Here is a 109,230-nt window from a genome sequence, read left to right as displayed (position 1 = left end):
CCAGTACTCGATGCGGAACTTCTCCGACTCGTCGATGGGTGCGTAGGTCGACAGGCCCTCCGCACCGCGCATCACGTTGATCGCGTTGACGTAGAACTCGCCGGCGACGCGGGCGGTCTGCTTGTCCTTGCCGAAGCTGAACATGCCGACACCCGGGACCAGGACGATCAACGGATCGGCGCCGCGGATCGCGGGACTGTTCTCGTCGGCGTTGCGGTCGTAGTAGCCCTGGTAGTCCTCGCGGTACGCACCGTGCAGCTCGCGCAGCCGGCTGATCGAGTCCTCGACCGAGGCGTCGGACGGCAGGTCGAGCACGAGGGGCTTGACCTTGGTGCGCAGGAAGTGGTCGGGACAGCTCGTGCCGAGGGCGGCGAGACGCGGGTGCTCGGCCGATGCCAGGAAGTCGAGGACCTCGTCGCTGTCGGTGAAGTGACCCACCATCGGCTTGTCGGCCGAGGCGATCGAACGGATCGTCGGGATCAGCGCAGCAGCCTTGGCCCGGCGCTCGTCGGCCGACAGCGCGCCGTACCCGGCCAGGGCCGGACCGAACGGCTCGGCCTTGGAGTTGGCCTCGATGTACGCCGCGGCGGTCTCGATGATCCACAGCGAGTTCTGCTCGGCCTCGTCGGACGTGTCACCCCACGCGGTGATGCCGTGACCGCCGAGGATGCAGCCGATCGCGTCGGGGTTCTTGGCCTTGATCTCGGCGATGTCGAGTCCCAGCTGGAAGCCCGGACGACGCCACGGCACCCACACGACCTTTCCGCCGAAGACCGTCTCAGTGAGCTTCTCGCCGTCAGCCGACGTCGCGATCGCGATACCGGAGTCGGGGTGCAGGTGGTCGACGTGCGCAGCATCGACGAGACCGTGCATCGCGGTGTCGATCGACGGCGCGGCACCGCCCTTGCCGTGCAGGCAGTAGTCGAATGCGGCGACCATCTCGTCCTCGCGGTCGAGGCCCGGGTAGACATCGACCAGGGCACGCATGCGGTCGAGCCGCAGGACCGCCAAGCCGCTCTCGGTCAGGGTGCCGAGGTCTCCTCCGGAGCCCTTGACCCAGAGCAGCTCGACGTCCTCACCGGTGACGGGGTCTGTCTCGGTGCCCTTCGCGGAGGTGTTGCCTCCGGCGTAGTTGGTGTTCTTGGGATCGCTGCCGAGTCGGTTGGACCGGGCGATCAGCTCTGCTGCGGTGTTCTGTGTCATGTCTTCTGTCCTCGTTCGAATTCTCAGGTCCAGCTGGACTGGGTGCCGCCGACGCGGTCGGCCTCGATCTGCTCCTGGTAGCCGCTGGCGAGGTAGGCCTGCATGGGGTTGCCGGCCAGTCCCGCTCCTCGCGCCACGCGGCGAGGTCGGCGCGCACGTCGGTGTAGAACGCGTCCATGAAGATCTCGTTGGCGCCGAGCACGTCGCCGTCTTCCTGTGCCTTCGTCAGCGCGTCGGTGTCGAGCATCAGGGCCCGCGCCGTCATCTCCTGCACGTTGAGCACCGACCGGATCTGGCCGGGGATCTTCTTCTCGATGTTGTGGCACTGGTCGAGCATGAAGGCGACATCGCTGTCGGGTCCGTAGCCTCCGCCGCGCACGACCTCGACCATGATGCGGAACAGCTGGAACGGATCGGCGGATCCCACGATCAGGTCGTCGTCGGCGTAGAAGCGGCTGTTGAAGTCGAACGAGCCGAGGCGCCCGAGGCGCAGCAGCTGCGCGACGATGAACTCGATGTTGGTGCCGGGCGCATGGTGGCCGGTGTCGAGGCAGACCATCGCCTTCTCGCCGAGGGCCTGGACCTGCACGTACGACGTGCCCCAGTCCGGGACGTCGGTGTGGTAGAACGCCGGCTCGAAGAACTTGTACTCGAGCACGAGGCGCTGGTCGTCACCGAGCCGGTCGTAGATCGTCGACAGCGACTCAGCCAGACGGTCCTGACGGCCGCGCATGTCGCCCTGGCCGGGGTAGTTGGTGCCTTCGGCGAGCCAGATCTTCAGATCCCGCGAGCCGGTCTGGTCCATGACGTCGATGCAGGCCAGGTGGTGGTCGACGGCCTTGGTGCGGATGCGCTTGTCGGTGTGCGTCAGGGCGCCGAGCTTGTAGTCGTCGTCCTGGAACGTGTTGGAGTTGATCGTGCCGAGGCCGATGCCGAGGTCTTCGGCGTAGCGGCGCAGCGCGGCGTAGTCGTCGACGAGGTCCCACGGGATGTGCAGCGAGACCAGCGGGGCGAGCCCGGTGAACCGGTTCACGGTGGCTGCGTCGGCGATCTTCTCCTCGACCGTGCGGGGGGTGCCGGCTGAGCCGAACACCTTGAAGCGCGTGCCGGAGTTGCCGTACGCCCAGGACGGGACCTCGATGGCCTGTCCCTCGAGCTGGGCCGCGATGTCGCGGAATGTCGTCATCTTCTGCTTCTCTCGTCCGGCGTCGTCACTCTGGGTGGCCAACGCTATTAAATCGATTCAATCACAAGTCAGGGGGTGCCCGCCAGTAGGCGTGATGCCTTTTTGGTCGGAGGGTCTCAGCGAGCGAGCTGGTCTTCGAGATGGAAGACCTCTTCGAGCTCGACGAAACCGGTGTCAGGCGCTGCGTCGCCGAGATCGACGAAGAACTCGGCCATCTCGGCCTGCCAGCGTGCATTGACCTCGGTTCGGGCCATGCCAGCCTGCGCCTCGGCGAGGGACGGGGTCTCGAAGTACCCGATCAACAGTCCGTCAGGACGCAGGAAGAGGGAGTAGTTGTGCCAGCCGGTGTCGGCCAGCGCGCGGAGCATGTCGGGCCAGACCGCAGCATGTCGCTGTGTGTACTCCGCGATCCGCTCGGGCTTGACCTGGAGCTGGAAGCAGACGCGACGCATCGATCAGACCCTTTCCGGGGGCTCTACGCAAGGAAGATGTGTGAGGTGATGGCGCCTGGCCGGGGGAAGCGACCCCCGGCCAGGCGGTCATCGGGCCGACTCAGAAGTCGAAGTCGGCGATGTTGTCCTTGTTGAACTCGTACGGGTCACCCAGCAGCACCGTGTTGTCGGCACCGACGGTGTAGTCACCGAGCTTGCCGGCGGTGAACTTGTTCACCCTCCTTGCCCGTGATGTCACCATCGACCAGGGCCTTGGCGGCGAACGCAGCCAGGTAGCCGAGGTCTTCGGGGTTCCACAGAGCGAAGGCGTCGACAGTTCCGTCTTCGACGTAGGCGCGCATCTGGTTGGGGGTACCGAGACCGGTGACCTTGACCTTGCCCTTGAAATCGGAGTCAGAGACGTAACGAGCCGCAGCCGCGATACCGACCGTGGTCGGCGAGACGATGCCCTTGAGGTTCGGGGTACTTCTGCAGCAGCGCCGACGTCTTGTCGAACGACGTCTGGTCGTCGTCGTCACCGTAGACGGTGTCGACGAGCTTGATCTTCGGGTGGTTGGCCGCCAGATCCTTCTTCATCAGGTCGATCCAGGCGTTCTGGTTCGTCGCGTTGGCAGCCGCCGACAGGATGGCGATCTCGCCCTCGTCGCCGATCTGCTTGGCGATCAGGTCGACCTGGACCTTGGCGATGCCCTCAGAGCTGGCCTGGTTCACGAACAGGTCGCGGTACTCCGGGTCGGTGTCCGAGTCGAACGTGACGACCTTGGTGCCGGCGTCACGAGCTTCGTTGAGCGCGTCACCGATCGCCTTGGGGTCGTTGGCCGAGACGACCAGCGCCTTCACACCCTGCTGAGCAGCGGTGTTGATGAACGCGACCTGTCCGTCAGGAGTTGCTTCCTGGGGGCCGACCTCGGAGAACTTGCCACCGAACTCCTCGACGGCAGCCTTGCCGCCCTTGGAGCTGGTGTCGAAGTACGGGTTGCCGAGGTTCTTGGGCAGGAACGTGACGGTGGTCGCGTCTCCGCTGTCGCCCGATCCTCCGGCCTTGTCGCCGTCGCTGTCGGAGCCGCCGCCGCAGGCCGACAGGACAAGCGCAGCGCTGACGGCGATAGCCGCGAGTGCGGTCGCCTTCTTGGTGCTGAACTTCATGAGTTGTTCCCTTCGTGTTGTGCTGACGCCTGCTGGCGTTCAGGAAGGCCTCTACTGGCCTTTCTCCTCATCCCGGCCGTCGTCCGAGTTACGAAGGACAGGAAGCTTGTGGACATCACCGAGAGCACCAGGAGGAGCCCGATGATGATGTTGATGACGTTCGCCGAGACCTCGTCGAGGCGCAGCGCGCTCGACAGGACACCGATCAGCAGAACGCCGGCGATGACGCCGTGCAGTGCGCCGCGGCCACCGAAGATCGAGACACCGCCCAGCAGCACAGCTGCGATGACCTGCAGCTCCATGCCGTTGGCGTTGTCTCCGCGGGCACTGCCGTAGCGAAGCGTGAAGTAGATTCCGGCGAAGGCCGACACTGCTCCTGCCATGACGAACAGCAGGAACTTGGTCCGTGCGACGTTGACGCCGGAGAAGTGGGCTGCCTCGTCGTTCAAGCCGACGTCGAACACGCCGCGGCCGAACGAGGTGAAGTGCAGGAGCAGCACGAACGCGATGATCAAGATGACGATCGGGATCATGATGACCGGGTAGCTGGTGTCACCGATCTTGTTCTTGGCCAGGTCGGTCCACTTCTCGGGGAAGTCGGTGACCGCGGTGGTGCCGAGCAGGCCGACCGCCAGACCGCGGTACAGCGCCAAGGTGCCGATCGTGACGGCCAGCGACGGCAGTCCGACGTACGCGATGAGGAAGCCGTTGAACGCTCCGCACAAGATGCCGACCAGGATCGCGACGAGTGCCGCCATCGGGATCGACATGCCGCCTTGGTGCAGGTCGCCGACCAGCACGCTGCTCAGTCCACGATGCTCGCGACCGACAGATCGATCTCGCCGGTGATGATGATCATCGTCATCGGCAGGGCGATCAGCAGGATCGGTGCCACGTCGAGCAGCAGGTAGTAGACCGTCAACGGGCCGTCGAAGTTGGGGGATCTCGGCGCGCGAGTAGAAGAACACGACGAGCAGCAGAGCGATGACTGCGAACTCGCGAGTCAGGATGACGCGCTGCCACAGCGGCTTGGCGTACGAGGCGTAGGTCCGCGTCACGTCGGTGCGCGGGGTCTCGGTGGTGGTCATGATTCGTCCCTCGCCTCGATCAGCTTGCGTGATCGTCGGACCGACAACAGCCGGTCGAGGACGATCGCGCCGATGATGAGCGTGCCGACGACGGCCTTCTGCCAGAAGTCCTGGACGCCGAGGATCGGCAGCGCGCGGTTGATCGTGATGAGCAGCCAGGCGCCGATAGCCGCGCCCCAGACCGTGCCGCTGCCGCCGAAGATCGCGACGCCACCGATGACGGCTGCGCCGACGGCCTGCAGCTCGATGCCGGTGCCGGCACTGGAGCTGATCGTGCCGTAGCGGGCTGCGAAGACGACTCCGGCCAGGCCGGCCAGTGCGCCGCACAGGACGAAGGCGCCGATGACGCGCTTGCGCACCTTCAAGCCGTACAGGTGGGCCGCGTCGGGGTCCGAGCCGATCGCGTACAGCCGCCGGCCGCCGCGTGCAGTGCGCAGGTAGTAGCCGACGGCCACGAGCACGACCACGGCGATGATCGTGAGGACCGGGATCGTCAGGATCGTCTTAGTACCGAGCGACAGGAAGTCGCTGGGCATGTCGGAGGCGTTGATGCGGTTGCTGCCAGCCCACTCCAGGACGACACCTCGGTAGATGTACATCGTGCCGAGCGTGATGACCAGCGCCGGGACGCGGCCGAAGGCGACCAGGAGTCCGTTGATCAGGCCGAGGCCAGCGCCTGTGGCGATGCCGATCAGGAAGACCACGACGATCGGGATGCCGGGATTGTCGACGAACAGCCGACCGGTCAGGTACGCGGTGAGCGCGAGCGTCGAGCCGACCGACAGGTCGACGTTCCGCGTGATGATGACGACGGCCTGACCGACTGCCAGCAGCAGCAGGATCGAGGGCGCCAGCAGCAGGTCACGCCAGCTGTCGCTGCTGAACAAGAAGCTGTGTCGTTGCGAGGTCGCGGCCAGGATGACCAGCACGAGGACCAGCGCGATGGCTGACTCCCGCGAGGTCACGATGGTGCTGACCGCGCGTTGCAGGGCCGACTTGCGGCTCGGCTCTACGAGGGTTTCGGTCGTCGTCATGCGGATGCTCCGATGGTGTTCGTGGCGGCAGTCATGACGCTTTCGGGCGTCGCGTCTGCGCGGTCGATATCGGCGGTGATGCGTCCCTCGTGAACCACGAGCACGCGGTCGGCCATGCCGAGCACCTCCGGCCGCTCTGAGGAGATCATCAGGATCGCCATGCCCTGCCCGGCGGGCTCAGAGATCAGCCGGTGCACTTCGGACTTGGTGCCGACGTCGATTCCGCGCGTCGGCTCGTCGATGATGAGCAGCGAGGGGTTCGTCGCGAGCCACTTGGCGATGACGACCTTCTGCTGGTTGCCGCCACTCATCGTGGTGGCGTGCATCGACAGCGCGTTGGTCTTGACCTCGAGGCGACCCGCCCACGGACCGGCGGCACGGTTCTCAGCGCCTGCCGTGATGAGGCCAAACCGGGCGAGCTGTTGCGGATGACGGCGGCGACGTTGTGGGCCACCGAGGCCTCGGTGACGAGTCCCTGCTGGCGGCGGTCCTCGGGGACGAAGGCCATGCCGGCCTGGATCGCAGCCCGCGGCTCTTGGCCGCGACTCGCTTGCCGTTCAACGTGACCGTGCCCGAGCTGTAGCCGTCGACGCCGAAGATGGCCCGGGCGATCTCGCTGCGACCAGCACCGACCAGGCCGGCGAGGGCGACGATCTCGCCCGCGCGGACGTCGAAGCTGACGTTGCGGAAGATGCCCGGCGAGTCGAGGTTGCTGACCTGGAGCACCGGGGCGCCGATCTCGGCGGGCGTCTTCGGGAACAGGTCGCCGACCTCGCGGCCGACCATCTTGGCGACGATCTGGGCCGTCGTGGTGTCGGCGATCGCGTCGGTCGAGATGTACTCGCCGTCGCGCATGACCGTGACGGTGTCGCACAGGTCGAAGACTTCGTCGAAGCGGTGCGAGATGAAGACCAGCGCACGGCCTTCGTCGCGCAGGCTGCGGGCGACGGCGAAGAGCCGGTCGACCTCGACGCCGCTCAGCGCTGCCGTCGGCTCGTCCATGATCATGACGCTGGCGTCCAGCGAGATGGCCTTGGCGATCTCGATGATCTGCTGGTCGGCGATCGACAGTCCCTCGGCAAGACGACGGGGGTCGAGGTTGACGCCGAGGCGCTTGAACAGCGCGAGGGCCTCGGTGTGCATGGCCTTGCGGTCGATCCGACGTCCTGCGCCGACCGGCTGGCGGCCCATGAAGATGTTCTCGGTGACCGACAGGTCAGGGAACAGCGTCGGCTCCTGGTAGATCACGGCGATGCCGGCGTCCTTGGACGCGGCCGTCGAGCCGAAGTCGACGCTCTCGCCGTGCAGCAGGAAGTCTCCGCCATCGCGCTGGTACAGGCCGGCGACGATCTTGACGAGCGTCGACTTTCCGGCGCCGTTCTCGCCCACGAGGGCGTGAATCGAGCCCGAATGGACCGTCAGGCTGCCGGAGCGCAGGGCCGCGACGGGGCCGAACGACTTGCGTACCTGCACGAGCTGCAGGGCGACTGGGCCGCTCGCGTTCATAGTGCCTCCGTGTTCCGCTTCATTTTGAATCGTTTTAATGCAACCCCAGAACTGTATGACGGCTATCACAAATTCGTCAACCCGAAAGTTTGAATCGTGTTAACCTCGTGCACATGGCCGTGGCTCAGGTGCGCGATGTTGCCGCGCTCGCAGGGGTCTCCCCTGCAACCGTCTCAAATGCTCTCAACCACCCCGCGAAGGTCTCGCCGACCACGTTGGCCCGCATCCAGGCGGCGATCGACGGCTCCGGGTACATCCGCAACGACGCTGCCCGTCAGCTGCGCGCCGGGACGAATCGCGCGATCGGCATGATCGTGCTCGACATCGCCAACCCGTTCTTCACCGACGTGGCCCGCGGAGTCGACGACGTCCTCATCGCCGAGCACCGTCCGCTGATCCTCGGCAACAGCTCGCAAGAACCGATGCGCGAGACCAACTACCTCGACCTGTTCGAGCAGCAGCGTATGGACGGCGTCCTGATCACACCCGTCGGTGACGTGCTCGACCGGCTCCGTCGGCTGCGCGACCGCGGCACCAGCGTCGTCGTGGTCGACCGGATGACCCGCACCAAGGAGTTCTCGTCGGTCGCGATCGACGACAAGATGGGCGGGCGCATCGCCACGGAGCACCTGCTCGAGTCGGGCCGGCGCAACATCGCGTTCATCGGCGGTCCGGCCAACCTCGCCCAGATCAAGAACCGTCTCAGCGCCGCTCGGGCAGCCGTCGAGGCTCACGGCGACGCCCAGCTCAGGTTCGTCGAGACCGACGCGATGAACGCAGAAGCCGGCCGCACCGGTGTCGAGCAGCTGCTGTCCCTGCCGAAGGACCAGCATCCCGACGCCGTCTTCGCGGCCAACGACCTCGTCGCGCTCGGCGTGCTGCAGGCCCTGATCCTGCGCGGCGTCAGGGTGCCCGACGACATCGCGATCGTCGGCTATGACGACATCGACTTCGCCGCCTCGTCGGCGATCCCGTTTACCTCGGTGCGCCAGCCCGCACACGAGATGGGCTCGACCGCGTCGGTCCTGCTGCTCGGCGTCATCGCCGACCCCGAAGGCTCCAAGGTCCAGCACGTCACGCTCAAGCCCGAGCTCGTCATCCGCCGTTCCACCACCGGCGCCTGACCCGCTCCTCCCCCACCGGGGACCGAAGAATAGGTCGCCCCGGAGTTCTCCACAGCCGATTTGTTGTCCACAGGCATCCCATTACCGGTCGAATCTGAGGTGCTAGGCGCGGCACTGTCGCACGATGAGCGCGATCGCGGAGCAGCCCCGCCCGGACATCCTGACCTCCAGGCCGGGGTGCTGACCCGGAAACAGGCGCTGCAGCTGATGAGTCGACATCGGCTACGCGCTGGTCCGCTTCAAACGGTGGGCCAACCCCGCCGTCGGCGTGTTCGTGAACCACACCGGGCCAGTCACCAGCGAGCAGCGCGACTGGGTGGCGCTGCTTGCAGCCCCGCCGGGCTCCGTCCTGGGCGGCTTGTCGGCCCTGCGGCACGACGGCTTCACCGTCTTCGCACCGGAGGCCCCGATCGTGATCGCGAAGATGGGGGCTTCCGCGATCGGCTACAAGGACGTGACCCTGCACTGGTCGAAGTTCCTCGACGAACGCGACGTCCATCCGCTGCGGCGACCAGCACGGACCCGCCCGGCCCGCAGCGTCGTCGACGCCGCCTCGTGGGAACCGCAGGCGAAGCGGGCGCGCCCTCTGACGCGGTGGGGACAAAAGAATCTGGTTCTGTCCGCAATATCGCGGACAGAACCAGATTCTTTCGTCAGACCTGGGCTACTTCACCCGGATCTTCTTGCTGGCAGTCGAACCGGCCACGGTCTTCGTGCCGCTGTAGACGACCTTGACCGTCCGCAGCCCCTTCTTCTTCAGCTTCAGCGAGTACGAAGCCTTGCCCGACTTCGAGAAGCTTCAGCGTCTTGACGCGCTTGCCGTTCTCGTAGATCCGAACAGTGCCGGTCGACGACGCCTTGATCGAGAAGCTTGACCTTCTGGCCCAGCTTGGCCTTCGACTTCGAGGACGACACCGAGACCTTCGACGTGGCCTTGGCGATCTTCGCCGTGGTGGCCGAGGTCGACGACACAGCCGCAAGGCCCGTCTTCGACGCCGTCACCTTGACCGAGATCCGGCGACCCACGTCAGTGGCCGACAGCTCAGCGAAGCACCGGTCGCACCGGAGATCGCCTTGCCATCACGCAGCCACTGGTAGCGGTACGTCAGGCCCTTGGTGTTCCAGGTGCCCGTCGTGGCCTTCAGCGTTCCACCGAAGACTGCCGCACCGACGACCTGCGGGGCGACGATCGCCGCGATCCCGTCGACGTCCGCGAGGTCGACGATCATCGACCGCACCGGCTCGGGGTTGCCGGCCACGTCAGTGGAGAAGAACTCCACGACGTGCTCGCCGAACCCTTCGACAACTGGCTTGTCGTCGGCGCCGACCTGCTGCCATGCCCCGCCGTCGATCCGGTAGGCCGTGGCCGCGACACCTGACAGCGCATCGTTGGCCGTGAGCTTCAACGTCGCCTTGTCGGCGTTGTCGACGCCCGAGCCGCGGGTCACCGACAGCTGCGTGCCCGGTGCGGTGCCATCGATCAGCACCTCGACCGTGCGCTCCCCCGTCGAGTGACCCAGGACGTCCTTGGCCCGGTACGACAGCTCGTGCTTGCCGTCACCGCTGATCGCGACAGGCGCGACGTACGGCTGCCAACCGGCTGCCTCGCCCGTCTCGACCGTCACCGCACCCGCACGGTTGTCGACTGCACTGATCGCGACAGCGGCATCGCCACGGAACCAGCCGTTGTCGCCCGGCAGCGCGTTGCTGGTGACCGTCGCCGAGGCGAGCGGTGCCAGCGTGTCGGCCGGTGCCGGCAGGATCCAGCTGTCCGCGATCGACGGATCGTAGAAGCCGCCAGCGTTGAGCGGGAACTCGTACTTGATCCGCACGGTGCCGTCGTTGGCGAGCACTGCGGGATCGTCCACGAGAACCTGGTACGCCTTGGTGCTCTGTCCGCCCGCCGTCTGCTTGAGCTGGAGCTCGTTGACCAAGACGTCGTCCACGTAGATGTTGTACTTCTTGGACTTCGCACCGTCGAACGTCTCGAGGTTCCTGATCAGGAACGGCTCGCCCGGAGTGACCTGGTACTCGGCAGAGAACCACGAACCGGGGGTGTTGGTGTGCGAGTAGCGCCGATCCAGGCCCGCTTCGACGTTCGTGCCGCTGCTGGGCGAGGCCTGCAACGCATGAGCCGTCTCCGAGGCGTTCTTGCCGAAGTCGACGTGATCGAGCTGACCTGGCAGATCGGTGTTGCCCGGGGCCTGCAGGTTGACCGTGATGACGGACTCCTTGCTGGCCTGCACGACACCGTTGTCGACGAACGCGACCTCGACCGGCGAGGCGCCGCCCGCAGTCTCGACACCGACGAACACCGGGACCGTGACGTCCTTGCTCTCACCGGCTGCGATCGTGACCCGCTGCGACGGAACCGCAGTCGTCCAACCCTCCGGCAGCGTGACCGCGACCTGGCCGGAGGTGGCCGCATCGCTGTCGTTCTTGACCGAGACGACCAGGTTGGCCCGCTCGTCCGAACCATCAGCGGGACTGACGGTCGTGACGGCCGAGATGTCGACACCGGTCGACACGGCGATCCACGGGTTCGAGTCCTTGACCGTGAACGTTCCGTACGAGCTCGTGAACGTCGCCGCAACTGCTGCGTCGTACGTGCCCGGCTTCTGGTGCTTGGGCACGGTCACCGTGAACGGCAGCTGCACCGTGTCGCCGGCACCGACCAGATCGGTCCTGACGGTGATCGGGTCGACCTTCCAGCCGTCGATCGCGATCTCGGCGCGGACCGCCGTCAGATCACCTGAGCCGTTGTTGGTCAGGTCGATGGTCCCGGCGATGACCCCACCAGGACGGGCGCTCTCGGCGACCGGCGGGATGACCACCGAGACGCCCAGGTTGTTCGCGACGCCCTTGCCGAACAGCGACTCGAGCTTTTCGATCCGACTCGTCAGGTCGCCCTTGACCGGTCCGTCGATCGACGAGCTTGCAACCCATGCCTTCAGGGTGCGCACCGCGGCGAGACCGTCGCTGAGGTGCTGCGAGACCTGCGCGGCCTCACCGTCCAGGATCGCCGCCAGGGCGTCCTCGACGGATGTCTTGACGTCGCCCAGTCCGTCGCCGATCTGGGTACGGTCACCGGCTGCGAGGTCACCGGCGGTCTGCAGTGCAGCAGCCCGGTCGTCGACCTTCTCGACCTCGGTCAGCAGGTCACCCAGCAGCGCCATCTGCGCATCCGAGCGGAACGAGTAGCTGCCCGAGCCGATCGTGAACGTCGCGACTCCGTCGGCGAGCTCGACGTCGCTGACCCCGTCGACCTCGGCGAGCGGCTTGCCACCTTCGGTCACGGCGGTCAGGTTGGCCGCCGGGATGACGACCTTCGAGGTCGTGTTGACGGGGATCGTGACGTCGAGGTCGAGGTTCTTGCCCTCGGCCTTCCACTCCGACGAGATCGTTCCGTAGACCGACTCGTAGGTTCCGTGACCGCTCGTCAGGCCGCCACCTACTTCAGGGGCGATCCGGGACTGCTTGTAGCCAGCCTTGAGCGCCGAGATGCCACCGATGTTCTGGTACATCCAGTCACCGACTGCGCCATAGGCGTAGTGGTTGAACGAGTTCATGCCCTCGTCGCCGAAGCTGCCATCGGGACCGATCGAGTTCCAGCGCTCCCACATCGTGGTGGAGCCCATCTCGATCTCGTAGCCCCACGACGGGTAGTCCTTCTTGAGGATCATCGTGTACGCAAGGTCGTCGCGGTCGATGCTCGACAGTGCCGGCAGCAGCCACGGAGTGCCGAGGAAGCCGGTCGTCAGGTGGTAGTCGCTGGTCTTCAGCTTGGCGACGAACTTCTCGCCGACCTTGACCCGCAGCTCCCGGATCGGTCACCAGGTTCATGCCCAGCGCCATGGCGTACGCCGTCTGGCTGTTGCCGTCGACCGTCCCGTTCGCCGAGATCAGCTTGTCCGTGAACGCCTCACGCACCTGCTGCGACAGGGCGGCGTACTCGGCGGCGTCCTCGTCCTCACCGATGGCCGTGGCCATCTCCGACATCATCCGGGCGTTCTCGGCGTAGTACGCGGTGCCGAGGACGTCGGTGCCGGTGTTGTCGTCGAGGTTGAGCCAGTCGTTCCAGTTGCCGCGGGCCGAGTCGATCAGATCGGCGCCGGCACCTGTCTTGACCAGGTTGAAGAACTTCTGCATCATCTGCCAGTTCTGCTCGATGATGGCGGTGTCGCCCTGCGCGTACCAGGATGCGTACGGCACGGTGATTCCCGCATCGGACCAGCCGAGGCCAGCGCCCAGGTCGATCGTCGGCACCGACGGTGCGATGCCGGGCAGGTTGCCGTTGGCGTACGCCGAGTCACGCAGGTCTGTCGTCCACTTCTGCAGGAACGAACGCGTGTCGCGCAGGTAGCTGGCCGTCGGGGCGAACACGTTGATGTCACCGGTCCAGCCGAGCCGCTCGTCGCGGGCCGGGGTGTCGGTCGGGATCGACAGGAAGTTGCCGCGCTGTCCCCACGAGATGTTGCTGACCAGCTGGTTCAGCATCGAGTCGGACGTCTTCAGGTCACCGGTCGCCTTGAGGTCGGAGCCCCAGACGACACCCGTCACGTCCGTGAGCTCGGAGCTGTGTCGACGCCCGAGATCTCGATGTAGCGGAATCCGTGCTGGGTGAACTTGGGCGTGTAGACGACAGTTCCGGTCGTCTTGAACGTGTAGTAGTCGGTGACCTTGGCTGCGCGCAGGTTGCCCACGTAGAAGCGGCCGTCCTTGTACAGCTCTTCGGCATAGCGGAACTTGATGGTCTGTCCGGCCTTGCCCGAGATGCGCATGCGGGCGACGCCGACCATGTTCTGGCCGAGGTCGTAGATGAATCCCTTGGCCACGCCCGGCGACTCGGTGCGCTTGAGAGCGGGCAGCTCCTGCGTCACGCGAACCGGCTCGTCGGTCTGGGGCTCCAGCTTGGCCGTGTCGGTCGACGGGGCGACGGTGACGGCGTTCCAGTCGGAGTCGTCGTAGTTGGGTCGGTCCCAGCCCGGCTGCTCGGCGTTGGCGTCGTACGTCTCGCCGTCGATGTTGTCAGCGGCCTTGTACGGACCGAAGTGGCTCGTCCAGCTGTCGTCGGTCTTGACGACCTGGTGGGTGCCGTCGGTGTAGTCGATGCGCAACTGGGCGATCAGGCCGAGCGTGCTGCTGTACATGCCCGGGCCCCACATGCCGACCTTGCCGGCCCACCAGCCGTCGCCGACCTCGGCGCCGAAGGCGTTGGCGCCGTTGTTGACCTGGCTGGTCACGTCGTACGTCTGGGCCTGGATGCGCTTCTTGTAGTCGGTCCATCCGGGTGCGAGGTGCTGGTCGCCGACGGTCTCGCCGTTGAGCTGCAGCTCGTACACGCCGTGCGCCGATGCGTAGGCGCGAGCCGACCTGATGGTCTTGCCCGGGGTCGTCGTGAACTCCGTGCGCAGCAGCGGCTTGTTGGAGTCGTTGGTCTGCAGCAGGACGTCCTTGCGGTTGCCGACGTGCAGTCCGGCCGGGGTCACGGTTCCGCCGTTGAAGGGGTTGCCGTTGGTGAAGTCGGTGTCGAGGAGGACGTCGCCGCCCTTCGAGGTGACCTTGACCTTCTTGATGTCGGCGCTCTCGTCGACGTTGCCGGCGAAGTCTTCGCGGAAGCCGATGAAGCCCTTGCTGAACGAGCTGTCGGTGCGCTGGTCGATCTGGTTGCCGTCGAGCTTGGTCGTGATGGTGCTGCCGTCGACCGTCACCGACAGCTTGTGGGTGCCGTCGAGCAGCTGGGCCGAGGTGATGCCGCTGATCGGGATGTCGCCACCCATGACCGAGTAGCCGTTGTTGACGCGCTTGTGCGGACGGAACTTGGGGATGCCGGTGCCGTCTGCCGTCGTGATCTGCCACATGTAGGCGTTGGCGGTGTCCTTGGCGCGGATGAAGACGCCGATGGCCAGCTTGTCGATGTCGAAGTCGAAGTCGGCGGTGTAGTTGTTCCACTTGTCGATCTCGCCGCCGGCGGACTTGCCGATCCAGTCGGCCTCCCACTCGGCGTTGTCGAGGATGCCGGTCTCGAACCAGGTCTCCTCGCTCCAGTCGCTGGCGTTGTCGTCACCGTCCCAGACCTTGACCTGCCAGCTGTAGCGGGTCTGCGACTCGAGCGCGGGTCCGGCGTACTTGACGTTGCAGCTGGTCGGCCGAGGCGACCTTGCCCGACGACCAGACCTCGCCGTCGCCGTCGGAGACCTTGACCTCGTAGGCGCTCTGCACGACGCCGCGGGCAGCCGAGGACGACTTCCAGCTGAGCGTCGGAGCGCTGCCCGGGATGCCGAGCGGCTTGGTGCGGGCATTGGTCTGCAGGTCGCCGACCGCGATGGCGGTCTCGGCGGCTGTCGCGCTGGATGCCCCAGCGATCATGCCGGAGACGATGAGCGCCGTGGAGGCAACTCCCGCGAGCATGCGTTGGCGCCGACGAGGCGGCGGATTGGTGGTGGTCAAGGTCATGAAATACACCCGTTCGAATTAAAACGATTCAACTGATCGTGACGGGGATCACGCTACCTACGGGCATCTCGGGCCAGCAAGGGTCAGACCCGCCGGTCGACCGCGAACTCCGCAGCGCGATCACCAGAATTCGCTGAGATAGCAGGGTGTATCCCGAAGGCAGGTTGACCGGTCCCGGCCACCTGTTGTACTCGTTGTAACGATTCAGTAACGTGTCGGCCATCCACAGACTGCCGACAATTCAGTCAGAAGATCGATCGCGCGGGGGCTCGCATGGGACGCGTCAGCAACCTCTCGGACGACGATCTCGCCATCCTTCGGCCGCTCAGCCAGGGCCTGACGACCGACGTCATCGCCCGCGAGCTCAACATCTCCGAACGCACCTTGCGACGTCGCGTCCGCACGATCTGCAACCAGATCGGCGTCGACACCCCGATCGAGGCCGTCGTCTGGGCGGTGCGGACTCGTCGGATCTGACGCGCACTTGCTTTTGGTTGAATCGATTTAGTACGGTACCCCTCACGCTGTGATCCGGCTCACTGGAGCCGGCCGCCACCCACCGACGGGATCCCGCACGATGACACCTTCACGCGCCCTGAGACTTGCCCTCACGGTCGTCCTCAGCCTTGCTCTCGGCGTTGCCAGCCTTAGCGGCACCGCCCAGGCCGCCGACCCGGACGGCAGCCAGCCGACCGGCTTGACGGTCAACGGCCTCGCGACTCCCACCGACCTCGAGGGAGCGCCTCGGTTCGGCTGGCAGCTGTCGCTCGGCATGCAGAGCGCCTACCAGGTGCGCGTCGGCACCAGCCCCGAAGGCGACGACGTCTGGGACTCCGGCAAGGTCGATTCCGACGAGCAGAGCAACGCCCCCTATGACGGTCCCGCCCTCGACAAGTCCGAGCGGTACCACTGGCAGGTGCGCACCTGGGACGCCGAGGGCAAGGCTTCGGCATGGTCTGACAACACCTGGTTCGGCACCGGCGCAGGATCCACCTGGGGAGATGCGAAGTCGATCTGGGCACCGACCAGCAAGTTCAGCAACTGGACCGACTACACGCTCGAGTCGAAGTTCACGATCGTGCAGAACTCGGCCTCCGTCACATTCCGCAGCAGCTCCAGCAGCGCGTTCTACCTGTGGCAGATCCGCGCCGACACCAACAGCCTCAAGAAGCACGTCGGCACGACCCTGCTGGAGGACAAGAGCCTCGCGGGCACCGGCATCACCCTGACCACCGGAACGCAGTACGCACTCAAGATCGTCCTCGACGGCAGCACGGCCAAGACGTACATCAACGACACGCTGGTCGACACCACGACGGGTCTGACGGCGCACGCCAGCGGCGGATTCGGCTTCCGCAACGGCAGCTCCGAGCAGGCTCGATACGACGACATCACGGTCACCGACCCCAGCGGCGCGACGCTCTACGCCAACGACTTCAGCCGCACCTCGCCCGACCCCGACTTCCCGAACCTGTCGGTCTCGGCCGGCCAGCTGGTCGTCGGAACCGGCAAGAACGAGTTCTTCGCTGGCTCCTGGGCCAACTACACCCTGAGCACCAAGGTCACGATCGACGAGGTCGCCACGGGCATCTCGTTCCGCGCCAGCGACAGCAGCAACTCGTACATGTGGCAGCTGCGTGGCGCTGACAACCAGCTCAAGACCCACACCCAGGTCAACGGCACCTACACCGCGCTCAAGACCGTCAACCTGCCTGCCGGCACCCTCGCGACCGGCTCGACGGTCACCGTCAAGATCCAGGCGATCCACAACACGATCAAGACCTGGATCAACGACGTCCTCGTCGACACCACGACCGACTCGACGTTCCGCCGCGGTGTGGTCGGCTTCCGCAACGGCTCCAGCGAGGTCGGCCGGTTCAGCGACCTGAGCGTGACCAACGAGGCCGCGAACGGCGGGACGCTGCTCGCCACGACCTTCCAGGCCAATGACAAGACCTTCGCGTGCGGCAGCGCAGCTGACGGAGTGCTGACGATCGGCAAGGGACAGGTGTGCCTGCCGAACGGGCTGACGGCCAACTGGTCGCTGATGCGCAAGGACGTCACGCTCGAGGACAAGGACGTCGCCTGGGCGACCCTGTTCGCCACCGGCAACAGCACCAACCCGGCCAAGCAGTACGTCTACAAGGCGTACCTCAACGGCACGTTCGTGGGCCTCGGCCCCACCCGCTCGATCGGTTCGGAGGCTCGCTACGACGGCTTCGACGTCACCGACCAGGTGCGATCGGGCCAGGCCAACACGATCGGCGCGCTGGCGTACACGACCAGCGGCCAGCAGTTCATGGCCCGGCTCGTCGTCGAGTACACCGACGGCAGCCGTCAGATCGTCGACACCGACGGCACCTGGAAGGCCAAGACCGGAGACTCGGCCTTCCCGAGCAGCGGCAGCATCGGCACGGGCTTCTACTCCGCGCCGAAGGAGAACCTCAACGCCGGCGAGTTCCCGTACGGCTTCGACTCCCCCGGCTTCGACGACTCCGAGTGGGCGGCGCCGACCGTCAAGGCTGCGCTGGCCGACCTGACCGCGACGCCGACCCAGAAGGTCGCCGAAGAAGCGCAAGGCGCCGGTCAAGATCGTCGACAAGGGCAATGGCAACTACTTCGTCGACTTCGGTCGCACCTGGGTCGGCGGCGTCCACTACACGATCGCCGATGCCGCTGCCGGCTCGAAGGTCGACCTGCGGTTCGGCGAGGTGACCTCGGCGGAGAACACCGTCAAGTACGCCCTCAACACCGGCAACAACTACCAGGACATCGTCACGCTCAAGGGCGGTGCGCAGACGATCGACACGTGGGGCATGCGGGTCTTCCGGTACCTCGAGATCGTCGGTGCCCCCGAGCCCGTCACGGCCGACAACTTGCAGGCACTGGCACTCGTGTACCCGTTCGACGTGGACGCCGCGAAGTTCACCTCGTCCGATGCCAACCTCGAGAAGGTCTGGCAGCTGTCGAAGAACACGATCGAGTCGCTCAACGTCAACTTCTACACCGACTCGTGGACGCGTGAGCGCATCAACTACGAGGCCGACGGCTATCTGCAGCTGATGTCGACGCTCAACCTCGACAACGACCTGTCGCTGGGTCGCTACTCGATGAACTACTTCAAGAACAACCGCACCTGGCCGACGGAGTGGCCGATCTACGTGATCCTCGCGGTTCATGACGCGTGGCGCCAGACCGGCGACACCGAGCAGGTGGCGAGCTACTACGCCAACCTGCAGACCAAGCTGCCCACCAAGTGGCTGGAGTCGTCGACAGGCCTGATCCGCAAGACGTCGGGTTCGAATGGCGGCAACAGCAGCGGCGACGACGACATCGTCGACTGGCCGGCGTCCGAGCGCGACGGCTACTCGTTCCAGCAGTACAACACCGTGATCAACTCGATCTCCTACCGTGCCTACCGCGACATGGCTGCGATGGCCACCTCGCTGGGCAAGGACGCCGACGCAGCGAGCTACACCGCGATCGCTGATCGTTTGCGCGATGCGATCAACGACAAGTTCTACAACGCCGAGGCCGGCAAGTACGACGACGGCATGAACGCCGCTGGCACCGTGACCGGGCACTACTCGCTGCACGCGAGCGCCTTCGCGCTGGCCTTCGGCGTGCCCGAGACCAACCAGTCGAGCAAGGTCGCCGAGTACGTCGGCTCGCGCGGCATGGCATGCAGCGTCTACTGCGCAGGCTTCCTGATCAAGGGCCTGTACGCCGGCGGGAACGGCCAGGCGGCCCTTGACCTGATGACCGCGACCGGCACCAAGAGCTGGATGAACATGATCAACCTCGGCGCTGGCGCGACGATGGAGGCCTGGGATCCGTCCTTGAAGCCCAACCTGACGTACTCGCACCCGTGGGCCGCTTCGCCCGCGTTCACCGTGCCGACAGGCCTGTTCGGCGTGCAGTCGCTCGAGCCGGGATACAGCTCGTTCGAGGTCAAGCCGCAGCCGGGCACCCTGAAATATGGAACTATCACGGTTCCGACCGTCCGCGGCCAGATCGGTGTCGCCTTCGACCACGGTGACGACGACGAGGTGCGGATGTCGGCGAACGTTCCGGGCAACACGACCGCGACGTTGAGCGTGCCGACCACGGCGACCGAGGCGACGACGCTGTACGTCGACCGGGTGCCGCGCACCGTGACGCCGAAGGACGGCTACCTGACGGTCGACGACGTCGCCCCCGGTTGCCACGTCCTGACCACCGAGGCCGGTGGAGCGGCAGCGAGCGATGAGCGACTCACCAGCGTCTGCACGACGGCTCCGGCAGCGGGACCGCAGGTCGACGTCGAGATCTCGCACCCGGGACAGGACGGCTGGTTCGGTATCGGCGCCGCCGCGACCCTGACCAGCACCGACTCCTCGGCGACGGTCGAGTACCGGTTGGGCGACGGAGCGTGGACGACGTACTCCGCACCTGTCACGCTGCCGGCTGGCGAGGTCACTGTGAGCTTACCCGGGCCACCGGCACCGACTGGGCGCAGGGCGACTCCGGGACAGTGACGGCCAAGGTCGATCTCGCTGTGCCGACCGTCGACGCGAGCCGCACCGACCGCACCGTGACCCTGAGCGCCATGGATCCCGGAGCCAGCGACACCGCCTCCGGTGTCAGCGCGATCGCCTACCGTCTCGACGACGGCGACTGGATCACGTACACCGATCCTGTGGTCGTCGACGCAGAGGCGCACGTCCTCACCTACCGCGCGGCCGACGTCGCCGGCAACGTGAGCGCTGACAAGACGATCGAGGTCGAGAAGGCTCCGACCGGTCCGGCTCCGGCGCCCGTGGCGACCAAGGCCCCGAAGGTCTCCGGCACCGCACAGGTCGGCAAGACCCTGACCGCTGCGCCGGGCACGTGGACGGTTCCGGGCGTCGCGTTCACCTACCAGTGGGTGCGGGACGGCGCACCGATCGCGCGGGCGACGGCGAGGACGTACCGCGCCACCGTGGCGGATGCCGGGCACCGCCTGGCGGTCAAGGTCACCGCGACCAAGACTGGTCACACGTCTGGTGTCGCTCAGTCGGCTCGGACGGCGAAGGTCGTGCGGGCGGCGTCCAAGACCCGTCTGTCGGTCAGCAAGCGGACGCTGCACAGCGGGCAGAAGCTGCGGGTGACGGTCAAGGTGTCGTCGTCGGCCGGCGTGCCGACCGGCAAGGTGCGGTTCACCTACCGGGGCAAGGTCGTCCGGACCCTGACGCTGAAGTCGGGCGCCGTCACGACGACGTTCCGACCGACACGCACCGGCAAGCACACCCTGAAGGTCAGCTACCTGACCTCGTCGGGCTACCGCTCCAGCAGCGACAGCACGAAGCTCCCGGTGCGCTGACCGACGGGAGAATCTGGTTCTGTCCGCGATTCAGCGGCCAAAACCAGATTCTCCCGTCCCCCGGGCGGGCGCTAGCGCCTGGAACGCGAGCGATACTATGACGTCCTACTAATACTTTGGGAGCTGTCATGAGTGGGATCGAGAAGGTTGGTGTCATCGGCGGAGGGCTGATGGGCTCCGGCATCACAGAAGTCGCCGCACGCGCCGGCGCGAACGTCATCGTCATCGAGATCAACGACGAAGCCGCCAAGGCCGCCGCCGCTCGCGTCGAAGGCTCCCTGCGACGTGCCGAGTCCCGCGGCAAGATCGAGGCCGCCGAGGTCGCGGCGATCCTCGACCGCATCGCCTTCGAGACCAGCCTCGAGACCCTTGCCGACCGCGATCTCGTCATCGAGGCCGCCAGCGAGCACGAAGAGACCGAGCCCAACCTGTTCCGCACGCTCGGCCAGATCCTCACCAAGGACGATGCGATCCTCGCCTCCAACACGTCCTCGATCCCGATCGTCAAGCGCGCGCCGTCTCCGGTCGCGCCCACCACGTCATGGGCGTCCATTTCTTCAACCCGGCCCCCGTCATGCAAGCTCGTCGAGCTCATCCCCCTCGCTGACGACCTCGACCGAGACCCTCGACCGCATGCGCGGCTGGGTCACCGAGGCCCTCGGCAAGAAGCCGATCGACGCGACAGACCGCGCCGGCTTCGTCGTCAACAGCCTGCTGGTCCCCTACCTGCTCTCGGCCATCCGCATGTACGAGGCTGGCTACGCCTCCGCCGAGGACATCGACCGCGGCATGGTGCTCGGCTGCGGACACCCGATGGGCCCGCTGGCCCTCTCCGACCTCATCGGTCTCGACACGATCCGCGCGATCGGCGTCTCGATGTACGACGAGTTCAAGGAGCCCCTGTACTCCCCGCCGCCGCTGCTCGACCGCATGGTCGACGCAGGGCTCCTCGGCAAGAAGTCCGGACAGGGCTTCTACGGATATGAAGGACTGGCCTCATGAGCACCCATGCAGGAACTGATCTGTTCGTTCTCTCCGAAGAGCACCAAGCGATCCGCGAGGCCGTCCGCGCCGTCGCCGACGCCAAGATCGCGCCGTTCGCGGCCGATGTCGATGCCAACGCGCGCTTCCCCCGAAGAAGCTGCCGACGCGCTGCTCGCGTCGGACTTCCACGCGCCGCACGTCCCCGAGGAGTACGGCGGAGCCGGCGCCGACGCGCTCGCCACCGTGCTGGTCATCGAAGAGGTCGCCCGCGCCTGCGTCTCGTCCTCGCTGATCCCCGCCGTCAACAAGCTCGGCTCGCTGCCCGTCCAGATCGGCGGCGGCGAAGAGATCAAGAAGAAGTACCTGACCAAGCTCGCGGCCGGTGAGGGCGGATTCTCCTACTGCCTGTCCGAGCCCGACGCCGGATCAGATGCCGCCAACCAGAAGACCAAGGCCGTCCGCGATGGCGACGACTGGGTGCTCAGCGGCGTCAAGCGCTGGATCACCAACGCCGGCTGGTCGGAGTACTACACGGTGCTCGCGCAGACCGATCCGGAGAAGCGCTCGAAGGGCATCACGGCGTTCGTCGTCGAGAAGTCCGACGAAGGTGTCTCGTTCGGCGCCCCCGAGAAGAAGCTCGGCATCAAGGGATCGCCGACGCGCGAGGTCTACCTCGACAACGTCCGCATCCCCGGCGACCGGATCATCGGCCAGGTCGGAGAAGGCTTCTCGATCGCGATGAAGACCCTCGACCACACGCGCGTCACGATCGCCGCGCAGGCCGTCGGCGTCGCCCAGGGCGCCCTCGACTATGCGCTCGGCTACGTCAAGGAGCGCAAGCAGTTCGGCAAGTCGATCTCGGAGTTCCAGGGCATCGAGTTCATGCTCGCCGACATGGGCATGAAGATCGAGGCCGCCCGCCAGCTCACCTACGCAGCTGCCGGCCGGTCCGAGCGTGGCGACAAGGACCTGACGTTCTTCGGCGCCGCGGCCAAGGCCTTCGCCTCCGACACCGCGATGCAGGTCACGACCGACGCAGTCCAGCTGCTCGGCGGCTACGGCTTCACCAGCGACTACCCCGTCGAGCGCATGATGCGCGATGCCAAGATCACCCAGATCTACGAAGGCACCAACCAGGTGCAGCGCATCGTCATGGGACGCCAGCTGCTGGCTGGGGTTCAGTCGAACCTGTAGATGCTGGGATTGCGGTGATTCCTCTGTGATTCAACACGGTGGTTGGGCTGGGCCTGCCTTGCCAGCTAGTTGAGCGAACTCCGCACTGAGCGGCACACGAAAGCCCTCATCAGCACAAACTGTGTGACAGCGGTGTGACACCTTTTGTCACACCGCTGTTGCTTGTTGGTGCTCTAGAACCGCCCTTCGACCAGGCCTGGCTGCAGCGTTGTTGAGCGCCATGACAGCGAGCCTGGACTTCATGCGTGAATCGATGGAGTAGCCCACGACCCGGCTGGAGTGGACGTTCTTGAATGCGCAGAGGTAGAGCTTGCCTTAGCCGGTCCAGAGCGCGGTGATGTCACCGCTCCAGAGCTGACTGGGTGCGTCAGCTCTGAACAGTCTCTCGACGGACCAGCACGCGACGTCGCACGATCTCATGCCGTAGCGACCTCCTGCAACAGCCCGACCCGCAGGAATGCCCACGGCCGCAATGGTTCGGCAAAGTCTCAACCCGAGGTGTGACCGGTCCCTCGATCTCTCAAGGAAACCTGGCAGTCGATCCGAATCAAGGCTGGAGAAGGGGCCGACCGCCTCGAAGCTACAGGCCGGCGTCAGCAGATAGTCATCAAACTCAGCTCGGCGTGTTCACGAACCATGTCAGCACGATGTTCAGCATGGACCGGAGTCGAAGGAGATGACTCGACCGGTCCCTGATCGCCAGTACTTGTCAGCAGCGCATAGGCCCCGAGTGAGACAAACAACAGGGAAACTCCGGCAAGCGCGGATTTCGCCGCCTGCTTCATTTGCACTCCCCTCCTCGGCGCAGCGAACCTTCACGTGAATGTTAGTCACATTCGACAGAGAGAAATCACACCTCTTCATCAGATTTCTCAAAACTGAGGCTTGCGTCCGTCGATTGCATCCCCCACGGGGGGAGTCCAGCACCGCCTGGACGCACTAGCGCCAGGTTTCCGTTCCCGTACGCCGCACATTGCGCAGACGGGCTGCCGTCACACTTCGAGCCCTGGAATCACTGATGCAGGCGAAGTAGATCATTGCCAGTGACGCCGTAGTCAGCGCGTCGACGAGTGAGTATGAACTTCTCAAGACTCGTCACTCGATCCGTGATTGCTTCCATCATTGGTGCCGCCTCCGTTGCTCAGACCAACGCTTCTCACGGGCTCGTCGTTACGCCCACTGCCCTGTCCGAATGCGCATCCGGCTACCTCTGCGTTTGGTCGGGAGCCAACTACAGCGGCTCGATTCAACGAATCTCGACAACGAACTCGTACCGACCAATTTCTCTCACGGCGACCAAGTCCTACTACAACAACAGAGCGAAGAGGACTTGGCTGCACGAGAAGCAGGACGGCAGCGGCTCAACTGTCTGTATCAAACCGGGAGCCAAGAAAGCCACCACAACCGGTTGGCAAACGACCTCTAAAGCCGTGTACTTGGCAACGATCACCGACTGCTAGTAGTGACAATGGTCATAGCCCCAACGGGTCGATCGCCTTAGATATAAAGTGACGTCGTGACCGAAGAGGATTTTGGGGACCTCTACCGCTCACTTAGAGATCCAGTGTTTCTCTTCGCGATCCGACGAGTGGGTTCCGAAGCCGCCGCCGATGTCGTGTCTGAGACCTTCGAGATCGCCTGGCGCAAGCGCGCCGACTTCCCCAAGGACCCCAAGATGTGGGCAGCGTGGGTCGTCGGAATTGCCAAGAACAAAGTGTTGCAAGAAATCCAACGCCGCTCACGCAAACATCACGACAACCGTTTCGTCGAAGACTGGCCCGGGGCACATCGCCAACCATCACCTGAAGACGTGGCCCGGGCAGTCATCGACAGCGACAATGCGCGACGGATCTACAGCCGACTCACCCCGGCGGAGCAGCTACTTTTTGATGTTGCTTTCCTCCGTGAGCTCAGCGCGGACGATTGCGCACACGCCCTTGGTATCTCAACATCCGCGTTCACCAGCCGGGTCAGCCGGCTACGTCAGCGCCTGCGATACCTGGAGGGCGAAGAAGTGCACGAACCTGACCCGGCAATCAGCTCAGGAGGCGCCTCCGAATGAATCCCCTTGGGAACAGGAAGGCCGCCGAGAACGAACTCGAACGCTTCCGAAAAGAAGCTCGAGATCTAGGCTTCGGCAGCGACCGATCAAGCGATGAGACTCCCCACCTCGAATCGGCTGACGACTTCATCGCACGGATGAAGCACGCGGACAACGAAAAGCTTTTGGCAGACGAGCCGCATTCCCCCAGCAACATACGTACGCCTAGGCGACGACGTTGGGTTGCTGTCGCAGTTGGCGTGGCTGCCTCTACGGCCGTAGTCTTCGCAATTGGTCGGCCCGGCGGATCGCCAGCGAAGCAGCCGCACCAGCGGTACTGGATTTCGAGTTCGCCTCAGCAGTTCGCATTGCCTACGCGCCTGGCGAAGAAGCTTCTCCCACGCTCCGGCTGCTCTCAGAAGCGGCCGCAATGTCCCGACCGTTGCCTGGCAACGGACAGATCCAGTACACGAAGTCGGACAACTGGTTCGCCGACCTCGACGACAACGGCTCATCCAAGATCGTGCCCCGCGTCAGCGAAACCTGGCTCCGTCCAAACGGTGCACTGACGACCCACGAAGCTGTGGGACAGCCACTTGACTCCAATGGCCGCAGCTCTTCGACAAGCCCCGGCGAACAGCTGGTCGACGAGACCCTCGACGCCGGAACCGTAGACGCCGGGTTCGCCAGTTCCCTCCCGACCAGACCTTCGAAGCTCGCTGACGCGTTGCTCGACCACAGCGAATGCCAATCTCGCACAGTCGGCTACGCGCGCTCAATGTGTCTATACCGAGAAATCGTCGGACTTACCCAAACGTATGTCTTGCCCAACGAACTAACCGCGGCGATCTGGAAGATGCTTGAGACAGAGACTGGATTTCACAGCCTCGGATCCGTCAAGGACCGAATCAAGCGAGACGCCGCTGCGATCTCCATCATCGACTCCGCTGAGCCACACGTTCGGCATGTACTTTTCGGCAATCCTGACAGCGGGCAGATCGTTGGCTACGAAGAGATCCTGATCAAGAAGCACCCAGGTCTCGACACCAAGCCGCCCTCGGTCCTGTCCTTTTCGACGGTAGTTGACTCCTATCTCACGTCGGCCGCGCCACGATAGCTTTCCGATCAGCAACGCTCAAGGCGACAGGGTGTCCTGTCATCTTGACTCTTGGACCCAACTTGCGGCACAAGCATCCACGTCGCACCGGGCACCGGAACCCGGTCGTCTCCGGTGCCCGCACTTCTAGTGGTTTCCGCTCTCATCACACTCAGCCGTCTGGTGCACCCGAACAGAGTCCGAGACCTATTTATCCGGCAGGATTTCAACGAATTTGAATGTATTCGCAATTCCGGTGTCTGGCTGAAGGCGGAGTTGCTGTATTCGCTTGCTCCCATGCGCAATGGTGTTGACGTTCGCGTCAGTGAGCTTCACAAGGCTGCCGTCACTCACATCAAATGTGTAGCGCTGCGCGTCGCCCTCTTCCTTATTGCCAGCATCAAATCCGACAAGATCACCTGTGATGTCGATAGTTGACGTGGAGATGTCATTCTTTCCGACGTCAATCCTCGCGAGAAGCCGGCTGTTTGAGTCGAAGATCATCAGAGCTCGAGTCCACGCCCGGTTTGCACAGGCGACGAACAGACCATTCGCATAACCGCCTCCACACCATGACCTGATTTGGTCCATTGCTCTTACCGGTTCTGCCTTGGAGCCCTCCCGTGTGGAGCGGCGCATGACCTCGTCGCGACCTCGAGCGAAGTAGACCCACTTGTCGTCGGCGAACACTCCATCAACGCCGCGTTCGAAGAGAGCAAGGGGGCTGCTCCCATCGATCGGAACTTTGTAGATCGAAGTCTCGACCTTCTTGTCGGAGACCTTGGACACTGCGTTGAAGTACACATCGGTGCCCGAGATCTGAGGAACGGTAGAACCGGACGCCATAGGAATCGGGTCGCTCTCAACCTTTGGGGCTCGTGCCAGCTCGATGGTCTTACCCTTACCTCGGCCATCGCTGCCCTCCACCTGGTAGGCATACATGACCCAGTTACTTGCCGACAGGTTGTCCGAGTCTGTCTCAACCCAGACTAGACGCCCATCGGAGTAGTCCATGCCAGTGAACTGCGTCGGCGAAGGACGACTCCCCCCGTCCGAGACCCTGACCATCTCCTGTGTCTTGAGGTCAGTGATGAATCCGTCGCGGGGTTGTAGACCGGAAGTCCCATCAGGACGACTGATACTTCCGTAGGCAATGCCAGCCTCAGCGTTCACGCCGTAGTAGATGGCCTGGTCCGCTCCGATCTTCTGCTTCAGCGTCGCAACTGTGCGGTAATCGATACCCTCGCGCGCCAATGGAGCGTCATCCAAGACCAACTCCAAGAAGGTGGGGTCGGCCGATGTCACCGCACTCTTGGACGGTTCGGGGCTGACAGCGGGTTCTGGGGAACCTCCTGGTGGGGACGAAGACTCGCTGGTGCATCCCCCGAGGATCAAAGCCGACACGAGCAGAGCCTTCGCCCCCCACCCGCCTCACGAGGCGATTCCGTATTCAGGAACCGATTCACTCCACGAGGCATATCTCTCAGGACATCCCACCGACATCGGAGTCATCACAATCCGGACACGGCTCATGGCGGGAGATCGCCACATAAGACCAATCCGCCAGCGAGAACCACTATTCGCCATGTTTCGAATCGTGTTTGCCCTCAACACACCTATTTGCTTTCCGGAAGAATCTTGATCGCATCATTCTGCGAGATCTGCGCGTACGGGAGCGGTGGCGGATGCTCGCTCTTTGCGGTGGTGAAGGGTAGAACCATCAAGGTTGACCCGGCAACTACTGCGTAAGAGGCGTCGTCCTGGATCGCAAACCGGCCTGACTCCAGATCCAGGAAGAGGATTCCGCCGGACGATATCGACGCAGTGACGAGGCGAGGAGTGATCGAAAAGGGTGGGCTGAATCCGTTATCGGTGAACGCCTTGACTTCGACCGGCTTCGCATCCATGGAGGGCAACACCATCAGCGACACCCCGACGTCGTCGGTCCTTACCCATGCTGCCGCTTTGCCATTGGTCACGAGGAATCCGGCTCCGCGAAGTCCCTTCAAACCTTGGGGCAGCTCGACCGGTTCACGAGTGCCAATGTCGATCGCGTGTAGCCGTGTCGGCGCCCCACGCGCATGCGACTCCGTCCATATCAACGTGGAATCGAAGGCGCTCAGCCGGCCTGGGTGAGCAACCCCAGGTATTACATGCCGCTTGCCGGTCGCCAGGTCTACGACAACCAGATCGCCGCCACCTTCACCGTCAGTGCCCTCGACCCACGCGGCCCGACCATCAGCGAGGACCGGAGTCTGCCAGGTGGACGGGTAGGTGACGCCGCCCGCGGCCTGACGACTTTCACCGATCTGGCTGACTTTGTGCCGCCTTCGATCCCATGCCTTCACGACATAATCGTCGAGACTGTTAGGCGTTCGATATTCCTTCCAGACAGCGAAATCCTCATTGGCTTGGCCACCAGCTTGAAAGGCCTCACCGCTGGCGGAGGCATCGACTTGCTCGACTACCTCACCGGTTCGTGCGTTGACCAGAGCGACGCCGTTGAAGCCCTCGCTTTTGACGGCCGCTACGAGTTTGGTCGAGCTTGGATTCACCTCGAACGGCTGTACGTGGTTGACCCAATCGGCTTTCCATCCCTTGCGCAACTGAGTGACGGTCGGTGCCGCCAAAGCGCCTTGCCGAATTTTCCATTGCTCGTTGACACTGGGGGCAGGAGAAGGCGAGGACTCGAGTGGGCGCCGTTCCTTCTCCGGTGAACACCCCGAGGCAAGGACAAGTATCGCTGCCAGAGAAGCTAGGAACGCATCCTTACCAGACATAGCCCCGGCCACCGAGAATAGTCGTCATTGTGTTCGACGAGAGGGTCGAGAACTTCGGAACAGATCCGGCCCACGACGTGGTCGATCCCGCAGCAGGATCGCCGTATCGGGTCGTTGATCCAGAGCCCGAGTAGCCGGTCATTGTGACATAGTGCCAGATAGTTCCGCCCGCAGGATGACCGTTAAGCCGCGGTCCGCCGGGAACTTCATACGCGCCGCCGACTAGCCCGTGGTCGAGCGTAATTCCGGCCACTATCCGATTCTTGTAGTTCGTCTTCTCAGTTGCAGTCGGGCTATAGGACAGGTCAACCGCCACATAGTAGGGAGCCTGCCAGTCCGGTTGTTCAAGACGTCCTTGACCGGCCTTCCAGTGCTCGGAGACGTACTCACGTTCACGCCAGACCAAGCAGTCCCGGCCGTCGTCGTCTTGAGTTGACCCGCGAGCACGGTCTGAGTTGGCGAGGTGACGCCGATGGTTCGCAGTGCCATCGCTACCGCAGACGGCCCACACCAATAGGTGCGGGACTGAGACGAATGCGTGACAGAAATGGTTTTTGATGGCGACACAGCTGCGGCAGCTGAAGCTCTTGATGTCTTCGAGACGAAGGAGGCGTACTTCTCACGATCGAGGGCGGCTTCCTGCGCGATGGCCAAAGAGTCCCGGGGCCCTACCAGGCCAGGGCCCAGTCCAGCCGCATCCTGCGCCGCCTTGTAGTCCCCGACCTCCTCTGCACTCAACTGCAACGGTTCAGCCGGATTTGACTCAGCGGCAACCGCCACACTCGACGATGCAATAGCGAGGCCAACGCAGCTAGCAGCGCAGCCGACGCGTAAACCATCTTATTTTTTCGCAAAGCGACCTCCAGTGTCGATTCAGATTTCGAAATTGACTTGACCAGTTCCGACGGAGCGCGGTCCGCGCGCATCACGCGCCCACCCAAGACGTGCGACCGATTTCGGCTGAGCTTCCTCACTATCCATCACATTCGATCTCCAAAGATCACGGAGACGGGTCAACTATTTTCCGGAGGTTTAGAAGCTGCCGAGAGCTTAGTTAAGAGGCACCAAATGTCCTCAGAGCGAAAGCGCTGTGCGAAGCCGTATCGCGCCGAGTGTCATGGGCCTCGACCAGGGCCGAGAAGCCGGCAGCAGGGTACTCAGGATTCATACGGTCGCGGACGCTGCCACGGGCAGTGGCTCGCGCAACATCACCGCGACGAACTGCGGCAGACAGAACCCGAAGATTGCCACCGCATGACCGACTTCCCAGCACACACGGTCAGAACCAACGGGTCGGGCCCATGTGTATGGCGATCCCTGGATCACCCACCTTTTGCGAAAGAGGTACGAAATACCCCTCGCGCTGCTTAGACTCGCATCCATTCTGTAAATACGAGTTATCGAGTCGCTTTGACGTTTCGACCAATCGGGGTTCTTGTTGCGGTGGTGTTCGCGACGGCGGTGGCCGCGCCGCCGGCTATTGCAGGAAGCTATCCATCAAGCTTCGTGAGGGTGTCAGGCGGTTCCGCGTCCTGCACGATGGTGGCCGCATCGATTAACGATTCGACCAACATGGCAGGCGGCCGTACGTCTAACTTCGCAGGCTGTGACGACAGCAACCCTCCCGTCAACATGGCCGCTGGTCGACTAGGGGTCGCACCGTGGGGCGTGCAGGACGCAGGCAGCGTCGCATTGACCTGTACAGACGTCCCCGGCAGGATCGTAAATACCGCGAGTGCAAGCACGATTGCCAAAGGACTAGCCATCGACTTCGGCGCATGCCCACGAAGCAGGGGGAAGTACTTTGGTCGCGCAATTGGGGCCCGCAAGATCGAGAACGGCACTTGGAAGAGTTCAAACGTCGTGGAGTCACCTCGCAGAGCACTTTGATCGGGACTAGGAGCAATATGAAGCAATCAGTACGTAGATCTGTCGTTGCCCTAACGTGCGCTGCAGGCCTCGGTCTCAGCATCGGCGGAGGAATGGTCGCGTTCGCGAATGACCCAGACTCAGGGACAGCGTCAAACAGCCACCCGTTGGCCGATATTCGAATGCCGGACGGTTCGCCAGGCGACGCAGTGACAAAATCGTGGCCAAAGAACGAATTCGGCCTGACCTACGGGTACGCGACGCCAGCCGATGTTGAGGAGGGGGAACGTTCCCGACCTACGGCCGTTCCAGCCCACCCCTGACGGCCCGGGAGGTTTCCTGCGAAACGATGAAACGTACCTGCCCGAGGCGAAAACCACTGAAGAAGAAATCGCTCGCACCAAAGATATCTACAACGAAAAGGGCGAAGAAGTTCGCAATCTCTACGGCCCCGATGGCAAGACCGTGTTGGACACCTTCGTATACAGCACCATGAGCATGACCAACGAAGACGGTCAAGCCCTCGACCCGAAGACCGGCGAAGTCCTCGAATCTGAGTCACTCGGACACCAGTTCGCGATGACCTCCTGCCTGCCTCGGAGGTCATCGCGGCTGAAAGCAACTAACCGTGATGCATGTACTGAGCTGTATTCGGCGAGGCAGCCAAACGGTGTCTACCGGCACCGGCCAGCACCGGCCGTGTGACACTGGTGTGACGGCACAGGCGCATAACTTGTCACACCGCTGTTGCTATCCGGCGGCCTCGGGATCAGCGGACAAAGCTCCCTTCCTCCCAGAAGAGTCTTCCCATCCGGTCCGTAGACGTTGAGATGCTCTGGCAAGGTCTCAACATTGCCCGCACCTGTGTAGGTGTAGGCATCCTCGGATCGCCAGAACCCATAATCTCCGTTCTCAGTGATGACCGGGATCAGATCGGGCAGGTTGTGGGCGAGAACGTCTGCTCGGGTGGGTTCGCCGAACGTGAGACCAAAATCGTTCTTGGGCCACGGCGTTGTGGTGATTGCGTTCTCACCTCGGCCGGCCGCAGGCTTGCCATCCATGCCCGCTGGGCCTTGCACGTTTGAGTAGTTCCCCGAATCGGTTGGGGCGAACGGCCCCACATTGGCCACCGCAGCACCGCCGCCAGCAACGGCCAAGGCGGCTACTCCTGCCGCGACAGCTCTGCTGCGGTTTCGTCGCTGACAACCCTGATGCGGCCTGGCCAGCGTCACGCGATTGATCTTTTGATGCGCGCCCGAAATCATCTGATCGAACTCAGCATCGCTCGGCAGCTCCCGCGGTTTGAGAGTTGTCATTCCTGCACTTCCCTTCGGAGGATCTTTCTCGATCTACTCAGACGCTTCCCCACCGACGCCTCACTGATGCGGAGCCGTCCAGCTGCCTCGCGGTCGCTGAACCCCTGCAACAGCACTGGCTCGCAGACCACACGATCTGTATCGGGAAGGTTGGTGATGGAGCTCAGCGCCCACTGCAGCTGAACTGCTGCGGCGGTGTCTGCCGCATCTGCTGTCAGTGATTCCTCCAGCTGGATCATCTCGTTCCAGCGTTGGTCACGACGAGCGCGGTTTCTGGCGTGATTGCGACACGTCACAAGAAGCCACGGCAGAGCCGAGTCGTTGATGACCCTCACAGCCCCCGGCCTACTCCACGCCGTCAGGAACGTGTCCTGAAGCAATTCCTCCACGGCCTCGCGGGAGGCGGACAACGACCACGCGAACCTCGCAACGGCAGGCGCTGTCCGTGCGTAGAAGAGGTCGAACATCCGCCGGTCCCCGTCAGTCACAGCGTCCAGGGCTGTTGGTCGTTCATGTCAGCCGCAGCGGATGCTCGCACCTCAACATCATCCATACCTTGAAGTGTCCAACTAGGCAGGATCCTTACCCTCAGCCACAGAGTTTCTTCAGCAGGCCGTAGGGAGTCGGGGCTGTCGAGGTTGGTCAACACAAGTTCCAAGGACTTTGATCGCCCGAAGTGGTGGCAACCAGATCACGTTCGTCTTGATCGTGCCACCCCCCACCGGGGAAACACGTGAACACATCGAAGAGGTCGTCTCAGACGTGGTCTGATCATTTGAGGACTACCTCACCTACATCAGGACTGATCGCACGATCAGCATGAACGTGGTGTTGGTACGGCCCGAGGAGGATAGATGTCACGACCAAGACTGGTATGCGCGGCAGTCGTCCCGCGTTCGCGGGCGGCTCTTTCGGCGGCGGCGCTTACTGCGGCCTGCTTGGTATCGGCATGCGGCCAGACAAGCCAAGACGATTCGACGACGGGCCGCGTGCAGGAGCCTGACATCGTGCCGTCGTCAAAGATGTACCGCAGTGAAAACGCGGCATGCGAGGCGTTGATGGAGGATCCGCCCACTGGGTCAGTACTGAGCGCATCGATTGATGCATCCGATCTAGCACAAATCCAAAGCCTCATGGCAGGAACAAATGGCATGCGCATGGTCGGTGAAGGCCGGTGCGGCGATGTAGCGGTGGTGACTGTTGGAGTCGCCTCCTCACGCGTACAGGTACCGGCCATCGGGGCCAACGGCACGCCCATCATCGCGGTGTACCAGCCACCCATCAACGCACTGTAAGCCGCGTCCCCACCCACAGGCCGTGTGACACTGGTGTGACGGCGCAGGGGCATAAGCGCAGCCACGTGCGGGGGCGCTCGAAGATCCGCGACATCACGATGACGCTGCGGGTCCGGTCGACGTTCTCGAACTCCCGCATCCGTTCGACGGTCCGTTCGATCTCAGCCATGCTCGAGGCCATGACGTGGACGAGCGCATCGGCATCGCCCGTGATGGTCCACACCCCCACGACCTCCGGGATCGCCTCCAGATCACGTTTGAGCCGCTCGGTCGAGACATTGCCCTGGTAGGAAAGCTCGACGTACGCCTCGGTGTCCCAGCCGAGCGAGGCCGGGTCGATGAGCGCGGTGAACCCGGCGATCTCCTTGCGCACGAGCATCTGGTCGACGCGGCGCTTGACGGCAGGGGCAGACAGGCCGACCTTGGCGCCGATCTGCTGATACGTGGCGCGGCCGTCGGTCAGCAGGTGTCCGATGATCTCGCGATTGACCCGATCCACGGCGCTCTCCTTGGGCTAGGTGATGTCTACGATCTGCAACAAACAGCCAAGTTCCGGGCAAGAGATCGCGATTGCTTGCAAGCATATTGTTCCAGGCTTTGAGATCGAAACAACGAACGTCTTTTGAGCAGAGTGATTCCGACGCGAAGATCACCCATCTCATCGGCACCGTTGGCCTCACACAGATAGATCCCTCAACTACGCCGCTTGTTACAGGCTCCTGCGAAGTTCTTCCTCACACGTCCTCGACGCGTTGTCGTGCCACCACCTGATCGCGCGCGCGTCCCCTTCGCAGCACGATTCTTACACGAACGAGACGTTGGTAATCCGGTGATGGCGACCGGGATTGGGTGTCATGAAGACACCCAAAACTCTTACGTCCATCTCCCTCCTGGCCCTGACGATTGGCATCAGCCTCTTCTCCGCCGGCCCGGCAGAAGCCCTTGCGAGCGACTGCCCCAGCGGCTACATGTGCTGGTGGAGCGGAACGAACTACAGCGGCACGATGAAGAAGACCGCTGCGACCGGGGCATACCACCCCACCGGCATGTCCACGATCGAGTCGTACTACAACCGTCGGACCAAGCGAACCTGGCTGCACCAGACGGCGGACGGCTCCGGCTCCTACGTATGCCTCGAACCTGGTGCTCGTTCCGGCAACCTCTCCGGCTGGCAGGACAACGCCAAAGCCGTGTACCTGGCAACGATCGCCAACTGCTGATCGTCCGGGAGGGGCATCCGCGTAGACAGGCCAGAACCTCGACGTCTTCACACCTGGACCACAGGTAGAGTGCTGAGGTGGGCGAAGACGATTTCACTGCCCTGTACCGGGAACTCAGTGGCAGGCTGTTCTCGTTCGCCGCGCGTCGACTTCCTCCGCAGGCTGCCGACGACGCGGTGAGCCAGACCTTTGAGACGGTCTGGCACAAGCGCGACGAATGCCCCGATGATCCGACTGCGCGAATCGGCTGGGTCTTCACGATCGGTCGCTATAAGGTGCTCCAGGAGACGGAACGCGTTCGTCGCAAGCATCACGACAACCGGTTTGTCGAGGACTACCCCTCCCGGCCCCCAGTGGTTCCCGACGTGTCGGAGTCAGTTGTCGAGACGGCTGAGGGCCGTTGGATCTACCAGCAGCTCAGCGCCTTGGAGCAGGAGCTTTTCGACGTGGCCTTCATGAAAGACGTCACTCGTGAAGAGGCCTCGGCGATGCTGGCGGTCTCGACCGGAACGTTCACGACCCGGGTGTCCCGGCTGAGAAGCAGGATCAAAGCACTGCACCGTGATGCAGGCGCACCCGAACCGAGCACGAGAGGAGGGATCTGATGCCAGAGAACGAAACCCATGCCGATGACGACGACCGCGAGCTCGCGCTCTTGCGCCTAGAGGCCAGCGAGCGTGGCATGCCCGGCATGATCACCCCTGAGTCGGTCGGCGTGACCCTAGAGTCACCTGAATCTATCCTCGCCCGACTGAAGTCGTCCGGTTCCGACCTCGACGGCACCCCAGCACCCTCACCGCTCCGTCAGAAGTCTCGTCACCTCCCGCTGCTCGCCGCGGTGGCCGCTGCGGCTGCCGTAGCCGTTGCAGTCGTCGTGGTGGCACCATCGCAGCAGCAATCAGCCGTAGCACTCACCCCTCCCGTGCTGGACTACGAATTCGCTGCCGCCCAGAACATCGCCTACGCCCCAGGCGAGGATGCCCAGGGCACACTCCGGGACCTCGCCCAGGCCGCAAAGCGTCAGGAAGCCTTGCCGCGCTCTGGCAGCACTCAGTACGTGCTGACCGACAACTGGTTCGCCACCCTCGACGCCACCGAAGCCGCCCAGCTCATCCCTAAGCGCCGCGAGACGTGGTTCCGCTCTGATGGGACGACATGGGTCCGCGAGACGGCCGGGCATCCCCTCTCTCCTGACGGGCGCGGCTTGTCACGAGACGATCATGCGGACTCTCCCGTCGGGCCGATCGACGAGACCTACCCAGCTGAGGACGGGCTGGACCCCACCTTCGTCAGCAAGCTCCACGGCGACTTCCGCTCGGTCCGCAAGGCGCTGCTGGAGGCTGGCCAGTGTGAGGCCAAGGCAGCGAGCCCCGAGCGCGCGCAGTGCATCTATCAGGAGATCGCAACTCTCTACAGCCAGTACGTGATCCCCCCGAGCTCGCCGCCGCCTTCTGGCGGATGTTGAGCGAAGAGCCATCTCTGCGCTCCCTGGGAAGCGTCAACGATCGAGCAGGACGCTCAGGCATCGGGATCTCGCTCATCCCCGCGGACTCACCGCAGTTCCGCAAGATTCTCATCATCAGCCCGGACACCGGCGGCCTCCTGGGAACCGAAGAGATACTCATCAAGAACGATTCCGATGTCGGGATCAAGGCCCCGGCCATCTACGCATTCACGGCCATCCTGGACGCCAGATATGTCAGTGACAAAGGGCCGGCAACGAAGCAGTAGCCCGGCTCCGCAGGCGGAATGATGAGGTCCGCAGAAGTCCCGAAAAAATCTTCGAGCCGTCGTAATAATCGCCCCCTGAGTGTGATCAATAGGTAGGGAGCCGAGTTTTCGGCGCCCTGACCGTTGTCCGCGATCTGTCAGAGGGGTCAGATTCATGAGGTCAGCCGTACCCGGCCACGAACCAGATCCGACCGTCGTCCAGTGCGCCGGTGCCGATGCTCGGGGGCACCGGCGCCTGCTGACGATCTCGACCTGCCGACGCAGGTCGAGCTTCTGCGGGCCGCGATCCGGCGTTTCGGCATCGAGGATGCAGTCGCTCAGATCGTCGCGCTCGAAGACCTCCGCGCCGAGATCGCGATCCAGCAGCGCAAGCTCGACGATCTGATCGCCCAGGTGCGCGACGTCAGAACGCCAGCTCGCCAGATGAAGGCTGCCGAGGCTGGAGCATGCGATCCGCCACCGACTCCTGGTCGAGTTCAGATATGACCGCCAGCCTCGCGTCGTCCAGCCGGCGACGTTGGGTCTCCACCGCATGACGGGCCGGTTGTCGCTGCGCGGGTACCAGATCGGCGGACGAAGCAACTCGATCATGCCGCCGTTCTGGACGATGTTCCAGGTCGACCGGATCGCCGAACTAGTCATCACGACGGCGGTGTTCCCGGCGGATCCTCCCGGCTACCCCAGCGGTGACCAGCACATCCATCCGGTCATCGCCGGGCTGTAGCCGCCTCAGTGTGGCCCAGCACGAGCGCCGCCGCATCGTCCGGCCGTTCCCACCAGAACAGGTGACCGACTCCCGACCACGACTCGTGCGTGGCGCCCACGATTCCGGCCGCCAGCGCGGCACCCTCAGCCGCCACGATCATCTCGTCGAGGTCGCCGTGCACGACGAGAGTCGGGACGTTGATGAGTCCCAGCCGCGAGCGCGTGTCGTGGCTCATGCAGGCGGTGCTCTGAAGTGCGACGACCGCGGCCGGCACCCGCCTGGCCATCGTGACGGACCTGAACCGGTCGAGCTCGCCCGGTCGGGCGGCGAACTCCGGCGACACGTTGACCTCGAATCCCACCTGCGTCGCCCGTTCGGCGTCTCGCGACGCGATCGCCCGCATCAGCCGGCCTGGGCCAGGAGCGTCGAAGGCGCCCGGTCCACCCGCGCTCGTGCATCCGAGCACCAGGCTGCGGACCCGCTCGGGCGCACGCAGCGCCAGCTCCTGAGCAACCAGTCCCGCCCATCGAGATCCCCATGACGTGAGCCGACTCGTGACCGAGTGCGTCTCGCAGCGCGGCAGCATCATCGGCCAGGTCGGCGATCGTGAACGGTCCCTCCGCACGCGAGCTGGCGCCGATGCCTCGATGGTCGTACGTGATGACCTGGTGCTGACGTGCGAGCGCTCCGACGAAGGCGTCCCCCCACATCCCGCCGTGGCCCGACATGCCCTGGATCAGCAACAGGGGCTCGCCCTCCCCGACGGTCTCGACGTCGAGGGTCAGTCCAGTCGCGGCATTGATGCAGTGCTGCACGGTGCGTCCTTCCGGGTCGGTGGATCCGCTACGCATTGTGTCAGCCCGGCGCCACAGAATTCAGCGCTTCTCGACAGGCCACGACCGCTGGCTGGCGGGCCGCCGCGATGCGGGCCGAGGTGAAGATCGTGCGCCGCGGCGCATCGTCGAGGTCGATCAGTCGCACCGTCGGCTCACGGCCCATCCACAACAGGTCAGGCAGCAGCGCGACGGCGTTGCCAGACTCGATCAGCCGAATCTGCGCCTGCAGGTCGGCGGTCTCGAACCGGACGTCGGGCTCGAACCCGGCAACCCGGCACGCCTGCTCGGCGAAGTGCCTCGATGCGACGCCGGGCGGCTCCATGACCCAGGGCAGACCTGCGGTGTCGGCGATCGAGTCGATGCGGGGACCGCCCAGAGCCGTCGGGGCGACGGCGAGCCGGATCGCATCGGACGTCAGCGCCAGTCGGTCGAGCCGTCATGACGGGGTGCCGCATGTCCCGGATACTGCTCGGCGATGACCAGGTCGAAGTCGCGGGCCCACGTCTCGTACAGCGCCGACTCCGGTTCGCGCTGCGTCATCGTGACGCGCAGCCGCGGATGCTCCCGCGCGAGCCGGGTCAGCGTGTCGGGCATCAGCGCGAGCGCTGCGGACTGGAACGCTGCGATCCGCACGGTGCCGGTCGCCTCTTCCAGCGAGGCGGCGAGGTCGGTCTCGGCCTGCTCGAGCCGCTGCAGGACGGCCCCGGTGTGCTCGACGAGGATCTGCGCCTGCGGCGTGGGCTGCACTCCCCGACCAGCCTTGCGGAGCAGCTCGACGCCGACTTCCTTCTCGAGCAGCGTCAGCTGCTGGGAGATCGACGAGGGACTTTGGTGCAGGGCCGCAGCGACTCCGGCCAGCGTGCCGCGCACCTGCACCTCGCGCAGGAGTCGAAGTCGCCTGACGTCCAGCATGTACACCGTCCAGTAAGTAAAAGCGAAGATTATCGGTCAATAATCATCGCTTTACCTTAACGGAATCACTGCGCACACTGAAGTCATGGAATCCACGACTCCCCTCGCCGACGAGAGCATCGCCCTCGTCCGCCGCTGGCTGACCGAGTCCGCCAAGGTGCCGACCGACGCCTCCGCGAGCCAGCTAGCCGGACTGTTGAAGGATCCCCGCGGCCTGCCCTTCACGGTCGGCTTCATCGATGGCGTGATCCGCCCCGAGGACTCGGCCGTCGCGGCCCGCAACTTCGCCGAGCTGGCCAAGGACATCCCGGCCTTCTTGCCGTGGCACCTGCGCACCGGCGTGCGCCTGGGTGCTGCCGTCGGCCAGGTCCTGCCCGGCGTCGTGATCCCGATCGTGCGCCGCGCGCTGCGCGCCATGGTCGGCCACCTCATCGTCGACGCCCGCCCAGGAAGACCGGCAAGGCCATCGCGAAGATCCGCAGCCGCGGCGTGCGGCTCAACATCAACCTGCTCGGCGAGGCCGTGCTGGGTGAGCGCGAGGCCGCCCGCCGACTCAAGGGCACGCACGACCTCCTGGCCCGGCCCGATGTCGACTACGTCTCGATCAAGGTGTCCTCGACCGTCGCCCACACTCCGTGTGGGCCTTCGACGAGGCCGTCGAGCACGTCGTCGACCGGCTGACGCCGCTGTTCGAGCGTGCCGCCGCCCACCCCGTCCCGAAGTTCATCAACCTCGACATGGAGGAGTACCGCGACCTCGACCTGACGATCGCGGTGTTCACCACGATCCTGGACAAGCCGCACCTGCGCGAGCTCGAAGCAGGCATCGTGCTGCAGGCCTACCTGCCCGACGCACTCGACGCCATGATGCGGCTGCAGACCTGGGCCGCCGAGCGCCGGGCATCCGGAGGGGCGGGCATCAAGGTGCGCGTCGTCAAGGGCGCCGACCTGCCGATGGAGCGCGTCAGTCGTCCCTGCACGACTGGCCGCTAGCGACCTGGAGCACCGAGCAGGACTCCGACACCAACTACAAGCGCGTCATCGACTACGCGCTGCACCCCGACCGGGTCCAGAACGTGCGCATCGGCGTCGCCGGGCACAACCTGTTCGACCTGGCGTACTCGTGGCTGCTCGCCGGCCAGCGCGGCGTCCGCGACGGCATGGAGCTCGAGATGCTGCTGGGCATGGCGCAGGGACAGGCCGAGGTCATCCGCCAGGACATCGGCGGCCTGCTGCTGTACACGCCCGTCGTGCACCCCGGCGAGTTCGACGTGGCGATCGCCTACCTGATCCGCCGTCTCGAAGAGGGCGCGAGCCAGGACAACTTCATGTCCGCGGTGTTCGACCTGCACGACGACGAGGCGCTGTTCGAGCGCGAGAAGGGACGCTTCCTGGCGTCGCTGGCCAACCTCGACACCGACGTCCCGCTGCCGCGCCGCACGCAGAACCGGCTCGAGGCTCCCGTCGCGCCGACCGGTACCGCGTTCTTCAACACCCCCGACACCGACTCGTCGTTGCCAGCCAACCGCCAGTGGGGCCGCGAGCTCCTCGGCCGGGTCAGCACGTCGGCGCTCGGCCGCGACCTCGTCGAGCAGCACACCGTCGTCACCGCCCAGGGTGTCGACGACGCGATCTCGGTAGCCGTCGCGTGCGCCGCGACGTGGGGCTCCCTGACAGGTGCCGAGCGAGGGGCGATCCTCGACCAGGTCGCGCACCACATGGAAGAACGCCGCGCCGACTTCGCCGAGGTCATGGCCGCAGAGACCGGCAAGACCCTCGACCAGTCCGATCCGGAGATCTCCGAGGCAATCGACTTCGCGCGGTACTACGCGCACCTGGGCCCGTGGGCTCGACACCGTCGACGGCGCGACGTTCGTCCCCGCCGCCCTGACCGTCGTGACCCCACCGTGGAACTTCCCGGTCGCCATCCCGGCAGGCTCGACCCTGGCGGCGCTCGCCGCAGGATCGGCGGTCATCATCAAGCCGGCCCCCCCAGGCCGCCCGCAGCGGCTCGGTCATGGTCGAAGCCCTCTGGGAGGCCGGTGTCCCCCGCGACGTCCTGCAGCTGCTGCACGTCACCGAGGGCGACCTGGGCACCCGGCTGGCGTCTCGACCCCCGTGTCGACCGGGTCATCCTGACCGGCGCGTTCGAGACCGCCGAGCTGTTCCGCTCGTTCCGTCCCGACCTGCCGATGCTCGCCGAGACGAGTGGCAAGAACGCCATCATCGTCACACCGAGCGCCGACTTCGACCTCGCCGCCAAGGACGTCGCGTACTCCGCATTCGGTCATGCCGGGCAGAAGTGCTCGGCCGCATCGCTGGTGATCCTGGTCGACAGCGTCGCGACGTCCCAGCGCTTCCGCAACCCAGCCCGTCGACGCCGTCACGTCGCTGCGGGTGGGCCTGCCCTCCGATCCCACGACGCAGGTCGGCCCGCTCGTCGAGCCGGCCCGCGGCGAGCTGCTCGACGCACTGACGACCCTGGCCCCCGGCGAGACGTGGCTGGTCGAGCCGCGCCGCCTCGACGAGGACGGTCAGATCTGGTCGCCCGGCATCAGGGACGGGGTCGCCCGCGGCTCGAACGTCCACCTGACCGAATTCTTCGGCCCCGTGCTCGGCATCATGACGGCCAGCACCCTCGAGGAGGCCATCGCGATCCAGAACGACGTCGACTACGGCCTGACCGCAGGCCTGCACTCGCTCGACGCGGAAGAGATCGGCACGTGGCTCGACCGTGTCCAGGCCGGCAACCTGTACGTCAACCGCGGCATCACCGGCGCGATCGTGCAGCGTCAGCCCTTCGGTGGCTGGAAGAAGTCAGCCGTCGGTGCAGGACACAAGGCCGGCGGACCCAACTACCTCGTCGGCCTCGGCTCGTGGCGCACGGCGCAGGCTACGGCCACTGGCGCGGCCCTGGCCCCACACGTCGAGAAGCTGCTCGCGGCGGCACGCGAGCTCCGCGCCGAGAACAGCCACCTCGACCTGCTGGAACGTTCCTTCGTCAGCGATGCCCTCGCCTGGCGCGACCTGTTCGGCACCCCGGTCGATGTCTCGGGGCTGATGGCCGAGCGCAACGTGTTCCGCTACCTGCCGACGACCATGCACGTGCGCCTGGCCGACGGCGGGAGCACGATCTCGCTGATCCGCGTCATCGGAGCTTGCGGCCATCACCGGAGCCTCTGTGACGATCTCGAGCGCGATCGCCCTGCCCGAGTCGATCAAGTCCTGGCTGGCTGCCCAGGGAATCGCACTGACGGTCGAGAACGACCACACCTGGCTGGCGGGGATGGCGTCCGCACCTCATGACCGGGTGCGGCTGATCGACGGTTCAGCCGCAGACGTCGCCCGGGCCACCGACGGACGTCCGGATCTGGCGATCTTCGATCACGACGTCACGGAGGCCGGCCGAATGGAGACTTGCTGCCCTTCCTCAAGGAGCAGTCCGTCAGCATCACCGCCCACCGCTTCGGCACCCCCGATCACCTCACGGACCAGCTGATCTGACGCGCTGGGACAACCGGTGGGCCTGGTCGAGCAGCAGCTGACCGAGCTCGGGCCGCCGCTCGCTGCGGAAACGCGACTCGACCCCCGTCAGGCTCAAGGCCCAGGCCGGAGAGCCATCCCGGTCGAACACGGCGGCGGCCATGCCCCAGCTGCCTTCGACGAGCAGACCCGGATTGGTCGCGTAGCCGCTGGCGCGCGTCTCACCGATGCGCTCACGCAACAGCCCGGTGCGTGAGCCGGTCCCCACTCCTCGTCGACCGTCTGCCGTTCCAGGTACGACTCAACCTCCCGGTCGGGCAGGTGCGACAGGATCGCGAGGCCGGCCGACGCGACGCCGAGCGGGAACCTGATCCCTTCGTGCAGCACGTGGGACCGCAAGGGGAAGCTGCCGTCCTCGCGCAACAGGCACACCGTCTCGTCCCCTCGACGCGCCGACAAGAAGGCGCTCTCGCCCGTCTGCTGCGCAAGCTCGTGGACGATCGCGCGGGCATGGCGGCTGATGTCGTACCGCGCGGCGGCCGACGTGCCCAACAGGTAGAGCTCGGGCCCGAGGTGCCACCGGCCCGTCTGCTCGTCACGGTCGACGAGCCCCTCCCTGGCCAACGAGGTCAGCAGCCGGTGGGCGGTGGGCCGGGTCATGCCGGAGCTCCGGCCGACCTCGGTCGTGGAGACGCCCTCGGGCTCGTGCGCCCCCACCGCCCGCAGCAGCCCGCCTACCCGGGAGACGACATCGATCATGGCCCCAGCCTAGCGTCCGCTCACCGGACACCTGAGGTCGCGCCGTTCATCAAGGGAACAGATTCTCGCCACCATTGGCCCGTCATTCATCGGCATGGCAACGTTCGGTGAATGAACGAAGCGAACTCCGCAGCCGAGGCTCTCGCGGGCCACCTGCATGACGGGATGACCCTCGCCGTCGGTGGTTTCGGCCTGTGCGGCATCCCCTCCGACCTCATCGAAGCCGTCCGCGACTCGGGCGTCACCAACCTGACCGTCGTGTCCAACAACATGGGCGTCGACGGCAAGGGCCTGGGACTGCTGCTGGAGAACCAGCAGGTCGCCAAGGTCATTGCGTCGTACGTCGGCGAGAACAAGCTGTTCGCCCGTCAGTACCTCGACGGCGTGCTCGACGTCGAGTTCAACCCGCAAGGCACCCTGGCCGAACGCATGCGCGCCGGCGGCGCTGGCATCCCGGCGTTCTACACCCGCACCGGGGTCGGCACACAGATCGCCGAGGGCAAGCCGACCGCCGAGTTCGACGGCATCACCTACGTGCAGGAACGCGGCATCGTCGCCGACCTGGCGCTCGTGCACGCCCACACCGGCGACCGGCACGGCAACCTGCGCTACCGGCTCGCAGCCCGCAACTTCAACCCGGCCGCCGCGACGTGCGGCAAGGTCACGATCGCCGAGGTCGAGCACCTCGTCGACGCCGTCGACCCCGAGCTCGTGCACACCCCCGGCGTCTACGTGACGTCCGTCGTCCAGGCGACCGACCGGGTCAAGGACATCGAGCAGCGCACGACCCGCCCCCATCCGACAGGAGCACAGTCATGACGTGGACCCGCGACGAGATGGCCGCGATCGCCGCCCGCGAGCTGGCCGACGGCGACTACGTCAACCTCGGCATCGGCATCCCGACCCTGGTGGCCAACCACATCCCCGACGGGGTGACCGTGACCCTGCAGTCCGAGAACGGCATCCTCGGCATGGGCCCCTTCCCCTACGAGGGCGAAGAAGACCCCGACCTCATCAACGCCGGCAAGCAGACCGTCACGGTCAACGCCGGTGCCGCGTTCTTCGACTCGACCGAGTCGTTCGCGATGATCCGCGGCGGCAAGGTCGACATCGCGATCCTCGGTGCGATGCAGGTGGCGGCAAACGGAGACCTGGCCAACTGGGCCGTCCCCGGCGCGCTGGTCAAGGGCATGGGCGGCGCAATGGATCTCGTCGCCGGCACCAAGCGCATCGTGGTCATCACCGACCACGTCGCCAAGGACGGCAGCCCCAAGATCGTCGCCGAGTGCACCCTGCCCCTGACCGGTCTGCGGGTCGTCGACCGCATCATCACCGATCGCGCCGTCATCGACGTGACCGACGACGGTCTGGTGCTTCGCGACCTCGCCCCCGGCGAGACCCGCGAAGGCGTTGCGGCGATCACCGGCGCCCCGCTGGGCTGAGGCCCTCCGGGCAGGAAACGCCGAGTTTTCAGGAACGAAACCTCACATCCGTCCCTCTGGTTACACTGGAAAACGACCATCAGCCAGCCGGGGCAGATGCGTACCTCGGACGGGGGCACCATGGCGAGAACAGCCAAGGCTGATCCCAATCTGCTGAGACGCGGCCCCGACGACGCCCACCTGCGGCCGTCCGACGAGCAGCCGCACAGCACCAGTCCGAGCTGCAGCGTGCGAGCGAGCAGATCGAGCAGTTCGGCTTTCCGTCGGTCACCGCGTACCGCACTGCGGCCCGCAAGGCGGGAGTCGACCTCGACGCCGCTCCCACCTCTACGATCGATCTCGATGCCCGACGTGCGCGCAGCGCCGCCGCCGTCGCCCAGGCGCGGGTGCGAGAAGACATCCTCGGGCACCAGGTCGAGAAGAACCTTCGTCATCTGGCCGACGCCTGCACTCCATCGAGCACACGGGCGACTTGGACGACAGCTAGTCCAAGGTCTCGCTCGCCAGCAAGAAGCCGATCCGCAGCGCCTCGGCGCACAGCAGATCCGACTCTCCGTGCTGCTTCAGCAGCTCAATCGGCTCGGCGAGCTTGCCCAGGACATCGCGAAGATAGCTCGCCGGCCGTCCCGACGACAGCCGGGACAAGATCCGGGTCACCTCGTCCTGAGAGCGGGCCTCGCTCATCCGCGCAGATTCGTAGATCCGCATCCGGTAGAGGCGCTCCTGCTCCTCAAGCTTCTCTGGTCGAGTAGCCGAGACCGGCCAGGTCGACAGCCCTCGACAGCTCTGCCAGCAGCAGCTGGCGCTCACCGGGAACAACGCCAGGTACTCGTTCAAGGTGGCATGCACATCAGAGCCATGACCTCGGGCCAGGAGGGCGAGACTCAGCAACGTCCCGTTCATCATCCAGAGCTTGCGCTGCTTGACCGGACTGATGTCAGCCACCCGATCGAGGTGCATCGAGTCGAGACAGGCCACCACCCCGTCGAGCTTCTTCTTGGAGCGCTCCCCGCTCGTGAGCCGTACGCCCACTCGTAGCCGGGCTCGCACGAAACGTGCACCAGACCGGAGCGCGACACCGGCTCGAAGCAGATCCGATCGACCATCGAGTCGAGGTAGCCGAAGCCGGGACCAGCCAACGAGACCTTGAGAGCCGCCAGGGGCGACGCGACCTCGTTCTCGCAGGGCGCCAGCAGAAGCACCCCGGGATTGCCGTCTCGTCGCCGCTCCTCCCGCGCTCGCTCGATGATCGGCACGGCGTCTGACTGGCCAGCGCGAGCAGTCGTGCAGAACAGGATGTTCTTGCGGGTACGGAGCAGCCTGTCGAGGGCAGTCCGCCCCTGCGTGGTGTCGTTGCGAATCACCTTGGCGAGCCTCACGACCCGCGGATCAGCGTCGCCGACGGTGTACCGGTGCCGGGTCTGCAACGACTCCACCCGATCGGCCTTCGCCTTGTTGGTCGTGCTGTGGCGCACCACTGCGACGACCTCGTGGCCCGCTTCGTAGGCGAGTGCGCCGACCAGGCCGAAACCCAACGCTCCCGCACCCCAGATGACAACGGTGAAGTCCTCGGACATCGCACCTCCCCATCCTGTGGCGGACCGATCTACGCCGAAGGGACGGATCCCATGGAGGAAGTGCGCAGGGTGAAAAGAATGTCACGGCTGTAACTTCCTCCGGAAGTGCGATCAATGTGACCTGCGACACGTGAATCGTCTTTGCTGCCGGGGTAAGCTACTGGTGACAAGCACCTGAACGTGGCACGGGCCGCCGCTCTTGGGCGCGGGGACGTTCTTGATCGTGAACTCGACCGAGCCGTCCGGCGCCACGCTCGGCACCTGCTTGGTCCGAGCCCGCTCCTCGCCACCCGTGGCCTGGCCGATGTAGATCGTCACCTGGTAGGTGACCTTGGCCTTGCCAGAGTTGGACAGGACGCCCGAGGCGTTCCACCTGCCCTCGGCGTCCTGCTCGCACCGGAACTCTGACAGCGCTTCAGGGGCAGGCGTGCCCTTGGGCGTCGCGGTCGTCGGCTCGGTCGTCGGGGTCGCATCCGTGGCCGACGACGTCGCTGCCGTGGTCGCCGACGGGGTCGCGGCGGGCTCGCTGCTGCCGCCGCCGCAGCCCGCGAGCACCAACAACAGGGCAACTGCCACGACACGCATGCCCCCTATCCCATCACGCCCGCCCGTCGAGGCCACGGAGGCTCGCAACCTCGCCCTGTACCGTCTTTTCCATGAAGTCCAAGAAGATGATGCGCCGTCTCGCGATCGAGATCGCCGGATGGACGCTCGTCGTCGTCGGACTCGCCGCCCTCGTGCTGCCCGGTCCCGGCCTGCTGGCCCTGTTCGCCGGGCTCGCGGTCTTGTCGCAGCAGTACGAGTGGGCCGAACGCCGCCTTCGCCCCGTCGAGGTCATGGCCCTGAAGTCCGCCGCCGAAGGCGTGCAGACCTGGCCCCGCATCATCGCCAGCTGCACCGCCGCGATCGCGATCGGTGTCGTCGGCGTCATCTGGGGGATCGGCCTCGACGTCCCGGGCTGGTGGCCGATCGCCGACAAGTGGTGGCTGCCCGGAGGCTGGGCAACGGCCGGCACCCTGATCGCATCGTCGCTGATGGCACTGGGCTTCATCGTCTACAGCTACAAGCGGTTCCATGGCGTCGACGATCCGGAGGCGGCGGCCGAGCGGGCCGCACGCGGCGAGCGCTAGACCGACGCCTCCACACGACTGGCGGGGCCTCCCTACTTCACCGAGACGGTGTAGGTCGTCGACCGCCCACCGGCTCGCACGGTGATCTTGACCGTGCCCTTCTTCTTGGCGACGATCCCGGCCGGCCACGTCGACGGTCGCGACGCTGGGCGAGGACGACCGGTAGGTCACCTTGACGCCCGTTGTCTTCGACGAGACGTACTTGCCCGTGACGTAGACCGTCTGCCCTGCCTTGATCGACCGTGGCACGGAGGCCGTGACCTTGGTGACCTTCGACTTCGGCTTCGCCTTGACGACCGTCACCTTGATGCTGGTCGACAGCTTCTTGCCAGACGTGCCGGGGCGGGTCGACGTGACGGTGATCTCCACCGTGCCCGTCTTCTTCGCCTTGACGACGCCAGTCGAGGGCCCACGGTCGCGACGCCCCGGTTGGACGACTTCCATGACGTCGCGCCGGAGAATGCCGAGCGGCCGTCCGAGTAGTAGACGCCGTCTTCCAACCGGACCGACCGGCCCTTGACCAGCCGCAGCTGGGACTGGTTCAGCTTGACCTTCGACACGACCGGTACGACGGGCTTGGCCGGCACCAGAGCAAACCATGCCGTGTACAGGTCGATCGTCGCCTGGTCGATCTGCGACTGCGTCGCCGAAGCGTTCTTCAGCACCTTCGTCGCGTCGGTGACCTCGGTCTGCAGCCTCGCCCACGAGTCCTTGGTGTACTTGCCACCGGAGTTGGACAGCTTGGCCGTCGTGGCCAACAGGTCCTGGAGCACCGCCGTGTTGAGCGGGGCAGGCGTCAGCTCCAGCCCGGTCACCGCCGACGTCAGCTCCTGGGCCGCCTCGTCGATCTGCGCCTGGGCCGCGCCCTGGTCGTCCAGGACAACCTTGGCCTCGGCCAGCGCGCTCTGCAGCGCAGCCCACGAGTCGGCGGTGAACCTGTCATCAGAGTTCGACAGCGTGCTCGCCTCGTCATAGACGTGCTGCAGCACGGCCTTGTCGACCGTCGCAGGCTTGACCGTCAGTCCGTTCAGGGCTGACTGCAGCTCCGCCGTCGCAGCCTCGCTGGGCCTGGGTCTGGTCGGCCAGATCGACCGTCTTCGCCTCAGCCAGCGCGGTACGCAGTGCGTCCGCCGAGGCGTCGGTGAAGCCGTCCAGCTTGCCGGACAGCGCTTCGGCCGCAGCGATCAACGTGTTGAACGCCGCCGGATCGCCCCTCTTCTCCAGAGCTTCCACGGCGTCGTTGACCGACTCCACAGCGGCATCCACCGTGGCCTGCGAGAAGCCCTCGTTGTCGAAGGCCTCCTGCGCGTCGTCGACGACGGCCTGCATCGCACTCCACGTCGAGGTCGTGTAGTCGCCTGCGTCCAGGGCCGACGACTCCAGGAGCGCGAGCCCCAGCGCCGTCTTGTCGACCGCCACGACGACGTAGCTGAGCGTCGCGCTGGCCTGGTTGCCGGCGTTGTCGACCACGGTCTGCGTGATGGTGTGCGCGCCGACCGACTTCGAGTAGCCCTTCTGGACACATGACGCCACACCTGAGGTGGCATCCGTCGCCTCGCAGGCCGGCTCGGCCGGAACCTCGCCGTCACGGATCACACCTGTCGGCCACGTGCCGAACTCCGGCACCGGCTTGGTGCTGTCGACCTTGACCGTCAGCGTCTGCTCACCCGTGGTGTTGGACGATGCGTCCGTCGCCGAGTACCTCAGGACGTGCGTGCCGTCCGAATCGACCGGCACCGGCCCCGCGTAGGGGGCACTCGTCGCATCATCCAGCGCGACGGTGACCGACGGCGACGGATCGGCGTTGTCGACGGCCTTGACGACCAGCGTCGTCGCCTCGGTGATCCACCCATTGTTCCCGTAGACCGTGGAGTCCGCAGGAGCAGCCGACACCGTCGGTGCGATGTCATCGGTCGCCGGGTCGGTCGCCTCGGAGACCCACAGGTCAGTCAGCGACGGGTCATAGGTGGCATCATCTCCACCGTCATAGCGGAACTTGACCGTCACCTTGCCGTCGTTGTCGGCGTCCAGAGCTGCTGGATCGTCGACCCGCACCTGGTAGTTCGACAACGTGTCGCCCACGACACCCTCGTTGGGCATCAGGTACTTGACCTGACGGACGACGACGTCGTCGACCAGGATCTTGTACTGCTTGGGCCGGGACTGGACGACCGGGAGCGTGACCGGTGCCGAGGTGTCCGCGGTCTCCCGCAGGCTCAGCACGAACGGCTCGCCCGATGTCACGGCGACATCGGCACTGAACCAGCTGCCATCGCGCGCCCAGGTGAACCGCCTGGTCAGGCCGCCTTCGGTGTTGGTGCCGCCGACCGGGGTCGTCGACCGGTAGTTCCACTTCAGGTTGTGGGCGAGCTCGGTCGGACCCGGCTTGACGTTCCCCGCAGAGTTGCCGGTCGAGCCCGTGCCTCCATCGCCGAAGTCGACGAAGTCGGTGGCGTCCGCAACGGCGTTCGCGCCAGTGGTCTTCCAGCTCTGCCCCTGGGGGCCGTACCACTTGATCCGAGTGCCGCTCGTCGCGGTCGCCAGCACCGATCCGCGGTCGACGAACTTGACCGAGACCGACTGCATGATCGGCATCCAGTACTTGCCGCCGCCATGAACCGTGACCGGCACGTCGAGCGATCCGCCCGCCGGGACCGTCACGAGCTTCGACGGGGCCCCCGCCTCTAGGACTCCGTCAACCGACTGCGCCACGACCTGGCCGGTCACCGCCGTCGGTCCGTTGTTGCGGACCTTCGCGGTCGCCGTCCACACACCCGTCCTCGGATAGTCACCTGTACGCGCGCCGACTGCGACCGAATCGATCGCGACATCGGCCGCGACCCGCAGATATCCCGCGACCGGCACCGAGAAGCTTCCGCTGCTGGTCGCCGTACGACACCGTCACCTCGGTCTCGGCGTCGAACGACGAGCCGTTGCGCATGCCCTGCGGCACGTCGATCGTGAACGGCAGCTCGGCCGAGTCGCCCACTGCCACCGGACCACCTGTCAGCGTCATCGCACCCGTGAGCCCCGGAACCTTGACGTCCGCGGTGATCGAGTCGATCGCCGAGACGCCGGTGTTCTTGACCTTGACGCTGCCCTTGACGCTCTCGCCGGGGCTGACCTGTCCGACCTTCGGCACGGTGACATCTGCCGGTGGCGCTGCCACGACGAACGAGTACTTGCCCGCTTGACCCGGACGACGGTCTCACCGGCCGCGTCATCGACCGTCACGCCCAGCACGCCGGGCGATGACTCGGTCAATGGGGCACCTGACTCCTTGACGTCTTCCAGCACGACGGTCGGCAGGTGCACCTGCGCCACGGTTCCCGCTGGCGCGGTCACGTCCAGCTTGTAGACGTTCGCGTCCTTGGCGTCGATGTCGACATCGATCTTGCCGTTGGCGCTGTTGACCTTGGCCGCGATGCTCTTCATCGAGCCGAGCTGCGGCCTGACCGCGAACTCCGCGAAGCCCGGCTTGACCTGCTGGATGCCCGCGGCGTAGCGGCTCATCATGGTCAACGGGCCACCCGTCCAGGCGTGGTTGAAGGTTCCGGCAGCATCCTGCTCGGGCCCGGCGAAGAACTCCCACAGCGTCGAGTGATCGGGGTCGTTCACCATCGGCGCATAGCGGTCCTTGATGCGCGCCATCGCCTCGTCGGGGTAGCCCATCAGGTAGAGCGCCTCGAGCACCGTACTTGTCCATGTACGGGCTCGACTTCTTCACGGTGACCAGCACGTCGCGGATCTGCTGCGTAGTGGGCCGGATCGGCCAGACCCGCGTACACCGCCAAGGCGTTCGCACGGTCGTCGGCCTTGCCGTCACCCGTGGACTCGTAGTAGCCCTTGCCATCGACCAGAAGCTCTCGATGTTGTCTTGATCGAGTCGACGCGGTCCTGCATCCAGACGACCTGGGGATCGTCCTCGGACGTGCCGAGGGCCTTGGCCGACTTGATCGTCGATCTCAGCGCGATGTAATACCAGAGCGTGTCGATCAGACGCCCGTCCTCGTTGGCGCCCCAGTCGTGCCAGTGCCAGGTTCCCCCGTGGTCGTGCGCGAGGAGACCGTCGGCCGCCATGTTGTACGTGCGCAGGTACGCCACCGATGGGAGGTAGGTCTGGTCCAGCGCCGTCTTGTCGCCGGAGTACTCGTAGAACATCCAGAAGCTGCACGACCCCGGCCAGCGACTGAGCCGGCAGCGGAGAACGACGCCGCGGGCGCCTGCGTCGGGATGAGGTCACCGTTGCGGAAGCCCATCAGGTTGTCGATTCCCTTGCGCGCCAGATCGGTCGCCGACGGATCGAGCGCGTAGAACGCCTCCTCGAACTCGTTGACAGCATCGCCCCACCACTGCGAACGCTCCCGGTCGGGGCAGTCCATGTAGGAGTCGCGCATCGTCACGTAGAGCGTGTCGCGCGCCATCGTCCACAGCTTGTTCATGTACTCGTCGTCGGAGCTGAACGCAGCCGTCGAACTCGGTCGCATAACCCGAGAGGCGGTAGCCGAACTTCTCGACCTCGACCCCTTCAGGTGCCGTCACGAAGAGCTCGTCGCCGTTCATCCACACGAGGACTCGTACATCCTGGGCACCGGCCTTGGTGACGTACTGGGCCTGGACGGCCTGTTCGACCCCCGAGCCCTTCACGGTGGCGTGATCGGTTTTGAGCCCGACGGTCTTGCCGGCCTCGGTGCTCGCGCCGAGCTTGACGTACGGCGTAAGCGTGGTTGACGGGCATCCGCACCTCGTACTGCGTGACGCCGCCGGACGTGGTCGCCTTCACCTTGGGATCGGTGACCGCGAAGGTCGTGAACTCCTCGTCGTACTTGAGCGAACGGGATCGGCCAATCGACCAGCAGGTTCCACGGCGACTGCCCTGGTTGCCGGACGTCACTGCGGCTGGCCAGGCCGATCGACGAAGTCGGCGTTCTTCCAGTCCGCCCAGCCGGCGACCTCGTCGCGTGCGTCGTACTTGATGTTCGGCTCAGCCAACCGGTAGTTGGTGTCGACCGACATCGAGCCGTAGGAATGGAGACTTCAGCGCCTTCCACGAGTCGTTCGAGCGCAGGTCGATGTCATCGGCCTCGAAGAACAACCCGGCCTTGCCGGAGTACGGCCCCGCGTACCCGCCTCGTCCGTAGGAGACCGCAAGCACCGCCACGGTGTGTCTCGCCATCCTTCAGATACGGCCGCAGGTCGACATTGTACGACGTACGAGTCGGTGCCGGTTGGGTCCCCGCTTGACGCTGCCCTCGAAGACCACCGGCTTCTGGTTGACGTACAGCCAGTACTTGGTCTCGGCGGAGATGCGCGCGTTGACCTTCGCCGGGAGCGCAGCGACGTCGTCGATCGTGAATGTCTTGCGGAAGGCAGTCCAGTTGTTGACCGAGGAAGCGTTGGCGCTCCAGATCCAGTACGCATCGTCGGGCGAGTCCGGGACCGTGCAGGTCTTGGTGACCTCCAGGCCGGGGTAACCAGCTTGCCGTGGCGCCGCCTGCGCCGATAGTCCGGTCCTCGAAGTCGTCGGCGTAGGGTACTTGCCGGTCTCGAGGCTGACGGACGACCAGGTTGTCGAGGGTTCCGGTCTCGTCGCCGGAGACCCGGATGCCGATGGTTCCTGCGGCCGGGAGCCAGGGGCGCGAGTACTGGGCAACGTTGACGTCATCGATCTTGACCGTGACCTGCTGGCCACTGACCTCGATCTTGAAGTGGAACGGGCACGCCGGGGGTCAGAGTTCCGGCCGGCAGCGGGATCGTGCCGTCGGCCGCCCAGCCTCCGTTGTTGAGCCGAAGCGGACCGAGCGAGTTCTGGCCGCTCGAGAAGCTGGAGCGAGGGGCCGTTGTTGCGCTCTGCCGGAACGACACGGCGAGGGTGTTCGGCGTGGTCGCGTCGCCCTCGAGCGAGTAGTTGGTCCACTCCGAGGCCTTGGCGGGCGCGAGGTAGCCCGATGAGTACGAGTCCGCACCGGTCGATCCACTCGCCGGCAGGTTGAGCAGCACGACCTTGCCGGTGCCGCTGCTCAGCGCGGCTCCGCACACGCGCGGCGGTGCGGCGCTCGCCGGTGCGGCGATGCTGACGCTCACGAGGGTTCCCAGGCTGAGCGCCAGGAAGATCAGCGCGACGACGCCCTGCCCTGGCAGTTCCGGCGACGCGGCGAAGCTCGACAGGCATTGACTCTCCTCGACTCATCTGAACAGAGCCGCGTTCCAGATGCGTCTTCCTCGGGCAGTCGAGTTAAAACGTTTTAATCGGCGCGGCAATTCAAGTTAGCAACTTCACACCGACCGTGCAATGGGTTGATTTCACCCGCACGTTGCTGATAAGCGGTCTGCTCCGGTCACGCCGCTGAGAGGGTGCTAGCGCAAGCTCCACGAAGAGCGCATCGCCCTCGGCGCACAAGGTCTCGCCCGCCCACATCTCGGCGCGAACGAAGTGCTTGCGACCGTCCCTGCCCTCACGCCACGACGTCACCTGAACCGGCACGTCGATCGGGACGGGCGACCGGAAGTCGACCTTGAGATAGGCCGTGCGGGCCAGCTTCTGATCCGTGATCGTGGCCTGCATCCCCATGATCTCGTCGAGCACCGTCATGATCATGCCGCCGTGGGCTGCTCCCCCGCCGCCCATGAAGTACGAGCCGAACGTCAGGGTCGCCCTGATCCGATCAGGATTGGACGCATCGACGTGGACCGGCGGCAGTGCCGCGTGCCCACGGGAGGGCAGCGTCGGAATCCGTCCGGAGAGCCGTCGTGCCTCGGGCTGCGCCAGCGGAGTCAGCGCGTCGGTCCAGCGTTCGAGGTCGGTGGTCAGCGCATCGAGCGTCGCGGCATCGGGCGCTGCTTCGACGAAGGCGTCATGAAATGCCTGCAGCGCAGTGAGGGCCGCGCCAAACGACTGCGCCTGCTCGGGAGTTGCGTCGGTGTTGTTGAACAGGGTCCAGCCATGTCGATCAGGCTAGTGCGCAACGCCACAGCAACCCCGATCCGGGTAACAATGGGAGAGATCAGTGCCCACCTCTGGAGGTTGCCTTGTTCTACCCCCTCACTGTCATGGACTTCCTCGATCGTGCCGTCACGGTCTATCCCGACCGGATCGCAGTCGTCGACGAGCCGAAGCAGCCGGCCGAGTCGTGGGGTGAGATCACCTACGCCGAGCTCGGGCGCAGAGCCCGCGCCCAGGCCGCCGGCCTCGACGAGCTGGGCGTACCGGTCGGTGGACGCGTTGCGATCGTGTCGCAGAACTCGGCACGTCTGCTGACGTCCTTCTTCGGTGTCTCAGGGTGGGGACGGGTCCTGGTGCCGGTCAACTTCAGGCTGGCGGTCGCCGAGATCCGGTACATCGTCGAGCACTCGGGCGCCGAGGTGCTGATCGTCGATCCTGAGCTGCGGCACCTCGTTGACGAGGTCGAGTGCCAGCGGTCGTTCGTGCTAGGCGAGGACGACGACAAGATCTGGGGCTCGACGGCGCAACCGCAGCCGTGGGAACCGGACGAGGGGGCGACCGCGACGATCAACTACACGTCCGGCACGACCGCACGACCCAAGGGCGTTCAGCTGACCCACCGCAACAACTGGCTCAACGCGACCGTCTTCGCGCTTCACGCGTCGGTGTCCGACCGCGACGTCCACCTGCACACGCTGCCGATGTTCCACGCCAATGGCTGGGGATGGCCGTTCATCATCACGGGGGTCGGTGGCAAGCACGTCGTGATCCGGCAGATCGACGGTGCCGAGATCTTGCGGCGCATCGACGAGCACGGCGTGACCGTGATGTGCGCGGCCCCGGCCGTCGTGACCTCGATCCTCGACGCCGCGAAGGCCTGGGACGGTCCGATCCCCGGCCGCGACCGGGTGCGCATCATCGTGGCCGGCGCCCCGCCGCCGACTCGCACGATCGAGCGGATCCGCGACGAGCTGGGCTGGGAGTTCATCCAGATCTACGGGCTGACCGAGACGTCGCCCTTGCTGACGATGAGCCGGATGCGCGCGGAGTGGGACGATCTGACCCCACACCAGCAGGCCGTCAACCTCAACCGTGCGGGTGCCCCGGCGATCGGGGTGCGCATCATGGTCGACGACCAGGGCGAGGTGCTCGCGCAGAGCAATCACTCGCTGGAGTCGTACTGGCAGAACCCTGAGGCGACCGCCGACGCGCAGGCCGGAGGCTGGTTCCACACCGGCGACGGCGGAACGTTCGAGGACGGCTATGTCACGATCGCCGACCGCAAGAAGGACGTCATCATCACCGGCGGCGAGAACGTCTCCTCGATCGAGGTCGAGGATGCGTTGATGTCGCATCCGTCGGTCAAGGAGGTCGCGGTCATCGGCATCCCCGACGAGAAGTGGGGCGAAGCTGATCACGGCGCTGGTCGTGCTCGACGCCGACGAGGAGGCAGTCGATCAGGCGGCCCTCGTGGCGCACTGCCGAACCCACCTGGCGGGCTACAAGTGCCCGAAGAGGATCGAGTTCCGCGAAGGCTGGCGCGCACCGCGACCGGCAAGCTGCAGAAGTTCAAGCTCCGCCAAGAGTTCTGGCAAGGCCACGACCGCCAAGTCAACTAAAAACCGCTGAGGAGGTAGTTACCGCCCTTCGGGGAGGCACTTACCGCCCTGGCCACAGGGCGACAAGTACCTCCTCACGGGGCAGTAAGTACCTCCTCAGCGGGGTGATGAGGGGTGTTACGGGCGGATGCTGATGACGTCGCCAGCGGAGACGAACGCCTTGTCAGCGGCAACCCACTTGATCGGACGGAAGCCGTCGATACCGGTCAGCAGGTCAGGCGTGCTGAACCACTTGATGCCGTTGATCAGCATCGGCGAGGCGTAGTCCTGGTCGCGGGCAGCTTCCATGACGCTCAGACGGGTCAGACCGTCCTCGGACGCCGCAGCCTGCTTCAGCGTGTTGATGATCAGGTCGGCCTGCGTCCAGCCCGACACGGCGACCGCGTTGGCCTGCACCTCGGCGGGCACCTTGTTGGCCGTCATCTGCGCGACGTACTCCTTGACGCCGGCGTCGTCCTTGTTCTCCGGCGAGTTGGGATCCTTGCCGAACGCACCCAGCTCGACGCCGTCGGCTGCCTTGCCGGCCGCGATGTACTCGACCGCGTTGACGCAGTTGGACGGCTTCAGCACGAGCTCGGGCTCGTACCCGACGCGGCCGCGGGCCGTGTCGAACGCACCACAGGTGCCGGTGACGCCACCGTGGTAGACGGCTTCGACGCCTTCAGACTTCAGCGTCGTCGCAGCGGCAACCGGGTCAGCATCGGAGACGACCTTGGTGATCTCCAGTCCGGCCTCCTTGGCAGCTTCCTGGAACGCCTCGCTCTGCACCTTGCCCGAAGCGGTCTGGTTCTCCGCGACGCCGACCTTGACGCCGTCGGGGAAGCGGGTCTCGATCAGGTTGACCAAGAACTTGGCCTCGTTCGAGGCCAGCGGCAGGATCGTCGTGGTCCACGGGAACTGCTCGACGTCGACGAAGTCAGCGGTCGACGACTCGGGTAGAGCATCGGCACGCAAGCTGCGTTCTGGTCGTCGACCATGGCGGCCAGCGGGCCGGTGCCGAACGTGGCAAGAGCATCGACCTTGAGGCTCTCGATGGGCTCGGTGCCGTTGGCCTTGGCCTTGTCGGGCTGGAATGCGTCATCCTTGTAGGTGACCTTGATCTTGACGCCGTCGACGCCGCCCTTGGCGTTCTCCGCCGCGATGCGGGCGTCGTAGCCGGCCGTGGCCAGCTCGACCGCACCGGCGACCGGGCCCGACAGCGGTGCGCTGTAGCCGATGTCGAACGTTCCCTCGATCGGCGCGGTCACCGACTCGGGATCGTTGCAGTCATCGAGGTTGATGCTGAACTTGGACGGGTCCGAGGACGTCTCGGCCGAGTCGGTCGAGTCACTGCCGCCGCCGCACGCGCTCAGCGTGAGAGCCGCAGCCACGGCGAACGGGACAGCGAGGCGGCGTGCCCCGGTGACGTGGGTGATTTTCATGGTGAGCCTTTCTAAGTACTTGGTGATGAGTGCGGGTCGAGCTGGACGTCTAGTTCTTGCGGGCCCCTTCCGGCTTCTTCGGAATGGCAGGTGTCAGCACGAACACCTTGCGCACTGCCTTGGTGATTCCCCCGACGATCCGGCCGGCGCCACGAAGATCACGAAGATCAGGACGACGGCGAACAGCACGGCCGACGACTGCCCCTGGCCGATGTCGGCGGTGTAGTAGGGCACGTACACGACGGCCAGCGCGCCGAGCAGCGGGCCGAAGGCGAGTGGCCTCACCGCCGATGACGAGCCCGATCAGCAGGGTGATGCCAGCCAGAAGCGTGAACGATCCTTCGGCGAACAGGCTGCCGATGTACATCGCGAACAGGCTGCCGCCGACGCCGGTGATGGCACCGGAGACGCCGAACGCCGTGGTCTTCATGACGGCGATGTTGATGCCGGGACGACGACGCTGCGATCTCGTTCTCGCGGACCGCGATCATGGCCTTGCCGTAGCGGCTGCGCACGATGTTGTGGATGATCAGCATCGTCACGAGCAGGGTCACGACGCACAGCCAGTACAGCCACTGGGTCCGCTCACCGAGCGTGAAGCCCGACCACTCCGGCGGGCGCAGCTGCTGACGACGGATCGTCATGCCTTCCGCGCCGCCGGTCAGCTCGTCGAAGTGGGCGATGATCTCGGGGAAGGCCACGCCGAAGGCCAGCGTCACCATCGCGAGGTACAGGCCGCGGATCCGCAGGGCCGGCAGGCCGACGAGCAGTCCGACGACGAAGCACAGCAGAAGTGCTGCCGGGATCGTCGCGAGCGGATCCCACTCGTACTTCACGACCAGCACGCCCGTCGTGTAGGCGCCGAGGCCGAAGAAGGCCGAGTGGCCGACCGACAGCAGGCCGATGTAGCCGGTGGCGACGTTGAGCCCGGCGATCGCGATCGCGAAGATCGCGACGCGGGTCAGCCGGCCCTGGTTGAACGGGTCGAGCCCGCTGCCCCACAGGATGATCAGGACGGCGATGACTGCACCGCCCAGCAGCATGAGGCTGTGCGCCCGGCTGCCGCGCCGGATGGTCCGCGGCCCCTTGCCGGCTGGCTCCTCAACCTTTGGCTGAGTCTTCTCGTTCAAGGTCTCGGTGCTCACACTCGCTCCAATCGGCGCGTTCCAAACAGTCCGGTAGGTCTGACAGTCAGCACGGCGACGATCAGGATCAGGGCGAAGGTCAAGGAGAACGAGCCGCCGATGAACGTCGCGTAGCCGTTGATCATCGCCAGGCCGATGCCCATGATCAGGCCGCCGACGACAGCGCCCTTGATGCTGTCGAGACCGCCCAGGAGGGCTGCCGCGGAGGCGAAGATCAGGATGTGGAACATCGATGACAGGTTGAGCTGTCCGGGCGGGATCGTCGGCACCAGCATCACGCCGGCGAGCGATCCGATCGCGGCCGAGAGGCCCCAGCTGATCGTCAGGATGCGGCCGACCTTGATGCCGCACAAGGAGGCGGACTGGGGGTTGGTCGCGACGGCGCGCATCTCCAGGCCCAGGCTCGTCTTCTTGAACAGCAGCGTCAGGCCGACGACGACACCGATCGTGAACAGCCACACGAACAGCGAGTCGTAGTGCAGACGCGCCCCGAACACCAAGATGTAGGAGTCCTCACCGGACGGGAACATCGTCGGGAAGACCTTCTCGTCCGAGCCCCAGATCCAGCCGTCGAGTCCGTTGAGGCCTGTGAACAGGCCTAGCGCAACGATCAGGATCGCGGTCTCGTCCCGCTTGCGCACGGGGCGGATCAGGAAGCGTTCGGCGAGCGCGCCCATGATGAATCCGAGGGCGATGACGGGCAGGAGCACGAGCCAGATGTTCAGGCCGCGTTCGGTCAGCCACCAGGCGACGTAGGTCGTGAAGAGGGCGAACTCTCCTTGGGCGAAGTTGATCGTGGTCGAGCTGCGGAAGACCACCACCAGCGCGAGTGCGATCAGCACGTAGATCGACCCCGACGTCATGCCGGCGAAGAGTCGAGACAGGAATATGTCCATCGAATGAGTCCTAATAGCCTAGGTACGCTTGGCGGATGTTGTTGTTGTCGCGGAACGACGCGGCCGTTCCGGACGAGGCGACTGCTCCGACTTCCAGCAGGTAGACGCGTGAGGCGATGTCGAGCGCGAGCTCGGCGTTCTGCTCGACCAGCAGCAGAGCGGTGCCCGACTCGGCGCTGACCCGACCGAGCGTCTCGAAAGGCTCTTGGATGATCAGCGGCGCGAGGCCGAGGCTGATCTCGTCACACAGCAGCAGCCGCGGACGGCTCATGAGCGCCCGGGCGATGGCCAGCATCTGCTGCTCGCCGCCCGAGAGCGTGCCGGCGACCTGGTCCTTGCGCTCGGCCAGGCGCGGGAAGATCGTGAACCAGCGGTCGATCTCTTCCTCGACTTCCTTCTTGGTCGCCAGGTTCGTGCCGCCGACGCGAAGGTTGTCCTTGACGTCGAGCGCGGTCAGCGTGCCGCGTCCTTGCGGGACGAGGCTGATGCCGTGCTTGAGCATCTCGTCGGGGCGCGGGTTGCCGGCCGGCTTGCCGTCGACCAGGATGTCGCCGGTGTGCGGGATGAGGCCCGAGATCGCGGCCATGAGCGTCGACTTGCCGGCACCGTTGGCACCGAGCACGACGACGACCTCGCCGGTGCCGACCTCGAGGTCGATCTCGTGCAGGACGTTGATCTGGCCGTAGCCGGCCCGCAGTCCGCGGACCTCCAGCAGTGGTGTCGAAGTCATGCGCTCTTCCCCAGGTAGGCCTCGGCGACCGCGGGGTCACGCTGGACCTCGGCGGGCGATCCGTCGGCGATGGTGCGACCGAAGTCCATGGCCACGATGTGGTCCGAGATGCCCATCACGAGCCCCATGTGGTGCTCGACGAGCAGCGCGCTGAAGCCGAAGTCCTTCTTCAGGTCGAGGATGGGCTCGCCGAGCTCGTTGACCTCGGAGTGGGTCAGGCCGCCGGCAGGCTCGTCGAGCAGCAGCAGCGAGGGGCGGCTGATGAGAGCGCGCGCGCAGCTCGACCCGCTTGAGCGTGCCGAACGGCAGACCGGCTGCCGGGTGGAAGGCGACATCGGTCAGCCTCGAGGCGTTCGAGCAGCTCCCCAGGCTTCGCCTTCGATGCGGCGCTGGGCCGAGCGGGTCATGGGCGAGCCACCATCGACGGGACGAGCCGCGGGGTGTTGACGCTGTGGGCGCCGATGACGGTGTTCTCGAGGACCGAGAGCGACGGGAAGAGCGCCAGGTTCTGGAAGGTGCGGACGATGCCGTGTCGGACCACCTGGTGACGGCGCAGCGACAGCAGGTCCTGGCCGTTGAAGTGGACCGAGCCCTCTTCGGGGCGGTAGATCCGCGTGATGCAGTTGAAGAGCGAGGTCTTCCCGGCTCCGTTGGGGCCGATCAGACCGCAAATCTCGTTGTCGGCCACGGTGAAGCCCACGCGATCCAGTGCTGTCACGCCACCGAAGCGCATGACCACGTTGGATATCTCCAGCACCTCTGACCCTCCTCTTCCTGCTCGAATTTCCCCGCGATCACACCCAGTTGCATGAGGTGACGCCGATCACTATAGTTAGCAACGTGACTAAGTTATACCCCATCCTGATGGGCCGGTCAACGGACCAGTACGAGTAACCTCACGAGCAGCACCACGACCCCCCAGACCTGATAGGGATGTGCCATGACCAGCGCCGACGGACGCCTCCTCGGAGGCTTTGACGACGCCACTCCGCTGGAGCCAGGCGGCCCCAACTCGATCGCCGTCGCCAACGGCGTCCTGGCCGACGAGTGGTCGTTGTGGATCATCCGGACGGCCCTGCGCGGCGCCAAGCACTACACCGACTGGCTCAAGCTCGGCCCATCCCCGGCACGGCACTGACGACCCGGCTCGCCGCCCTGGTCGACGCCGGCGTCCTGACCAAGAACCGCTACAGCGACCGCCCGGTCCGCTACGAGTACCTGCTGTCGGCACGCGGCCGCCAGGTCTGGCCGATCCTGATCTCGATGTGGGCATGGGAGCGCAACTGGGTCGACGACGAGGACGCGGTCGACCTGCCGCACATGCGCCACACGACCTGCGGCGAGCCACCGATCCCGTCCTGACCTGCGACTCGTGCCGCGAAGGCATCCGGTGGCGCGAGGTCGACGGCAAGATCGGCCCCAGCGGCGACTGGTCACGCAATCTGCAGATCACGGCCCGACGGCAGCGCTCGCGCAACGACAAGCGGCCCAGCGAGGTCATCAACCAGACCATGGAGCTGATCGGCAACCGGTGGTCGATCGCCATCTTGGGTGCGGCCTTCCTCGGCGTGACGAGGTTCAGCGAGTTCCAGAAGCGGCTGTCAGCCTCCCCCACGATCATCGCCGACCGGCTCGCGGTGTTCGCCGACCTCGGCGTCCTCGAGCAGGTCCCGACGGCCGAGCGGGCCGACTGGATGGAGTACCGGCTCACCGCCAAGGGACTGGCGTTCCTGCCCGTCGTCCTGCTCATGATCCAGTGGGGTCACCGCTGGTTCACGGCTCCGGACGGCCCGGCGCTCGTGATGCACCATGCGACGTGCGGCTCGAGAGCTGCACGTCATCTTGACCTGCAGCGCGTGCCACGAGCCGTTGCGCGGTCACGCGATCGAGTCGGTCAGACCGCAGAGCCCTCAAAGCTGATCTCTGGTCGCGCCAGCACGCCATTGCAGCTGTTGCACGTGAACTGCGGCTGCAGCTCGTGGCCGCAGGCAGTGTGGATCAGCGACAGCCCGGACTGCCCGTCGTCGGCGAGCCACTGAGCCGCCCAGCTGTTGATCGTCGCGGTCACCGAGAAGAAGTCGATGCCCTTGGGCGTCAGGCGGTACTCCTGGCGCCGACCTCCGGCCGCGACGGACTCGCGGCTCAGCATCCCGGTCTCCACGAACAGCTCGAGCCGGTGCGTCAGGGTCACCGGCGAGATCTTCAGGTGCGACTGGAACTCGTGGAACCGGCGACTGCCCATCAGCGCGTCGGACAAGATCATGGTCGACCACCGGTCGCCCAGGACACCCGATGCATCGATGGGGGTGTTGATGGTCGGCGAACGACGCGACCGACGACCCACGACGTCGAGCAGGAGGCGGTCGTCGACGGTGCCCTTGACGTCTCGCGCCGTCAGTCCGATCGCGCCGCACCGGCCGCAGCCGAAGACGGGGCGCGTGGAGTTGCCGCACACGTCGTGCCGCAGCCGCAGGCCGCTGTCGCGGTGGTGCGCACCAGCCCACGTGCGGTCCCACGTCCACAGCGCGATCATGACTCGCCACAGGTCGATGCCCGACTCGGTCAGCAGGTACTCGTGGCGCGGCGGATGCGACTGGTAGGCGCGGGTGAACAGCAGGCCGTCGTCGACGAGACCGCGCAGGCGGCGCGACAGCACCGGGTCGGAGATGTTGAGCGAGTCGCGCAAGTCTTGGAATCGGCGTTGCTCGGCGAAGATCGCCCGCACGATGCGCACGGTCCACATGTCGCCCATCAGGACGAGAGCCCGGCCGAGCGGAGAAGCGCTCTCCCCCACGTCGGGAACGACTGCTTCCTTCGTCACGTCGCATCCTTCCGGTTCGGGCGACCCCCAGCGTAGTGCAGTCGGCGGAGATCCCCGCACGACAGCGACAATTCGTTGACAGGTGACTTTTGATCTTGTAGTAATTAACTCATGAAGCTCCACACACCCGATCGCGTGAAGGCCTTCACCGAGGCCGGCCACTGGGGTGCCGCGACCTGGCCCGCGCTGCTGGCCGAGCACGTCCGGGCCATGCCCGACCGGCTCGCCGTGGTCGATCCTCCGAACCTTCCCGAGATCAGCGGCGCGCTCCCCCAGCGGCTCAGCTGGGCCGAGCTCGACCAGCAGGTCGCCCTCCTCGCGACCGCAGCTTCTGTCGTGCGGCGTCGAGGCCGGCGATGTCGTGGGCCTGCAGCTGCCCAACTCGACCGATCTCGTCACGAGCTATCTCGCGATCGCCTCGATCGGTGCCATCGCGACACCATTTCCCGTGCAGTACCGCGCCTTCGAGCTCGGCCAGATGGGCCAGCTGGCCCACCTCACGGCGTTCATCGGCAGCGGACGGATCCTCGCCGGGACCCTCACCGACATCACCGCGACCCTGCGCGAGATTCCCGAGCTCAAGGCCATCCTCGCTTTCGGCGAAGACCTGCCCGCCGACGTCATCGCCCTGACGCCCATCGTCCGAGGCGGCGGCACCGCATCCCTCGACGTCGACCTCGACCGCGACCGCGACCGCGACCCCAACGAAGCCGTGACGATCTGCTGGACGTCCGGCACCGAGTCCACACCGAAGGGCGTGCCGCGCTGCCCCAACGACTGGCGGCCCATGGCGATCTCAAGCGTCGACGCCGCCGAGCTCACTGTCGACGACGTCCTGCTGAACCCCTTTCCCATGGTCAACATGGCCGGGATCGCCGGCATGCTGGTGCCGTGGCTGCTGACCGGCGCCGTCCTGGTGCAGCACCATCCCTTCGACGCCCCGACGTTCTTCGCCAGCTCCACGACGAGCAGGTCACCTACACCGTGGCTCCCCCGGCGCTGCTGATCCGTGCGCTCGACCTGCCCGGTTGCACGCCCGAGACCCTGGCCTCGGTGCGCGTCATCGGATCAGGCTCGGCACCGCTGCCGCCGTCGATGATCGTGGCCTGGCGCGACCGGTTCGGGATCGACATCCTCAACTGCTTCGGCTCCAACGAGGGCATCAGCCTGGTCAGCGATCCGCGGTCGGTGCCCGATCCAGTGCACCGGTCCGTGCTGTTCCCACGGTTCGGTTCTGCCGACCACACCTGGTCGAACCGCGCCTCGCACGGCGTGCTCAGCAAGCTGGTCGACCCGGTCAGCGGCGAGACCGTCACGACCGGCGGGACGCCCGGCGAGCTGCGACTCAGCGGCCCGGGGATCTTCTCGGGCTACCTGCCCGGAACCGCATCGGCTGATCCCTTCGACGCCGACGGCTTCTACTGCACCGGCGACCTGTTCCAGTACGTCGCCGACCACACCGGCGACCTGCGGTTCCTGCAGTACGTCGACCGGGCCAAGGACCTCATCGTCCGTGGCGGCATGAACATCTCGCCGGCCGAGCTGGAGAGCCTCATCGTCGAGCATCCGGCCGTCGCCGAGGTCGCCGTCGTCGGCATGCCCGACGACACCTTGGGCGAACGCACCCGCGCCGTGATCGTGGTCAACGACGGCCACAGCCCGACCCTCCACGAGATCAACGCCTTCCTGCAAGAACGACACATTGCGAAGTACAAGCTGCCCGAGAGCCTCGCGATCGTGGACGCCCTGCCCCGCAATCCCGTCGGCAAGGTGCTCAAGCGCGAGCTGCGCACCCCCGCATGAACCGTCCATCCCACCCAGCCACACACCGGAGGCGCCCCATGGCACAGGATCTCTACATTCTCGGTGGAGCCCAGACCGATTTCGCCCGCAACTGGGCCAAGGAAGGGCTCGGCCTGATCGACATGCTGACCGAGGTGCTGCCGGCGACGTTCGCCGACGCCCAGGTCGATCCGCACGAGGTGCAGGTCGTGCACGTCGGCAACCTCGCCGGTGGGCTGTTCTCCGGCCAGGCTCAGCTCGGCGGGCTCGTCGCGGCCGCCGAGCCTGCGCTCGTCGGACGTCCGTCGACCCGGCACGAAGCTGCCTGCGCTTCCGGCAGCACCGCGATCGTCGCAGCCAGCGCCGACATCGAGTCAGGACGGTACGACGTCGCCCTCGTCGTCGGTCTCGAGCCGATGCGCAACGTCTCGGCCAAGCAGGCCGCCGACAACCTCGGCACCGCCGCCTGGGCCGGACGCGAGGCCGTCGACGCCGAGTACGCGTGGCCCGCACTGTTCGCCGACGTCGCGGAGGAGTACGACAAGCGGTACGGGCTCGATCACGCGGTGCTCGGACGCTTCGCCGAGATCGCCTTCGCCAACGGCACTCGCAACCCGCTGGCGCAGACCCGCGACTGGGCGTTCCCCGAAGGGTCGTTCGCCGAGGACGACGAGGTCAACCCGCTCGTCGAGGGCCGTCTGCGCAAGACCGACTGCGGCCGGATCACCGACGGTGCTGCCGCGATCGTGCTCGCCGGCGCCTCCTACGCCGCAGAATGGGCGGCGACCCGCGGTCTGGACCTCGAGCAGCTGCCCCGCATCTCCGGATTCGGCCATCGCACCGACACGCTCCTGCTGGCCGACAAGCTCGCCAGCTCGCACGACACCCCGCACCTGTTCCCGCACCTGCACGGCGCGATCCACGACGCCTACCAGCGCGCGGGCATCAGCGGCGTCGACGACATCGACGTCGTCGAGATGCACGACTGCTTCAGCATCACCGGCCTCGTGACCCTCGAGCACCTAGGCCTCGTCGAGGGCGGCAAGGGCGGCGAGGTCGTCCGCGACGGCACGATCGAACGGTCGGGCAGCCTGCCGGTCAACCCCGGCGGCGGACTCCTGTCGGCCGGTCACCCCGTCGGCGCGACCGGCGTCCGCATGGTGCTCGACGCCGCCCGCCAGGTCACCGGCCAAGCGGGTGACCTGCAGATCGACGGCGCGCACCGCGTCCTGACGGTCAACGTCGGCGGCTCGTTCACGACAGCCGTCTCGTTCGTCGTCGAGAACACCCCCTGACCTTCCCCACCTCGTAAGGAGCATCATGGACCTCGACATTGTCGGACGCATGCTGTCGACGCTGCCTGCCGACGACGACCACCCGTACCGCACCGGACCGTGGCAGCCGCAGACCACCGAGTGGAAGGCCGACGACCTCGACGTCGTCCAGGGTGAGATCCCGACCGACCTCGACGGCGTCTACCTGCGCAACACCGAGAACCCCCTGCATCCTGCGATCAAGAACTACCACCCGTTCGACGGCGACGGCATGGTCCATGTCGTGGGCTTCCGCGACGGCACGGCGTTCTACCGCAATCGCTTCGTCCGCACCGACGGCCTGGCCGCTGAGACCGACGCCGGCAAGAGCCTGTGGGCCGGACTGGCCGAGCGACCCAACATGTCGCTGATGGAGCACGGCTGGGGTGCACGTGGACGGCTGAAAGATGCCTCCAGCACCGACGTCGTGGTGCACAACGGCGTCGCGCTGACGAGCTTCTACCAGTGCGGCGATCTCTACCGGATGGACCCGCAGTCGCTCGAGCCGCTCGGCAAGGAGTCGTGGAACGGCAAGTTCCCGTTCGACTGGGGCGTCTCGGCCCACCCCAAGATCGACGACGCCACCGGCGAGATGCTGTTCTTCAACTACAGCACCGAGGCGCCGTACATGAACTACGGAGTCGTCGATGCCGACAACGAGCTCGTGCACTACGTCCCGATCGAGCTGCCCGGGCCACGCCTGCCACATGACATGTCGTTCACCGAGAACTACGCGATCCTCAACGACTGCCCCTGTTCTGGGACCCCGAAGGTCTCAAGCAGGGCGCGTACGCCGCCCGGTTCCACCCCGACATGCCGATGCGGCTCGGTGTCATCCCGCGCCGCGGCGGTGCCGGCGATGTGCGGTGGTTCGAGTGCGAGTCGACGTTCGTCCTGCACTGGGTCAACGCCTACGAGGAGGGCGACGAGATCGTCGTCGAGGGCTACTTCCAGGAAGATCCTTCGCCGGCCGACAACGGCATGGGCGACAAGTGGCAGCGAGCGTTCCGTTTCCTGGCGAACGACCGGATGAAGCCGCGGCTGCACCGGTGGCGGCTCAACCTGGTGACCGGCGGCGTCAAGGAAGAACGCCTGACCGACACCGTCAGCGAGTTCGGCATGATGAACGGCTCGGTCGGCGGCCGCAAGCACCGCTACTCGTACTCCGCGACGAGCAAGCCGGCCTGGTTCTTGTTCGACGGACTCGTCAAGCACGACAACGTGACCGGCAACGAGCAGCACTTCCGCCTCGAGGACGGCGTGTACGGCAGCGAGGCGTCGATGGCGCCGCGCGTCGGCAGCACCGGCGAGGACGACGGCTACCTCATCACGTTGACCACCGACATGAACGCCGATGCCTCGTTCTGCCTGGTGTTCGACGCCGCCGACATCTCGGCCGGTCCGGTCTGCACCTTGAAGCTGCCCGAGCGGATCTCGAGCGGCACCCATTCGACCTGGGCCGCCGGCTCAGACCTCAAGGACTGGTCGAACGCCGACGATCCAGCCACGACCGTCGGTCTCGAGCCACACCGCAGTCGATCAGCGCAACAGCTCGACTGCGGTGTGGGTCCGGACGTCGGCGGCGAGCCGGTCGAGGTGGAAGTCTCCGTCGCCGAGGGTTCGGTCGATCGCCTCGAGCCGGCTGACGAGGTGGCCGATCGGATACTCGTCGGTGACGCCGACGCCCCCGTGCAGCTGGATCGCGGCATCGCCGATGCGCCGGGACGCCCGGCTGATCTGCAGCTTGGCCCGAGACCCGGCGATCGGGTCAGCCGCGCCAGAGGCGAGGTCGACCGTCGCGAACAGCACCATGCTGCGGGCGAGCTCGGCTCGACGTACAGGTCGGCGGCCCGGTGGGTCAGTGCCTGGAACGACGACAGCGGGACTCCGAACTGCTGTCGGGTCGTGAGGTGCTCGACGGTCAGGTCGAGCGCCGCCTCCATCGCGCCGAGCGCCTCGGCGCACAGGGCGACGACGCCGGTCGCGAAGACGGCGTCCAAACGCCTCCTCGCCGATCGAGCCGTCGCCGAGCGGCACGGCCGTCGCACCGTCCAGGACGATCCGCGAACCGCGGGATCCGTCGTGGGTCAGGTAGCCCGTGCGCGAAACGCCCGGCTGCTGCGGCTCGACCAGGAACAGTCGGGTCTCGCCGCCGACGTCGGCGCTGACGATCAGCACATCGGCCTCGGCGCCGTGCGCGACGGGCTCCTTGACCCCGGTCAACGTCCAGCCATCTGCGCTCGCTTTGCCGGTCACTCCCCGCGCCGAGGTGCTCCATCGCGAACGCGGCTCGGAGTGGGCCAGGATCGGCAGGCACGTGCCGTTCGCGATGCGCGGCAACCAGGCAGCTCGCTGCTCTGCCGTCGCGAACCGCTCGATCAGCCCGGCGGCGACGACGATCGCGTCGACGAAGGGCTCGAGCAGGTTGGCGCGGCCGACCTCCTGGGCGACGAGCATCATCTCGGCCGCCCCCAGGTCACTGCCGCCATGCTCGGCAGGGATCAGCAGCCCGAGCACCCCGAGATCGGCCAGACCGGCCCAGGTCGTCGGGCGTGCCGGGTCGGCGAGGTAGCGGCGCAAGGTGTCGCGCAGGGCGGCTGTTCGGCGTCGACGGTGAAGTCCATGTCAGAGTCCCAGGATCGAGGAGGCGATGATGCTGCGCTGGATCTCGCTGGATCCGCCGTAGATCGTGACCTTGCGAAGGTTGAGCGAGATGGGGATCGATCGTTGCGCCCACTCGGGCACGTCCGAGGTGTCCCCCGCTGCTGATGCCAGCGAGTCGGATCCGGCCAGGTCGGCCACCAGCCGGGCGACCTCCTGCTGCAGCTCGGTGCCGCGCAGCTTCAGCACCGACGAGGCCGGATCGGCCTTGCCATCGCTCGAGCTGCCGACGACGCGCAACGCCGTCAGCTCCAGCGCGGCGAGGTCGTTCTCGAGCGCGGCGATGCGTCGGGCGACGACCGGATCGTCCAGCAGGGTCGAGCCGTCGGCGAGCGGCTCGGCCGCATGCGCCTTGGCTCGTGCGAGTCGCAGCTTGGTGTTGCCGATCTGGGCGACCCCCACCCGCTCGTTGCCGAGCAGGAACTTGGCGTAGTCCCAGCCCTTGTCGACCTCGCCGACGAGCTGGTCGGCCGGCACGCGGACGTCGTCGAAGAAGACCTCGTTGACCTCCGCCTCGCCGTCGATCATCCGGATCGGACGGACCGTGATGCCCGGCGACGAGAGGTCGATCAGCAGCATCGAGATGCCCTGCTGCCGACGAGCGGCCTGCGGGTTGGTGCGGACGAGGCAGAAGATCCAGTCGGCCATGTGCGCCAGGCTCGTCCAGGTCTTCTGGCCGTTGACGACCCACTGGTCGCCGTCGAGCACGGCCGTCGTCCGCAACGAGGCAAGGTCGGATCCTGCATCGGGCTCGGAGAATCCCTGGCACCAGAAGATGTCGAGGCTGGCAGTCGGCGGCAGGAAGCGGGCCTTCTGCTCCTCGCTGCCGAATGCGGCGAGGACGGGTCCGACCAGGCCGACGTTGGGGCCGAGCGGCGGAAACACCCCCGGCGCGGTGCATCTCCTCCTCGAAGAGGTGTCGCTGCATCGCCGTCCAGTCCTTGCCGCCCCACTCGACGGGCCAATGCGTCACGGCGAGCCCGGCCGAGTGGAGGATGCGATGGGTCTCCACGATGCGATCGCGATCGAGCGGCGCTCCGGCAGCGACAGGATCGCGAAGCTCGCGCCGGAACCTGCGTCTCGAAGAAGGTCCTCATCTCGTCTCGGAACGCCCGCTGCTCGTCCGTCAGCTCTCGCCTCACGCCAGTCCTCACGATCCTAGTTACTGTCATACAAGAAGTAACGTAACCCGATCAAGCAGTCAATAGGCTCTATCCATGATGTCGTTGTTGTAGTTATCATCGCCACATGACGTACCCCGCGACGCATGCTGCAGCGTTCCCGGACAAGCCGGCCGTCATCATGGCCGAATCCGGCGAGACCATGACCTACCGCGAGCTCGACGACGGATCCAACCGGCTTGCGCAGGCCCTCCACGCTGCGGGGCTGCGGCCTGGCGACCATCTGGCCGTCGTCGCGGGCAATCACCTGCGGTTCCTGGAGATCTACTGGGCCGCCATGCGGTCGGGACTGTTCTTCACCCCCGTCAACGCCTATCTGACCGGAGGCGAGGCGCGGTACGTCGTCGAGAACTGCGGCGCCTCCGCACTCGTCGTCGACGGACGCCTGACCGAGACCGCCGCGACTCTCGCCGACCTGCCGATGCGGCTACGACTCAGCCTCGACGCGCCGCTGCCCGGGTACGACGACTACGCCTCGACCCTCACCACACATCCAGCCCAGCCTCTGGCAGACGAGCCCTACGGCGCACCCATGCTCTACAGCTCCGGAAGCACCGGCCGACCCAAGGCCATCACCCGGAGCCTCAGCGGCAAGCACGTCGCCGAAGGCAATGCGGCCGTCCGCGCCTGGGTCTCCAGCTCGTTCGACGTGTCCGCAGGCACTGTCTGCCTCAGCCCTGCCCCGCTCTACCACGCAGCACCCTTGTCGTTCTGCAGCGCGATCACGTCGATCGGCGGAACGGTCGTGCTGTCCACGAAGTTCGACGCAGCCAGCACGCTCGACACGATCGCTCGCCACCGCCCGTCGCACGCGCTGTTGGTGCCGACGATGTTCGTGCGACTCCTGCGGCTCGACCAGCAGGTCAAGGATGCTGCCGACACGTCGTCGTTGCAGTACGTGATCCACGGCGCCAGCCCGTGTCCTGCCAGCGTCAAGCAGGCGATGATCGACTGGTGGGGTCCGGTGCTGCACGAGTACTACGCCGGCAGCGAGGACAACGGCTCCACCCAGATCGACTCGCACGAGTGGCTCACACATCCGGGGTCGGTCGGCCAGGCGAGCCCCGGCTGCACCGTCCACATCTGCGACCCCACCGGACACGCTGCCCCACGACACCGACGGCATCATCTACTTCGAGGTCGCCGGAGCCGAGCAGGCATTCGAGTACCGCGACGAGCCCGACAAGACCGCCGCGACGAGACACCCCGACCATCCGACCTGGACGACTCTCGGCGACATCGGCCACCTGGACGCCGACGGCTACCTCTTCCTGACCGATCGCACCGACTACATGATCATCGCTGGCGGGGTGAACATCTCGCCCCAGGAGATCGAGGACGTCCTGATCGAGCACCCCGCCGTGCTCGACGTCGCCGTCTTCGGCATCCCCGACGAGGAGTTCGGCGAGCAGGTCAAGGCCGTCATCCAGCTGGCCGACCCCGACGCCGACCACGTCGCCGTCGCCGCCGAGGTGCGGGAGTTCGCACGCGGACGCCTGGCCCGGCACAAGGTGCCCCGCACCGTCGACGTCATCGACGAGATGCCCCGTTCGCCGGCCGGGAAGCTCTACAAACGCCAGCTCGAGAACAGCTACTGAACCCCCGGCAGACCAGGAGATCACCATGCCCGAAGCCGTCATCGTCGCCACCACCCGGACCGCGATCGGTCGCGCCTTCAAAGGTTCGCTGCGCGACGTCCGCGCCGACGACCTCGGCGGGTTCGCGGTGCGCGGCCTGCTCGACCAGGTCCCCGGCCTGGACCCGGCGACGATCGAGGACGTCATCGTCGGGACCGCCGTCCCCGAAGGCGAGCAGGGTCTCGGCATCGGCCGCATCGTGGCGGCACTCAGCGGCCTCCCGGCCAGCGTCCCCGGCAACACCGTCAGCCGTGCGTGCGCGTCGTCGCTGCAGTCGATCCAGTCGGCGTTCCACGCGGTGAGGGCAGGCGAAGGAGACACCTTCGTCGCGGCGGGTGTCGAGTGCGTGTCGCGGGGTGTCTGGCGGTGCCCCCGCCGGTGACCTCAATCCCCGCTTCGTCGACGACTCCCGAGACGACTTCGTCAGCCACATGTACACGTCGATGCTGCAGACCGCCGAGAACGTCGCGGTACGCCATGACGTCTCCCGCGGCCGGATGGACGAGCTCGCCCTGCTGTCCCAGCAGCGTGCCGCACGGGCGACGGCCGACGGATTCTTCGCCCGCGAGATCCTGCCCTGGACCAATCCCGACGGGACCGTCGTCGACACCGACGACTGCCCCCGTCCCGGGACGACCCTCGCCGCGCTCGCCGCGCTGACCCCGGCACTCGGAGAGCCCCACCGGGTCACCGCCGGCAATGCGTGCCCGCTCAACGACGGCGCCGCAGCCGTCCTGGTGATGTCGGCCGAACGCGCCCGACAGCTCGAGCTGCAGCCCCTGGCCCGGATCGTCGCCTCGGCCGTCAGCGGACTCGATCCCGAGTACATGGGTGTCGGGCCGATCGAGGCCTGCACCGAGCTGCTCGACCGGGCCGGGATGACGATGGGCGACATCGACATCGTCGAGCTCAACGAGGCCTTCGCCGCCCAGGTGCTCGCCGTCACCGACGCCCTCGGCATCTCGGTGGAGGATCAGCTCAACCCCCACGGCGGCGCGATCGCCCTCGGCCACCCGTTCGGCATGACCGGCGCCCGCATCATGACGACCCTGCTGAACGGCCTGCAGACCCGCGACCAGCAGTTCGGCATCGAGACGATGTGCATCGGCGGCGGCATGGGGATGGCGATGCTGGTCGAACGACTGCGGTGAGGTCGTGCTCACAGGCTCCCACCTCCTGTCTGGTGCCCGTGTAACCTCAGTCGATGACCACCCGCCTCGACTCTCCGCTGCACAGCCCAGCCCTCCGCGCACTGCTGGGTGCCATCCTGCTGGTCTGCGGACTGGTCTTCGTCGTGTGGACCGATGATCACGAGTTCGGAGTGCTGCTCCTGCTGGCCGGTGCATCCTCGATCGCGTGGGCGAGCTCTGATCGGTTCGCTCGCAACGCACCAGCCAGACGGTTGCTTCGAGCAGCAGGTGTGATCCTGTCGACGGCAACCATCGTGGCGGGCGTGTTGATCGTCTTCTGACGGCAACCATGCCGTCTTCCAGCAACAGTGAATCGAGGACACTGCTCATGATCGAGCGTGGTGACGTCCTGGCAGCGCACGACCGCATTCGCGGGCACATCCGAAGGACTCCGATGCTGCCCGGGCACGACGGCGCACCGTGGCTGAAGTGCGAGTTCTTGCAGCACACTGGCGTGTTCAAGGCACGCGGGGCTTTCAACCGCCTGCTGGCTGCTGCCGACCGCAACGACTCGACCCCCAGGTGGGGATCGTCGTGGCCTCGGGCGGGAACGCCGGACTGGCGAACGCGTACGCCGCCGCACGGCTGGGGGTGCCGGCGACGGTGTTCGTCCCGACCACTGCCCCGCGGGTGAAGGTCGACCGGCTCGTCGCCTATGGCGCGTCGGTGCGCCAGGTCGGTCTCGAGTACGCCGATGCCTACGCCGCGGCGATCGACGACGCAACCGCCCGTGGTGCAGTGTTCTGCCACGCCTACGACCAGCCCGAGATCGTCGCAGGTGCCGGCACCTTGGCACTGGAGATTCTCGAGGACGTCCCAGACGTCGACACGATCGTGGTGGCCGTCGGTGGCGGCGGGCTCTTTGCCGGTGTGGCGGCTGCGGTCGAGGGACGCGCTCGCATCGTCGCAGTCGAACCGGTCAACATCCCGACGCTGCGGTCCGCCCTGCAGGCCGGCGCACCGGTGGACGTGGACGTCTCCGGTGTTGCCGTCGACTCGCTGGGTGCCCGCCGCGTCGGTGACATCGCGTTCGACGTCGCTCGCCGCCGCCCTCCGGTCTCGGTGCTTGTCACCGACGAGGCCATCGTCGATGCCCGTTCACGGTTGTGGTCGGAGTTCCGAGTCCCTGCCGAGCACGGCGCGGCCGCGGCGTACGCCGCCCTGACCTCCGGCGCCTATGCGCCGGCCGACGGCGAGAAGGTCGCCGTCATCATCTGCGGCGGGAACACCGACCCAGCAACGCTCTAGGAGGCCAACTACCCTTCCGGAACGTCATCACGAACGTGCCAATGTACGTACTGATGTGATGACGTCCTGAAATCCACAAGGGTGCGGCTGTCCACAGGCAGCGATCCTCTTCGCACAAAGCGGGATTCAGCGGCCATCTTCTGGCCATGACCACACGATTCGAACGCGTATCCGCTGTCCGCGCACTCGCCCATGCCCAGAACGGTGTCCTGTCCCGACGCCAGATCCTCGCCCTCGGCCTGACCCGCTGGGACATCGCCGCCGAGGTACGGGCAGGCCGGTGGAAGCAGCACCACCGGCAGACCATCTGCATCCACACCGGGCCGCTCGACGCCAAAGCGCTGCGGTGGCACGCCGTCATCGAGGCTGGGACGCGAGCCGTTCTCGACGGGACCGGCTCGCTGCTCGCGGCCGGACTCACCGGGTTCGACGTCGATCTCATCCGAGTGTCGATCCCGCGCGGTGCCAAGGTGCTCCGCTCATCGGTCTCAGACGTCCGACAGACTCGCAGGCTTCGTCCGGACGACGTCGTCAAAGCCGGAATCCCTCGGGTCAGGACACCGATCGCCGCCATTCGGGCCGCGCTCTGGGCGGTGAGCGACCGGCAGGCGGCGTTGATCCTGACCATGACCGTGCAGCAACGTCTCGCGACCGCCGAACAGGTCGCGCAAGCGTTGCTGGACGTCCGTCGCGACAGGCGCCGGCGGTTCCTCGAACGTGTCGTGCTCGACCTGCTTGGTGGCGTCGAGTCGTTGGGAGAGCTCGACGTCGCCACGATGTGCCGCCAGCGGGGACTTCCCGTCCCCGACAGGCAGGCCGTGCGGCGCGCCAAGGACAAGAAGTACTACCTCGACGTCTTCTGGACGACCTTTCGGCTCGTGCTGGAGATCGACGGTATCCACCACACCTGGGCGACGTCAGTGGTCGACGACGCGTTGCGCCAGAACGACCTCAGCCTGCAATCGCTGACGGTGCTACGCCTGCCCTTGCTGGGACTTCGCGTCGCGGAAGACGCCTTCTTCACCCAGGTCGAGCAGGCCCTCCGGGCAGCTGGTTGGGTCTCAGGACGCCGACTCAACGCCCGGTGAAGACGGCCGGCCGCTTCTCCAGAAACGCTGCGACGCCCTCGCGGTGATCATCCGACAGCTGGCACTCCGTCATGGCCGCGACGTGGCTGACCAGGTGCTCGTCGCGCGACTTCGACGACGACTCGTTGATCAGCTGCTTGACCCGCTGCGTCGCGAACGGCGAACCGCTCGACACGCTCAGCGCCAACGCCCGGGCAGCATCGGCCAGCTCGTCAGGCTCCACGACGTCGAGCACGAAACCGATGCGCTGCGCCTCGGCGGCGTCGATGAAGTCACCGGAGAACACCAGGCGCTTGGCCATCTGTGGCCCGACCAGTCGCGGCAGGATCCAGGTGCCGGCGCCCGTGTCGGGCACGAGACCGCGCTGCACGAAGATCCACGAGAAGCGGGCCCGCGTCGACGCGATCCGGAAGTCGCACTGCGTCGCCAGCTCGACGCCGAGGCCTGCCGCCGGGCCGTCAATGGCGGCGATGACGGGCTTGGTCGAGTCGTGGAAGAACCAGTGCCGTCCGTCGGTATGGCCCGGCCGGTCGGCGCCCTTCGTCCCAGGTTCGACGTCGTGCAGCTCGGTCAGGTCGGTGCCGGCGCAGAACTGTCCCGGCACGGCGGTCAGCACGATCGCCCGCACCGATGCATCAGCCTCGGCAGCATGCGTGAAGTCGCGCAGCGCGTCGTACATCGCGTAGCTCAGCGCATTGCGCTTCTCGGGACGATCGATCGTGATGATCGCCAGACCGTCCTCGACGGCATAGCGGACGAACTCGGTCATCGAGCCACCTCCACGTCTGCGACGAACCTGAAGTCGACACCACCGATGCGCTCGACGTCGCCCACTCGCGCAGCATCCGCCGCTGCGACGTCGACCGCAACCAGGCCCGTCGCCTCGCCGGCCGGGACGAACCGCAGCACCGTCTCACCCAAGGGCAACGTCGTCGGATCGCTCAGCGGCAGGTCGAGCACCTGCGACCACACCTTCGCCATGGCCTCAGGATCCGGGGTAGCCAGCTCGGCACCCACGATGTCGCGAACCACATCAGTGCACGCCGCGTCGAAGATCCGGGGCGCGAAGTGCCAGCTCTCGGCGGGCTCGACCTGGTCGATCTCGGCCAACGTGCCGAGCGACTTGGGGTGCCACTGCGAGATCCGGTTGCCCTCGAAGTCTTGGGCGAACAGCGGGGCGATGCCCAGGTCGGCGGCACGGTCGATGACGACCTGCTGGTCGGCGACCTGCACGACGAGCATGTAGCCGACGGCGCCCTTGCGCTCCACGAGGCGACCACCGACCGAGTCGGCCGTCAGCGGGGCACACACCTCGAGGAAGGTGTCGCCGAACGACAGCACCTCGTGCTCGAAGCCGAGCTCGGCCATCGACTCGGCGTCGCGCGTGCCCGTCGCGTTGCCGAAGATGTCGCGGCACTGGGCCAGCGTCTCCTCGAGGTCGGGCACGAGCACGACGACCTGGCGGATACGGGGCAGTACGGTCATGAGTTCTCCTGTAGCTGGCGGTCTTCGGGCTGGGCGAGGCGGGAGCGCAGATCGCGCTTGAGGATCTTGCCGATCGCGTTGCGCGGCAGATCGTCGACGATCTCGAGGCGTTCGGGCCACTTGAACTTGGCGACGCCCTTCTCGGCGAGGGCAGCGATGACGTCGACGAGCGTCGGCGCCTGACCGGCGACCCGCGGGACGACGAACAGGCAGACCCGTTCGCCGAGACGTTCGTCGGGCATCGCGACGGCAGCCACTGCGGCGACGCGCTCGTCGGCGATGACGAGGCCTTCGAGCTCGGCGGCAGAGATCTTGAACCCGCCACGGATGATGAGGTCCTTGGCCCGGTCGACGTGCGTCAGGTAGTCGGGGTTGTCGCCACTGATCTCGAACACGTCGCCGGTGCAGAACCAGCCGTCCTCGTCGAAGCCGTGGCGACCTTGGTTCCAGTAGCCGGCGAAGATCGTCGGCCCCTTCAGCCGCAGCTCTCCGGGCTTGCCGGGCTCGGTGATCTCGTGGCCGTCCTCGAGGCTCACGAGTCGTCCACTCATGGCGCGGGCGACGTCGATCCGGTAGGGCATGTCGGGCACGCCGTACCGCGGGAAGAACCGGCCGCGCTGCGACGGATCGGGGACGGTCTCGGGGTCGGCGAACAGCAGGCCGCCCTCGTTGGAGCCGAACAGGTTGAGCACCTCGACGCCGTGATCGGTCTCCCAGCGGGCGATCATCCACCCTGACAGCGGGGCCGATCCGGATCCGACGGCGCGCAACGTCGACAGGTCGTGCTCGGTGAACGCACGCTCGTCGGCGACGAGGGTGTCGAGGACGAGCGGCGGGGCGCACGTGTAGGTGACCTTCTCGGCCTCGATCTGGCCGATGAACACGTCGAGGTCGAAGGGGTGGTGCTGCACGAGGGTCGAGCCGAGCGCCAGCCATGGCAGGAACATGCCGGCGAGGCCGCCGCCGTTGACCATCGGGAACGGGTTGAGCAGGACGTCTTCTGCGGTCAGCCGGGGCGACTGTGCGCACGCGCCAGCGAGCACCTCCCAGTCGCCGTACGCCCGCGGCACTCCCTTGGGCTTGCCTTCGGTGCCCGACGTCCACATCAGGGTCACGCAGTCGTTGGAGTCCTGGTCGAGGCCGTCGAGGTAGGAGCGAAGCTCGGCCGGGTCGGTTCCGGCGGATGCCATCAGCGTGTCGAGCTGACCGGCTCCGGCCACCTCGTCGGGCCCGAAGGCCAGCACGGTGTGCAGCGACTGGATCTCGTCAGACAGCAGGACGAGCTCAGCCGCGAAGTCGCGTCCGACGGCACGGTTGGCCGAGACGAACACCTGGACGCCGGCCGCCTCTCCCATGCCTTGCAGCTCGTGGCGTTGGTACTGCACCGGGAAGGGAGTCACGATCGCGCCGAGGCGTGCCGCTGCCAGGAAGACGAGCGGAAGCTCGACGCAGTTGGGCAGCTGGACGCCGACCACGACGTCGCGGCGAACCCCGTGTGCGAACAGGACGCGGGCCAACCGGTCGACCTGGTCGCCGACGTCGCTCCACGTGAGCCGTCGGGGCTCGCCGTGCAGGTAGGTCTGGCGGTTCGGCGCGTCGATCAGTGCGGTGCGGTCGGGTATCGCCAGGCGGTGCTGATCGACCAGGTCGGGCCAGGTCCGGCCTGTCCACCACCCCTCCTGATGGAACGTGGCAGCGACCTCGTCTGGGAACAGACGCATCGTTCTCGACCTCCTCGACCGTGGCTGAAGCTGAGCACATCCTAGTTGAGTAGAATTAAAACTACTAGATAGCAAGTGACTAGCCATGGACCCAGAACCAGGGCACAATAAACCAAACCGTCCCGGAGGAGACCATGAAACCGCTAGCAACCGGATCAGTGACTGATTCCTCTCGCTTCAACAGCGATAGTCGCGCATGAGCGACTCGGAACCCCTCCTCATCAGCCATGACGGCGGAGTGCAGACGCTCACGCTCAACCGTCCCCAGCGCAAGAACGCCTGGACCGTGCCGATGCAGTCGGCGTACTACACGGCACTTGCCGAAGCCTCCGCCGATCCCGACGTCCGGGTCATCGTCCTGACCCGGAGCGGCCGGCGCGTTCTGCCCCGGCGCCGACACCCAGGCCCTCACGACGTACACCGAGACCGGCACGACCAACCCGCTCGCCGCCGAGATCGTCTGGCCCGAGTGGTTTCCCAGCATGATCCGCAAGCCCATGATCGCCGCGATCGACGGACCCTGCGCCGGCATCGGCCTGGTCCAGGCGCTGATGTGCGACATCAGGGTCGCCGCCCCCGACGCCCGCCTGTCGACGGCCTTCGCGCGACGGGGCCTGCCCGCGATGCACGGCGGAGAGTGGCTGCTCGAACGCATCGCCGGCGCCGCCACGGCCCACGAGCTGCTGCTGACCGGTCGGACGTTCGACGGCACCGAGGCGCAGAGACTCGGCGTCGTCACCGAGACCGACCCCGACCCCCTGGGCCGTGCGATGCAGATCGCCCACGACATCGCGGCCAGCTGTTCGCCGACCTCGATGGCGCACATCAAGGAACGCCTGTGGACGAGCCGCGAACGCTCCCTCGCCCAGACCGTCGTCGAGGTCGACGCAGTGCTCGACGGCTTCTTGGCCTCCGACGACTTCCGTGAAGGTGTCACGAGCTTCATGGAACGTCGCTCCCCCGAGTTTCGCGGCTTGTCAGAGCCGCTCGACCATTCCGCACCCCAGCAAAGGACACCATGAAGACCCGATTGGCCCACCCGGTCCGCCTGCCCGTCGTGGCGGCGCCCATGTTCTTGATCTCCGGACCCGAGCTGGTGATCGCTGCGTGCACCTCGGGGGTCGTCGGTTCCTTCCCGGCACCCAACTGCCGGACCGCCGAAAGAGCTCGACAAGTGGATGGGAACGATCAACGACGCCCTGCGCGGCGCCACCGACAGCCAACCCGACACGATCGTCGCCCCGTGGGCGCTCAACCTCGTGACCCACAGCACCAACACCCGCCTGGCTGACGACCTCACACTCGTCGCGGAGCACCAGCCGCCCATCGTCATCACGGCCCTCGGCTCGCCCGCCCCGGTCATGGAGACCGTCAAGGGCTACGGCGGCATCGTGATCGCCGACGTCGTCAACATCAAGCTGGCCCGCAAGGCCGCGGCACTGGGCGTCGACGGTCTGGCGTGCGTGTCCAGCGGCGCTGGCGGACACACCGGCTACCTGTCGCCGTTCGCATTCATCTCAGCAGTCCGCGAAGACTTCGACGGGATCATCACCGTTGGCGGCGGCATCACCGACGGTCATGGAGTCGCCGGTGCGATCGCGGCCGGCGCCGACCTGGTCTACATGGGCACCCGGTTCCTGCCGACGGTCGAGAGCCTGGCGCCACAGGAGTACAAGCAGATGATCGTCGACCACGGCCCGGACGACCTGATCGTCAGCGCCGGAATCACCGGGACGGATGCGTCGTGGCTGCGTCCGAGCCTGATCGCCAACGGGCTCGACCCCGACAACCTGGTCGCCCCGACCGCACGTAACTATGACTCGAAGGAGTCACCCGACAAGAAGTGGAAGGACATCTGGGCGGCCGGTCAGGGACTCCAGACGATCCATGCGATCGAGCCCGTCTCCCAGGTCGTCGACCGGCTCGAGGTCGAGTACCTCGCGGCCCACGAACGCTTCAACGCGCTCGGCCTGCCCACCGCCACCAGGAGCTGACATGACGTACGAGACCCTCGTCTACACCGTTGCCGACCAGATCGCGACGATCGAGCTCAACCGCCCTGAAGCGATGAACTCGATCACGTTGCAGATGTGCGCCGAGCTCGCGGACGTCTTCGCCGAGACCGACAAGGACCCGGACGTCCGGGTCGTCGTCGTGACCGGTCGCGGCAAGGCCTACTGCGCGGGCGCCGACCTGTCGGGTGGGTCGAAGGCGCTCGACATCGAGGGCCGCACCGACGACGCCGCGGAGTTCCGCGACGAGGGCGGCCTCATCACGCTCAAGATCTTCGAGTCGACCAAGCCCGTCATCGGTGCCGTCAACGGTGTGGCCGCCGGCCTCGGTGCCACGATGCTGCTGCCGATGGACTTCATCATGGCCGCCGAGTCGGCCCGGTTCGGCTTCGTGTTCGCCAAGCGCGGCATCGTCCCCGAGGCATGCTCGACGTGGTTCCTGCCCAAGAAGGTCGGCATCAGCACCGCCGCCGAGTGGATGTACACCGGCCGGATGGTCTCGTCGGCCGAAGCGCTCGACGCCGGCCTGGTCCGCAGCGTCCACGCGGCCGACGACCTGTTGCCGGCGGCCTACGCGCTGGCCCGCGAGATCGCCGACAACACCGCCCCGGTCGCGGTCGGCATGATCCGGCAGATGCTGTGGCGGTTCGCCGGATCCGATCACCCGATGGACGCCCACCGCGTCGACTCCCGGCTCAACCTCGAGCTCGGTGCGAGCGCCGACGTCGTCGAAGGGATCAGCCGTTCCTGGAGAAGCGGTCGCCGCAGTTCCCCGGACGCCTGCCCGACGACGCTCCCGCGTCCTACCCCTGGTGGACCGACCCGACGTTCTAGCCACCCCGTTGGTTGAGGTGCGGAGCGAAGCGAAGCCTCGAAAAACCACCGCCCCCTGTGGATGACGCACTGGACGCATCGCGTCGTCCTCAGGTTCTGTGCAGTGATGCCCCACATGTACATCCTTGAGTGCTCCGACGGTTCCTACTACGTCGGAAGCACTCGCAACCTTGAACACCGACTCTGGATGCACAACCAGGGCCTCGGCGCTGAGTACACCAAGCGACGTCTCCCGGTAAAACTCGCCTATGCGCACGAGTTCGCGTTGGTCACTGAGGCGTTTGCAGCGGAGAAGAAGGTGCAAGGCTGGTCACGCAAGAAGCGCGAAGCGCTGATTCGTGGCGACTACGCCGCACTGCCAGGGCTGGCCAGTCGCCGGAAGAAGACGCCTCCTGCTGGTTGAGGAGCGAAGCGAAGCCTCGAAGCCGTCGTGGTTTCGAGGCTTCGGCCGCAAGCGGCCTCCGCACCTCAACCACCGAAGGCTATGCCCCGCCCAGCACCTCGTCCAGGTGCCGAAGGGCGACGTCCTCGTCCGTGGCGCCCACACTTCCGCCCTCACCGAAGATCGTGAGCACCTCGGCGTCAAACTCGCCGTCGCTGCCGAACCAGTGCGGGGTACGGGTGTCGAACTCGGCAACTTCCCCAGCGCCCAGGCGTAGATCTCGGGTACCCACGATCAGCCGGAGTCGTCCGGACAGCACGTAGATCCAGGCCGATCCGCGATGCGTCGACAGCGACGGAGTCACGGTGGTGCGGGGAACGATGATCTTCCAGGCGTGCCGCCGGCCAGGCTGCCGGGTGAGTGGCACGACAGTGCGTCCGTTCACGCGCCGGGGCCGCAGCCGGATGCGGGGGTCACCGGTCTCTGGGCTGCCGACGAGGTCGTCGAGCGACAGCCGGTAGAGCTGCGCGAGGGGCAGGAGCAGCTCGAGGCTCGGCCTGCGCTGGCCGGTCTCCAACCGCGAGAGCGTGCTCGTGGAGATGCCGGTGGTCGTCGAGACCTCGCTGAGGCTGAGGCCCGACCGGGCCGGCAGCTCTTGAAGCCGGGGAGCAACCTGATTCAGGGTCTGATCGATCCTCGACGCTGATGTGTCCATCCGCCCATCAGAGCAGATCGTCCCAGAAACAGCAAAATTCTTTGCGATTTTGAATGCGCCTGGGTGACGGTGGAGGCATGAGAACAGAGTCGGTACAGCGCAGCAGGTCGCTCATGACGGTGCTCATCTTGAGCGTCCTGAGTGCGTCGGTGGGGACGAGCGCCGCGAACGTCGCGCTGCCCGTGCTCGCCTCTGCCTTCGGGGGCAGCTTCGCCGACGCTCAGTGGGTGGCACTCGCGTACCTGATCGCGATGACCGCCACGAGCGGAGCCGCCGGATTCCTCGGCGATCGGATGGGGCGCCCCCGCGCCCTGCTCCTGGGCACTGTCGTCTTCGCCACCGCATCTGTCGCCGCCGCCGTGGCACCGTCGCTGTCGGTCTTGGTGCTCGCCCGCGCGGTTCAGGGCGCGGGCGCCGCCGTCATGATGGCGCTTCCTCTCGCGATCGGCCGCGACATCGCGTCAGCAGGTCGCACGGGCTCCATGATGGGGCTGCTCGGGACGATCGGAGCAGTCGGCACGGCCTCAGGCCCGGCAGCGGGTGGGCTGCTGATCTCGTGGGCGGGCTGGCAGCCGATCTTCTGGGTCATGGCAGGGCTCGGCGCACTCACGGCCGCCCTCGCGTCGACCTTTGCCCTGACCGGTTCGTCACCCACGCCATCACGTCTCGATCTCCCCGGAGTTCTCCTGCTCACCAGCGGCGTCGCCACCTACGCCGTGGCACTGACCCTCGATGTCTCCCTCTGGACGACCGGCGCCCTCCTGGTCGGCGCGACCGTGATCCTGTCGGCCTTCTTCGCCGTCGAGCAACGAAGCACGGCTCCCATGCTGCCGCCGTCGTTGCTCCGCGGCAGCGCGCTCGGTGTCGGCGGCCTGCTGAACTTCATCGTCGGCACCGTCATGATGAGCACGCTCGTCGTCGGTCCCTTCTTCCTGGGCGGCGCGCTCGGCCTCAGCAGCGGACAGATCGGGCTCGTCATGGCGGCCGGACCCGTCGCCTCGGCATGCACGGGGTTCATCGCCGGACGGATCGTCGACACCCTCGGCCCAGCCCGCATGACCTCGGTGGGCCTGGCGTTGATGACCGCAGGCGCCGGCGCGCTCGCCCTGCTTCCTGGATGGCTCGGCGTGGCCGGGTACATGGCCGGCACGGTGCTCCTGGCGCCGGGATATCAGCTGTTCCTCGCGGCGAACAACACCGCCGTGCTCGGATCGATCGACCCGAGCCGCCGCGGCGTCGCCTCGGGCACGCTCAACCTGGCCCGCAACATCGGCATGGTCACGGGCGCGTCAGCGATGGGCCTGATCTACACGACGGCAGCGGGAACTGCCGACGTCACTACTGCCTCCAAGGACGCCCTGGAGACAGGGCTGCTCGTCACCTACCTGTTCGCCGCCGCGGCACTTGTCGCCGCGACGGCGATAGCCCGCCGAGCCGCCAGTCGCTCATGGAAATAGTTCCGCACCCGAGAGCGGGGGTCGACTCAGGCTGCTGCGAGCAGTGTCGGCGACCGTGCTGTCGGAGTCGTTCATGAGAAGCTCCATCAGCGGCCGGTTCTTGCCGTGCAGAGTGAGGCAGAACCTTACGTTGGCGGACTTGTCTTGAGCGAGCTCGAACAGTATGTCGTCTGGACAGTTCTCACAGGTGGCCACGATGGCCCGGGTGACGGCCTGGGGGTCCTTCGCCAGCGCGCGTCGCTGAGAGCTCGTGATTTTCGGGTTCCTGGCCACCATGCCCCGGACCTGCGGGTGGACGTCGCCCAGGAGCCGCTCCAAGATTTCTGGGTGCGTCGTGGCCCAGGCCAGCTCTTCCCGCACATGCCAGTCGTGATCATCTGCCAGCGTCGCTGACATTTCGAGATCTGCGTGAGCCAATTGCGCGAGAGCACGCCTCGCCGAGGTGGTGCCGCTGGATGCGACCATCGCGAGGCACTCTGCGGTCGTCCGTGGGTGCTGGACGGCTTCACGACTGATGTAGGCGTCAGCATCTGCGACGGCTGGGCCAAGGCGGCCGGCGGGCAGCTCGGGTTTTCGACGAGCGCCTCCCTGACACTTCTGACCGGATCCGCCGCCAGGGCGACCAGCGCCTCAGGCGGCGCATCGGCCCGGCTGGCGACGGCTTTTCGGACTTGGGCATTGCTGTCCGCCGCCAGCTGGTTCCACTCCGCATGCGATGGATGCTCGTTCGTGGCACGGTGACGTCGCTCGCTCACCTTCATGCCGACATCCTAGAGCTCCGTCAGTGACCGAAGTCTTCCTTGATGCCCATGCCGGCGAGCAGCGTCGGACGGTCGTAGTACTCGAGCCACTCGGTGACCTTGCCATCCTCCATCGACATGATGCCGACGACCGGCACCTCGCCGTGGTTGCCGTCGAAGTCGAAGACGTCGACACGCTGCACGAACACGCGCCCACCGATGACGCCGAGCGCCTCGATCTGCAGCTTCATGCTCGTGGCCTTGCTGCCGAGCAGCGCAATGCGCTCACCGACGGCGTCCTTGCCGACCAACGGCTCGTGCATGACGCTGTGCAGCACGCCGTTCTCGGCGAACAGGTCGGTGACGGCGTCCCAGTCCATCGCGTCCCACGCGGCGAACATCGTCTGGGCGAGGTCGAGCTTTTCCTGATCGTTCATGGTGCTCCTTCTAGGTGGTGATGCGCAGCTCGCGCTTGAGGATCTTGCCGACGGGGTTGCGGGGCATCTCGTCGCGGATGTCGAGGCGCTCGGGCAGCTTGAACGACGCGATCTTCTTGGCTCGGAGGAACTCGATGAGCTCTTCCAAGGTCAGCGAGGCGCCCTGCGCGAGGGTCACGACGGCGGCGATGCGCTCGCCGAGCACCTCGTCGGGATCACCGATCACGGCGACGTCGACGACGGCGGGGTGTTCGGCGATGAGCCCTTCGAGCTCGACGGGGGCGATGTTCATGCCGCCACGGATCACCAGGTCCTTGGCCCGGTCGAGGTAGTGCAGGTACTGGCTCTTGTCACCGGCGATCTCGAACAGGTCACCGGTCTTGAGGTAGCCCTGCTCGTCGAAGGGGCTGGGCCGCTTCTCGCCGTGCAGGTAGCCCGCGAAGACCGTCGGACCGCTGATGCGCAGCCGCCGCTGCGTCCGTTCTCGGTGATGTCCTCGCCGGTGTCGAGGTCGACGAGGCGGACACCGACCCATTCGGACACCCGGCTCGACCACGTGACGCCGGGGGTGCCGTAGCGCGGGAAGTACTGCGCGCGGTCGCTCGGATCCGGGAAGTCCTCGGGGCTCGACAGCAGGCCGATACCCTCGTTGGAACCGAAGAAGTTGATGACGCCGATGCCGAACTTCTCCTGCCATCCACGCACCATGGTCGGCTGCAGGGGCACTGAGCCCGAGCCGATGCGGGTCAGGCTACTCAGGTCGACCTTGGCGAGCAGCTCTTCGTTGTGCAGCAGCATCCACAGCAGCGCCGGGGGCGCGACGGTGTACGTCACGCGTTCGGTCGCGATCTGGCCGAGGAAGGTCGGCAGGTCGAAGGGGTGGTGCTGCACGAGGACGCAGCCGGTCCGCAGCCACGGCAGGAACATGCCGTTGATGCCGGCCATGTTGACCATCGGGAACGGGTTGAGCAGCACGTCGTCGGCCGTGACGGCGGGAACCTCGACGGTCGCCCAGCTGATCGCGAGCCAGTCGTAGTGGCAACGCGGAACGCCCTTGGGCTCGCTCTCGGTGCCGGACGTCCAGCAGATCGTGAGGCAGTCGTTGGGGTCGTTGGGGTCTGCGGCGACCTGCTCGTCGACGCGCGAACGCTGCTCAGCCGTGGCGGGGGTCGGGGCGATGTGCAGGATGCCCTCGGGCACGTCGGTCATGACCTCGGCGTGCGGACCGTACGCGATGAGCGCCTCGACCGACGGCATCTGCGCACGAGCGGCCTGGATGTCGCCGAGCGGCGAGCGTGCACCGAACTGCGGGACGGTCACGAAGGCCTTGAACTCGGCCTGCGTCGCCATGCCGACGATCTCGCGTTCGCGGTACTGCATCGGCAGCGGAGAGACGACGACGCCGATCATCCAGGCGGCGACGTAGACCTCGACGAGCTCGATCGTGTTGGGGATCTGGACGCCCAGCACGTCGCCACGGTGCAGGCCGAGCGCGAGGAGGCGGTCGGCGAGGGCGGTTGCCTCGGCGTCGAGCTCGTTCCAGGTGAGACGACGGGGCTCCGTGCCGGTCAGTGCCGCGCGGTTGGCGGATCGACGACGGCGAGCTCGTCGCCGCGGGTCTCGACCTGGTGGCGGAACAGCTGATCGACGGTCTCGTCGGACCACCAGCCACGTTCGCGGTAGTCCTGGACCTTGGATGCGGGATGGAGTCCGCGGGTAATCGTCATGACAGCACTCACCTCGTGACACTTCAGTTAACAGTGTGATACACCTTACTACAGTAAACAGAGCGAGTGGTCAACGACTTCTTCGCCCGATCGAAAGGACACCTGCTTGTGTCTGCCCTGAAGGGAGCGCCCGTGGAGGGCGCCCGCATCGTCGTCACCGGCGCCAACCGCGGAATCGGTCTGGCATTCGTGCAGGAAGCGCTCGCCCGCGGCGCAGCCAAGGTCTACGCCGGTGTGCGCGACACCAACGACATCACCCCTGAGCTGGCCGCCACCGGCGCCGAGCCCGTCCAGCTCGAGGTCACCAGCAGTGACGACATCGCGGCCGCCGCAGCCCACTGCAGCGACGCCAACGTCCTGATCAACAACGCCGGACTGCACGCCGGCGACCGCCTCGTGAAGGCGTCCGACGCCGACGCCGCGCGCCGCGAGATGGAAGTCAACTACTTCGGCCCCCTGGCGACGACCCGCGCCTTCGCGCCCGTGCTGGCCGCGAACGGTGGCGGCTCGATCGTCAACGTCCTGTCGGTCGCCGCGATCGCACCGACCGCGTTCATGGGCGGCTACTCCCCCGCCAAGGCCGCCGCGCTCTACCTCGGCGGCATCGCGCGGGCCGAGCTCGAGCCCGACGGCATCACGGTCACCTCGCTGATCGTCGGCTCGGTCGACACCCGCATGGCCTCGCACGTCGACGGGAACAAGGAAGATCCCCGCACCATCGCGGTCGCCGGGTTCAAGGCCATGTCGCGCGGCGACTGGACCTGCGACACCGACCGCATGGCGTTCGAGTCGCGTGCGCGGCTCGCGCTCGACCCGGTCCGCTACGAGCGCGGGCTCGGCAGCTGCTGTTCGTCACCGACCTGAGCACCAAGGCATGAGCGCCGCACCCATCCGGGTTGCCCAGTGGGCGACCGGCGCCGTCGGCAAGACCATCATGCGCGGCGTCATCGACCGGCCCGACCTCGCAGCTGGTCGGCCTGTACGTCTACGGCGACAAGAAGGTCGGTCGCGACGCCGGCGACATCGCCCGACGTGACGCGACCGGCGTCATCGCGACGCGTGACCTCGACGAGCTCATCGCGACCCGGCCACAGGTCGTCATGCATGCGCCACGCCTTCAGGTGCCGTACGAGAAGCACGACGAAGATCTGCTGACGCTGCTGCGCGCCGGCATCAACGTCATCACGACGGCTGGCCAGCACTTCCCGCGTGCGCACGGATCGGAGCGCGAGAAGCTGTTCCTCGACGCGTGCCACGAGGGCAACAGCACCCTGTTCGGTGTCGGCGTCAGCCCCGGCATCATCGGCGAACGCCTCGCACTCGGCCTGACCGGTGCCAGCGTCACCCTCGACAGCATCACGATCGACGAGGTGCTCGACGCGCGCCGGATGCCCGACCCCGACTTCGCGTTCACCGTCATGGGCATGGGCTCAGACCCCGCGAAGCCTCGACGGTTCTGGGCCGCTGCCGACCCTGTACGCCGCGCTCTACCTCGAGACGATCGCGTTCATGTGCGAGCAGATGGGCGTGACGTACGACGAGGTGCGACCCGATCACAAGGTCGTCCCGGCGAGCCGCGACCTCGACGTCGCCGCAGGTCACATCGCTGCCGGAACGGTCGGCAGCACCGAGTGGCGCTGGCACGCGATCGTCGACGGCAAGCCGTTCCTGACCTTGGCGATCATCTGGACCATGGAGCCCGACCTGCCGCAGTACGCCGGCCGCGACGAGTGGACGATCCACTTCAAGGGCAAGCCCGAGATGATCGTGACGCTCAACCTTGTCGAGCCCGACGAGCCCGGTGTCCGCACCACGGCTGGCCAGTACGTCACCGCCGGACCTGCGCTGCGCGCCATCGAGGCCGTCGTCGCTGCCCCGGCCGGCATCTTCGAGCCACCGGTCTTCGCACCGTTCCGGATGGACCGATGACACCGGCGCTGACTCCGACGCCGCCGGAGTATCTCGACCCCGAGTACTCGCTGCATCCCGACGGCACCCGCGTCGAACGCCTCGAAGACATCATCCGCTTGCGCGCTGCTGCGACGCCCGACCTGCCTGCGGTCATCCAACCGACGGGCCGGACGTCGTTCGCCGAGCTCGACCGCGAGTCCAACCGGGTCGCCCAGGCGCTGCTGCGCGATGGCGTCGGCCCCGGCGACCGGGTGTCGTACGTCGGCGAGAACGCGCCGTCATTCCTCGCGGTGCTGTACGGCGCCTCGAAGATGGGCGCGATCCCGACTGCGCTCAACTTCCGGCTCGCGGTGCCCGAGGTCGAGTACATCTTGAGCCACAGCGAGCCGTCCGTCGTCGTGCTCGGACGCGACCAGGAACGGCTGGCACCCATGGCCGCTGCGGCTCCTGGCGTCAAGACTGTCGTGACGGTCGAGGACGGACCTTCGTCGACGGGCTGGGACAGCTGGCTCGACGGCGTCAGCGACGAGGACCCTGGGTTCTCGCGCGGACCGCACGACACGGCGCTGATGTTCTACAGCTCCGGCACCACTGGTCGCCCCAAGGGCATCGAGCCGACTGGCTCCAACCTCGGCAAGGCTCTCGCGGCGATGCACTACCTGCTCGAGCTCGACACGACCGCCGTCGCGCTGGCGCCCATCCCGTTCTTCCACGTCTCCGGCCTGGGGCTGGCGCTGGTCAGCAACCTCAACGGCGCCGCTCTGCTGCTGCGCAACCCGGCCTCGCCGGCCGAGGCCTGCCAGATCTTGCAGGAAGACAAAGTCACCCACGCCGTGGCGGTGCCGACCGTCATCCAGTTCCTGATGTCGCTGCCGCAGGCGCGCGAGGGCGACTGGTCGCACCTGCGCTACATGATCTACGGCGCTGCGCCGATGCCCGAACCGGTGCTGCGCGAGGCCACGGCAGTGCTGGGCTGCAAGTTCCTGCAGAGCTACGGCCTGACCGAGTCGACCGGCGGCGTCACGATGCTGCTGCCAGAAGACCACCTCGTCACCGGTGAGACGACGCACCGCCTCCGATCGGTCGGCAAGCCCATGCCGAACGTCCCGGTGCGCATCGTCGACCCCGAGACGCTCGAAGACGTGCCGGTCGGCGTGCGCGGCGAGGTGCTGATCGGCGGCGGCCACGTCATGCGCCGCTACTGGCGCAACCCGACCGCCACGGACGCGTCGATCACGGCTGACGGCTGGCTGCGCTCTGGCGACGGCGGATCATTCGACGCCGACGGCTACCTCTACCTGCACGACCGGCTCAAGGACATGATCGTGTCGGGCGGAGAGAACGTCTACCCGGCCGAGGTCGAGAGCATCCTGACCGAGCATCCGGCGATCGCGCAGGTCGCTGTCGTCGGTGTGCCGTCAGAGAAGTGGGGCGAGTCGCCAATCGCGGTCGTCGTGCTGAAGCCCGGCGCCTCGGTCGCCGAGGCAGAGCTCGATTGCCTGGTCACGCGATCACATGGCGCACTTCAAGTGCCCGGTGTCGGTGGCATTCGTCGATGCGCTGCCGTTGAACGCGAGCGGGAAGCTGCTGAAGACGCAGCTGCGGGCGACGTACGGCAGCCAGCGCGGGTGTGGGGTCATGCTGCCGGGGTGACCGGCTCGGGTCTGGTGGTCCAGCGCAGGAGGCCGTGACCCTTGTAGCCGTGATGTCGTCGGCAGAACGGGCCCAGGTTGTCACCCGTGGTCGGGCCTTCAGGAAACGGTTGTCGATGATCGAAGTCGCACAGATTGGCCGGCACCATGCACCCCGGTGCTTGGCACGTTCCGTGCAGGAAAGCCAACGCGATCTTGAGGATGTCTGGTGCCAGCCGTCCGACGTACTCATGAGCCAGGACGTCGTCGGTGACCGGATCGACCACGATCCGGTGCCAGAACGTCGACCCTGAGCCGACGACCGCGGCGATCCAGCTGGCGGGGACGCCCCACCGACCATCGGACGACTCGGCGAACCCGGGGTTGAACCCCGCCAGCACATCCGCACCCACGGTGACCGCGATGTTCGCGTCAACCGCCGAGGCGGCGGCTTCGGACTCGGTGCACCACGCCACCAGCAGATCGGCCTCACGCTGGGCGATCGTGCGCTCGTCATCAGGACCAGCCGGGCGTCGGGCGGCCTTGCGGTACCGGTCTTGGATCGCTGCCAGCTCGTGCGACGGCAGATAGGCGTTCAACCAGCCCATGGAGTCTTCACCATGCTTGATCGACACGTGCCGCTTGTCCCGTTCTTCTTCGGCCCGCTCGATCGCCAGATCAGCCTCGACCCGCCGCACGAACGCCTTCAACCAGCTTCGCAACTCAGCGGCCGTGTGCGTCTCGGCATACTCGACGACCCTGCGGTCGAGCCGGTGGACCGACTCGGCCCGCTTCAGCTGATCGATCGTGTGCCCGATCTCGCGCATCCGCACCAGATCGATCCGCCCGTCCACGAAGGCTTCCCACGATGTCGGCGACTGGTCGCGCACCGTGTCGGCGACCGACAACCGGTGCTGCACCTGCCCCTCGCTCAGCCCCGATGCCTCACCGATAGCCATCGCGATCGCGCCACGCTCGGTGAACCGCTTCATCGCAGACTCCCCCGACGCGGCGATGCGTTCCAGCTCACGATCTCGGTAGTCGAGCATCGCCACCACCTCACGCGCCTCGGCACGCGCCCGCTCACGCACGACGCCGGTCACGACGTCGATCGGAGCAGCGGTTTCGGTGGCCATACATCCAACCTAGACACCCCCCACCGACACCCCTTTTCGCTGCGATCGCGGGCTGTGGACAAAGTGCAGAGGCTGGGGCGAGACCTGTCGACGCGCGAGCAACCCTACTTGCGTCGTGGCGGCGACGAGGCCTACTGAACCAGGCTGATCGTCAGCTGCCGCTCGGCTCGGCGCCGAGGATCAGCAGCACGAGGTCGTCGCCCTTGTCTGACAAGCCCAGCAGGTACTGGGAGCCCTCGACCTCAACCTTGAAGGAGCCATCCCCAGATCGGTAAGCCTGGTAGGCCCGCTCACCGTCCTCCTGCGTCAGGGTCAGACCGTAGGTGGACTGGGCAGCGCTGACGAAGGCGTCCACTCGCGCGTCGGAATCGACCAGCACGGCGTCGGTCGAGCAGATGAACGCCACCACCGCGCCGGCGAAGGCCAGCGACGCCACGAGCCCCGCGGCACGCGAGTGGTCCTTCATGAACAAGTGCACGCCTGCCAGGACGCCGATGACGAGCAGCGCCACGGCAACCGTCACGAGGGCTGTGGAGAGGTTGTCGTGACCGCCGGCGGTGAACACGTTCTTCATGTGTGGGGGAACCTCTCGATGTGTGGGATGACCATCGGTGAGGTTACCGGGTGCGGCGAAGCGGTCAGCTGCCGGACAGTGCTGCGAACAGCTGCGCGTACCGCTCCGAGGGGGTCAGGGTGAGGCCCGACTTCACGAGCTTGGCCCAGTCGTCGCCCAGCACCTCGTCGGTGCCCGACTCGATCGCGTCGAGACCAGCTGCGGCCAGGGACGCGGGCGAGATCTTCGGGGCGTCGGTGCCCGCAGTCATGTCGGTGTCGACGAGACCCATGTGCACGCCGACGACCTGCGTGCCCTGGTCGGCGAGCTCGAGCCGCGTGCTGTCGGTGAGGCTCCACGCCGCTGCCTTGGACGCGGCGTAGGCGCCGGCGGTCGGGAGGGTGAACCATGACAGCGCCGAGACGACGTTGACGATGGCGCCTCCCCCGTTGGCCTTGAGGATCGGGGCGAACGCCTGGGTCATGAGCAGCGGACCGAAGAAGTTGGTGTCCATCTCGCGACGGATGTCGGCCACGTCGCCGGAGACGACCGAGGTGCCGGTCGAGATGCCTGCATTGTTGATCAGCACCTGCACATCGCCTGCCGCGGCCGCTGCGGCTTGGATCTGCGCGGGGTCGGTGATGTCGAGCTTGATGGGCTCGACGCCGTCCACGTCGATGGCGCCGTCGCGCGAGGCGGCGTAGATCTTGGACGCTCCGCGCTGCTTGAGCTGGGCGACGAACTCCGCACCGATCCCTCGGTTGGCTCCGGTCACCAGCACGACGGCGTTGTTCAACTGCATGAGAATCTCTTTCTGTAACGACCACTATGAATTAGATCTCGAACGTATCACATTTCATAGCGATCACTACGTTATGCTGGTCTCATGGCAGGTAGACCGAGAAGCTTCAACCGCGACACCGCGCTGGCGGCGGCCGTCGAGCAGTTCTGGCGCACCGGCTACGAGGAGACGTCTGTCGCGATGCTGACGAGCGCGATGGGCGTGACTCCCCCGAGCCTCTACGCGGCGTTCGGCGACAAGGACCGCCTCTTCAACGAGGCCTCCGACCTGTACTTCCGCCGGACGTGCGAGGGCGTTGATGCCGCGATGGCTGAACCGACCATCCGCGAGGCCATCACCCGGATGCTCGAGGGCACCGCCCGCGCGCACACTGCCAGCGACACACCGCTCGGCTGCCTGTTGCTGACTGAGCCCCGCCTCGCCGCGCAGCGCGAGGCCTTGCACGGCAAGCTCACCGACCGCATCGCGCGAGGTGTCACGGACGGCGACCTCCCCGCCACCGTTCAGCCCGACGAGCTGGCCTCTTTCCTCCTGGCCATCATGCGCGGCATGTCGGGCTGCGCCCGCGACGGCGGCTCGACCGACGAGGTCCTCGCCATCGCCCGCACCGCCGTCGCCGCCATCCCCACTGTCGACCGATGATCGGTGACCGCTGGGGAGTGACGGACGCCGAGATGCGCCTGCACTACCCATGCGATGACTTCGTCCCCGACCCCCCATGGCAGGCCTGGCGCGGAGTCACCGTCGACGCCACCCCGGACGCGGTATGGCCCTGGATCGCGCAGATCCGGTTGGCGCCCTACTCGTACGACTGGATCGACAACTTCGGCCGACGCTCGCCCCGCGAGCTCCAAGGACTGCCCGACCCCAAGGTCGGTGACCCGTTCACCGCCACCGCAGGACGCCCAATCGGGGCTGTCGTGTCGGTCGAGCCCGGAGTTCACCTGACGGCAAAGCTCGCAGGCGTCCACATGTCATACGTCCTCGTGGACGCTGGCCAGACGACCCGCCTCCTCCTCAAGATCGCCGCCCGCAACGGCCGCGCGCTTGGACCGCTCATCGCAGTTGGCGATCTCCCGATGGCGCGGAGGCAACTGCTCACTTTGCGGGCGCTCGCAGAAGGTCAGTAGTCCCCGCCACAGGGGCCACTCGAAGTAGAAGCATCACGTCATAGACGGCGTAGTGACCTACAGCGACCTAGGCCGGTGGGTCGATCGGTTCTTATCCGCGCCTCGACCAACAATCAACGGGAGCGAGATCAGAGTGTCAGAAAGCGCCGAACGTGCGGTGACCCTCGGAGGTTGCTTGAGGGCCATCGGAGCTGACCCGGATGATCTGCAACTGGGGGCGTGAGTCATCAAGTTCGCCGAGCAGTTGCCGGACCCGGCGAGGCTTCCAACGAAGTTCATCGGCGAGGCTCGCGACCCGCACGCCGCGCGCCTCGGCAAGCTCGAATGCGGCGTTCAGCATCGACGGGACCTCGCCGTCGTACTCGCGGATCGGCCGCGCGGCCTGAGGTACCTGCGCAAGTCGGATGTACCCGCGGCGGGCAGTGCTCTCAGAGTAGAGGCCAAGTTCTCTGCCCCTGTAGATGAGGCTCTTGACAGAGACCCCCCACCGTTCGCTGAGGTTGTACAGGTTCGGGAAATGCAGGCGGTCGGGGAAGCTCTTCCGCGGAGCTTGGAGGCCGGCGTGAGGAACTCGGCCGCGAACGAGTCGGCCTCGCGCTCTAGCCAGGTCTCCCCAGATGCGACGCCGTGATGGAGGACTAGGTGGCCAAGCTGACGAGCTGCACTGAATCGATGCCGGAGGATGTCGTCGGCGCGGTCGGCGGTGAGCACCATGAGTGGTCGGGGAAACTTGAGAGTTGAGTACGCATCGATGCGCGGGACGCCAGCGGGGGTCTTCGGCGCGAGACAGCAGATGATGCCCCGGGATTCAAGTTGCGCCACGAGGTGTCCGATCGGTTCGGTGCCTAGCCCCCACATAGTGCGGGTGGCTTGAGCAGCGGCCTCCGGGGTGTAGGTGACGTCGGGGTCGCCATGGATGTCGGGCAGTTCGATCAAGGGGAACCGCACGTGTGTCTCGAGCGCATGGGAAAGTTCCCAGACCTGCTCGGCAAAGGACGTCGCCCCATTGCGCTGCTTGGACGTCGTGGCGCGCAGGCTCTCGAAGTAGGTCTCGCTTGTGTCAAGACCTTGAAGAGGGCGTCCGGGTTCGAAGAACTCGACTGGGACGTCGAGCGCACTCGCTATGCGGACAAGGGTGTCTGAGCGCGGGGTGGCGATGCCTGCCTCGTACTGCCCGATGGCAGCCGGTGAGACCCCGCTGGCCTCGGCCAATTCCTTCTTGTTGAGTAGGGCGACTTCCCGGGCCTGCCTGAGGCGGCCGGGTTCGAAGAAGATACTGTTCGACATCGCTCCTACTTGGGCTCGAGGACTTCACCACCGCTCGCCGACTCCTCATGGAGTTCGAGGCGCGGCTTCGGGCGGGGTGCGGAATCGAACGTATCGCCCTTGACCGAGGCAGGGTTCGGGAAGGGCAAGGGCGTATCGATCAGCGACAGCTTCTGGCTGTCCTTGAAGTCAATGAACCCATCGGTGTCAAACGTCGCGACACCGATCTCGATTGCCCGTAGCCCACTGGTGGGGCCGCACTGGAACGCGGCGACGACGAGGACGGAAGCGATGGCCTCGATGGCCTTACGCTCGTCGTCGAGCTCTTCGAGCGCGGCTGCGACGGTCTCGCCGGCGGCGTCGGAGTTGTCCTGGTCTTCATCGAAGAACGACTGCTGGTCGCGATCGCGGTCGTTCATGCGGGCGAGGCGGGCACGCAGGTCCGAGACGCTTGCGCGCATTCTGCCATCGCGCGTGCCGCCCTCGATGACCTTGACCGGCAGGATGGCGAAGCCGTCCTTGATCAGGATGGAGTAGGGGGCGCCGGGCACCGAGAAGACCTGGGCCCCATCAAGAAGAGGTCCCACGTGGTCGATGATCTCCTCGGCAAGCGCGAGCCAGCACGTGCTGCCGTAGGCGTGATTGGTAGGAAGCTTTGACGCGACCTTCGCGTCGTACGAGCGGTTGTGCGCTCCCCTACCCGCTGCCACGAAGGCCTGCTCGATTTTTGCGGCGTTGCCGCTAAAGACCCGTTCGAGGAAGGAGCCTGCCATCGTCGTTGTCATCCACATCCCCATTCGTTGTGACCGCCGCTGCCAATGAAACACTACACTCAAACTTCAGATTATTTGCAATATTCGTCATATTAACCTGGTGTGTCGTGCTTCTATACGTCAGAACAACGACATCCATCGCTTTCTAGCCAGCAAGAGCCTTCACCAGACGCGCCTCAACCTCCGCTTCGGCGACCCGCCCAGCCTCTTCGAGAGTGGGGAACGGTGCGGTGGCGAAAAGGACGGTCCGTCCGAGCTTGGCTTCGGCGCGCCAAGTCTGGGGCGAGACCGTTTCGCAGATGACCTGGATCGAGATCGCGAACCTCGCGTCCGTCACGTGGTGACTAAGTCGCAGCCCAGGGTTTAGTTCATGACCGTCGATGTAAGTCCGCATTCGCATGTGATCCAGTGTGGACTGAGGGTGTGACAGTCCACCGTTACTCGCGCCCTGCGCTTGTCGGTTATCGACGGATCCATCGAACAACTCGGTTGCTAATGCAAGTGCGACGTCGCGCGGCGGAGTCCGCCAAACTGAATTGAACCACCTGGCGGTCGTGGCTGTGGCTCCCTCATGGCATATCAAGGGGACCTCATTATGTTTGGCATGTTTGGAAGATTTGATACAGTTGCGTCTATGACTGACGCTGACTCGGAGTTCATGCGCGTGGCCGCAGCAGCGGATTACATCGGAATCTCGGCCCAGACTTTGCGGCGCTGGGATCGCGACGGGCGCCTTCCTGCCGTCAAGCGCCCCGGCAGCAGCCACCGTTACTACCGACGCGCCGACCTTGAGGAGTACCGCCTGGAGTACCGCCGTGCACAAGACGCCGCGGAGGCAATTTCAATTTTCGCGACGGCGAACGCCGACATTGAAGCCAACGATCTTCTCCGCGAGCCGCAGAGAGATGCGCACCGCGCCGTGCGAGAGCACTTCGCCTCCTCAAACGCCCCAGGCATCCTGCAGATCCCTGTGGGGTGCGGCAAGACCGGGATCATCTCGACCCTGCCGTTCGGGATCTCTGAGGGCCGGGTGCTGGTGATCACCCCTAACCTGACCATTCGCAAAGGCGTTCAGGACGCACTCGACATCACTAGTCGCGAATGCTTCTGGACCAAGACCCGCGTTCTTTCAGATTTCACGGCTGGTCCGTGGACCGCCGTGCTCGACGGGCCGTCGGCAAACGTGCACGATGCCATCGAAAGCGACTTTGTAGTTACGAATGTTCAGCAGCCGCGAGCCGTGCCGACCGCTGGCTGCCGAGGTTCCCTCCGGACTTCTTCGACATGATCTTGGTCGATGAGGGGCACCACGCCCCCGCCGAGAGCTGGCAGAAGGTGTTCCGCAGGTTCCCCAACGCGAAGGTGGTGAGCCTGACAGCGACACCATTCCGAGCCGACGACAAGCACATGCACGGCGAATTGCTCTACAAGTTCTCGTTCACCAAGGCGATGGTGCAGGGCTACATAAAACAGATCCACTCGCGGAATGTGGCCCCCGCCGAGCTCTACTTTACGTACAGCGATGACACCTCCGTGAAGCACACTTTGGATGAAGTACTCGAACTGCGCGAAGAAGCATGGTTTCGTCGCGGCGTCGCGCTCAGCTCCGAGTGCAACCGACACATCGTCGAGGCAAGCATCCAGCAGTGCAACGCTATGCGTGCCCAGACCGGCGTCAAACATCAGATCGTGGCAGCAGCTTGCCGGTAGACCACGCGCGACAGGTCGCAGGCCTCTACGAAGAGTGCGGATACGTCGCAGCCGCGATCCACTCCGACATGGGCGACGACGCACAGGAGGCGGTCCTGGAACGATTGCGAACTGGAGTGCTCGACTGCATTGTGCAGGTCCAGATGCTCGGCGAAGGCTTCGACCACCCGCGGTTGAGTGTCGCCGCGATCTTCAGGCCGTTCCGCTCCTTAGCGCCGTACATCCAGTTCGTCGGCCGAGTCATGCGCGTCGTACAGCAGAACAAGCCGGACCATCCCGACAACCATGGGCACGTGGTCTCGCACGTCGGGCTGAACAACGACGAACGATGGTCCGAGTTCCGCGAGCTCGACCTCGAGGATCAGGCCTGGCTTCATGGATGGGTCGCAGGGACCGAGGAGAATGTCGAACCGGCAGCGTCCGACAGCGGACCGCAGTCCCGAAGGTTCGACGGCGGGATGGTCGTCGACAACGAGGTCCTGACTAGCTTCATCGACCAGGCGTACCTCGACCCGACCGACGATCGCGTCTTAGAGGAGATGCTCGCGAGGGAGGTCGCGCCCGGACTTACTCTCGGCGACATCACCACCTTGGAGTACTTGCGGACAGCTCTCCTAGACAGGCAAGCCCAGCAACCGGCAGATGACCCCGTTGCCATCCCGGTGTCACCGCAGCGTCGTCGTCAGTCCGCCCGTAGCCGGCTCAACAACCGGGTCGGGTCTGGTGCCAACCGGATCTTGGATGAGATTGGCCTGCCGCGGCAGGGCCGTCAGCTCGCGAAGGTATTCAAGGGCCCGATGGCCCCCAACGCCCAAGTTGTCATGCGCCTCCTCAACAAGGCCGTGTCAGACGAAGTCGGTGAAGGACGCGGCGACGCCTCTGCCGAAGATCTCGAGCGCGCCTTCGCCAAGATCGACGCCATCGCGGACGAGGTTCGCGACAATATTGCCCGGAAGCTCAGAAGGGAACACGTCATGCCCCAAATCAAGTCCTTGCTTGGACATGCCTCGGTGCAGACAGCTGTCAGACAGCGGATCTGCTATCGCCACCGCACAGGCAAGACTTCACACGTCATCGTCAAGGGCGAGACCTGTCTAGTCATCCACGGCGCCGACGGCGGCGATCGCAACTACTGCCGCGACAGTGCCGCGGACATTTTGACCAAGGCCCAGGATGACCTCGATGCCCTCACACGCGGACTACAACTAGGCATCTAGCTAACGGCTGCCTCTTTGCCAGCTGGACCTGCGCGGACCGGGCAACATTTCCTCTTGACAGTTCGGAACTGCCGACTTATCTCAACATACTCGCGGCGAGAACGGCCGATAACAGTTGGCCTTCTTCGGGCGGTGCGTACCTGCGTCCAAGTGGGCAAAATGCCCCACCCCAAACGCCGACGATCACCGTCCCGGTCAGTCGACGTCCGACACCAACTACCGCCGCGGCCCGTCGTCCGCGATGAACTCGCGGAGCACCTGCGCGAAACGGTCAGGGTCGTCCAGGTGCGGGAAGTGGCCCGCACCGTCGAAGATCTCGACACGGCAGTCGGGCAACTCGTTCTCGACGCTCAGCGCGTGCGAGGCCGGGATCATCCGGTCCTTCGCCCCCCACACGATCATGGTCGGCACGGGAAGCGCGTCCTGCAGGTGGTCGTGGGCGCTGATGCTCTGCCCGCCGATATCGATGACGGCACGGGTCGTGGCGAGGAAGGCCCGGCGACTCTCCCGGTCGCCGAGTGAGCTGAAGCCGCGCCAGATCGCGCCCACGTCCGCACCGGGCTTCCACCCGATCTTCGACGCACCCCGACCGAGCGCCTCGACGCGCGAGAGCACTGGCGCGGAGGCGACGACGCTGAGCACCTGCGCGGCGCCGGGCAACGTCGCCGAGCGCAGCACGAAGTTGACCTCACGACCCAGCCCTCCGCTGGAGACGAGGACGAGACGCTCAACCCTCTCCGGGAAGAGGTAGAAGAACTGCATCGCGATCCCGCCGCCGAGCGAGTGTCCGACCACGGTGACCCGTTCGATCCCGAGGTGGTCGAGCAGGTCCCGCATCGCCGCGGCGTGGGCGCTGAGCGAGTAGTCGCCGAACGGCTTGGCCGACTTCCCATGGCCGAAGAGGTCGGGCATGACCACACGATGGTCGTCGTCCATCACGTCGACCAGGTGCTCCCACTGCCGCTGCGAGCCGAGGATGCCGTGGATGAAGAGCACAGCCCGGCCGGAGCCGCTGTCGACGTAGGACAGCTCGTGACGGTGCAGCACGACCGTCTCTGGTGCCAAGCGCGTCACGGTGATCAGCCTCGGGGTGCTCGTGGGACGGGACATGCCCACGGTATGCCTGCCCGCACGATGCTGCCTACCGAAGCCCGTTCAGGCCCTACTCCTCGACCGCGTCGTGGCCAGGCGCCGATCTACCTGTGCTCGTACGGATCAATCCTGCGGGCGAACCGGCACTCCCCGGTTCGGCAGCGAAACCCGAGTATCGAACTGGGTGCTCGCGAGCGCCCGTTCGGACAACGTGATGAGATCCAAGACCTCGCGCGCGACATATGCCTTGGCGCCACGTTCGATCGACTTTGTCGCCAGGATTCCCGCAAGGCGGACCTCCTCCCACGATGCGCTCGCGGCGGGGAGAGACACATCTTTCCGTTCATGAAGACCCATTCCATCAAAGGTTAAGGATCTAAACTTTGATAGAGGACGATCTGACATAAGCGAACTGACCAACCTTGTATCGTCACCGACCAGGCCTCGATCGTCCGCTGTGCCGATGCCCCTTGTCGCGGCCAAGCCCGTTCAGACGCTTTCTTCGGCCAAGGTCATGGTCGGCAGCCAGTCGGCCCCGAGCAGCTGCGCCAGCTCCGTGAGGCCGGCGGTGTCGCTTCCCGCCGTGTCGGAGGCTGCGGCGATCCGCTCCACCATGACCTTGCCGACCTGCTCCTCGACCGTGCCCTCGGCGTACGCGATGTGCCACGGCGAGACCTGATGATCGCGGTGGGTGCGACCTGTCACCTGCCGCGCGGCGATCCCCGAGAAGCGGGCCTGGTGGAAGATGCCGACCCGCGGCTCGGTACTCGCCTGACGCCCATCGGCGAGGGTCTCACCGGCGTGCAGGCTGATCGAGGCGACCGTCGTGAAGACGCAGACCTTCGCCTCTCCGGTCTGGAACCGGAGCCGCTCGGCCTCGACGTCGAACCGGTCGCGGCCGTAGATCGTCGCGACCTCGATGCCGCTCTCACGCAGTCGGTCGACGATCGGATCGGCGGCGGTCGCGACGAACTCGACTGAGCACGCAACCTGACGCTCAGCCTGGACCTGCTGGGCGATCCAGGCCACGGTCGAGTCGACGCGGATCAGCCCGGCCTTTCTGCCGAAAGCGCAGCAGTGCGGCTCGGCCCTTCGCAACGTTGCGTCCATGTCGCGCGATGTCCATCTCGCGGCAGAACTCTCCCCACTCAGACTCGTAGGCAGACCGCTCTGTCGGCGTGAGCGTCACCGGCATGCCTGAGATCGGCACCGGTCCCCACGGCGCCGCGCGGTGCAGCATCGCCGGAGGACGCTCGTCGGCGAGCCAGCCGCGCACCGGCTTCGAGGTCCGCCGCACGTCGAGCGGGGTCGGTCGTCCACGTCGCGCCGTAGCGGCCGCGCTCCACCCCGACGCCGTGGCTCTCGAGCGCAGTGGCGAACGCGGTCCCCCGTTGCGTCCCCGAGGCCCAGTCGCGCATCGGCTCGCTGAGCACCTGCGCATAGGCGGGAGCAAGGTACGGCAGCTCGAGCGGCGTGTGCCCGGGGGTCGCGGTCGTCGCGATGACGAACGGCGCCTTGTCGTGTGGCCGCGCATACCCCGAGACCGTCGCCCACAGCTTCCACCGCTTCGTCGTCGTGCGTCGCAACGCGTGAGCCTCATCCGCGATGATCACGTCCCAGGTGTGGTCCTTGACCTTGTCGAGCCGGTCCCACGTGATCACGACCCAATCCAGTCCCCCGTCGCCCAATGCCGTGATCGTCCGGCACCAGTGGCCGATCGTGATGGCTGCGGGCCGATCTGCCACGACGAGCACTCGCTGCGCGCCACGGAGGTCGCCGACCGCAGTCGCGCCGAGGACCGCCGAGATCGTCTTGCCCACACCTGGCTCATCGGCCAGGAGAAACAACCGGCCACCCGCCGCAGCACGCTCGGCGATCGCGTCGGCCGCTTCGAACTGGATCTTTCGGGGCTCGAGAGCACCCGTCGGTTCGGGGCTGGGCGTCGGATCGCCGGGGTTCAGGGAGTTCTCGATGAACCGACCGAGCGTGTAAGGGCCCGGAGCGTACGGCACGAGGTGCGCAGGCAAGGCTCGTCCGACGTATAGATGGGTCTTGACCGCCGGATGCCACGTGGCGCCGTCGACCTGCATCCCGTACGGGATGTCGAGCACCCACACCCGCTCACCCGGCCCGGCCACAGGCAACGGCCGCGGTGGCTGTCGACGAGCGCTGGATCGGCGACGACTGGATCGACGAGTGGTGGGCACCCCCGGACGCTACACGGCTCTCCGCCTCGAACAGAGCTGACGTGCCCGTACGCTGAGCAGATGAGCGATGTGCTGGATGCGGGGCCGTTCTTCCACGGCACCAAGGCCGAGCTGCAGGTGGGCGAGCTCCTGACTGCGGGCTTCCGCTCGAACTACCGGCCCGAGATCGTGATGAACCACATCTACTTCACCGCGCTGGTCGATGGTGCCGGACTCGCCGCAGAGCTCGCGGCGGGCGACGGCGTCCCTCGCGTCTACTCCGTCGAGCCGACGGGTGCTTTCGAGAACGATCCGAACGTCACCGACAAGAAGTTCCCCGGCAACCCGACCCGGTCCTACCGCAGCACCGAGCCCCATCCGCGTCGTCGGCGAAGTGACCGACTGGACGGCGCTTGACCCCCGAGGCGTTACAGGCCTGGCGCAACAGGCTGGCCGCGATCCTTGACGACGAGCGCGGCGAGATCATCAACTGACACACAGTCGAACATCAGTCGGTTGACGAACGTCCGACCCTGACTCATAGTTAGGCGTGTGCCTAACTATTACGACGAGCTCGACGTCGTGCTCCGCGCCATCGCGGATCCGACGCGCCGGGCCGTCGTCGAACGGTTGGCGAAGTCGCCGGCCGTCGTCTCCGAACTCGCGGCACCGTTCTCGATGGCGCTGCCTTCGCTCATGCAGCACCTGCGGATCCTCGAGGACGCAGGGCTGGTCACGTCGCAGAAGCACGGTCGCGTCCGCACCGTGAGCCTGCGACCGGGCGCCCTCGACGTCCTCCATCTGTGGCTCGGCGAACAACGCACTCCCGCAGAACACCAGGCGGATCGGCTCGGCATCCACCTCGACAGAGCCACCTGACCTGCACCACCCCGAAGGGAACCTCACATGACACGTGTCCGTATCGACTTGAACATCTCGCTGGACGGCGTTGCCGCACCCAGCGACCCGACCCCAGAGAACCCGATGGGTGAGGACTGGGGCCCACTCACGGCCGCCTACATCTCAACCCGCACGTTTCAGGAGCGCGTCCTCGGCAACACCAGCGGCACCGGCACGACCGGCGTCGACGATGCCTACGCTGCGGCGTACTTCGCTGGTATCGGCGCCGAGATCATGGGTGCCGCGATGTTCGGCTTCCATTCCTTCCCCGACGATCCGGACTGGAAGGGGTGGTGGGGCGACGAGCCGCCGTTCGGCGCACCCGTCTATGTCCTCACCCACACCGCGCCGCGCCCGTCGATCCCCATGCAGGGCGGTACGACGTTCCACTTCCGCAACGGTGCGATCCAGGATGTGCTCGCCGAGGCGACCGAAGCTGCCAGCGGCAAGGACGTCCGCGTCGGCGGCGGCATCGGGACTGCCCGTGAGTTCCTGCGCGCGGGCCTTGTTGACGACCTGCATGTCGCGATCGCCCCGATTCTGCTCGGTCGTGGCGGACGGCTGTGGGACGACGTGCGCGGCCTCGAGCACACCCACACAGTCAAGACTGAAGTTGCCGAGAGCGGCACGATCCACGTCACCTTCACCCGATAGGCCGTCACACATGACCATCGAACGCCGCCTCGCCCGCGCCGATTTCACCCTGACCCGCGACTATCCCGCTCCCGTCGAACGGGTGTGGGACTCATTCGCCGAGGAGGCACAGAAGCCGCTGGTGGGGTGCTGGCGACGCTGCAGAGCCCGGCGAGTGGAAGTTCGACTTCCGGGTCGGCGGACGCGATGTCGCCGAGGCGAAGTTCCACAACGGGCCCCTCTCGCGCTACGAGGCCACGTACACCGACATCGTCGAGCACGTCCGCATCGTCACGACGTACGACATGTGGCTCGACGGGGTCCACATGTCGACGTCGGTGGCGTCGCTCGAGCTCGAGCCCGTCGAGGAGGGCACCCGGTTCACGCACACCGAGCACGGCGTCTTCTTCGACCAGTTCTGGGCCGACGGGACGGGCCGCGAGCAAGGCACCCGTGGCCTCCTCGACGCTCTGGGCAAGCACCTCGGGTAGCTCCGCGGGGGCGCGGCTCAGTCCAGTGGGGTGTCGACCCAACCGACGAACCGGCTGCCGACGCCCGGGATCTCCGCACGGATTTCGTCAGGGAGCGGGCGCGGCACATCGGAGGGTTGATGGTGTTCGCAACTGACGTAGGTGAACACCGGCCACCACTTCTTCGGCCGGGCCTTCTCGGCGAACCCGCAGACATGGCACACCAGATCGACCCACACGGGCTTCTTGCCGGTCCGGTTGGCACGGGACTGGACCAACCACGGCGGCGGGTTGTCCTCGATCTCTCGAAGCTGGGCTTCGGTGAGCTTGGTGGGCAGGCCGTGTCGGGCGGCCATCTCCACGGGGATGTCCAAGCGTTGGGCAGCGTCGCGGCGGGTGATCATCATCTTCCACGATAGTCAGTGCCGCTGAGAGGACACTCGACTGCGGTGACCCAGCGACGTGTCCGCGGATGGGACAGGTCGCTGAGTCACCGCCCTGACAAGAGGTGAGTCAGGCTCAGATCAGGTTGAACGTGACTCCGCTGATCTCGACGGACCGCTCGGCCACCTCGGCACCGTCGACGACACCCAGGTCGATCGCGGTCATCATCTTGACGTCGCCCTGGACGAAGCGCACGGTCCGCGAACCCAGCTCGATGTACGGGACACCGTCGACCGTGGCGACCTCGAGGCCGAACAGCTGACCCCACTTGGCCGACTGGGCGGCCGGGTCGGGAGAGCTGACCTCGACCGCGAGCACCTCGTCGATGAGCGGAGCGGCAGGCACCTCGGCGTCGACGTCGTCCCAGAACCACTTCGTGGGGTCGGCGATCTCGTCGAGCTCGATCAGCAGACCCAGGTCGCCGGGGTGCAGCTGGATGATGCGGTGACCGTAGACCTCGAGGTCCTCGATCGTCCGGACACCCAGCTCGGCCGCGTTGGCGATGAAGGGCGCCAGGTCGTCGACCTGGATCGACAGGCCGTAGCCGCCGCCGGTGCCGCCGACCTTGGCGACCCAGCCGGCGATCGCAGCCTCGGGCTTCAGCGCGCCGACGGCTCGAGGTGCGCCTCGGGGCCGACCCGGAACGTCTGGTCGTCGATCCCCAGGGGCTCCAGCAGCGGATCGGCGAAGCCCGTGGCCAGGCCGAACGTCTCCTGGAACTGTGCGCTTGCCTTCTCCATGTCGCCGGTGCCGATGATGACCTGGCGAATCGTGGTAAAACTCATCCGATGTTCCTCTCGTGCCCGGCCCACCACGGGGGCGCGGAGCTCTCGCTTCAAAACCTTCCCGGAGGGGTTCCGGGCAGCTGTCCGATGATCTCCACGGCGGTCGGGCACTTGTAGTGCGCGAGACGTTCGCGGGTGAACGCGATGAGCTGCGGCCTCGTCGATCGTCTCGCCGGCCTTGGGGACGACCACCGCGAGCGGCGTCTCGCCCCACTTCTCCGACGGGACGCCGATGACGGCGACCTCCTGCACGGCGGGGTGCGCCATGATCGCGTTCTCCACCTCGGCGGGATAGATGTTCTCGCCACCCGACATCAACAGGTCCTTGATGCGGTCCTTGAGGAAGACATAGCCTTCGGCGTCCATGTAGCCGGCGTCGCCGGTGCGGAACCAGCCGTCGGGCCAGAAGGCGTCGGCCGTGGCCGAGGGGTTGCGCCAGTAGGCCTGCGTGACGCCGGGGCCGCGGGTCACGACCTCACCGACGACACCCGTCTCGCACAGCTGACCGGTGTCGGGGTCCATGATGGCGACCCCGACGCCGGGACGGCGCGACCGGCCGAGCGCAGCTTGCTGTTCTCGCTGACCACGTGGTCCTCAGGACGCAAGAACGTGGTGACGCCGATCGTCTCGGTCAGGCCGTAGCTCTGCGAGAGCTGCGCACCGAAGACCTTCTGCGCACCGAGCATGACGGTCTCGGAGATCGGCGATCCGCCGTAGACGACGTGCTCGACGCTGGAGTAGTCGGCCGCGGACGCTTCGGGGCTCGTGATGAACAGCTGCATCACGGTCGGCACCATGATGACGTGCGTCGCCTTGTGACCGACCAGGAGACCGAGCATGTTCTGCGGCGTGACCTCGGTGAACTGCACGATCGAGCCGCCCGTGGCCAGCGTGATGAGCGACCATCCGCCGGCAGCGATGTGGTAGTACGGCGTCGGCACGAGGCTCACCGATGACGGCGACGGGTTGAACAATGCCCCGAACGCCTCGACCGCGAACAGCATCCCGGCGACGGTCGTGGGCGACACCCTTGGGACGTCCCGTCGTGCCCGACGAGTACATCAGCGAGCACAGCGTGTCGCCACCGGTGTCACGTTGCGGATCCACCGCCTCCTGCGCGGCGAGCCACGGCTCGAACGCCGTCCAGCCCTCAGCGACGGAGAGTGAATCGGTCTGCGAGAACACCAGACGCAGCCCCGACCAGTCGGCCGGCACGAGCGAGGTCAGGTGCTCCTCGACCAGGATCGCGGCTGGGTCAGCGTCATCGAGGATCCAGGCGATCTCGGGCCCCGACAGCCGGAAGTTGAGCGGCACGATCACGACACCGGCCTTGGCTGCGGCGAAAGAACAAGCTCCCAGTACTCCGTCGCGTTGCGGGCCAGGTAGGCGACGCGGTCGCCGGCCGACAGCCCGGCCGCGACCAGCCCCGACGCGATGGAGTCCGAACGGGTCGACAGCTCGCCGTACGTCGTCGAGCGTCCCTCGCCGACGATGGCCGGCGACTCCGGGCAGGCGAGATTGTTCGCGCGAATCACGTCAGCCAAGGTGTTGCGTGTGGTGCTCATGCTTCTCCCCTCTCCAGGTGTCGTCGGATCGGGGCGATCGACGATCGTGATGTCGTGGCCCGCGAGGACCGTCTGGCACTGGTCACAGCGGAAGGTCGGTTCGAACGGTTCGCCGCAGACCTTGTGACGGGTCTGCATCGCGGGCCCTTCGGCGGCCTGGAACCACTCCTGGCCCCACTGCAGGACTGCGGCGATGACGGGATAGAACGCCCGCCCCTTCTCGGTCAGGTGGTACTCGGCCCAGTCGGGTCGTTGCGGGTTCTGGGGTCGCGACGAGCACGTCGATCGCGACGAAGGCCCGCAGCCGTTCAGCGACCAGGGTCGGCGGCGCACCGAGGCTCGACTCGAAGTCGGAGAATCGGGTGACGCCCCGGAACGCGGCCCCCAGCAGCGCCGACGCCCACCGGTTGCCGAACACCAGCATCGTCTCGGGAAACAACCCCGCCAACGAGTGCGAGGGGTCGGAGTCCGAACGCCGACGCGTCACCGACTCCGGCACCGACCGTTCCCACGATCCGCTCGGACCCCACTCGGCGACGACGTCCTTCGCACCGACCGGGTCCTTGCAGGCAGCACAGGTCAGCACCGGCGAGAAGTCGCTGTCGCACAGCGAGTGCCGCATCGTGGGCAGCGTCGGCTCTTGTCGACCCACCGACGTTCCCACTCCCAGATCGCCAGCATGAACGGCCACAGCGCGCGGCTGCGATCGGTCACCAGGTACTCGGCCCGCAGCGGGTTGGTCTGGTAGATGTTGCGCCGCAACAGGCCTTCGCGGACCAACAGGTTGAGCCGGCTCGTGAGCACCGAGTTCGAGATCGGCAACGCCTTCATGAACTGCCCGAACCGTCCCACACCCTGCAACGCCTGCTGCAGGATCAGCAGCGTCCACTCGTCGCCGAGCAGGCCGAGGCTGCGGCCGATCGCGTTGGTCGCGCCCGGCTCGAGGTGGGTGGGACGTGTCTCCAGGTCGGAGGAGACGTTCGGGTCAGACATGGGTCTAGAATCCCACCGCGTCCGCGGCCGAGTCGGACGTCTGCCAACGACGCAGGTCCGAGCCGGGCGCCCACGTCGAGTGGGTGCCGCTGGAGACCCGTTCGGGCAGCTTCGCTTGCAGACCGGGCCGTCGCTGACGCGGGCGGCGTCGAAGACGAGCGCGAACGACGCATCCTGGTTCATGTCGGTCGTGATCGTGATCAGGTAGCCGTCGTCCTCGGCGGTGCTGCCGATGCGAGGCGCCATCGCGGTCTCGCTGCCGTACACACCGTCGCCGAACGAGATGCGCTCCTCGGTGCCGTCCTGCAGATCGTGCTTGACGAGCCCGTCGAACAGGAACCACGACGGCTTGCCGGTCGCGGCGTACGCGTAGCGGTACTTGCCGCCGGTGTACGAGCCGTTCATCATGCCGAACTCGGTGATGGTGTCGCTGAGCTGTTCCTCCTTGACGAGCCCCGTCACGAGGTTGAGCCGCCAGCGGTGCAGCCGCGACTGCATGCGGTCGAGCGCCAGGAAGCGGAACGCCCGCTCCCGAGTGATTGCCCATCCCGTTGTCGGCCGGTTCCGGATCGCCCTGGAAGAAGCCGTCGAGCACGATCTCGTCGCCGTCCTCGTAGGCGTTGACGAAGTGCAGGACGTACGTCGCCTCAGCCTCGAACCACTTGATGTCCTTGGTCTGGCCCTTGCGCGGGATGACGCCGAACCGGGTCGGCATGTCCTTGTGGAACCGGGCGATGTGCGCATCGCTCTTGAGCGCCTCCTCGTCCCAGAACAGCGGGCAGTCGTTGAGGATCGCGTAGTTCTCGGTGAACGCCATGTCGTGCGGCAGCCGCGGCCCGGGCAACGGAATGTCGACATAGTGACTCAGGTCGTTGTTCTCGTCGACGACGCCGTAGTGCATGTACGGCGCTTCCTTGCTGTAGTTGAAGAACAGCATCTCGCCGGTACGGTCATCGACCTTGGGGTGCGCCGAGACGCCCCACTCGAACGGGAACTTGCCGTTCCACGACTCCTTGCCGAACGTCTCGGCCGACATCGGGTCGACACGGTAGAGGTCGCCGCACTGGTAGAAGCTCGTCAGCGCAACACCGCGGTGCACGACGACGTCGGTGCTCGACGCATCCTTCATCCGGCGGCGGGCGCCCCAGCCGTCATCGCGAAGAGCGCTGGAGGGACGTTCGGCGAGACCCGCCCACAGCGCGTGCCCGGCTTCCTGCTCGGCCATGAAGCCGTCGGTGCGGATCATCCGGTTGCGGTAGAACGCCTTGCCGTCGCGGAAGCCGACGACGTGGATCATCCCGTCACCGTCGAAGGGATGGTAGTTCTTCAGCGAGGGGTGGACGGGGTTCTCGGTGTTGCGCAGGTAGACGCCGTCGAGGTCGGACGGGATCTCGCCCTCGACGATCTCGAGGTCGTCGGCCTTCCACTCCGTCGTCTGCGGCTGCCACGGACCCGTGCGGTACGGGTGATCGTCGTCCGCGGGAAGCGTGGACAGGATCCGGCCGACAACTTCAACGTCCATCGTGTGGTGCTCCTCTTCGTTCTTGCGTAGTGAGTGTCAGGCGGTGGGTGCAGCGCCGACGACGAGGCTGACCGTCGTCGCGGTGCTTCCGCCGAAATTCAGGGTGCCGAAGGTCTTCGCGCCTTCGACCTGGTAGTCGCCGGCGGTGCCGCTGACCTGCTTGCTCGCGTCGAGCAGCATGCGGACACCGCTGGCGCCGACGGGATGTCCGCCGCCGATCAGGCCGCCGCTGGGGTTGATCGGCAGGCGTCCGCCCATCTCGATCTCGCCGTTCTCGATCGCCTTCCACGACTCCCCCGGCCCGGTCAGGCCGATGTGGTCGATCGCGACGTACTCGCTCGGGGTGAAGCAGTCATGCGTCTCCAGCCCGTCGAGGCCGTCGAGCGTCGTCCCGGCCCGGTCGAAGGCATCGTTGACGGC

Annotated in this window: 120 protein-coding genes and 22 pseudogenes (2 of these 142 cut by a window edge); 57 read left to right on the top strand and 85 right to left on the bottom strand. The window is 66.2% G+C overall.

Annotated elements, in window-relative coordinates:
* The 9 genes from ACHMWU_RS29875 to ACHMWU_RS29835 form a co-directional block, all read right to left on the bottom strand.
* Positions 1–1,176, bottom strand: the 5' portion of a protein-coding gene (locus ACHMWU_RS29875) for a bifunctional aldolase/short-chain dehydrogenase (protein ID WP_396049295.1). 771 nt of this gene lie to the left of the window's left edge; only the first 1,176 of its 1,947 coding nucleotides appear in the window; the start codon lies at positions 1,174–1,176; its stop codon lies off the left edge, out of view.
* Positions 1,076–2,389: an L-rhamnose isomerase gene (gene rhaI / locus ACHMWU_RS29870; RefSeq protein WP_396049106.1), complete on the bottom strand. Its 1,314-nt coding sequence runs from the start codon at positions 2,387–2,389 to the stop codon at positions 1,076–1,078. Before rhaI ends, ACHMWU_RS29875 begins: the two co-directional genes overlap by 101 nt.
* Positions 2,390–2,505: 116 nt before the next feature.
* A complete protein-coding gene (locus ACHMWU_RS29865) occupies positions 2,506–2,841 on the bottom strand; it encodes an L-rhamnose mutarotase (protein ID WP_396049105.1) in 336 nt (111 codons plus the stop codon).
* Between the two features lie 185 nt (positions 2,842–3,026).
* The gene (locus ACHMWU_RS29860) at positions 3,027–3,263 is read right to left on the bottom strand and encodes a substrate-binding domain-containing protein (RefSeq protein WP_396049294.1); all 237 of its coding nucleotides are present in this window, start codon (positions 3,261–3,263) and stop codon (positions 3,027–3,029) included.
* Positions 3,235–3,987 (bottom strand): substrate-binding domain-containing protein, encoded by a 753-nt coding sequence (locus ACHMWU_RS29855; RefSeq protein ID WP_396049104.1) that lies wholly within the window; start codon positions 3,985–3,987, stop codon positions 3,235–3,237. Before ACHMWU_RS29855 ends, ACHMWU_RS29860 begins: the two co-directional genes overlap by 29 nt.
* Positions 3,984–5,075, bottom strand: a complete 1,092-nt coding sequence (locus ACHMWU_RS29850; protein WP_396049103.1) for an ABC transporter permease — start codon at positions 5,073–5,075, stop codon at positions 3,984–3,986. Before ACHMWU_RS29850 ends, ACHMWU_RS29855 begins: the two co-directional genes overlap by 4 nt.
* The gene (locus tag ACHMWU_RS29845) at positions 5,072–6,109 is read right to left on the bottom strand and encodes an ABC transporter permease (protein WP_396049102.1); all 1,038 of its coding nucleotides are present in this window, start codon (positions 6,107–6,109) and stop codon (positions 5,072–5,074) included. The genes ACHMWU_RS29850 and ACHMWU_RS29845 overlap by 4 nt, the downstream gene beginning before the upstream one ends.
* The gene (locus tag ACHMWU_RS29840; RefSeq protein ID WP_396049101.1) at positions 6,106–6,435 is read right to left on the bottom strand and encodes an ATP-binding cassette domain-containing protein; all 330 of its coding nucleotides are present in this window, start codon (positions 6,433–6,435) and stop codon (positions 6,106–6,108) included. Before ACHMWU_RS29840 ends, ACHMWU_RS29845 begins: the two co-directional genes overlap by 4 nt.
* 58 nt (positions 6,436–6,493) lie before the next feature.
* Positions 6,494–7,615, bottom strand: a complete 1,122-nt coding sequence (locus ACHMWU_RS29835; RefSeq protein ID WP_396049100.1) for a sugar ABC transporter ATP-binding protein — start codon at positions 7,613–7,615, stop codon at positions 6,494–6,496.
* A 113-nt stretch (positions 7,616–7,728) separates the two neighbouring features.
* Between ACHMWU_RS29835 and ACHMWU_RS29830 the strand changes: the two genes are divergently transcribed.
* The gene (locus ACHMWU_RS29830) at positions 7,729–8,739 is read left to right on the top strand and encodes a LacI family DNA-binding transcriptional regulator (protein ID WP_396049099.1); all 1,011 of its coding nucleotides are present in this window, start codon (positions 7,729–7,731) and stop codon (positions 8,737–8,739) included.
* Positions 8,740–9,501: 762 nt separating this feature from the next.
* Here ACHMWU_RS29830 and ACHMWU_RS29825 read toward each other — a convergent pair.
* The 5 genes and pseudogenes from ACHMWU_RS29825 to ACHMWU_RS29805 all read right to left on the bottom strand — a co-directional run bounded on the left by ACHMWU_RS29825 (position 9,502) and on the right by ACHMWU_RS29805 (position 15,195).
* Positions 9,502–9,765: a hypothetical protein gene (locus ACHMWU_RS29825; protein ID WP_396049098.1), complete on the bottom strand. Its 264-nt coding sequence runs from the start codon at positions 9,763–9,765 to the stop codon at positions 9,502–9,504.
* Positions 9,738–12,500, bottom strand: a complete 2,763-nt coding sequence (locus ACHMWU_RS29820; protein ID WP_396049293.1) for an OmpL47-type beta-barrel domain-containing protein — start codon at positions 12,498–12,500, stop codon at positions 9,738–9,740. The genes ACHMWU_RS29825 and ACHMWU_RS29820 overlap by 28 nt, the downstream gene beginning before the upstream one ends.
* A gap of 64 nt (positions 12,501–12,564) precedes the next feature.
* Positions 12,565–13,299 (bottom strand): annotated as a pseudogene (locus ACHMWU_RS29815) (alfa-L-rhamnosidase); the annotation flags it as partial.
* Complete coding sequence (locus tag ACHMWU_RS29810) at positions 13,296–14,519, bottom strand: family 78 glycoside hydrolase catalytic domain (RefSeq protein ID WP_396049292.1); 1,224 nt, start codon at positions 14,517–14,519, stop codon at positions 13,296–13,298. The pseudogene ACHMWU_RS29815 and the gene ACHMWU_RS29810, both read right to left, overlap by 4 nt.
* A 283-nt stretch (positions 14,520–14,802) precedes the next feature.
* The gene (locus tag ACHMWU_RS29805; RefSeq protein WP_396049097.1) at positions 14,803–15,195 is read right to left on the bottom strand and encodes a hypothetical protein; all 393 of its coding nucleotides are present in this window, start codon (positions 15,193–15,195) and stop codon (positions 14,803–14,805) included.
* A gap of 273 nt (positions 15,196–15,468) precedes the next feature.
* Here ACHMWU_RS29805 and ACHMWU_RS29800 point away from each other — a divergent pair, with 273 nt between their 5' ends.
* The 11 genes and pseudogenes from ACHMWU_RS29800 (at position 15,469) to ACHMWU_RS29750 (ending at position 25,872) form a co-directional block, all read left to right on the top strand.
* On the top strand, positions 15,469–15,672 hold the full coding sequence (locus tag ACHMWU_RS29800; RefSeq protein ID WP_396049096.1) for a LuxR C-terminal-related transcriptional regulator: 204 nt from the start codon (positions 15,469–15,471) through the stop codon (positions 15,670–15,672).
* A gap of 100 nt (positions 15,673–15,772) precedes the next feature.
* A pseudogene (locus ACHMWU_RS29795) lies at positions 15,773–17,704 on the top strand (alpha-L-rhamnosidase N-terminal domain-containing protein); the annotation flags it as partial.
* A gap of 82 nt (positions 17,705–17,786) precedes the next feature.
* Positions 17,787–18,029: pseudogene (locus ACHMWU_RS29790) on the top strand (family 78 glycoside hydrolase catalytic domain); the annotation flags it as partial.
* 75 nt (positions 18,030–18,104) lie between these two features.
* Complete coding sequence (locus ACHMWU_RS29785) at positions 18,105–19,712, top strand: alpha-L-rhamnosidase C-terminal domain-containing protein (RefSeq protein WP_396049094.1); 1,608 nt, start codon at positions 18,105–18,107, stop codon at positions 19,710–19,712.
* Entirely contained in the window at positions 19,607–20,536 is a 930-nt protein-coding gene (locus ACHMWU_RS29780) for an OmpL47-type beta-barrel domain-containing protein (RefSeq protein WP_396049092.1), read from the top strand. The genes ACHMWU_RS29785 and ACHMWU_RS29780 overlap by 106 nt, the downstream gene beginning before the upstream one ends.
* A 128-nt stretch (positions 20,537–20,664) precedes the next feature.
* Positions 20,665–21,075: pseudogene (locus ACHMWU_RS29775) on the top strand (3-hydroxyacyl-CoA dehydrogenase NAD-binding domain-containing protein); the annotation flags it as partial.
* Between the two features lie 94 nt (positions 21,076–21,169).
* The gene (locus ACHMWU_RS29770; RefSeq protein WP_396049091.1) at positions 21,170–21,538 is read left to right on the top strand and encodes a 3-hydroxyacyl-CoA dehydrogenase family protein; all 369 of its coding nucleotides are present in this window, start codon (positions 21,170–21,172) and stop codon (positions 21,536–21,538) included.
* Positions 21,535–22,714: pseudogene (locus ACHMWU_RS29765) on the top strand (acyl-CoA dehydrogenase family protein). The gene ACHMWU_RS29770 and the pseudogene ACHMWU_RS29765 overlap by 4 nt, the downstream one beginning before the upstream one ends.
* A 1,076-nt stretch (positions 22,715–23,790) precedes the next feature.
* Positions 23,791–24,174: a peptidase inhibitor family I36 protein gene (locus ACHMWU_RS29760; protein WP_396049291.1), complete on the top strand. Its 384-nt coding sequence runs from the start codon at positions 23,791–23,793 to the stop codon at positions 24,172–24,174.
* A gap of 56 nt (positions 24,175–24,230) precedes the next feature.
* Positions 24,231–24,776: an RNA polymerase sigma factor gene (locus ACHMWU_RS29755; protein ID WP_396049089.1), complete on the top strand. Its 546-nt coding sequence runs from the start codon at positions 24,231–24,233 to the stop codon at positions 24,774–24,776.
* A 217-nt stretch (positions 24,777–24,993) separates the two neighbouring features.
* Positions 24,994–25,872, top strand: coding sequence for a hypothetical protein (locus tag ACHMWU_RS29750; RefSeq protein WP_396049087.1), 879 nt, complete (start codon positions 24,994–24,996; stop codon positions 25,870–25,872).
* Between the two features lie 186 nt (positions 25,873–26,058).
* Here the strand turns inward: ACHMWU_RS29750 and ACHMWU_RS29745 are convergent, their stop codons facing one another.
* The 6 genes from ACHMWU_RS29745 to ACHMWU_RS29720 form a co-directional block, all read right to left on the bottom strand.
* A complete protein-coding gene (locus tag ACHMWU_RS29745) occupies positions 26,059–27,156 on the bottom strand; it encodes a hypothetical protein (RefSeq protein WP_396049085.1) in 1,098 nt (365 codons plus the stop codon).
* Between the two features lie 311 nt (positions 27,157–27,467).
* Positions 27,468–28,481 carry a hypothetical protein gene (locus ACHMWU_RS29740; RefSeq protein WP_396049083.1) on the bottom strand — a complete coding sequence of 338 codons (1,014 nt, stop codon included), beginning with the start codon at positions 28,479–28,481 and terminating at the stop codon, positions 27,468–27,470.
* 402 nt (positions 28,482–28,883) lie between these two features.
* On the bottom strand, positions 28,884–29,198 hold the full coding sequence (locus ACHMWU_RS29735; RefSeq protein ID WP_396049290.1) for a C39 family peptidase: 315 nt from the start codon (positions 29,196–29,198) through the stop codon (positions 28,884–28,886).
* A 1,599-nt stretch (positions 29,199–30,797) separates the two neighbouring features.
* Positions 30,798–31,019 carry a hypothetical protein gene (locus ACHMWU_RS29730; protein ID WP_396049081.1) on the bottom strand — a complete coding sequence of 74 codons (222 nt, stop codon included), beginning with the start codon at positions 31,017–31,019 and terminating at the stop codon, positions 30,798–30,800.
* A 155-nt stretch (positions 31,020–31,174) separates the two neighbouring features.
* The gene (locus ACHMWU_RS29725; RefSeq protein WP_396049079.1) at positions 31,175–31,816 is read right to left on the bottom strand and encodes a hypothetical protein; all 642 of its coding nucleotides are present in this window, start codon (positions 31,814–31,816) and stop codon (positions 31,175–31,177) included.
* Entirely contained in the window at positions 31,813–32,283 is a 471-nt protein-coding gene (locus tag ACHMWU_RS29720; RefSeq protein WP_396049077.1) for an RNA polymerase sigma factor, read from the bottom strand. Before ACHMWU_RS29720 ends, ACHMWU_RS29725 begins: the two co-directional genes overlap by 4 nt.
* 522 nt (positions 32,284–32,805) lie before the next feature.
* Between ACHMWU_RS29720 and ACHMWU_RS29715 the strand changes: the two genes are divergently transcribed.
* Positions 32,806–33,111 carry a hypothetical protein gene (locus ACHMWU_RS29715; RefSeq protein ID WP_396049076.1) on the top strand — a complete coding sequence of 102 codons (306 nt, stop codon included), beginning with the start codon at positions 32,806–32,808 and terminating at the stop codon, positions 33,109–33,111.
* Here ACHMWU_RS29715 and ACHMWU_RS29710 read toward each other — a convergent pair.
* The gene (locus ACHMWU_RS29710) at positions 33,098–33,610 is read right to left on the bottom strand and encodes an Lrp/AsnC family transcriptional regulator (protein ID WP_396049075.1); all 513 of its coding nucleotides are present in this window, start codon (positions 33,608–33,610) and stop codon (positions 33,098–33,100) included. The two genes, ACHMWU_RS29715 and ACHMWU_RS29710, sit on opposite strands and share 14 nt — an antisense overlap.
* Positions 33,611–33,965: 355 nt before the next feature.
* On the opposite strand from ACHMWU_RS29710, the gene ACHMWU_RS29705 reads away from it, so the two are divergent.
* The 6 genes from ACHMWU_RS29705 (at position 33,966) to ACHMWU_RS29680 (ending at position 36,786) form a co-directional block, all read left to right on the top strand.
* A complete protein-coding gene (locus tag ACHMWU_RS29705) occupies positions 33,966–34,331 on the top strand; it encodes a peptidase inhibitor family I36 protein (protein WP_396049074.1) in 366 nt (121 codons plus the stop codon).
* Between the two features lie 77 nt (positions 34,332–34,408).
* A complete protein-coding gene (locus ACHMWU_RS29700) occupies positions 34,409–34,936 on the top strand; it encodes an RNA polymerase sigma factor (RefSeq protein ID WP_396049073.1) in 528 nt (175 codons plus the stop codon).
* A 77-nt stretch (positions 34,937–35,013) separates the two neighbouring features.
* Positions 35,014–35,796, top strand: a complete 783-nt coding sequence (locus tag ACHMWU_RS29695) for a hypothetical protein (RefSeq protein WP_396049071.1) — start codon at positions 35,014–35,016, stop codon at positions 35,794–35,796.
* Entirely contained in the window at positions 35,790–36,062 is a 273-nt protein-coding gene (locus ACHMWU_RS29690) for a hypothetical protein (protein ID WP_396049069.1), read from the top strand. The genes ACHMWU_RS29695 and ACHMWU_RS29690 overlap by 7 nt, the downstream gene beginning before the upstream one ends.
* 201 nt (positions 36,063–36,263) lie before the next feature.
* Positions 36,264–36,548: a hypothetical protein gene (locus tag ACHMWU_RS29685; protein WP_396049068.1), complete on the top strand. Its 285-nt coding sequence runs from the start codon at positions 36,264–36,266 to the stop codon at positions 36,546–36,548.
* Between the two features lie 46 nt (positions 36,549–36,594).
* Positions 36,595–36,786, top strand: coding sequence for a hypothetical protein (locus tag ACHMWU_RS29680; RefSeq protein ID WP_396049066.1), 192 nt, complete (start codon positions 36,595–36,597; stop codon positions 36,784–36,786).
* Here ACHMWU_RS29680 and ACHMWU_RS29675 read toward each other — a convergent pair.
* From ACHMWU_RS29675 to ACHMWU_RS29660, 4 genes are all read right to left on the bottom strand, one after another.
* Positions 36,770–36,928, bottom strand: coding sequence for a hypothetical protein (locus tag ACHMWU_RS29675; protein ID WP_396049064.1), 159 nt, complete (start codon positions 36,926–36,928; stop codon positions 36,770–36,772). The two genes, ACHMWU_RS29680 and ACHMWU_RS29675, sit on opposite strands and share 17 nt — an antisense overlap.
* On the bottom strand, positions 36,912–37,478 hold the full coding sequence (locus tag ACHMWU_RS29670) for an alpha/beta fold hydrolase (RefSeq protein ID WP_396049289.1): 567 nt from the start codon (positions 37,476–37,478) through the stop codon (positions 36,912–36,914). The genes ACHMWU_RS29675 and ACHMWU_RS29670 overlap by 17 nt, the downstream gene beginning before the upstream one ends.
* 145 nt (positions 37,479–37,623) lie before the next feature.
* The gene (locus ACHMWU_RS29665; RefSeq protein ID WP_396049288.1) at positions 37,624–37,980 is read right to left on the bottom strand and encodes a LysR substrate-binding domain-containing protein; all 357 of its coding nucleotides are present in this window, start codon (positions 37,978–37,980) and stop codon (positions 37,624–37,626) included.
* Positions 37,981–38,018: 38 nt separating this feature from the next.
* On the bottom strand, positions 38,019–38,516 hold the full coding sequence (locus tag ACHMWU_RS29660) for a LysR family transcriptional regulator (RefSeq protein WP_396049063.1): 498 nt from the start codon (positions 38,514–38,516) through the stop codon (positions 38,019–38,021).
* Positions 38,517–38,601: 85 nt separating this feature from the next.
* On the opposite strand from ACHMWU_RS29660, the pseudogene ACHMWU_RS29655 reads away from it, so the two are divergent.
* Positions 38,602–42,019: pseudogene (locus tag ACHMWU_RS29655) on the top strand (bifunctional proline dehydrogenase/L-glutamate gamma-semialdehyde dehydrogenase).
* Here the strand turns inward: ACHMWU_RS29655 and ACHMWU_RS29650 are convergent.
* Positions 42,000–42,185, bottom strand: coding sequence for a hypothetical protein (locus ACHMWU_RS29650; RefSeq protein ID WP_396049287.1), 186 nt, complete (start codon positions 42,183–42,185; stop codon positions 42,000–42,002). The pseudogene ACHMWU_RS29655 and the gene ACHMWU_RS29650 overlap by 20 nt on opposite strands.
* Positions 42,113–42,757 carry an IclR family transcriptional regulator gene (locus ACHMWU_RS29645; RefSeq protein WP_396049061.1) on the bottom strand — a complete coding sequence of 215 codons (645 nt, stop codon included), beginning with the start codon at positions 42,755–42,757 and terminating at the stop codon, positions 42,113–42,115. The genes ACHMWU_RS29650 and ACHMWU_RS29645 overlap by 73 nt, the downstream gene beginning before the upstream one ends.
* 111 nt (positions 42,758–42,868) lie before the next feature.
* Between ACHMWU_RS29645 and ACHMWU_RS29640 the strand changes: the two genes are divergently transcribed.
* On the top strand, positions 42,869–43,576 hold the full coding sequence (locus tag ACHMWU_RS29640) for a CoA transferase subunit A (RefSeq protein ID WP_396049059.1): 708 nt from the start codon (positions 42,869–42,871) through the stop codon (positions 43,574–43,576).
* Positions 43,573–44,199, top strand: a complete 627-nt coding sequence (locus tag ACHMWU_RS29635; protein ID WP_396049057.1) for a CoA transferase subunit B — start codon at positions 43,573–43,575, stop codon at positions 44,197–44,199. Before ACHMWU_RS29640 ends, ACHMWU_RS29635 begins: the two co-directional genes overlap by 4 nt.
* Before the next feature lie 483 nt (positions 44,200–44,682).
* Here ACHMWU_RS29635 and ACHMWU_RS29630 read toward each other — a convergent pair whose 3' ends face one another.
* The 3 genes from ACHMWU_RS29630 to ACHMWU_RS29620 all read right to left on the bottom strand — a co-directional run bounded on the left by ACHMWU_RS29630 (position 44,683) and on the right by ACHMWU_RS29620 (position 46,361).
* Positions 44,683–45,144: a hypothetical protein gene (locus ACHMWU_RS29630; RefSeq protein ID WP_396049055.1), complete on the bottom strand. Its 462-nt coding sequence runs from the start codon at positions 45,142–45,144 to the stop codon at positions 44,683–44,685.
* The gene (locus ACHMWU_RS29625; RefSeq protein WP_396049054.1) at positions 45,102–45,776 is read right to left on the bottom strand and encodes a hypothetical protein; all 675 of its coding nucleotides are present in this window, start codon (positions 45,774–45,776) and stop codon (positions 45,102–45,104) included. Before ACHMWU_RS29625 ends, ACHMWU_RS29630 begins: the two co-directional genes overlap by 43 nt.
* A 111-nt stretch (positions 45,777–45,887) precedes the next feature.
* Complete coding sequence (locus ACHMWU_RS29620) at positions 45,888–46,361, bottom strand: hypothetical protein (protein WP_396049052.1); 474 nt, start codon at positions 46,359–46,361, stop codon at positions 45,888–45,890.
* A gap of 71 nt (positions 46,362–46,432) precedes the next feature.
* Between ACHMWU_RS29620 and ACHMWU_RS29615 the strand changes: the two genes are divergently transcribed.
* The gene (locus tag ACHMWU_RS29615) at positions 46,433–46,906 is read left to right on the top strand and encodes a PGPGW domain-containing protein (protein ID WP_396049051.1); all 474 of its coding nucleotides are present in this window, start codon (positions 46,433–46,435) and stop codon (positions 46,904–46,906) included.
* Positions 46,907–47,205: 299 nt separating this feature from the next.
* Here ACHMWU_RS29615 and ACHMWU_RS29610 read toward each other — a convergent pair whose 3' ends face one another.
* From ACHMWU_RS29610 to ACHMWU_RS29560, 11 genes and pseudogenes are all read right to left on the bottom strand, one after another.
* The gene (locus ACHMWU_RS29610; protein WP_396049049.1) at positions 47,206–47,895 is read right to left on the bottom strand and encodes an FIVAR domain-containing protein; all 690 of its coding nucleotides are present in this window, start codon (positions 47,893–47,895) and stop codon (positions 47,206–47,208) included.
* Positions 47,876–49,678: a hypothetical protein gene (locus tag ACHMWU_RS29605; RefSeq protein ID WP_396049047.1), complete on the bottom strand. Its 1,803-nt coding sequence runs from the start codon at positions 49,676–49,678 to the stop codon at positions 47,876–47,878. Before ACHMWU_RS29605 ends, ACHMWU_RS29610 begins: the two co-directional genes overlap by 20 nt.
* Positions 49,679–49,694: 16 nt before the next feature.
* Complete coding sequence (locus ACHMWU_RS29600) at positions 49,695–49,901, bottom strand: hypothetical protein (protein ID WP_396049045.1); 207 nt, start codon at positions 49,899–49,901, stop codon at positions 49,695–49,697.
* Between the two features lie 17 nt (positions 49,902–49,918).
* Positions 49,919–50,599, bottom strand: coding sequence for an alpha-L-rhamnosidase C-terminal domain-containing protein (locus ACHMWU_RS29595; RefSeq protein WP_396049043.1), 681 nt, complete (start codon positions 50,597–50,599; stop codon positions 49,919–49,921).
* A 129-nt stretch (positions 50,600–50,728) separates the two neighbouring features.
* Positions 50,729–51,067: a hypothetical protein gene (locus tag ACHMWU_RS29590; protein ID WP_396049041.1), complete on the bottom strand. Its 339-nt coding sequence runs from the start codon at positions 51,065–51,067 to the stop codon at positions 50,729–50,731.
* A 107-nt stretch (positions 51,068–51,174) separates the two neighbouring features.
* A pseudogene (locus tag ACHMWU_RS29585) lies at positions 51,175–51,330 on the bottom strand (hypothetical protein); the annotation flags it as partial.
* A gap of 104 nt (positions 51,331–51,434) precedes the next feature.
* Complete coding sequence (locus tag ACHMWU_RS29580; protein ID WP_396049040.1) at positions 51,435–51,800, bottom strand: hypothetical protein; 366 nt, start codon at positions 51,798–51,800, stop codon at positions 51,435–51,437.
* A 90-nt stretch (positions 51,801–51,890) separates the two neighbouring features.
* On the bottom strand, positions 51,891–52,067 hold the full coding sequence (locus tag ACHMWU_RS29575; RefSeq protein ID WP_396049038.1) for a hypothetical protein: 177 nt from the start codon (positions 52,065–52,067) through the stop codon (positions 51,891–51,893).
* 18 nt (positions 52,068–52,085) lie between these two features.
* Complete coding sequence (locus ACHMWU_RS29570) at positions 52,086–52,571, bottom strand: hypothetical protein (protein WP_396049037.1); 486 nt, start codon at positions 52,569–52,571, stop codon at positions 52,086–52,088.
* Positions 52,568–52,990, bottom strand: a complete 423-nt coding sequence (locus ACHMWU_RS29565) for a hypothetical protein (RefSeq protein WP_396049035.1) — start codon at positions 52,988–52,990, stop codon at positions 52,568–52,570. Before ACHMWU_RS29565 ends, ACHMWU_RS29570 begins: the two co-directional genes overlap by 4 nt.
* A 178-nt stretch (positions 52,991–53,168) precedes the next feature.
* Positions 53,169–53,492 carry a hypothetical protein gene (locus tag ACHMWU_RS29560; protein ID WP_396049034.1) on the bottom strand — a complete coding sequence of 108 codons (324 nt, stop codon included), beginning with the start codon at positions 53,490–53,492 and terminating at the stop codon, positions 53,169–53,171.
* On the opposite strand from ACHMWU_RS29560, the gene ACHMWU_RS29555 reads away from it, so the two are divergent.
* The 3 genes and pseudogenes from ACHMWU_RS29555 (at position 53,476) to ACHMWU_RS29545 (ending at position 55,478) form a co-directional block, all read left to right on the top strand.
* Positions 53,476–53,766 (top strand): hypothetical protein, encoded by a 291-nt coding sequence (locus ACHMWU_RS29555; protein WP_396049032.1) that lies wholly within the window; start codon positions 53,476–53,478, stop codon positions 53,764–53,766. The genes ACHMWU_RS29560 and ACHMWU_RS29555 overlap by 17 nt on opposite strands.
* 190 nt (positions 53,767–53,956) lie before the next feature.
* Positions 53,957–55,249, top strand: a pseudogene (locus ACHMWU_RS29550) (AMP-binding protein); the annotation flags it as partial.
* 28 nt (positions 55,250–55,277) lie between these two features.
* Positions 55,278–55,478, top strand: a complete 201-nt coding sequence (locus ACHMWU_RS29545; RefSeq protein ID WP_396049030.1) for a hypothetical protein — start codon at positions 55,278–55,280, stop codon at positions 55,476–55,478.
* 107 nt (positions 55,479–55,585) lie between these two features.
* Here ACHMWU_RS29545 and ACHMWU_RS29540 read toward each other — a convergent pair whose 3' ends face one another.
* From ACHMWU_RS29540 to ACHMWU_RS29505, 8 genes are all read right to left on the bottom strand, one after another.
* Positions 55,586–56,338: an ABC transporter substrate-binding protein gene (locus tag ACHMWU_RS29540; RefSeq protein ID WP_396049286.1), complete on the bottom strand. Its 753-nt coding sequence runs from the start codon at positions 56,336–56,338 to the stop codon at positions 55,586–55,588.
* Positions 56,302–56,889, bottom strand: coding sequence for an ABC transporter substrate-binding protein (locus ACHMWU_RS29535; RefSeq protein ID WP_396049028.1), 588 nt, complete (start codon positions 56,887–56,889; stop codon positions 56,302–56,304). The genes ACHMWU_RS29540 and ACHMWU_RS29535 overlap by 37 nt, the downstream gene beginning before the upstream one ends.
* Before the next feature lie 93 nt (positions 56,890–56,982).
* The gene (locus ACHMWU_RS29530; protein ID WP_396049027.1) at positions 56,983–57,174 is read right to left on the bottom strand and encodes a hypothetical protein; all 192 of its coding nucleotides are present in this window, start codon (positions 57,172–57,174) and stop codon (positions 56,983–56,985) included.
* Positions 57,171–58,034, bottom strand: coding sequence for a branched-chain amino acid ABC transporter permease (locus tag ACHMWU_RS29525; protein WP_396049025.1), 864 nt, complete (start codon positions 58,032–58,034; stop codon positions 57,171–57,173). Before ACHMWU_RS29525 ends, ACHMWU_RS29530 begins: the two co-directional genes overlap by 4 nt.
* Complete coding sequence (locus ACHMWU_RS29520; protein ID WP_396049024.1) at positions 58,031–58,930, bottom strand: branched-chain amino acid ABC transporter permease; 900 nt, start codon at positions 58,928–58,930, stop codon at positions 58,031–58,033. Before ACHMWU_RS29520 ends, ACHMWU_RS29525 begins: the two co-directional genes overlap by 4 nt.
* A gap of 10 nt (positions 58,931–58,940) precedes the next feature.
* A complete protein-coding gene (locus ACHMWU_RS29515; protein WP_396049023.1) occupies positions 58,941–59,660 on the bottom strand; it encodes an ABC transporter ATP-binding protein in 720 nt (239 codons plus the stop codon).
* On the bottom strand, positions 59,657–59,995 hold the full coding sequence (locus ACHMWU_RS29510; RefSeq protein WP_396049022.1) for a hypothetical protein: 339 nt from the start codon (positions 59,993–59,995) through the stop codon (positions 59,657–59,659). The genes ACHMWU_RS29515 and ACHMWU_RS29510 overlap by 4 nt, the downstream gene beginning before the upstream one ends.
* Positions 59,996–60,063: 68 nt before the next feature.
* Positions 60,064–60,417 (bottom strand): ATP-binding cassette domain-containing protein, encoded by a 354-nt coding sequence (locus ACHMWU_RS29505; protein ID WP_396049020.1) that lies wholly within the window; start codon positions 60,415–60,417, stop codon positions 60,064–60,066.
* A 183-nt stretch (positions 60,418–60,600) separates the two neighbouring features.
* On the opposite strand from ACHMWU_RS29505, the gene ACHMWU_RS29500 reads away from it, so the two are divergent.
* From ACHMWU_RS29500 to ACHMWU_RS29490, 3 genes and pseudogenes are all read left to right on the top strand, one after another.
* Entirely contained in the window at positions 60,601–60,798 is a 198-nt protein-coding gene (locus ACHMWU_RS29500) for a hypothetical protein (RefSeq protein ID WP_396049019.1), read from the top strand.
* Positions 60,717–61,022 (top strand): winged helix-turn-helix transcriptional regulator, encoded by a 306-nt coding sequence (locus ACHMWU_RS29495; protein ID WP_396049018.1) that lies wholly within the window; start codon positions 60,717–60,719, stop codon positions 61,020–61,022. Before ACHMWU_RS29500 ends, ACHMWU_RS29495 begins: the two co-directional genes overlap by 82 nt.
* Positions 60,932–61,378, top strand: a pseudogene (locus tag ACHMWU_RS29490) (winged helix-turn-helix transcriptional regulator); the annotation flags it as partial. The gene ACHMWU_RS29495 and the pseudogene ACHMWU_RS29490, both read left to right, overlap by 91 nt.
* A 176-nt stretch (positions 61,379–61,554) precedes the next feature.
* Here ACHMWU_RS29490 and ACHMWU_RS29485 read toward each other — a convergent pair.
* Positions 61,555–62,481, bottom strand: coding sequence for a winged helix-turn-helix transcriptional regulator (locus ACHMWU_RS29485; protein WP_396049017.1), 927 nt, complete (start codon positions 62,479–62,481; stop codon positions 61,555–61,557).
* Positions 62,482–62,647: 166 nt separating this feature from the next.
* Between ACHMWU_RS29485 and ACHMWU_RS29480 the strand changes: the two are divergent.
* The 4 genes and pseudogenes from ACHMWU_RS29480 to ACHMWU_RS29465 form a co-directional block, all read left to right on the top strand.
* Positions 62,648–63,798, top strand: a pseudogene (locus ACHMWU_RS29480) (AMP-binding protein); the annotation flags it as partial.
* Positions 63,799–64,002: 204 nt separating this feature from the next.
* Positions 64,003–64,284 carry a hypothetical protein gene (locus ACHMWU_RS29475; RefSeq protein WP_396049285.1) on the top strand — a complete coding sequence of 94 codons (282 nt, stop codon included), beginning with the start codon at positions 64,003–64,005 and terminating at the stop codon, positions 64,282–64,284.
* A gap of 38 nt (positions 64,285–64,322) precedes the next feature.
* Positions 64,323–65,558: an acetyl-CoA acetyltransferase gene (locus ACHMWU_RS29470; RefSeq protein ID WP_396049015.1), complete on the top strand. Its 1,236-nt coding sequence runs from the start codon at positions 64,323–64,325 to the stop codon at positions 65,556–65,558.
* Positions 65,559–65,583: 25 nt separating this feature from the next.
* Positions 65,584–66,977: pseudogene (locus ACHMWU_RS29465) on the top strand (carotenoid oxygenase family protein); the annotation flags it as partial.
* Here the strand turns inward: ACHMWU_RS29465 and ACHMWU_RS29460 are convergent.
* The 4 genes and pseudogenes from ACHMWU_RS29460 to ACHMWU_RS29445 all read right to left on the bottom strand — a co-directional run bounded on the left by ACHMWU_RS29460 (position 66,896) and on the right by ACHMWU_RS29445 (position 69,122).
* The gene (locus ACHMWU_RS29460) at positions 66,896–67,084 is read right to left on the bottom strand and encodes a hypothetical protein (protein WP_396049325.1); all 189 of its coding nucleotides are present in this window, start codon (positions 67,082–67,084) and stop codon (positions 66,896–66,898) included. The pseudogene ACHMWU_RS29465 and the gene ACHMWU_RS29460 sit on opposite strands and share 82 nt — an antisense overlap.
* A 31-nt stretch (positions 67,085–67,115) precedes the next feature.
* Positions 67,116–67,519 (bottom strand): annotated as a pseudogene (locus ACHMWU_RS29455) (acyl-CoA dehydrogenase family protein).
* A 436-nt stretch (positions 67,520–67,955) separates the two neighbouring features.
* Positions 67,956–68,093 (bottom strand): annotated as a pseudogene (locus ACHMWU_RS29450) (acyl-CoA dehydrogenase family protein); the annotation flags it as partial.
* Positions 68,094–68,201: 108 nt separating this feature from the next.
* Positions 68,202–69,122: an acyl-CoA dehydrogenase family protein gene (locus tag ACHMWU_RS29445; protein WP_396049013.1), complete on the bottom strand. Its 921-nt coding sequence runs from the start codon at positions 69,120–69,122 to the stop codon at positions 68,202–68,204.
* Between the two features lie 363 nt (positions 69,123–69,485).
* Here ACHMWU_RS29445 and ACHMWU_RS29440 point away from each other — a divergent pair.
* The 6 genes and pseudogenes from ACHMWU_RS29440 to ACHMWU_RS29415 form a co-directional block, all read left to right on the top strand.
* Positions 69,486–70,472, top strand: a pseudogene (locus tag ACHMWU_RS29440) (AMP-binding protein); the annotation flags it as partial.
* A gap of 256 nt (positions 70,473–70,728) precedes the next feature.
* Complete coding sequence (locus ACHMWU_RS29435; protein ID WP_396049012.1) at positions 70,729–71,016, top strand: hypothetical protein; 288 nt, start codon at positions 70,729–70,731, stop codon at positions 71,014–71,016.
* Positions 71,017–71,041: 25 nt separating this feature from the next.
* Positions 71,042–72,206: pseudogene (locus ACHMWU_RS29430) on the top strand (acetyl-CoA C-acyltransferase).
* A gap of 53 nt (positions 72,207–72,259) precedes the next feature.
* Positions 72,260–72,526, top strand: coding sequence for a hypothetical protein (locus tag ACHMWU_RS29425; RefSeq protein WP_396049010.1), 267 nt, complete (start codon positions 72,260–72,262; stop codon positions 72,524–72,526).
* 253 nt (positions 72,527–72,779) lie between these two features.
* Positions 72,780–73,493 carry a serine/threonine dehydratase gene (locus ACHMWU_RS29420; RefSeq protein WP_396049008.1) on the top strand — a complete coding sequence of 238 codons (714 nt, stop codon included), beginning with the start codon at positions 72,780–72,782 and terminating at the stop codon, positions 73,491–73,493.
* Between the two features lie 146 nt (positions 73,494–73,639).
* A complete protein-coding gene (locus tag ACHMWU_RS29415) occupies positions 73,640–74,581 on the top strand; it encodes a hypothetical protein (protein WP_396049007.1) in 942 nt (313 codons plus the stop codon).
* Here ACHMWU_RS29415 and ACHMWU_RS29410 read toward each other — a convergent pair.
* From ACHMWU_RS29410 to ACHMWU_RS29400, 3 genes are read right to left on the bottom strand one after another with little or no spacing between them, the layout of a single operon-like run.
* On the bottom strand, positions 74,568–75,350 hold the full coding sequence (locus ACHMWU_RS29410) for an enoyl-CoA hydratase/isomerase family protein (RefSeq protein ID WP_396049006.1): 783 nt from the start codon (positions 75,348–75,350) through the stop codon (positions 74,568–74,570). The two genes, ACHMWU_RS29415 and ACHMWU_RS29410, sit on opposite strands and share 14 nt — an antisense overlap.
* Positions 75,347–76,066 carry a VOC family protein gene (locus tag ACHMWU_RS29405; RefSeq protein ID WP_396049005.1) on the bottom strand — a complete coding sequence of 240 codons (720 nt, stop codon included), beginning with the start codon at positions 76,064–76,066 and terminating at the stop codon, positions 75,347–75,349. Before ACHMWU_RS29405 ends, ACHMWU_RS29410 begins: the two co-directional genes overlap by 4 nt.
* Entirely contained in the window at positions 76,063–77,787 is a 1,725-nt protein-coding gene (locus tag ACHMWU_RS29400; RefSeq protein ID WP_396049004.1) for a class I adenylate-forming enzyme family protein, read from the bottom strand. The genes ACHMWU_RS29405 and ACHMWU_RS29400 overlap by 4 nt, the downstream gene beginning before the upstream one ends.
* Positions 77,788–78,167: 380 nt before the next feature.
* Between ACHMWU_RS29400 and ACHMWU_RS29395 the strand changes: the two are divergent.
* The 4 genes and pseudogenes from ACHMWU_RS29395 to ACHMWU_RS29380 form a co-directional block, all read left to right on the top strand.
* Positions 78,168–78,809: pseudogene (locus ACHMWU_RS29395) on the top strand (enoyl-CoA hydratase-related protein); the annotation flags it as partial.
* Positions 78,810–78,965: 156 nt separating this feature from the next.
* Positions 78,966–79,781, top strand: coding sequence for an NAD(P)H-dependent flavin oxidoreductase (locus ACHMWU_RS29390; RefSeq protein WP_396049003.1), 816 nt, complete (start codon positions 78,966–78,968; stop codon positions 79,779–79,781).
* A gap of 1 nt (position 79,782) precedes the next feature.
* On the top strand, positions 79,783–80,649 hold the full coding sequence (locus tag ACHMWU_RS29385; protein ID WP_396049001.1) for an enoyl-CoA hydratase-related protein: 867 nt from the start codon (positions 79,783–79,785) through the stop codon (positions 80,647–80,649).
* Positions 80,650–80,748: 99 nt separating this feature from the next.
* The gene (locus ACHMWU_RS29380) at positions 80,749–81,036 is read left to right on the top strand and encodes a GIY-YIG nuclease family protein (protein ID WP_396049000.1); all 288 of its coding nucleotides are present in this window, start codon (positions 80,749–80,751) and stop codon (positions 81,034–81,036) included.
* A 79-nt stretch (positions 81,037–81,115) separates the two neighbouring features.
* Here the strand turns inward: ACHMWU_RS29380 and ACHMWU_RS29375 are convergent, their stop codons facing one another.
* Positions 81,116–81,730, bottom strand: coding sequence for a cupin domain-containing protein (locus tag ACHMWU_RS29375; protein ID WP_396048999.1), 615 nt, complete (start codon positions 81,728–81,730; stop codon positions 81,116–81,118).
* Between the two features lie 77 nt (positions 81,731–81,807).
* Here ACHMWU_RS29375 and ACHMWU_RS29370 point away from each other — a divergent pair, with 77 nt between their 5' ends.
* Positions 81,808–83,187, top strand: a complete 1,380-nt coding sequence (locus tag ACHMWU_RS29370; RefSeq protein WP_396048998.1) for an MFS transporter — start codon at positions 81,808–81,810, stop codon at positions 83,185–83,187.
* On the opposite strand, the gene ACHMWU_RS29365 is transcribed toward ACHMWU_RS29370, so the two are convergent.
* From ACHMWU_RS29365 to ACHMWU_RS29340, 6 genes and pseudogenes are all read right to left on the bottom strand, one after another.
* On the bottom strand, positions 83,176–83,652 hold the full coding sequence (locus ACHMWU_RS29365; RefSeq protein ID WP_396049324.1) for a hypothetical protein: 477 nt from the start codon (positions 83,650–83,652) through the stop codon (positions 83,176–83,178). The genes ACHMWU_RS29370 and ACHMWU_RS29365 overlap by 12 nt on opposite strands.
* 146 nt (positions 83,653–83,798) lie before the next feature.
* Positions 83,799–83,948 (bottom strand): annotated as a pseudogene (locus ACHMWU_RS29360) (hypothetical protein); the annotation flags it as partial.
* A gap of 20 nt (positions 83,949–83,968) precedes the next feature.
* Positions 83,969–84,364 carry a nuclear transport factor 2 family protein gene (locus ACHMWU_RS29355; RefSeq protein ID WP_396048997.1) on the bottom strand — a complete coding sequence of 132 codons (396 nt, stop codon included), beginning with the start codon at positions 84,362–84,364 and terminating at the stop codon, positions 83,969–83,971.
* A 10-nt stretch (positions 84,365–84,374) separates the two neighbouring features.
* The gene (locus tag ACHMWU_RS29350) at positions 84,375–84,671 is read right to left on the bottom strand and encodes a hypothetical protein (protein WP_396048995.1); all 297 of its coding nucleotides are present in this window, start codon (positions 84,669–84,671) and stop codon (positions 84,375–84,377) included.
* Positions 84,668–85,936 carry an AMP-binding protein gene (locus ACHMWU_RS29345; protein WP_396049284.1) on the bottom strand — a complete coding sequence of 423 codons (1,269 nt, stop codon included), beginning with the start codon at positions 85,934–85,936 and terminating at the stop codon, positions 84,668–84,670. Before ACHMWU_RS29345 ends, ACHMWU_RS29350 begins: the two co-directional genes overlap by 4 nt.
* On the bottom strand, positions 85,933–86,091 hold the full coding sequence (locus ACHMWU_RS29340; RefSeq protein WP_396048994.1) for a hypothetical protein: 159 nt from the start codon (positions 86,089–86,091) through the stop codon (positions 85,933–85,935). The genes ACHMWU_RS29345 and ACHMWU_RS29340 overlap by 4 nt, the downstream gene beginning before the upstream one ends.
* 132 nt (positions 86,092–86,223) lie before the next feature.
* On the opposite strand from ACHMWU_RS29340, the gene ACHMWU_RS29335 reads away from it, so the two are divergent.
* A complete protein-coding gene (locus tag ACHMWU_RS29335) occupies positions 86,224–86,955 on the top strand; it encodes an SDR family oxidoreductase (protein WP_396048992.1) in 732 nt (243 codons plus the stop codon).
* An 80-nt stretch (positions 86,956–87,035) separates the two neighbouring features.
* Here the strand turns inward: ACHMWU_RS29335 and ACHMWU_RS29330 are convergent, their stop codons facing one another.
* The gene (locus ACHMWU_RS29330) at positions 87,036–87,308 is read right to left on the bottom strand and encodes a hypothetical protein (RefSeq protein ID WP_396048991.1); all 273 of its coding nucleotides are present in this window, start codon (positions 87,306–87,308) and stop codon (positions 87,036–87,038) included.
* Between the two features lie 115 nt (positions 87,309–87,423).
* Here ACHMWU_RS29330 and ACHMWU_RS29325 point away from each other — a divergent pair, with 115 nt between their 5' ends.
* On the top strand, positions 87,424–88,020 hold the full coding sequence (locus ACHMWU_RS29325; protein WP_396048990.1) for a hypothetical protein: 597 nt from the start codon (positions 87,424–87,426) through the stop codon (positions 88,018–88,020).
* Positions 88,017–89,693: an AMP-binding protein gene (locus ACHMWU_RS29320; RefSeq protein WP_396048989.1), complete on the top strand. Its 1,677-nt coding sequence runs from the start codon at positions 88,017–88,019 to the stop codon at positions 89,691–89,693. Before ACHMWU_RS29325 ends, ACHMWU_RS29320 begins: the two co-directional genes overlap by 4 nt.
* On the opposite strand, the gene ACHMWU_RS29315 is transcribed toward ACHMWU_RS29320, so the two are convergent.
* The 3 genes from ACHMWU_RS29315 to ACHMWU_RS29305 all read right to left on the bottom strand — a co-directional run bounded on the left by ACHMWU_RS29315 (position 89,639) and on the right by ACHMWU_RS29305 (position 92,124).
* On the bottom strand, positions 89,639–90,769 hold the full coding sequence (locus tag ACHMWU_RS29315; protein ID WP_396048987.1) for a DUF222 domain-containing protein: 1,131 nt from the start codon (positions 90,767–90,769) through the stop codon (positions 89,639–89,641). The two genes, ACHMWU_RS29320 and ACHMWU_RS29315, sit on opposite strands and share 55 nt — an antisense overlap.
* Positions 90,770–90,920: 151 nt before the next feature.
* The gene (locus tag ACHMWU_RS29310) at positions 90,921–91,343 is read right to left on the bottom strand and encodes a hypothetical protein (RefSeq protein WP_396048986.1); all 423 of its coding nucleotides are present in this window, start codon (positions 91,341–91,343) and stop codon (positions 90,921–90,923) included.
* 64 nt (positions 91,344–91,407) lie between these two features.
* Entirely contained in the window at positions 91,408–92,124 is a 717-nt protein-coding gene (locus ACHMWU_RS29305) for an SDR family oxidoreductase (RefSeq protein ID WP_396048985.1), read from the bottom strand.
* Positions 92,125–92,208: 84 nt separating this feature from the next.
* Here ACHMWU_RS29305 and ACHMWU_RS29300 point away from each other — a divergent pair, with 84 nt between their 5' ends.
* On the top strand, positions 92,209–92,766 hold the full coding sequence (locus tag ACHMWU_RS29300) for a TetR/AcrR family transcriptional regulator (RefSeq protein ID WP_396048984.1): 558 nt from the start codon (positions 92,209–92,211) through the stop codon (positions 92,764–92,766).
* A complete protein-coding gene (locus tag ACHMWU_RS29295) occupies positions 92,763–93,254 on the top strand; it encodes a hypothetical protein (RefSeq protein ID WP_396048983.1) in 492 nt (163 codons plus the stop codon). Before ACHMWU_RS29300 ends, ACHMWU_RS29295 begins: the two co-directional genes overlap by 4 nt.
* 136 nt (positions 93,255–93,390) lie before the next feature.
* On the opposite strand, the gene ACHMWU_RS29290 is transcribed toward ACHMWU_RS29295, so the two are convergent.
* Genes ACHMWU_RS29290 through ACHMWU_RS29280 form a run of 3 tightly spaced genes read right to left on the bottom strand, consistent with a single transcriptional unit; the run spans position 93,391 to position 95,293 of the window.
* On the bottom strand, positions 93,391–93,594 hold the full coding sequence (locus ACHMWU_RS29290) for a hypothetical protein (RefSeq protein WP_396048982.1): 204 nt from the start codon (positions 93,592–93,594) through the stop codon (positions 93,391–93,393).
* Positions 93,588–94,541: a helix-turn-helix domain-containing protein gene (locus tag ACHMWU_RS29285; protein ID WP_396048981.1), complete on the bottom strand. Its 954-nt coding sequence runs from the start codon at positions 94,539–94,541 to the stop codon at positions 93,588–93,590. The genes ACHMWU_RS29290 and ACHMWU_RS29285 overlap by 7 nt, the downstream gene beginning before the upstream one ends.
* A 5-nt stretch (positions 94,542–94,546) precedes the next feature.
* Positions 94,547–95,293: a hypothetical protein gene (locus ACHMWU_RS29280; protein WP_396048980.1), complete on the bottom strand. Its 747-nt coding sequence runs from the start codon at positions 95,291–95,293 to the stop codon at positions 94,547–94,549.
* A gap of 634 nt (positions 95,294–95,927) precedes the next feature.
* Between ACHMWU_RS29280 and ACHMWU_RS29275 the strand changes: the two genes are divergently transcribed.
* Genes ACHMWU_RS29275 through ACHMWU_RS29265 form a run of 3 tightly spaced genes read left to right on the top strand, consistent with a single transcriptional unit; the run spans position 95,928 to position 98,220 of the window.
* Complete coding sequence (locus tag ACHMWU_RS29275; RefSeq protein ID WP_396048979.1) at positions 95,928–96,581, top strand: helix-turn-helix domain-containing protein; 654 nt, start codon at positions 95,928–95,930, stop codon at positions 96,579–96,581.
* Positions 96,578–97,003 carry a DEAD/DEAH box helicase gene (locus tag ACHMWU_RS29270; RefSeq protein ID WP_396048978.1) on the top strand — a complete coding sequence of 142 codons (426 nt, stop codon included), beginning with the start codon at positions 96,578–96,580 and terminating at the stop codon, positions 97,001–97,003. The genes ACHMWU_RS29275 and ACHMWU_RS29270 overlap by 4 nt, the downstream gene beginning before the upstream one ends.
* Positions 96,904–98,220, top strand: a complete 1,317-nt coding sequence (locus ACHMWU_RS29265) for a DEAD/DEAH box helicase (protein ID WP_396048977.1) — start codon at positions 96,904–96,906, stop codon at positions 98,218–98,220. The genes ACHMWU_RS29270 and ACHMWU_RS29265 overlap by 100 nt, the downstream gene beginning before the upstream one ends.
* 216 nt (positions 98,221–98,436) lie before the next feature.
* On the opposite strand, the gene ACHMWU_RS29260 is transcribed toward ACHMWU_RS29265, so the two are convergent.
* The 3 genes from ACHMWU_RS29260 to ACHMWU_RS29250 all read right to left on the bottom strand — a co-directional run bounded on the left by ACHMWU_RS29260 (position 98,437) and on the right by ACHMWU_RS29250 (position 101,450).
* Positions 98,437–99,294: an alpha/beta fold hydrolase gene (locus ACHMWU_RS29260; RefSeq protein WP_396048975.1), complete on the bottom strand. Its 858-nt coding sequence runs from the start codon at positions 99,292–99,294 to the stop codon at positions 98,437–98,439.
* Between the two features lie 507 nt (positions 99,295–99,801).
* Positions 99,802–100,422 (bottom strand): hypothetical protein, encoded by a 621-nt coding sequence (locus ACHMWU_RS29255; protein ID WP_396048974.1) that lies wholly within the window; start codon positions 100,420–100,422, stop codon positions 99,802–99,804.
* Between the two features lie 38 nt (positions 100,423–100,460).
* Positions 100,461–101,450: a hypothetical protein gene (locus ACHMWU_RS29250; RefSeq protein WP_396048973.1), complete on the bottom strand. Its 990-nt coding sequence runs from the start codon at positions 101,448–101,450 to the stop codon at positions 100,461–100,463.
* Between the two features lie 129 nt (positions 101,451–101,579).
* Here ACHMWU_RS29250 and arr point away from each other — a divergent pair.
* The 4 genes and pseudogenes from arr (at position 101,580) to ACHMWU_RS29230 (ending at position 103,522) form a co-directional block, all read left to right on the top strand.
* A pseudogene (gene arr, locus ACHMWU_RS29245) lies at positions 101,580–101,964 on the top strand (NAD(+)--rifampin ADP-ribosyltransferase).
* Positions 101,965–102,080: 116 nt separating this feature from the next.
* Entirely contained in the window at positions 102,081–102,377 is a 297-nt protein-coding gene (locus ACHMWU_RS29240; RefSeq protein ID WP_396048972.1) for an ArsR/SmtB family transcription factor, read from the top strand.
* 27 nt (positions 102,378–102,404) lie between these two features.
* On the top strand, positions 102,405–103,052 hold the full coding sequence (locus ACHMWU_RS29235; protein ID WP_396048971.1) for a dihydrofolate reductase family protein: 648 nt from the start codon (positions 102,405–102,407) through the stop codon (positions 103,050–103,052).
* 62 nt (positions 103,053–103,114) lie between these two features.
* Positions 103,115–103,522, top strand: a complete 408-nt coding sequence (locus tag ACHMWU_RS29230; protein ID WP_396049283.1) for an SRPBCC domain-containing protein — start codon at positions 103,115–103,117, stop codon at positions 103,520–103,522.
* Between the two features lie 17 nt (positions 103,523–103,539).
* On the opposite strand, the gene ACHMWU_RS29225 is transcribed toward ACHMWU_RS29230, so the two are convergent.
* The 7 genes and pseudogenes from ACHMWU_RS29225 to ACHMWU_RS29195 form a co-directional block, all read right to left on the bottom strand.
* Positions 103,540–103,908, bottom strand: a complete 369-nt coding sequence (locus ACHMWU_RS29225; RefSeq protein WP_396048970.1) for a hypothetical protein — start codon at positions 103,906–103,908, stop codon at positions 103,540–103,542.
* 112 nt (positions 103,909–104,020) lie between these two features.
* The gene (locus ACHMWU_RS29220) at positions 104,021–104,290 is read right to left on the bottom strand and encodes a hypothetical protein (protein WP_396048969.1); all 270 of its coding nucleotides are present in this window, start codon (positions 104,288–104,290) and stop codon (positions 104,021–104,023) included.
* A gap of 254 nt (positions 104,291–104,544) precedes the next feature.
* Positions 104,545–105,252, bottom strand: coding sequence for a hypothetical protein (locus ACHMWU_RS29215; RefSeq protein WP_396048968.1), 708 nt, complete (start codon positions 105,250–105,252; stop codon positions 104,545–104,547).
* Positions 105,198–105,758, bottom strand: coding sequence for an AMP-binding protein (locus ACHMWU_RS29210; RefSeq protein ID WP_396048967.1), 561 nt, complete (start codon positions 105,756–105,758; stop codon positions 105,198–105,200). The genes ACHMWU_RS29215 and ACHMWU_RS29210 overlap by 55 nt, the downstream gene beginning before the upstream one ends.
* A 43-nt stretch (positions 105,759–105,801) precedes the next feature.
* Positions 105,802–106,044 (bottom strand): annotated as a pseudogene (locus ACHMWU_RS29205) (hypothetical protein); the annotation flags it as partial.
* A 2-nt stretch (positions 106,045–106,046) separates the two neighbouring features.
* Positions 106,047–106,295: an AMP-binding protein gene (locus ACHMWU_RS29200; RefSeq protein ID WP_396049282.1), complete on the bottom strand. Its 249-nt coding sequence runs from the start codon at positions 106,293–106,295 to the stop codon at positions 106,047–106,049.
* Between the two features lie 207 nt (positions 106,296–106,502).
* Positions 106,503–106,628 (bottom strand): annotated as a pseudogene (locus ACHMWU_RS29195) (hypothetical protein); the annotation flags it as partial.
* A gap of 29 nt (positions 106,629–106,657) precedes the next feature.
* On the opposite strand from ACHMWU_RS29195, the gene ACHMWU_RS29190 reads away from it, so the two are divergent.
* Complete coding sequence (locus ACHMWU_RS29190) at positions 106,658–106,978, top strand: hypothetical protein (protein WP_396048966.1); 321 nt, start codon at positions 106,658–106,660, stop codon at positions 106,976–106,978.
* Here the strand turns inward: ACHMWU_RS29190 and ACHMWU_RS29185 are convergent.
* From ACHMWU_RS29185 to ACHMWU_RS29170, 4 genes and pseudogenes are all read right to left on the bottom strand, one after another.
* On the bottom strand, positions 106,875–107,288 hold the full coding sequence (locus ACHMWU_RS29185; protein WP_396049281.1) for a winged helix-turn-helix transcriptional regulator: 414 nt from the start codon (positions 107,286–107,288) through the stop codon (positions 106,875–106,877). The genes ACHMWU_RS29190 and ACHMWU_RS29185 overlap by 104 nt on opposite strands.
* Positions 107,289–107,447: 159 nt before the next feature.
* Positions 107,448–107,786: pseudogene (locus ACHMWU_RS29180) on the bottom strand (carotenoid oxygenase family protein); the annotation flags it as partial.
* 88 nt (positions 107,787–107,874) lie between these two features.
* A pseudogene (locus ACHMWU_RS29175) lies at positions 107,875–108,810 on the bottom strand (carotenoid oxygenase family protein); the annotation flags it as partial.
* 36 nt (positions 108,811–108,846) lie between these two features.
* Positions 108,847–109,230: the 3' portion of a thiolase C-terminal domain-containing protein gene (locus ACHMWU_RS29170; protein ID WP_396049280.1), read on the bottom strand. 9 nt of this gene lie beyond the right edge of the window; the window shows 384 of its 393 coding nt (coding positions 10–393); the start codon falls outside the window, past its right edge; the stop codon is at positions 108,847–108,849.

This window comes from Aeromicrobium sp. UC242_57 (assembly GCF_044452305.1).
Lineage (GTDB): Bacteria > Actinomycetota > Actinomycetes > Propionibacteriales > Nocardioidaceae > Aeromicrobium.
This window is presented reverse-complemented; position numbering and strand designations above follow the sequence as displayed.

What these genes read in the sequence shown, in the direction of transcription:
- rhaI (WP_396049106.1), bottom strand. Translation starts at nt 2,389, where the DNA reads ATGACGACATTCCGCGACATCGCGGCCCAGCTCGAGGGACAGGCCATC.
- ACHMWU_RS29865 (WP_396049105.1), bottom strand. Translation starts at nt 2,841, where the DNA reads ATGCGTCGCGTCTGCTTCCAGCTCCAGGTCAAGCCCGAGCGGATCGCG.
- ACHMWU_RS29855 (WP_396049104.1), bottom strand. Translation starts at nt 3,987, where the DNA reads ATGAAGTTCAGCACCAAGAAGGCGACCGCACTCGCGGCTATCGCCGTC.
- ACHMWU_RS29850 (WP_396049103.1), bottom strand. Translation starts at nt 5,075, where the DNA reads ATGACCACCACCGAGACCCCGCGCACCGACGTGACGCGGACCTACGCC.
- ACHMWU_RS29845 (WP_396049102.1), bottom strand. Translation starts at nt 6,109, where the DNA reads ATGACGACGACCGAAACCCTCGTAGAGCCGAGCCGCAAGTCGGCCCTG.
- ACHMWU_RS29840 (WP_396049101.1), bottom strand. Translation starts at nt 6,435, where the DNA reads ATGCACGCCACCACGATGAGTGGCGGCAACCAGCAGAAGGTCGTCATC.
- ACHMWU_RS29835 (WP_396049100.1), bottom strand. Translation starts at nt 7,615, where the DNA reads ATGAACGCGAGCGGCCCAGTCGCCCTGCAGCTCGTGCAGGTACGCAAG.
- ACHMWU_RS29830 (WP_396049099.1), top strand. Translation starts at nt 7,729, where the DNA reads ATGGCCGTGGCTCAGGTGCGCGATGTTGCCGCGCTCGCAGGGGTCTCC.
- ACHMWU_RS29810 (WP_396049292.1), bottom strand. Translation starts at nt 14,519, where the DNA reads ATGGGTGGCGACATCCCGATCAGCGGCATCACCTCGGCCCAGCTGCTC.
- ACHMWU_RS29805 (WP_396049097.1), bottom strand. Translation starts at nt 15,195, where the DNA reads ATGACCTTGACCACCACCAATCCGCCGCCTCGTCGGCGCCAACGCATG.
- ACHMWU_RS29800 (WP_396049096.1), top strand. Translation starts at nt 15,469, where the DNA reads ATGGGACGCGTCAGCAACCTCTCGGACGACGATCTCGCCATCCTTCGG.
- ACHMWU_RS29770 (WP_396049091.1), top strand. Translation starts at nt 21,170, where the DNA reads ATGCGCGGCTGGGTCACCGAGGCCCTCGGCAAGAAGCCGATCGACGCG.
- ACHMWU_RS29760 (WP_396049291.1), top strand. Translation starts at nt 23,791, where the DNA reads ATGAACTTCTCAAGACTCGTCACTCGATCCGTGATTGCTTCCATCATT.
- ACHMWU_RS29725 (WP_396049079.1), bottom strand. Translation starts at nt 31,816, where the DNA reads ATGACAACTCTCAAACCGCGGGAGCTGCCGAGCGATGCTGAGTTCGAT.
- ACHMWU_RS29720 (WP_396049077.1), bottom strand. Translation starts at nt 32,283, where the DNA reads ATGTTCGACCTCTTCTACGCACGGACAGCGCCTGCCGTTGCGAGGTTC.
- ACHMWU_RS29705 (WP_396049074.1), top strand. Translation starts at nt 33,966, where the DNA reads ATGAAGACACCCAAAACTCTTACGTCCATCTCCCTCCTGGCCCTGACG.
- ACHMWU_RS29695 (WP_396049071.1), top strand. Translation starts at nt 35,014, where the DNA reads ATGCCCGGCATGATCACCCCTGAGTCGGTCGGCGTGACCCTAGAGTCA.
- ACHMWU_RS29690 (WP_396049069.1), top strand. Translation starts at nt 35,790, where the DNA reads ATGTTGAGCGAAGAGCCATCTCTGCGCTCCCTGGGAAGCGTCAACGAT.
- ACHMWU_RS29680 (WP_396049066.1), top strand. Translation starts at nt 36,595, where the DNA reads ATGACGGGCCGGTTGTCGCTGCGCGGGTACCAGATCGGCGGACGAAGC.
- ACHMWU_RS29675 (WP_396049064.1), bottom strand. Translation starts at nt 36,928, where the DNA reads ATGATCGTGGCGGCTGAGGGTGCCGCGCTGGCGGCCGGAATCGTGGGC.
- ACHMWU_RS29670 (WP_396049289.1), bottom strand. Translation starts at nt 37,478, where the DNA reads ATGTGGGGGGACGCCTTCGTCGGAGCGCTCGCACGTCAGCACCAGGTC.
- ACHMWU_RS29660 (WP_396049063.1), bottom strand. Translation starts at nt 38,516, where the DNA reads ATGCTGGACGTCAGGCGACTTCGACTCCTGCGCGAGGTGCAGGTGCGC.
- ACHMWU_RS29645 (WP_396049061.1), bottom strand. Translation starts at nt 42,757, where the DNA reads ATGATCGATGTCGTCTCCCGGGTAGGCGGGCTGCTGCGGGCGGTGGGG.
- ACHMWU_RS29640 (WP_396049059.1), top strand. Translation starts at nt 42,869, where the DNA reads ATGAACGAAGCGAACTCCGCAGCCGAGGCTCTCGCGGGCCACCTGCAT.
- ACHMWU_RS29635 (WP_396049057.1), top strand. Translation starts at nt 43,573, where the DNA reads ATGACGTGGACCCGCGACGAGATGGCCGCGATCGCCGCCCGCGAGCTG.
- ACHMWU_RS29625 (WP_396049054.1), bottom strand. Translation starts at nt 45,776, where the DNA reads ATGTCCGAGGACTTCACCGTTGTCATCTGGGGTGCGGGAGCGTTGGGT.
- ACHMWU_RS29620 (WP_396049052.1), bottom strand. Translation starts at nt 46,361, where the DNA reads ATGCGTGTCGTGGCAGTTGCCCTGTTGTTGGTGCTCGCGGGCTGCGGC.
- ACHMWU_RS29615 (WP_396049051.1), top strand. Translation starts at nt 46,433, where the DNA reads ATGAAGTCCAAGAAGATGATGCGCCGTCTCGCGATCGAGATCGCCGGA.
- ACHMWU_RS29590 (WP_396049041.1), bottom strand. Translation starts at nt 51,067, where the DNA reads ATGTTCTACGAGTACTCCGGCGACAAGACGGCGCTGGACCAGACCTAC.
- ACHMWU_RS29570 (WP_396049037.1), bottom strand. Translation starts at nt 52,571, where the DNA reads ATGACGTCAACGTTGCCCAGTACTCGCGCCCCTGGCTCCCGGCCGCAG.
- ACHMWU_RS29555 (WP_396049032.1), top strand. Translation starts at nt 53,476, where the DNA reads ATGATCTCGTCGAGCACCGTCATGATCATGCCGCCGTGGGCTGCTCCC.
- ACHMWU_RS29535 (WP_396049028.1), bottom strand. Translation starts at nt 56,889, where the DNA reads ATGAAAATCACCCACGTCACCGGGGCACGCCGCCTCGCTGTCCCGTTC.
- ACHMWU_RS29520 (WP_396049024.1), bottom strand. Translation starts at nt 58,930, where the DNA reads ATGGACATATTCCTGTCTCGACTCTTCGCCGGCATGACGTCGGGGTCG.
- ACHMWU_RS29515 (WP_396049023.1), bottom strand. Translation starts at nt 59,660, where the DNA reads ATGACTTCGACACCACTGCTGGAGGTCCGCGGACTGCGGGCCGGCTAC.
- ACHMWU_RS29510 (WP_396049022.1), bottom strand. Translation starts at nt 59,995, where the DNA reads ATGTCGCCTTCCACCCGGCAGCCGGTCTGCCGTTCGGCACGCTCAAGC.
- ACHMWU_RS29500 (WP_396049019.1), top strand. Translation starts at nt 60,601, where the DNA reads ATGACCAGCGCCGACGGACGCCTCCTCGGAGGCTTTGACGACGCCACT.
- ACHMWU_RS29475 (WP_396049285.1), top strand. Translation starts at nt 64,003, where the DNA reads ATGAACATCTCGCCGGCCGAGCTGGAGAGCCTCATCGTCGAGCATCCG.
- ACHMWU_RS29470 (WP_396049015.1), top strand. Translation starts at nt 64,323, where the DNA reads ATGGCACAGGATCTCTACATTCTCGGTGGAGCCCAGACCGATTTCGCC.
- ACHMWU_RS29425 (WP_396049010.1), top strand. Translation starts at nt 72,260, where the DNA reads ATGACCACCCGCCTCGACTCTCCGCTGCACAGCCCAGCCCTCCGCGCA.
- ACHMWU_RS29415 (WP_396049007.1), top strand. Translation starts at nt 73,640, where the DNA reads ATGACCACACGATTCGAACGCGTATCCGCTGTCCGCGCACTCGCCCAT.
- ACHMWU_RS29410 (WP_396049006.1), bottom strand. Translation starts at nt 75,350, where the DNA reads ATGACCGAGTTCGTCCGCTATGCCGTCGAGGACGGTCTGGCGATCATC.
- ACHMWU_RS29405 (WP_396049005.1), bottom strand. Translation starts at nt 76,066, where the DNA reads ATGACCGTACTGCCCCGTATCCGCCAGGTCGTCGTGCTCGTGCCCGAC.
- ACHMWU_RS29400 (WP_396049004.1), bottom strand. Translation starts at nt 77,787, where the DNA reads ATGCGTCTGTTCCCAGACGAGGTCGCTGCCACGTTCCATCAGGAGGGG.
- ACHMWU_RS29390 (WP_396049003.1), top strand. Translation starts at nt 78,966, where the DNA reads ATGGGAACGATCAACGACGCCCTGCGCGGCGCCACCGACAGCCAACCC.
- ACHMWU_RS29385 (WP_396049001.1), top strand. Translation starts at nt 79,783, where the DNA reads ATGACGTACGAGACCCTCGTCTACACCGTTGCCGACCAGATCGCGACG.
- ACHMWU_RS29380 (WP_396049000.1), top strand. Translation starts at nt 80,749, where the DNA reads ATGTACATCCTTGAGTGCTCCGACGGTTCCTACTACGTCGGAAGCACT.
- ACHMWU_RS29375 (WP_396048999.1), bottom strand. Translation starts at nt 81,730, where the DNA reads ATGGACACATCAGCGTCGAGGATCGATCAGACCCTGAATCAGGTTGCT.
- ACHMWU_RS29370 (WP_396048998.1), top strand. Translation starts at nt 81,808, where the DNA reads ATGAGAACAGAGTCGGTACAGCGCAGCAGGTCGCTCATGACGGTGCTC.
- ACHMWU_RS29365 (WP_396049324.1), bottom strand. Translation starts at nt 83,652, where the DNA reads ATGGTCGCATCCAGCGGCACCACCTCGGCGAGGCGTGCTCTCGCGCAA.
- ACHMWU_RS29355 (WP_396048997.1), bottom strand. Translation starts at nt 84,364, where the DNA reads ATGAACGATCAGGAAAAGCTCGACCTCGCCCAGACGATGTTCGCCGCG.
- ACHMWU_RS29340 (WP_396048994.1), bottom strand. Translation starts at nt 86,091, where the DNA reads ATGACGATTACCCGCGGACTCCATCCCGCATCCAAGGTCCAGGACTAC.
- ACHMWU_RS29320 (WP_396048989.1), top strand. Translation starts at nt 88,017, where the DNA reads ATGACACCGGCGCTGACTCCGACGCCGCCGGAGTATCTCGACCCCGAG.
- ACHMWU_RS29315 (WP_396048987.1), bottom strand. Translation starts at nt 90,769, where the DNA reads ATGGCCACCGAAACCGCTGCTCCGATCGACGTCGTGACCGGCGTCGTG.
- ACHMWU_RS29310 (WP_396048986.1), bottom strand. Translation starts at nt 91,343, where the DNA reads ATGAAGAACGTGTTCACCGCCGGCGGTCACGACAACCTCTCCACAGCC.
- ACHMWU_RS29305 (WP_396048985.1), bottom strand. Translation starts at nt 92,124, where the DNA reads ATGCAGTTGAACAACGCCGTCGTGCTGGTGACCGGAGCCAACCGAGGG.
- ACHMWU_RS29300 (WP_396048984.1), top strand. Translation starts at nt 92,209, where the DNA reads ATGGCAGGTAGACCGAGAAGCTTCAACCGCGACACCGCGCTGGCGGCG.
- ACHMWU_RS29295 (WP_396048983.1), top strand. Translation starts at nt 92,763, where the DNA reads ATGATCGGTGACCGCTGGGGAGTGACGGACGCCGAGATGCGCCTGCAC.
- ACHMWU_RS29290 (WP_396048982.1), bottom strand. Translation starts at nt 93,594, where the DNA reads ATGCTGAACGCCGCATTCGAGCTTGCCGAGGCGCGCGGCGTGCGGGTC.
- ACHMWU_RS29285 (WP_396048981.1), bottom strand. Translation starts at nt 94,541, where the DNA reads ATGTCGAACAGTATCTTCTTCGAACCCGGCCGCCTCAGGCAGGCCCGG.
- ACHMWU_RS29280 (WP_396048980.1), bottom strand. Translation starts at nt 95,293, where the DNA reads ATGGCAGGCTCCTTCCTCGAACGGGTCTTTAGCGGCAACGCCGCAAAA.
- ACHMWU_RS29275 (WP_396048979.1), top strand. Translation starts at nt 95,928, where the DNA reads ATGACTGACGCTGACTCGGAGTTCATGCGCGTGGCCGCAGCAGCGGAT.
- ACHMWU_RS29270 (WP_396048978.1), top strand. Translation starts at nt 96,578, where the DNA reads ATGATCTTGGTCGATGAGGGGCACCACGCCCCCGCCGAGAGCTGGCAG.
- ACHMWU_RS29255 (WP_396048974.1), bottom strand. Translation starts at nt 100,422, where the DNA reads ATGGACGCAACGTTGCGAAGGGCCGAGCCGCACTGCTGCGCTTTCGGC.
- ACHMWU_RS29235 (WP_396048971.1), top strand. Translation starts at nt 102,405, where the DNA reads ATGACACGTGTCCGTATCGACTTGAACATCTCGCTGGACGGCGTTGCC.
- ACHMWU_RS29225 (WP_396048970.1), bottom strand. Translation starts at nt 103,908, where the DNA reads ATGATGATCACCCGCCGCGACGCTGCCCAACGCTTGGACATCCCCGTG.
- ACHMWU_RS29215 (WP_396048968.1), bottom strand. Translation starts at nt 105,252, where the DNA reads ATGGACCCCGACACCGGTCAGCTGTGCGAGACGGGTGTCGTCGGTGAG.
- ACHMWU_RS29200 (WP_396049282.1), bottom strand. Translation starts at nt 106,295, where the DNA reads ATGAGCACCACACGCAACACCTTGGCTGACGTGATTCGCGCGAACAAT.
- ACHMWU_RS29185 (WP_396049281.1), bottom strand. Translation starts at nt 107,288, where the DNA reads ATGTCTGACCCGAACGTCTCCTCCGACCTGGAGACACGTCCCACCCAC.